This window comes from Leuconostoc holzapfelii (assembly GCF_012396485.1).
Lineage (GTDB): Bacteria > Bacillota > Bacilli > Lactobacillales > Lactobacillaceae > Leuconostoc > Leuconostoc holzapfelii.
This window is the reverse complement of the sequence record NZ_JAAXPO010000005.1, coordinates 1-115,343: the sequence shown is the minus strand read 5'-3', so window position 1 is coordinate 115,343 and position 115,343 is coordinate 1. Positions and strand designations below refer to the sequence as shown.

Below are 115,343 nucleotides of genomic sequence, written 5' to 3'. Positions count from 1 at the left end.
GTCAAATAGCCAATTGCGCCAGCATACACGCCACGCTTAACCGGCTCCATTTCATAGATGCGCTGCATGGCTCTGACTTTAGGTGCACCACTCACCGTGCCAGCGGGAAGTGTTGCCTTGAGCGCGGCAATTGCTGGCGTATCGGGCAACATTGTGCCAACCACTTCTGACACGAGGTGCATGACATGTTGATATTTTTGCAGCGCCATCAATTTTGTGACGTGAACCGAGCCATAAGTCGCCACTTTGCCTAAATCATTGCGACCTAAATCCACTAACATCTCGTGCTCAGCACGTTCCTTTTCATCTTGTAGTAGCGCTTTGGCAGCCGCTTCATCTGACGTCTGATCCTGTCCGCGATGTCGTGTCCCGGCGATTGGATTTGTCACCACCTGGCGCCCTTGCACTTTAACCAATCGTTCAGGGGAAGCCCCAACAATTTGTACGTTGCCAAAATCTAAATAAGACAGGTAAGCAGTAGTGTTGGTTAATCGCAGTTGTCGATAATAATCAAATGGATCCTGACGTACTGGAAAGCTAAACCGTTGGGAAGGCACCATCTGAAACATATCACCAGCAGTAATGTAATCTTTTGCCTGATTGACCACGCTTTCAAAGGCGGCTTTTGAAAAATTAGATGTCGTTTTAATCTCTGGTATCACCACCAGTTGACTTTCAGCTACGCTGGGCGTAAAAAGTTTTGCTTGAACAGCTAGAACTCTTTGCGTCAATGCCGGATCCCCGACATGAGAATAGGTATCATCGGCCACGATGGTCACTGTGTTGTGCTCTGCGTCAAACATCACAAATGTTTCATAGACAAACATATGAATATCCGGCATGTTTAATGGATCAGGCGGCGTGTCACCGAGTGATTCATAGGCAGCAATCGTATCAAAACCTACATAACCAATCGCCCCACCCGTCATTGGTAGTTTTGCTTCGGCCGGTGACCCCGTCACGACAAGATCGCTCAGTGCTTGTAATGGATCTGGATGCGAGCAGCTTTTTCCATCAATAGTAACTGTCTGACCCAGCGCTTGAAATTCATGGACGGGTTGTAAGGCAATCATGACCACCTGGTGTTTCTCATCAGGAAACGGTATATTTTCCAACAACATCGTCTGGTCGCCGCGTAGCCGTAAATAAGCCGTCACAATATCAAGTTCAGGCAATGTGATTGTTTTTGTCTGGTATGTCATAGTCTCCACCTCTAACCTGCCCATCATCGGCCAGGTTTTACTTTCACGTCATTGAAATTAAGCGTTATTTGACGTGTTTTGCCAGGCGGCTTTCATGTCTTGGACAAATGTTTTGATTGCTCCCGTGGCCCCGTTGGGATCAGCTGCAATTAAATCAACGATAGCTGAACCAGCAATCACGGCATCAGCGTAGGCAAATTGCGGCACCTGATCGGGCCGACTAATGCCAAAACCAATCGCTGTTGGCACATCGGTGTATTCACGTACAGCTGCAACTAATTCACGCGATGCCGTGGTTAACTCAGCTCGCGTCCCAGTCGTGCCTAAGGAACTGACAATATAAACAAAACCGCGCGCTTGCGCCACAATATCTGGAATGCGTGCTTTAGATTGCAAGGTCACTAATTGAATCAGCGAGCGATCGTACTGATTCGCTAATTCTAAAAATGAGGCTTGCTCTTCAAGTGGCATATCCGGCAAGATGATGCCTTCGACCGATAAGGCAGCCATCTTCGACAAGAATTTTTCGTAGCCATATTTAAATACGGGGTTGACGTATGTCAAAATCACTAGCGGCACATCTGTCCGTTCACGGACTGCTGCAATTAATGCAAACACCTTTTCTGTTGTTGAACCCGCGGCCGCCGCACGGATATCAGCGGCCATAATGGTTGGCCCATCAGCGGCAGGGTCGGAAAACGCAATCCCAATTTCCACGACATCAGCCCCCGCTTCGGCCATAGCGACAATGTAGTCAGCACTTTGATCAAAATTTGGATCGCCTGCGACTGTAAAGCCAATAAACCCTTGCCCGTTTTTTAAAACATCTGCTATTTTTTTAACTGCCATTTTTTCTCCCCGTTTATTCATGTGCGTGCGCAATCGCTACTAATTGTGACATCAACGCGACGTCCTTGACACCATCCACTTCGGCACCACTGGAAATATCCACCCAATCCGGTTGGACTTGTGCAATCGCGTCTGCCAAATTATCGACGTTTAGCCCCCCCGCCAACATCAATGGCTTTTTGCGTAATGGTTTGGGCGGTACGGCTTGCCAATCAAAGGTTGTGCCTGTGCCAGCGGAGGTGTCAATTTGTACGATGTCAGCTGCAGTATCACGCAAAGCTGCCTCTGGGCGACGCGTTTGTATCACAGGAACGCCCTTGTCTCGTAACAACGTCACAGCATCTTCTGAGACATCATCTTGCAGTTGGGCACCTTGTATTAACCCATTGCCATAAAAGGTTAAAATATCCATCACGTTTTGGTCATCAAAAACACCATAGAGCGGAATTTGGTCGTCTAGTTTGGCACGAATCGCCATTGCAGTCATAATCCCAACGCTTCGTCGATGTCCAGGTGCCAAAATGATGCCGGCCATATCCGGCTGGACTTGATTGAGCAGTTCAGCACTCGCTTCTTGAAAAATACCACAAATCTTAATTTTAGTCATCGTGTTGCGTTATCCTTTTAATGTTTTAATCATGTTGCCCTTATCTGCGGCGCGCATCAGCGTTTCACCAATCAAAATACCATTCACTTGGACATTTTCAAGCGTTTCAACGTCAGCACGCGATTGAATCCCCGACTCAGAAATAAATAATACTGATTCTGGTACCAGATGACGGAGACGTCTGGTATTGTTGAAATCAACTGAAAAATCTTTTAAATTGCGATTATTTACGCCAATGATGCGCGCTTTCGCCTGCAAAGCCCGCTGAATTTCTGTTTCATCATGGGCCTCAACCAGGGCCGATAGGCCTAAAGTATCTGCCAAACGAATATATGCAGCCAGTTGTGCATCGGTTAAAATGGCCACAATCAATAAGATGGCATGCGCACCCGCAATACGAGCTTCATAGATCATTTCAGGCGCAATGATGAAATCTTTTCGGAGAAGCGGCACATCAACCGTTTCGTTGACTGTCGCAAGGATTGCTAAGCTGCCTTTAAAATATGTTTCTTCTGTCAGCACACTAATCATGTCCACGCCTGCATTAGCATAATCTTGTGCAATCTGACGATAATCAAAGGCTTCGGGCGCGATAATTTGCCCTTTTGATGGCGAAGCTTGTTTGATTTCTGCAATCATTGTCATCTCTGGTTGTCGCAAGGCTGCTTCAAACGGAAAACCGACAATTGGTGGCATTTCAGCCACAGCGAGTTTTAATTGTGTGCGACTTTGATGTTGCAACCGACGCTGTAAATTGGTGCGCGTGGCACTTACCAGATCATCTAAAATCATGCGCTCACCCCCTGAGTCGCCTGTTGTAGGCCAATGAGCTGCTGATAAGCAGCCCCACTCGCCAGTGTCTGGCGTGCTAATTGAATACTGTCTTGAATGTTGTCACAACGGCGGGCAGCATATAAGGCCAAAGCAGCATTTAAAATCACCGTATCTGATTTTTCATCTTTTAATTCGCCTGTCAAAATGGCAGTTGTAATCTGCGCGTTTTCAGCCGGTGAACCACCTTGTAATTGTGCTGTGGTAGCGTAGTCAAAGCCATAGGCTTGTGGATCAAATTCAGTGCTTGAAATTTGACCATCACGCAAGGTGACAATGTCAGTTTTTGTAGTCAAAGTCACCTCGTCTAGGCCGTCTTGGCCATGTACCAACACAGCGTTTTTAACCTGCATCGCTTGTAAGACTTGCGCTAAGGGGCGTAACAAATGTTTGGCATAGACGCCCAGTAAAATAGCTTGTGGGCGGGCGGGGTTCGTCAATGGTCCCAACACATTAAAAACTGTTCTAAAGCCCAGCGCTGAACGTACCGGTCCAACCACACGCATGGCTGGATGAAATGATCGCGCAAACAAGAAGGTTTGGCCAGCTTGATTTAAGACTTGCATGGCTTGATCAGCTGACAATGTAATCCCAACGCCTAACGCTTCTAATACATCAGCCGTCCCTGATTGTGAACTTGCAGCGCGGTTACCATGTTTCACCACGGGTACACCAGCTGCGGCCACGATAAAACTTGCCGTTGTGGAAATGTTGAATGTATTAGCCAAATCACCACCTGTGCCAACGATATCAATCGCATCTGGCACTTGTGGCATGGTCACGGCATGGGCCAACATGGCCCGCGCTGACCCAACAATTTCTGGTACAGATTCATTTTTAACCGCCAGACCCATCAGGTAGGCGGCAATTTCGGTTTCCGAGGCTTGACCGGCCATAATTTCTGCCATCACATCCTGGGCCATTGCTGCGGTTAAGTCTTGTCTTAGTGATAATGTTTTTAATGCTGCTTGGATACTACTCATGAATTGTTACCCCACTATAACGCGCAATTGCTGCGACATCCTTATCTCCCCGGCCACTTAAATTGACCATAATTTGTTGCTCTGGTCGCATTGTTGGCGCCAACTTCATGGCATATGCAACCGCGTGTGAACTTTCGATGGCTGCAATGATTCCTTCGGTTTTTGCAATGAATTCAAAAGCTGCCACCGCTTCATCATCAGTAATGGGCACATACTTGGCACGTTTAATCTCTGACAAATAGGCATGTTCTGGCCCAATGCCTGGATAATCTAGCCCAGCAGAAATGCTGTACACGGGGTCAATCTGGCCATCAGCAGATTGTAAGAACTTAGACTTCATCCCATGGAAAATACCGTCTGAACCATTGGTTAACGTTGCTGCTGTTTGCGTCGTCTGTATGCCTTTTCCAGCTGCCTCCACACCAATCAAGGTGACAGCCTCATCTGCAATAAAATGACTAAAAGCACCGATAGCATTAGAGCCACCACCCACAGCCGCAATCACAACATCAGGCAAACGCTTAGTTTGCTGCAAAAATTGGGCGCGCGCTTCTTCACTAATCACCGATTGAAAATATTTAACCATCTCAGGGAAAGGATGGGGGCCAACCGCCGACCCTAAAACATAAAAAGTGTCATCAATTCGTTTGGTCCAGTCTTGAAAAGTCGCATTGACCGCATCTTTGAGGACTTGGGTCCCAGTCTGAACGGCGTGCACTTTTGCACCAAGTAAAGTCATCCGATAAACATTAAGTGCTTGGCGATCAATATCTTCTTGCCCCATAAAAATTTCTGCTGACATGCCAAACAAGGCCGCTGCAGTGGCGGTGGCGACCCCATGTTGGCCAGCACCTGTTTCCGCAATCAACCGTTGCTTGCCCATCTTCTTGGCCAGCAAGGCTTGCCCGAGCACATTGTTAATCTTATGTGCCCCCGTATGATTCAGGTCTTCTCGCTTGAGATAAATTTGAGCGCCACCAAGTTCAGCCGACATGTTTTTGGCGTGATAGAGTAACGAAGGTCGGTTAGCATAATCAACCAAAAGAGCTTGCAGTTCTGCTTTAAAGTCTGGGTCATCCCGGTAGGTCGCAAAAGCTTCAGCAACCGCATTAACGGCTGGCATCAACAATTCCGGCACGAATTGCCCGCCATATTGGCCATAATAACCTGCTTTTTGTGTGGTCGTAGTTGCCATGATTTTTCTCCTCTTGTAACGCAAAGTGACTTTGAGCAAATAAAAAACCGTCCTGAAAAAATTGCTCATGCAATATTTTCAGGACGGTTGCCCGCGGTGCCACCTGATTTCGACCTTTCAAGCCACATCAAAAAGCTTGATTGATTCGCGCCTCCACAGCCTGCCAACACAGACCTGACAACTGACGTATGCCTCACGTTCAAGCCTACTCGCATCACTGCTTTCAACTGACCCTCGATGGTCCATTTGCCAACCTGCTTTCGACCCAGCTCTCAGTATCCCGGGTTCCCTGTGCGTGCACAATTGGTTTGATCTCCATCTCATCGGTTTAATTTGGACGATTAAATTGTTATTTTTATATTAAAACCAAATGATATTTTTGTCAACACTTATTTCAAAACGATTAGAAGAATTGCAAGCTGTACGTCCCGTTAAACGTGTCGCCAGCCGCCAAAACATTCACCCCAAACTTTTCTTTGAAGTTTCCTGTAGAATCCACCGTGTCAGCAATTCCCCACCATGGTTCCAAAGCGATAAACGGCGCTTCTTTACCGGCTGGAGTCCAGATGCCTATGAACTGCGCATTATCTAAAGTCATCCGTAACCCGTGCTGATTGGCCAAGCGTGCTAACAAAAATGACGTCTTTTGGCGATCGAGTTTCAAGATGATTGCGTCATCGTGGTAATCTTCTTGACGCAAACGCAAAGGAATATTGGCATTAAACGGTGTGGCTGCGTTTGGATTTGAATAAGGGCCAGTTAGACGCACCCGATCATACATTTTTTCTGGTTCAATGGACACGTAATAATCTGAAAACTTACCGCCATCTAATGGCAAATTAAAGGCTGGATGCCCACCGACACTGAAAAAGAGCGACTCCTCTTGATCAGTATTGGTCACAATATAGGCAACTTTCAATTCATTTTCAGGGGTCAAATCATAGCGAATATCGAATTGAAACTTGAAAGGATAGATACGCAACGTCGAATCCGTCTCATGAATACGGAAAATTGCGTGCGTTTCACTTTGCTCAACCACTTCAAAGCTGGTGTTGCGCGCAAAACCATGTTGGTTCATAAAATACGTTTCTCCAGCAATTTTGAATTGATCACCGCGTAAACGCCCAACAATTGGAAAAAGATTAGACGCATGCCGTCCCCAATATTTAGGATCTCCAACCCAAATATATTCCAACTCAGCTTGTTTATGCCAAACGCTTGTCAATTCAGCGCCGTACTCGTTAATTTGAACTTTTAAATCATTGTTTTCTAGTGTAATCATAATATCTATATTCTACCAAATTTTTTCTGAAAATGTTGTTGGCCGCGACGATTCAGGATTTTTTTGCCCGAGGGAAAAAGTCTTGATAATTTTTTTGTAGACTTTCCCGCGTCACGTGCGTATACATTTGGGTTGTCGACAAATTGACATGACCCAATAATTCCTGTACAGTTCGCATGTCAGCGCCATGATTGAGAAGGTGTGTGGCAAAAGTATGACGCAGCATATGCGGGTGAATCTTACCTGTTAGCGTGGAGCGTTTCATCAATTCATTGAGAATATAGGTGATCCCTGCCGCTGTAATGGGTTCCCCACGATGATTGACAAAAACGCGCTCATGCGGCACTTGTTTGGCCATCAGTTTTGGCCGTAAATCATGTAAATACTGCGTCATTGCTTGCGCAGCAAAATGGCCAAATGGCACATAACGATCCTTGTTCCCTTTACCATGAATCAGGACTAATCGTTGCGAAAAATCCAACTGTCCGAGCGTCAAATTAGCAATTTCTGCCACCCGAGCCCCAGTAGCATACAAAAACTCAAGCAAAGCGGCGTTACGTTGCCAAAGTGGATCATCTTCGTGATACGCCACCTCGAACAAGGTGGTTAATTCTGATTCGTAGAAAAATTCCGGTAAATGGTTTTGGTGCTTACGCAATGCGACATTTTCAAATGGATTCTCTGCGACAAATTTATTAGCCACCATAAATTGAAAAAACATGCGCAAACTACTGATTTTCCGCGCAATTGTGGTTCGGGCAAGTTGTCGTTCGTACAAGTCATTGAGATAAACGCGTACATCAAGTGTTTGAACCGCACGGTAGCTGGTAAACCCACCATTTTCCGCCAAAAAAGTTGTAAATGCGGCAATGTCTTTATCATAAGCTTGCACGGTTAAATCAGAATATTGTCGTTCTGCTTGTAAATAATCATGATACAGTTGTTGTGCTTTGGTTATCATAGGTCTATTATACCCGAAAAGATTAAGAAGCTTTAAATTTGGTTACAATCAGTCAAAAATTACCCTGAGTGGCTTTGAGTTCGCTATGATATAAGTAGCTTAACTTTACGTTAAAAATGAGAAAAGACATTAAGGAGCAGCTGATGAAAATTCCTATTCAAACGCCATTTGAACAGTTACGTAATACGGTCATTACCCGCCAGCAGCGTGTTCACGAAAGTATTGTCGCGTTTCGGGCTAATATTCTCTCAAACCGCGATGCAAAACATCAGCAGCGTCCTTCACGGCAAGAAACCATAGCACGTGAAGTCTCCATCGTGCCTTATGAAGCCACACCAAAAGCGGTTGACGCCGATAGTTTTGCCTATGCGCTGACAGCAGAAATGACTGAAATTCAGGCCGAAACGCAACACACAACGCGCCGACCATTATTACAAGCCTTGATTCAACACCCCATTCGCCTTTTGGTCAGCCTGGTGATTGTGATTCTATTAGTTTATATCACCATTATGTTTTTCCAAGCCAACAGTCAACAAGGTGCGGCAGCCATCACGCAACCAACTCAAATCCACTAAAAAAAGCGCTCAAGGCGCTTTTTTTAGTTTTTAAATGAGTGAATTGGCGCTGGAATATGGCCACCACGATTAATAAAATCAGCACTCGACTTGGGTACAACCGGCATCACCGGCGCTGTCCCCAGCAAGCCACCATAATCAACCATGTCGCCAACTTTAGTCCCGTTGGTTGGTAAGACACGGACCGCTGTTGTCTTGTTGTTTTGCACCCCAATTGCGGCCTCATCCGCAATCATGGCTGCAATCGTCGTTGCCGACGTATTACCAGGCACAGCAATCATATCCAAACCAACCGAGCAGACAGCTGTCATCGCTTCTAGCTTGGCCAATGACAAAATCCCAGCTTCGACCGCATCAATCATGCCCGCATCTTCAGACACCGGAATAAAGGCCCCTGACAACCCACCGACACGTTGTGACGCCATCACGCCACCTTTTTTCACCGCGTCATTGAGCAGCATCAAAGCAGCTGTTGTCCCGTGTGTCCCAACCATTTCTAAGCCAATCTCTTCCAAGACTTCTGCCACTGAATCGCCACGAGCGGGCGTTGGCGCTAAACTCAAATCCACAATGCCAAATTCTACGCCCAAACGTTCAGCTGCTAGCGCACCAACCATTTGACCGACTCGCGTGATCTTAAAGGCTGTCTTTTTAACCGTTTCCGCAACGATGTGAATCGGCTCACCTTTGACCTTTTCTAAGGCCCGCTTCACCACACCAGGGCCAGACACACCGACGTTAATCACCACATCGGCTTCAGTGACACCATGAAAAGCCCCCGCCATGAATGGATTATCTTCCACCGCATTGGCGAACACCACCAACTTTGCATTGGCCGTGTCTGACTTATCGGTGATGGCTTTAATGGTCTCGCCCATTAATTTCACAGCATCTAGGTTAATCCCGGCCTTGGATGAACCAATATTGACACTTGACATAACCAAATCAGTTTCTGTTAAGGCACGTGGTAATGACTTAATTAAGGCCAAATCGCCATTGGCAAACCCTTTTTGCACTAGCGCAGAATAACCCCCGATGAAGTCAACGCCAACTGTTTTAGCCGCGTCATCCAAAGCGTGGGCGTATAACAACATTTCATCTGGGGTCGCCTTCCCAGCAATCAATGCAATTGGCGTCACACTAATGCGCTTATTAGTAATTGGAATCCCAAATTCACGTTCGATTTGTTGGGCAACTGCCACTAAATCTTTTGCATAAGTCGTAATTTTATCATAAATGTTTTTTGCCGTGGCTGCGGGTGTGCCAGCAACCGTGTCAAGCAGTGAAATCCCCATTGTCACAGTTCGGATATCCAAATGCTCTTCGGCAACCATGTTAATTGTCTCTGTAATTTGCGTGGTTTCCATGACTTCTCCTAGTTTGGCCATTAACCAATGGCACATTAAAATAACACCAAACGGTGTGTTTTAAACGCGACGCATGGCGTCAAAAATTTCCTCACGTTGCGTATGAATTTCAACGTGTAATTGTTGGCCAAGTGCATTCAAGTCATCTTGCAAACCATTGAAGGTTTCATCTAAATTTGCCAAATTAACTAGCATACTCATTGTAAAGATATCTGACATGATTGTTTGAGACACGTCCAAAATGTTCACATCATGTGCTGCTAAGGTTTGGGCAACACTGGCAATAATGCCCGGCTTATCTTTCCCAACGACTGTTACAACTGCTTTTGCCACGATTTTATCCTCTTTAAAAGTTATTTATGTATTATACAATAATACGCGTTCACCTGTCATTAATTTTATAATAGTCTGTTAGCGGTATTGGCGTTCACCATTTTGCCAACCTAAAAACTGGGCTGTTTTCGCATCAGCAACTGCTTGTGTGTGCGCATCCACGTGTGAATCATACAACTGTGACTGAAATATTTTTTCATATTCAGTAACACTGACTAATTGTCGCTTTGCCAATAGGGCATCCGTCATGGTTTTAGGGACGTAATCAGCAAAGTTGTCCTGCAAAGTGACCGAATACAATTCAGCCTCAGCTCCAGAACCATAGCTAAAGACCGCCAAATCCTCTCCGGCTACCAAATCTGTGGCATGACTCAAAAGTGAGAGCAAACTCAAATAAACCGACCCCGTATATAAATTCCCAACTTGGCGACTATAAACTTGACTGGCAGTTAAATTTGTCGCCAAACGTGTTTGTTGTACAGGCGTTGCTTCGGTCATAATTTGATCGAGCGCCTTCTTGCCCATTTTTGTATATGGCAAATGAAAGGCAAAGCCAGCGAAATCATCCAGGACATGCTGTGTCGCTTTTTGATAACGTTGCCAAAGTGTCAAAAACATTTCCTTATAAACGTCGGTTGACAGATGCCCATCTACCAAGGCCTCTTCACGATCGACGGGTCGCCAAAAATCGGCAACATCACGACTCATATAAACTGAATCTGAATTAATCGCTAAAATTTTAGGCGCACTGGCCACAACCATCGCAATGGCCCCGGCCCCTTGCGTCACTTCACCTGGTGTCGCCAAGCCATAGCGCGCAATATCTGAAGCAATGACTAACACCCGTCTTTCTGGATGTAGTGTCACATAATCGCGCGCCTGCATTAAACCAAAAGTCCCGGCATAGCACGCTTGTTTTAACTCAATGGTACGCGAAAACTCAGACAGGTTTAACAACTTTTGAGCGTAGACTGCCGCGGATTTTGAATTATCAATGCCTGACTCCGTGGCAAAAATCACCATATCAATCGCAGCGCGGTCTTCATCAGTTAAAATACTTTGTGCCGCATTGACACCCATTGTGACCACGTCTTCATAGTTGGGCACCACGGCTTGTTGTGATTGGCCGATACCAAGGGTATATTTTTCTGGTTCATCCCCGCGCGCATGTGCCAAGGCTGTTAAATCCAACACATAGTTCGGCGTATAAAAACCAATCTTATCGATCCCTATTTTCATAATTTACTACTTTCCTCTGCTGACGCAAAAAAGCGTCGCAAGACGCCCTTTGTCGCGTGCATGACACGCAGCTTAATAAAGTTCCTTGACCTTTTCTTGGATACTTTCCGTTGAGATAAATTCATCATACGTGGTATCAACTCGATCAACCGCGCCTTTAGCAGAAACCTCAATCACGTGGTTGGCAGTTGTGGCCAAGAACTCGTGATCGTGAGAAGTCATAATAATGCCACCCTTAAAGTTGACTACGGCATCATTGAGTGATTGAATTGATTCCAAATCCAAGTGGTTTGTTGGGTCATCCATGAGCAAGACGTTGGCCTTCAAAAGCATCATCTTTGCTAAAGTAATGCGCACCTTTTCACCACCAGAAAGGACTTTGATTTGCTTCAAAGAATCATCACCACGGAACAACATTTGTCCCAGCATACCACGAAGGCTGGTATTGTCCTTTTGATCTTCTTCGGCAAAATCACGGAGCCAATCTAAGATAGTCGCTTCTTGATTGTCAAAGTTATCGTTCAAATCCTTGGCAATGTATGATTGTGAGGTTGTCACACCCCAAGTCACTGAGCCCGTATCTGGTTCAAGTGTGCCAGCAATAATTTGCATCAACGTTGTCGTCGCCAAATCAGAACGTGACAAGATGGCAATCTTGTCACCAGGACGGCCGATAAATGAAATGTTGTCAAGCACCTTTTCACCATCGATTGTCTTAGACACGTTCTCGACCCGAACCATGTCATTTCCCATTTCACGATTCATTGGGAAGTTGATGAATGGGTATTTACGTGATGATGGCTTGATATCATCAAGCGTAATCTTATCCAATTGCTTTTTACGTGCAGTTGCTTGCTTTGACTTTGAGGCGTTGGCTGAGAAACGCGCCACGAATTCTTGCAATTGCTTGATTTGTTCTTCCTTCTTAGCATTTTGCTGAGAAGCCAAGCGTTGCGCCAATTCAGAAGATTCGCGCCAGAAGTCGTAGTTTCCAACGAATGGCGTGATTTTACCAAAGTCCACATCCAAAATGTTGGTTGACACTGCGTTTAAGAAGTGACGGTCGTGGGAGACCACAATCACCAAGTTCGGGAAATCGGCCAAGAAATCTTCTAACCAGTTAATTGTTTGCACATCCAGACCGTTGGTTGGTTCATCAAGCACCAAAATATCTGGGTTACCAAACAAAGCTTGGGCTAACAGCACCTTCACTTTATCATTTTCAGTCAATTCACCCATCATGGTGTATTGCATGTCGTCTGGGATTCCTAATTTGCTCAACAATTGACCCGCTTCGACTTCGGCGTTCCAACCATCAAGTTCTTCAAATTCGGCACCCAAATCCGCGACACGTACACCATCTTCATCATTAAAATCTGGCTTGGCGTAAATGGCATCCATTTCCGTCTTGACTTCATACAAACGCTTGTGACCTTGAATCACTGTGTCCAACACGGTAAATTCATCAAAAGCAAAGTGGTCTTGCTGCAAAGATGACATCCGTTCACCTTCACCAATCGCAATCACACCTTCAGTTGGTTGCAATTCACCTTGTAATAACTTCAAAAAAGTTGACTTACCGGCACCATTGGCACCGATAATGCCGTAGGTGTTACCAGGGGTCAACTTTAAGTTAACATCTTGATATAATTTAGGGCCAGCAAAGCTGAAGCTCATGTCTGAAACTGTGATCAATTAAATTTCCTCCGTTGTCGCCATACGCGTCTCATTGATACGACACACATGGCACAGTGATGTAAAAATACCTGTTATAACTATAACAGAAAAAGCGCGAAAGGTCGCGCTTTTTCATAACTTTTGTCCATTAAAAACCAAAATGTTTTTATGATTTAAAGCCACCCTCAACTGGCATTTGAAACACTTCTGATTCTTCCGAATCAAGGTCATGAAAACCATTTTCAATTGGAATCAGATTTTCATCGGGATCATCGCGTGTATCACCAAAAAAGGTAAACAAACTTAGAACAAGATACATGATACTGAGATAAAAACCATACAAATCCGAAACAATTCCCAGCCAAAACGTTGACACAAGGGCAAAAACCAACGGCATCAACAGTAAGGTAAATGGAGCGTAGCCACGTTGGCGAACAGCGTAACCCAAATACAACATGTAAACACCATTAATAATCAAGTACAAATAGACAACTTTATGCAGGCTGTCCCACCCAGCAAGGTCGCCCAAAAAAGGTAAGCCCCAACCCAATAACACGGCCGCCAACCATTGATAGCCATAATATTTTTTAAAAGTTTTCTTCATGTGTGACCACCTTCAACAACATTTTTCTACTTTCATTATAATACAATGCGTTGTATTATCCTAGCTAAATAAACTTTTGTGATAAAAGTTTAATGCAATTCTTTTAAAACACTAATTGCCGATAAGGCATAAAGTGGTGCCGTTTCGGCACGCAATATCCGTGGCCCTAAGCCAGCAGGTTCAAATCCGTGGCCTTCAAGTGCCTGCACTTCTGCCTCAGACAAGCCCCCCTCAGGGCCAAACACCATTGCCAGATTAGCGCCAGTTGGCAAAGAGGTTACTGACTGAACAAGTGTCCCAACTTCCCCGTCGCGGGCAGATTCTTCCCAAGCCACAATGCCAGCTTGTTTGGGTAAGTTTAATACCGTCGACCAGGGTAAAAAGTCAATGGCCGGAATCATCAGACGATGGGCTTGTTCGGCAGCCGCTTGGGCGATTTTAGCTAAACGCTTAGCCTTTTTTTCTTGTTGCTTCTGCCAGTCAGCAACCGTTCGGGTCATGGTCGTAAACACAATCCGATGAACCCCCAGTTCGGTAGCTTTTTGGACAAACCAATCTGAACGGTCATTTTTAAGTGGTGAAACAATGAGTGTCACTTGAATGGGTAATTCCACTTCAGCTGCCACCTGTGAAACCACAGCTAAAGTCATCGTTTTTGGCGTCATTGCAATCACTTCGCCGATCATCACCTGTTGGTCTTGGCTGACAAATTCAGCCTGTGTACCCACCCGTGCGCGCATGACTTTTCCAAAATGTTGATAAATATCTTGGTCATCCGTCAAGATAATCTGATCATGAATCGTTTGATTTAGAAAATATCGTTGCATGGTTCTGCTTCCTTTTGCTGGGCGATATAACTATGCCACTCACCCATTTGCGACTTTTGCACAATTCGGTATCCTGCGGCATTTAATTGAGCCTGGATATCAGGTGCAATGGCATCATAAATCCCAGACACCAAGAAATAACCGGTTGGCTTCAAGCGTGATACCGTTTGTGGAATCAATCGGGCAATCACATCAGCCAAAATATTAGCCACAATTAAATCGACGGGTGCCGTTGCGACGTCCGCCAACAAATCACTAGCAATAACAGGAATATCTGCGGCGACTGGATTTAAAGCCAGGTTTTCTTTGGCCACTGCAACCGACATCTCATCAATATCAGTTGCTAGGATGTGTCCGACACCTAGTTGTCTAGCGGCCACCGCTAATACCCCTGATCCGGTGCCAACGTCAATCATAGTTTCACCACCACGCACAACTGTCTCCAAAGCTTCCATCATGAGCTGGGTCGTTTCATGCGTCCCTGTCCCAAAAGCCAACTTAGGGTCCATGATAATTGGTTTTTCCTCAGCTTGCACAGGTGTGAACGTTTCCCATGATGGGACCACGGTTAAATGCCGTGTGATACGTTGGGCATGATAGTATTGTTTCCAATTATTTTCCCAATCCGACTGCGCTATCCCATCAATTGTGATCGTTGCAGGTGATGCATCAATCCCAAAATTTGCCAACGCCGCTAGCCTTGTGCGGATAGTTGTCACAATCGCTGGGAATTGGTCATTTGCTTCAAAATAAGCAATCACTTGCACATCTGATTCATCGTCAATTTGAACACCTTGGGCGCCGACGCTTAAAAAAATTTCTGATACGGCTTCAATCGCCTGGTTCTGCGTGGTGATTTGTACGGCTTGCCAATTCATTCTATATCCTCGTGTCTGATAACAACTTTGCCAACCATGTGGCCCGCTTCGACCATTGCGGTAGCTTGTTGCAAATTTTTAACGGTTAACCCATACAAGGTTTGGGTCAGTGTACTTTTAATCACTTGTCGGTCGATTAATTCTGCAACAAGGTTGAGTGCCTCGCCTTGTGATGCCATATCAACCCCAAAGTTGCCTTTGGCAAACATAAAGACCCAACTAAACTGTGCCCCAATATTTTTAAGTGGCCCCATATCAATTGGCGCAGTCGTTTCAACAATGCTGGCAATCCGACCAAAAGGGCGAATTGCGCTCAAAACCAAAGGCCAATAGGCCGTTGTGTCTTGCAAAATAGCAATAAAATCGACTTGCTCGTGTTGGATTTTGTTTAACTGGTTTTGAATATCTTGATGATAATCAAGAATATAATCTGCCCCCATCTTTTTGACCCAATGCACAGATTCAGGCCGCGATGCTGTCGTAATGACAGTCATGCCCAAATATTTGGCGAGTTGTATGAGCATTGACCCCACACCCCCTGCACCGTTTAAAATTAGAATACTTTTCCCAGCAGCAGCCTGGGCAATCATTCGAAAACCAAACGCATCGCGTAAAATCTCAACGGCAGTAATTGTCGTCAAGGGTAATGCTGCCGTTTGAGCAGCATCGAGTACGCGTGGCGCATGGCCAACCAATTGCGCGTTAACCACCTGATAATCAGCATGTGCGCCTTGTTGCCCCTGTGTGCCGGCATAAAACACTTGATCGCCGACAGCAAAATTTGATACGTCAGCGCCAATTGCAACGACTTCACCCATTGCATCAAACCCAAGCACACGAAATTTTCCCGTAGCTGTGTAGTTTTGACGCATTTTGGAATCGACTGGATTCACGCCACTTGCAGCAACTTTAACCAAAATCTGATCTGCCGCTGGTCGGGGCCGCGCAATTGTCTTGGCCATAAAAACACTTGGATGGTCGATTGCCAAGGCTTGGTCAAAGCCAACTGCACGCATTTTACCTTGGCCAAATGGCCATAATTGTTTAAACGTATCAAATAATGACATCTGCAACTCCTACTCTGCTAGTCCAGTATTTAAAATATGATTGAGCGTGTCTTTAGCCACTTGATATTGCGCCGATTGCCAGCGACTCGCATAAAGTAATTTCATTTTGGCTTGTACGGGTTTAGCTGTTGGTAACTGATTGTTTAAGATATTATCCCAATTATCTGAGACCATTGCATAGGATACGAGCCGCAACTGGGGGGCGGATAACTTTTGGACGTCATCAGCTTTTTTATTCAGTTCGCCCGTGACAAAGTCTTGGATTTTTTTCTGCGCCTCAGGTAAATTAATCGGCACAACGGTGTAAGTCACCGTCGCATTATGATAGCGATCATACATGATCTCATCAATTTGATAATGACGGTTTTGTTGTAACGTGGCCATATAATGTTGTGATAAGGCAGTCATGACCTGTGCTTTTTGATAGTTTTTACCATCAAAAGTGACCTGATCAGCGACCTCATCTCCATGGTTAAGGGCCTGCTGCACGCTGTTGGTAATCTCTTTTTGCCAGGCTGCTTGCGACAAGGTCACCACCTGATTCACCTCAGGGGCAGACGTTTGGCCAGTCAACCCAAATTGCAAGGCAATATTGGCATCCTTTTTGGCCAACTTTTGCCGCGATGCTTGGCTGACACCATCATAATTAAACCCGATGCGCGCCACAGCAAAACCAACCACAGCAACCATCATAACAACTGCTATAGTGACAATAATCCCCCGATAACGCTGCGCAAAGGTTTGTTGTGCGCCACCCCAATATTTTGCAACGCGTGATTTTGTTTTTTCTTTAGTTTCCTCGGGCATACTGGGAATCATCCTCCGTTTTCAACACGGCCATAAAGGCTTCTTGTGGCACATCAACGGTGCCAACGGACTTCATGCGCGCTTTACCACGTTTTTGCTTATCCAATAGTTTTGCACGACGGTCTGGATCACCGGTATGAATCTTTGCCGTCACATCCTTACGATAGGCTTTAATATTGGTCCGTGCCAAAATCTTTGCCCCAATGGCTGCTTGGACTGGAATTTCAAAGTTTTGCCGCGGAATAATTTCTTTCAACTTGGATGTGATGACTCGGCCACGTTCCGCAGCAAAATCGCGGTGGACGATGAAGCTTAAGGCATCCACTTTTTCCGAATTGAGCAAGATATCAATCTTGACCAAATCTGATTGCCGATACCCCGAAATTTCATAATCTAGTGAGGCATAACCACGGGTGTTGGATTTGAGCTTGTCAAAGAAATTGAAAATGATTTCGGAGAGCGGAATTTTATATTTCACGTTGACACGCGTCTCATCCAAATATTCCATTGTTTCAAATTCACCACGCTTGCGCTGGGCCAATTCCATCACGGCGCCGACGTAATCGTTTGGCACCATAATTTGCGCATCAACATAAGGCTCTTCAATCGCCTTGATTTTTGATGCTTCAGGCATTTCAGAAGGGTTTTCAATGGCTAATTCTTCCCCATCATTGGTTAATACACGATAAGTTACCGACGGTGCAGTCGTCACCAAATCTAAATCAAACTCACGTTCTAGCCGTTCTTGAATCACATCCATGTGCAACAGGCCAAGGAAGCCAACACGGTAGCCAAAGCCGAGGGCTTGCGATGTTTCGGGTTCAAAAGTTAATGCAGCATCGTTGAGTTGTAGCTTTTCTAAGGCATCACGTAAATCGGTATATTTGGCATTGTCTGAAGGATACAAACCGGAATAAACCATTGGTGTCATTGGCTTATAACCAGCCAGCGGTTCAGAAGCCGGGTTGGCGACACTGGTAATCGTATCACCGGAATGTGTCGTATGAATGTCTTTGATAGAGGCTGTCAAGTAACCAACATCACCGGCCATTAAATACTCTCGCTTTTGTGCAGTTGGTGACATGACGCCGACTTCATTGACTTCATATTCAGCCCCAGTATTCATCATGCGAATCTTATCGCCAGGCTTCACAATCCCTTCACGCACACGCATGTTAACGACCACGCCACGATACGCATCATAGGCTGAATCAAAAATCAAAGCACGTAATGGCGCTGTCAAATCGCCAGTTGGCGCCGGTAAGTCCGTCACAATCTTTTCCAAAAGTTCTGGAATTCCAATGCCCTTTTTGGCTGAAGCCAACACTGCTTCTGAGGCGTCAATCCCGATCACATCTTCAATTTCTGTCCGGACTTTTTCTGCATCAGCTGCGGGTAGATCAATCTTGTTAATGACGGGTAAAATTTCCAGATCATTATCTAAGGCCAAATAAACATTGGCCAACGTTTGCGCCTCCACACCTTGTGATGCATCGACAACAAGGATTGCGCCTTCAGCGGCAGCCAATGAACGAGAGACTTCATATGAGAAGTCAACGTGTCCTGGTGTGTCAATTAAATGGAAAATATAAGTTTCGCCATCATTGGCATCATAGTGTACTTCAACGGCATTAAGCTTAATCGTAATCCCGCGTTCACGCTCTAGATCCATTGTATCCAACAATTGATTTTGCATATCACGTTCGGCCACAGTATGTGTGTGCTCTAAAATACGATCAGCAATCGTTGATTTCCCGTGATCAATATGTGCCACAATTGAAAAATTACGGATATGTTTTTGTCTGGCTTGCAGTTGTTCTAAATTAATTTCTGTCATGGTTAATTCGCGCCAAGATGCGCTTTCTTTCAATTATTCTGTCTCATCCATTTTATCATGAAAACGACTAAAAAAGCGTGAGCCAACGCGATTTCTCACATCACTCACGCTTGGCATTAAATTGTGCGTCGCATCGCTTGAATAAAGACCGTGCTGACAATCAGCAACGAACCAATCAAATCAGCCACACCGAAGGCAATTTGAAAAATCAAAATACTTAAAACAGTGCCCATCAAAGGCTCTAATGCGCCTAATGTACTGGCAACAGTCGGTTTTATCCATGCAAGGCTTTGGATAAACACCACGTAGGCAAAGGCTGTGCCAATTAAAATTGAGAACGCCAGTAACCCTATCACAGATATTCGCCAGACCGGGGCGTGATGCCAGACGGGCGATACAAAATTAATGCCCAAGCCACTGATCGTCATCGCCCAAGCACTGACTGTCACCGCGCCAAATTTTGCAATGAGTTTCTGCGGTAACAACGTATAAAAGACCGCGCCAACGCCAGCTAATAATCCCCAGACCAGGGCGGGCGTCGTCATCGCGAGGGTGCCAATTTGACCATGAGTCGCAATTAACAGCGTCCCGACCACAGCAAATACGATGGCGACAACATCCTGTCGCGCCGGCAATTGCCAATGTTTAATGGCCAGCACAATGGCAATCATAATCGGATTGGTAAATTGCAATACCGTCGCCGTGGCAGCGTTACCAGCCTGAATGGCCATAATATAAGTATATTGGACAAAAAGCATCCCTAAAAATGAAAACACCACTAAATGACCGGCATCACGCCATTGTTTAAACGGCGCAAAAATTTTTGGCCCTTGTTTTGTATAAGCCCAGATCAATAACACCGCTCCGGCGAGCAACATGCGAAACGTTGCAAACCAGTGGGCGTCCACGCCTTGCGCAAACAGCATATTGACCACCACACTATTGATGCCCCAAAGCAATGGGCCAAGCATTGCAAACATCAAGCCCTTTGTTCTATTTGTCATCATGACTCCATTATCTTTTTCTCGCAGGCCGCGCAGAGACGCATCCCACACAAATGAAAAGAGTTCGGCAAGCTGCCAAACTCCTTTTACTATCAATGATTAAAATTTTACCACACGTGGACTATTTTCTAAATCACCGGCTGATAAAATTTGCATGACAGTTAACATTTGCTCATCGCTCACCAACTTGGGCGCTCCATGTGTCAAGGTATCAAAGATACTGTCATAAATGCGACCATAATCACCGGGTAAACTTGGCAAGTGCTTTTCAATACGATCGCCACTCTGATTCAAGTAGACGAGCTGCCCAAAATTCTGCGGCGCATCCAGACCAAAGCCGGCTGTCCCAGGCATGATACCTGCTTTAAGATCATTTTCTTGCTCATCAACTTGATATTTAATGAACGTGCCTTTGGTGCCGCGTAATTGCCATTTCGGATATTGAACCATTGCCAATTCAGTTGTTTGCAGCGTGGCTTTCACCGCTTGATCATAGAATAAATTCACTTCGATCTGATCATCTACGGTCGCCCCAATTTCGCGTGCCGCACGTAAATCATAAGTAGCCGCGTGCGGCGAACCAAGTAAGCTCACAATTTGATCCACTAAATGCACGCCATGGCCAAACAATGACCCATCAATTTTTGGTCCTGAGGTGACCCCGGCATCCGGCCGGTAATGGTCCATATGCACCTCTAGGTCAATTAATCGACCCAAGTACCCTTGCTGCAAAACATGTTGCACTGTCAAAAAATCACTATCAAATCGACGGGATTGATAAGGCATCAAAAAGAGATGTTGTGCCTTTGCCAACTCAATTAACGTTTGTGCCTCCGCAAGATTGGCGGCCATTGGCTTATCAACTAAGACGTTTTTCCCAGCAGCCAATAATTGTTTGGTCACTGAAAAATGGCTGGCAGAAGGTGTCACCACGACAACAAGGTCAATTTGTTCATCATTGATGATATCTGCGATGTCCGTAGAAAAGATAGTCCCAGTTGCTTCCCAAAAAGCTTGGTCAGCCGGCCGTTTCCCCAAAGTCGGCGTCACAATACGGCCGACTTTAAACTGGTCTAAACGTAATTTCAAATAAGGTAAATGATAACGATTCGTGCTTTTTCCAAAACCGACATAAGCAATGTTTAACATCTCAAATTCCACCTTTTCAATTATTTGGTGCGATTATTTAATCACAATTTTTTCCAAATCTCCCAAGCCAACTAACAAGTGATTAATCATATGCAATTGTGCATAACGATTCGTTTTAACAGCTTCATCTGCTGCATTGACCATTGTTACGTCAAAGTAAGCGGCAATTGGCGCTTGCAAGTTGGCCAATGCTTGATACATCGCCTCACTGCCTGAAAGGACTAACGTGTGCAAATCAAGGGATTGCGTTGCTTCATATAACGCTGTTTCGGCTGCATTTTCAAACAAAGCGGGGTCCACTTTGGCATCCGTGTCAAACTTAACTGCGAGACGAGCGACACGTGTCAAAGCCTCAATCACCTCACGGAAATTGTCGTCCGTTGCGTGTTGGGCTAACGTTTGCACCCGTTGGGCAATATACACCACGTCTAAGTTCACGACATTGACTGTCCCAGCGGCCACAAGATCTTGGCGAACACCCGCATCAAGCGCCAGCTTACGCACACGATCCAAAATAAAGCGACCAATTTCAGCCTGATCAGCTTGGCTCGTCACCGCGCCAGTGTGAGCAATAAAGTCTGCAATGATTGGTGTTAATGCCACGCGCCATTGCTTCTCTTGCAAGGTGCGCACGATACCGGTCGCAGCACGACGCAAGCCATAAGGGTCATTTGAGCCCGATGGCACCAAGTCAGCTGAGAAGAAAGTGACAATGGTATCTAACTTATCAGCAATCGCTAACACTGCTCCGACATCAGATTGCGCAACATCACCCGTTGCTGACGTTGGCATATAGTGTTCCTTGACTGCCGCCGCCACCGCTGCATTTTCACCAAACAACTTGGCATAATGCTCACCCATGACACCTTGTAATTCGTCAAATTCGCCGACCATGCCGGTCATCAAATCAAACTTATAAATTTCGGCCGCACGCGCCAAGTCGGCCTTTTGCGTCGCATTAAACTGGAGTTGGTCAGCCAATACAGCGGCTAACTGCCCAACACGTTGCATGTGTTCATAAACCGAACCAATTTTTTCATGAAATACCAACTTTTCCACTTTGGCCATGCTATCGGCAATCGTTTTTTGTTGATCTTCATGATAAAAGAAGGCAGCATCTTCCAAACGCGCCACTAAGACTTTTTCGTTACCGGCAATCACATTATCTAAATGCGCAGCATCACCGTTACGCACTGATAAGAAATGCGGCAAAAGATGCCCAGCTTCATCAGTGACATAGAAGAAACGTTGGTGTTCGCGCATTGAGGTCATCAAAACTTCATCAGGCACCGCTAAATACTTCTCATCAAAACCACCAGTAAACGCCGTTGGCCACTCAACAATATTGTTGACTTCCTCTAATAAATCTTGTGACTTGTCAGAATCAAGTTGTAATACCCAACCATTGTCTTGCGCAATGGTTGATAATTGTTTACGAATTGTGGCGCGTCGTTCGTCAGCATCTGCTAGGACAAAGGCTGCCTTCAAAGTCTCAGCGTAGGCATTAGCGTTGTCAATCACGACATTTTCGTCTGATAAGAATCGATGACCTCGCGTGACACGGTTGGTTGAGACTTCTAAGATGTTAAAATCAATCACTTCTGCATCTAATAAAGCCACCAACCAACGAATTGGGCGGACATACAAGAAGGCATGGTTTGCCCACTTCATGTATGTCGTGAACTTCATTTGCGCAACAACTTCCTCACCAATATGTGACAATATTTCTGCCGCTGGGACACCTGGGGTCGCTTTTGTTAACCAAACATAGCCATCTCGCGCCACAAAGTCATCTGGTGTGGCGCCTTGTCCGCGGGCAAAGCCTTGTGCAGCCTTGGTCCAGTTTCCTGCTTCATCCTTTGCCCGATCAAGTGACGGCCCACGCTTTTCTTCTGACAGTGCCTCTGATTCTGCAGCCACATCTAAAAGCTGCACAGCCAAACGACGCGGCGTTGAAAATGGCTTAATCTCGCCGACTGTTAATCGATGTTCGGCCAAAAAGGCCTCAGTGCGGGCCACAAGCTGTGCTTCAGAAGGCGTCACCAAGTGCGCAGGCACTTCTTCCAATCCAATTTCTAGTAAAAATGTTGACATTCTGATTTCTCCAATTATTCGTTTACAACTAAGGGCAAAACAGAGGCACGCATGCCTTCTACTTTCATATCATTCATGCCCTCGTTATGGGTTTAGCGTGCGTTTTCTGCATCCTTAACCGCATATTTACCATTGTCACCAAGGTACTTGTCACGTAGTTCGGCGTCCTTTAACAATGGGAAGCCTAGCTTAGCGCGTTCTTCAATAAAGACCTTTGACACTTGGCGCGCCATTGTGCGAATACGGTGCAAATACCCAGCGCGCTCTGTCACTGAGACTGTCCCACGCGCATCAAGTAAGTTAAAGGTATGTGATGACTTTAGAATATAATCATACGCTGGATGTACCAAACCAAGCCCTAATAAGCGCGTGGCTTCCGCTTCGAATTCATCAAAATGACGTAAGAGCATCTCTTGGTCTGATGCTTCAAAAGCGTACGTTGAATGTTCAAATTCAGGTTCCTTGAAAATATCGCCGTAAAGTACCCCATTGCCCCATTCCAAATCATAAACCGTTGGGACATCTTGAATATATGAAGCCAAACGTTCCAAACCATAAGTTACTTCGGCTGTCACAGAATCCACTTCAATCCCACCAACTTGTTGGAAATATGTGAATTGGGTCACTTCCATGCCATCCAACCACACTTCCCAGCCAATACCAGCTGCGCCCATCGAAGGGTTTTCCCAGTTGTCTTCAACAAAGCGAATATCATGTTCTAATGGCTTTATACCCAAAGCTTCCAACGATCCCAAATACAATTCTTGGATATTAACGGGACTTGGCTTCATCACCACTTGGAATTGATGATGTTGGAACAAACGATTGGGGTTGTCGCCATAACGACCGTCGGCGGGACGGCGGGACGGCTGGACGTAAGCAGCGTGCCAAGGTTCTGGCCCATTAGCACGTAAGAACGTGTAAGGTGATTGCGTCCCAGCCCCGACTTCATTGTCATAGGCTTGCATGAGATTAGCCCCTTGCTTAGCCCAGTATTGTTGTAACGTTAAAATAATATCTTGTAATGATAGTTTATCTGTCATTTTTTACTCCTAAATTTTACGCATGTCCGGTCAATTTAAACGCCGGTATTATGCAAATGGCAATACAGATTCTGGCACTTGAAAATCGAAATGCCGTAAATTCTCTAAGATAATCTTACCAATCAACTGCCGTAATTTATCGGCAGGATAATCATATGGCACTTGAATTGAGCCCTTGCCGGTTTGTAGCCCTTCGGCTGCTAAAAATTCTTGGTACGTCGCATTAAATGTTGGCATCGCATAAATGCCCAACCAATTCTTTTGTGCCATAATAAAAAGCAATGTTTCAGTCGCTTTTTTACCCTCTACCGGGTAAAACCCAGGCATTGCGTAAGCAACGCGTTCAGTAATGGCCGGATAGATCTCATGGACATATTGGCGCACAAGTTGCATTTGTGCGAGATGTTGTGCCGGTATCTCATGATCATCAAAATAGGCCTCAAAGTTTCTTGCTGGTGTCATAAATTACTGTCCTTTCTGCATCAAAACAAAAAGCGTCCCGATGCCAAAATCAATTGACATCAGGACGCTGTCGCGCGGTTCCACCTGATTTCCTGCCGAAGCAGACACTCGAAGCGCTGATGCCCTCCACCATCGCCACATGGTTTCATCGTTTACCAACGTTATTATCTCTTATTATGCCTTGCCAATCACAAAACGTCAAGCCCTACACACGATATGATTTGATCGGCCACCAGATGACGTCATGCAATCGTTGCCGTAATCACAAACACGGCACGTAATAGCCAGCTAGCAGCCTGTTTCGTGTGGTGATCAAACACCCTGTAGAAGAACCATACCAACACGTATTAAATCGTTAGCAATTCCTTTTCCTTGTCGGCTGCAATGGCATCAATTGCCTTGATGTTTTCATCCGTCAACTTTTGCACATCATCTTCAGCCTTGCGGGCATCATCTTCAGGCAACTCTTTGTCCTTTTTAACGCTGTCCATCGCATCACGACGCACGTTACGGATTGAAACCTTGGCTTTTTCAGCTTCCGCTTTCACTTGCTTTGCCAATTCTTTACGGCCTTCTTCTGTCATTTGCGGAATGGCCAAGCGCACAATATTGCCATCACTTGCTGGGTTCAAACCCAAATCAGACATGTTGATGGCACGAACAATTTCATCCAAGGCAGACTTATCAAATGGTGTAATCAACAAGATACGTGCTTCAGGCACTGAAATTGAAGCCACTTGGTTCAATGGCGTCATAGCCCCATAATATTCCACTTCAATCCGATCTAAAATCCGTGGATTTGCCCGTCCTGTTCGAATACTACCAAGTTCACGTTGCAAAGCATCTTGTGCCCCTTGCATCCGTGTTTTTGCATCTGTTAAATCAAAAGCCATTATTTATCTCCCGTTACTGTTGTACCAATATTTTCACCCAGGACAACACGCTTCAAATTGCCCGGTGTATTCAAGTTAAAGACAACCAATGGCATGTTATTGTCCATTGATAATGAACTTGCCGTTGAGTCCATGACCTTCAAACCCTTTTGCAAAATGTCCAAATGCGTCAATTCAGTGAACTTAACAGCATCTTCATTCTTATTTGGGTCTGAATCATAAATCCCATCAACACCATTCTTTCCCATCAAGATCGCATCCGCATTGATTTCGTTAGCACGCAGTGCCGCCGTCGTGTCTGTTGAGAAATAAGGTGAACCTGTACCGGCTGCAAAAATGACAATGCGACCCTTTTCTAAGTGGCGAATCGCACGCCCACGAATATAAGGTTCTGCAATTTGTTGCATCGTAATGGCTGTCTGGACGCGCGTATCAACACCCGCACGTTCAAGGGCATCTTGCAACACTAAGGCATTCATGGTTGTCCCAAGCATCCCTGTGTAATCGGCACGAGAACGTTCCATACCAACCTTTGATGCCGGTTCACCACGCCAAAGGTTACCACCGCCGACAACAATGGCGATTTGTGTGCCAAGATCGTGTACTTCTTTCAAATCTTGCGCGATCTCTGAAACTGTTTCAAGGTCGATGCCTTGCCCCTTTTCACCGGCCAAAGCTTCGCCTGACAGCTTCATCAGAACACGTTTGTATTTAATATCCGTCATGATTTACCTCATTTTCATTATCTAGTTCATTATACCAAAATATTCCGCAAAAAAAGTGCGTCATAATAAGATAACGCACTTTCGTTAAAAATTAACCTAATTGCTTAGCAACTTCTTCGGCCAAATCAGTCACTTTCTTTTCGATACCATCACCAACTTGGTAACGAACAAATGACTTGACTGAACCATTTTGTGAGGCGATAAATTCAGCAACTGTTTGATCGCCATTCTTAACAAAGGCTTGATCCAACAATGAAATTTCAGCCAAGAACTTCTTAATACGACCTTCAACCATCTTTTCCTTGATGTTGTCAGGCTTACCAGCTAAGTCTTCAGAAGCCAATTGTACGGCCTTTTCTTTTTCAACAACTTCTGCAGGCACATCAGCGTCTGATACGTATTGTGGGGCAATCGCAGCAACGTGCATTGCGATATCCTTTGCTGCTTCTTCAGAAGCACCGTCAACAACAACCAATGCTGAAATTGAACCAGCCAAGTGAGAGTATGCACCAAAGTTTTCTGCATCTGACTTTTCAACAACTGTGAAGCGACGCAAAGTAATCTTTTCACCAGTAATTTGTGTTGTACCGATGATCTTGTCGTTCAAAGTTTGACCAGCTTCAACTTCCAAAGCCAACGCTGCTTCAACGTCTGCTGGTGAGAATTCAACGATGGCGTTAGCAACAGCCTTCAACAAATCGTTGAATTCTGCGTTACCAGCAACGAAGTCAGTTTCTGAGTTCAATTCGATGATGGCAGCCTTGTTGCCCTTAACAGCAACGTAAGTCATCCCTTCAGCAGCAATACGGTCACCCTTCTTTGCAGCCTTTGCCATACCCTTTTCACGGAGCAAGTCGATGGCCTTGTCAAGGTCACCGTCAGCTTCAACCAAAGCCTTCTTTGCATCCATCATACCAACAGATGTCTTGTCGCGTAGTTCTTTTACTTGTGCAGCAGTAATTGCCATTATAGTGCTCCTCTAAAAATGTTTATATTTTTATTATATCATGATTTGTTCTGGTTTCGAACAAATAAAAATGCCGTTTCCGCGTCCCAAACAGGTCCGCAGGAACGGCAAATGTCATTAAAGTCTTAGTTATTGCCTTCTTCAACGATGTTAGCAATTTCTTCGATTGATTCTGTGTTTTCATCACCAGCAACGAAGGCATCTTCAGGTGCTGAATCTTGACCTTGACGGCCTTCGATAACAGCATCAGCCATCTTAGCAGTGATCAAACGAACGGCACGAATTGCGTCATCGTTTGCAGGAATCTTAACGTCAACCACTTCAGGGTTAGCATTTGTGTCGATCATTGCCACAACAGGGATGTTCAACATGTTAGCTTCCTTAACGGCGATTTCTTCCTTCTTAGGATCCACAACGACCAACACGTCAGGCAAACCAGGCATATCCTTGATACCACCCAAGAACTTGCTCAACTTTTCGCGTTGCTTGTTCAACAACACAACTTCCTTCTTAGGCAATTGTTCGAATGTACCGTCTTCGGCCATTGCTTCCAAGTCCTTCAAACGTTGGATACGTGTCTTGATTGTGTTCCAGTTTGTCAAAGTACCACCCAACCAACGGTGGTTGATGTAGTATTGACCAGCGCGTGCAGCTTCTTCAGCGATTGCGTCTGAAGCTTGCTTCTTAGTCCCAACGAACAAGAAGTTTGCACCGTCAGTTGATGCGTTGCGCATGAAGTTATAAGCTTCATCAACCAACTTAACTGTCTTTTGCAAATCGATGATGTGAATACCATTACGTTCTGTAAAGATATATTCATCCATCTTTGGGTCCCAACGACGTGTTTGGTGACCGAAATGTACTCCTGCTTCGAGGAGTTCTTTCATTGAAATAACTGCCATGATCTGGCCTCCTAGGTTTTTTCCGCCGACAAATTCGACGTTCACACTGACATTTCTGCACCTATGTGAACTCGTTTGCCGTGTGTATTTGTTGCTTTTGACAACAGTTAATATTATACAGGGTTTATGGTATAAATCAAGTTATTTCTGCCAAATTGTTGCTGAGACACCGTTTTCAGCTAAAAATACTTCTTTTTTGGCCCGTGTTAATCGTTTAAAAATAGCTTCCGCATGTAAGGCTTCACTTTTAGAATCAAACGCTTGTGAAAAAACCAATTGTAACGGATGACGTGACTTAACGCGTGTAAACTTCGCCCCTTGTCGTTTAACATGGGTGGCAAATCGGCGCGCCACATCATCAGTAAACCCACCATAGAAATACCCATCTGCCGTATAAAGGACGTAAAAAAAATATTGTTTCATTTTGACCACGCTTGACCATAGAGAATCGTTTTCACTTGTGGGGTGTAATCATTGGTGTCGGTGTAAGCGACAATAGGTGGCATAATACGCACACCGCCAGGCTTGCCTGATTTTATAGCTTCGACAAGTACCATATTGGCTTCACGATCAGCTTTGCCGTAGACGAATTGCACACGTTTAATCACCAACTTGCGTTGAGCAAAAGCAGCGAAAATATCAGCCAGGCGATCCGGACGATGGACCATGTAAAACTTACCATTATTTTTTAACAATTTATTGGCCACTTGGGCCAAACCTGGCAAATCAATTGTGAGCTCATGACGCGCCATTTCATAATGCGGGTCGTTATTGGTTTTCGTTGTATCATTTAATGGAAAGTATGGTGGATTGGACAAGACCGTTTCAGCCGAACCAGGTTGAATGACATCAAAGATGGCTTTCATATCCGATTGAATCACTTGCACCCGATCAGCCAATTGATTTAGGCTCACGCTCCGTTGGGCCATCTCAGCTAATTCTGGTTGAATTTCAACCAACTTAATTTGTCCTGTGACGCGAGGGGCATAAAATAAACCCACAGCACCTGTTCCAGCCCCTAAATCAACCGTGAGACCGCTGCCCTTGCCTTTGACACTGGCAAAATGTGCCAATAAAATCGCATCCAGCGAATAAGAGAACATATCGGGATTTTGAATAATGCGAATGTTTTGGGCTGGTAAACCATCAATACGTTCACCTTCTTTAAGAATTGGTTCAATCATTGTTTTTTTCTCGCAATTTCGTGTAGAATAGTTAGGACAGTTTATGAGGTGAATCAGAATGAAATTTTATGATGTACTCCGCGGCGTGGCCGTTGGCATTATTTGGACGATCACGGGCCGTATTAAGTATATGAACCGCGACCGTTTGCCCGACAATGATAATTACATCCTTGTCGGCCCCCACCGTACATGGTGGGATCCCGTTTGGTATGCCGTGGCAGCCTACCCCAAGCATTTCATTTTTATGGCAAAAATTGAATTGTTTAAATTCCCACCATTAGCTTGGCTCATCCGCGCCGCTGGTGCCTTCCCTGTGGACCGTGAAAATGTTGGGCCGAGCGTCATTAAGGTCCCAGTGCGCGAATTGAAATCAGGCTCACGGTCACTCATTATGTTCCCATCTGGTTCACGCCACAGTGATAAACTAAAATCTGGCACGATTTTAATTGCTAAAATGTCAGGTAAAGTGATTGTGCCAGCTGTTTATCAAGGCCCAGTTAAGTTTAGTCAACTTTTCAAACGTCGCAATACAACGATTAATTTTGGCGAACCGATTGTAGTGGATCGCAAAGATAAGTTGGACAAAGAAAACATTACCAAATATACGCAAATGATTCAAGCTGCATTTGACCGTCTGGATCATGAGGTTGACCCTGATTGGGTATATGTTGATCCCAAACACGAAAAAAAATAAGCCGAATGGCTTATTTTTTTTGTGATCGTTCACTTTGTTGCTTCATTTGAGCCATCATTTGCGTTAACTTCTTTTGTGATGGCTTTTGGCCCATTGACATCATCATTGACTTCATCATGTCTTCTGAAATTGGTGGGTTCTTTGCCAAGTAACTCTTCATCGAGTTACGCGCTAAGAAGAATCCGGCGACCAATCCGATAACAACGCCTAAAACAAAAATCAAGATTACAAGTCCTGTATTCATGGTTAAATAACCCCTTAATAAAATTGTCTAAAGTAAATTATACCATAAAAAACCACATGAAAGTTGGTCATCTCCGCTTTGGCGCGTGAGGTATAATTTAAAAAAAATCAAGGTTTTTCCACATCAAAACACGCGAATTTGCTTTGTTTTTAAATATTTATTTAAGAAACGGCGTACATTTGTTATCACTTTTTAAAAACAACGAACAAATGTTTGATTATTGTTCCCACTTTCGCTATAATGAAATTATATTAATCGCTTATTATTAAGGAATATACCCATCATGGCAATGCAAATTCAAGAAAGTAAACAACTCCAAGTGTTGCGTTTCATTCATGAAGCCCAACTCAATAATGGTTTCCCACCAACGGTTCGAGAAGTTGGTGAAGCAGTCGGCCTCTCGTCTTCTTCAACAATTCACGGACATATTGAACGCCTAGTTAAAAAAGGCTTTCTTCTAAAGGATGCTTCCAAGCCGCGGGCTCGCGCCATTGAAGTGACCGATTCAGGATTAGAAGCACTTGGGGTCTCCACCACACCGGGCCGAATCCCAGTGCTTGGACAAGTGACTGCCGGCACGCCAATCTTAGCAGTCGAAGAGGAAGCCACTGAATTCTTCCCAATCCCCGATAACTTGATGCAGTTTGACGGCGACATGTTTATGTTACATGTGCGTGGCAACTCCATGATGAATATTGGCATCCTTGATGGCGACAAAGTGATTGTGCGCCGACAAGATAATGCTGATAACGGTGACGTTGTCGTCGCGATGAATGATGACGATGAAGCCACGGTCAAGCGCTTCTTCCGTGATGCCGATCATTTCCGGTTACAGCCAGAAAACGATGCCATGGCACCAATTATTTTAGAACACGTGACAATTCTTGGTAAGGTGATTGGCCTTTACCGCGATGCAATTTATTAAACAAAAAAGCAGTCCGACTTTCGTCGGACTGCTTTTTTGTGTTTACACTTGCCATTCGGCAGGAGATTTTTGCCAATCTTTTAATGTGGCAAGTTGTGAGGTATTCAAATCGCCTCGCGCAATCGCCGCATCAATGAGTTGTGAATAGGTCGTCAATGATTGGAATGTCAAACCGGCTTGTTCAAAATTCACCACGCCATCCGGCAATTCATATGAGAATATTGAGACAACCCCCAACACTTCAGCACCAGCTTGACGAACCGCTTCAACGGCGCCTAAGACTGACCCACCAGTTGAGATCAAATCATCAATGAGCACCACTTTTTTCCCAGCAACTTCGGCCCCTTCCGTTTGTCGACCGGCCCCATGATCTTTTGGCTTAGAACGCACATAAATCATCGGCTTATTCAATGTTTCAGCGACCCAAGCCGCATGGGGAATGCCTGCTGTCGCCACCCCACCGATGATATCAACATCACCGTAATTGGTGGTAATCAGCTCAGCCAAGCCTTTGAAAATGTTTTGACGGACTTCAGGAAAGCCAATCGTCATGCGGTTATCGGTATAAATTGGGCTTTTAATCCCTGATGCCCAGGTAAAAGGTGCTTCCGGTGAGAACTTCACGGCACCAATCGTTAATAAGTCACTTGCGACTTGTGTTGCATATCCTGTCATATTTTATCTCCCCATTCTGCCATCACGCGTTGATAGGCGGCAACTGGCGCTTGTGCTTTAGTAATTGAACGACCGACGACCAGACCCGTGGCACCCGACTCACGGGCAACGGCTGGTGTCGTAATGCGTGCTTGGTCATCAGCGGCATCACCGGCTAAGCGAATCCCCGGTGTGATCCGTAAGAAATCATCTGCCGTCACGTCACGAATAAGGGCAGCTTCACCCGGTGCACTAATCGTGCCGTCGACACCCGCGGCATACGCCATTTTTGCCAAATGTTGGACACTTTCAGCCATTGACAAGGTGGTTTGTTGCGTGGCTTGCATGTCTGCTTCTGAAAATGATGTGAGTTGTGTCACAGCCAAAATTTTCATGTCAGTACCTTTGTTGGCCACGGCTTGCTGCAACATCTTCGTGCCACCAGCCGCATGTACTGTCAAATATTGCACATCAAGTTGGGCCAGACTGGCGACCGCGTGACCAACCGTGTTAGGAATATCATATAACTTTAAATCTAAAAAGACGGCAAAGCCTTGCGCGCGTAGCTCACGCACAAATGCTGGCCCCGCGGCATAAAATAATTCCATGCCAACTTTGACGGCTGGTTGTGCAGGCAAGTCGTGAAATTGTGCCAAAAACGCTTGCGCACTGGCAGCATCGGGAAAATCTAAGGCAATAAATACAGGTGCAGTCATCAGCATTCCTTTCAACTTCTGTTTCCTGAGTTTTTAAACGTGTTTGTCACGGCTTGTACGTCATCAAAACCATATTGATCTAATGCGTCCGGTAGCGCCGCAATGATGTCGACCATGGCTGTTGGGTTTTCAGCTAATGTGAAACCGACTTGAACAGCGCTAGCACCAGCCATCAGCATTTCTAAGGCATCGTCTACTGTGCGAATACCACCCACACCAATGACTGGAATCGTGACCGTTTGGGCGACTTCGTAGACAAAACGCACTGCAATCGGATGAATTGCTGCCCCAGACATTCCACCGGTGCCACGCGCTAGCTGTGGGGCCCGCGTGTTCAAGTCAAAACGCATCCCCACCACCGTATTAATGAGCACAATGCCATCGGCACCAGCAGCTTCAACAGCTTTGGCAATCGGCTTAATGTCTGTGACATTGGGTGACAATTTGGCATAAACCGGTAAGTCTGTGACCGCCTTGATGGCCGCAATGACTTCACCAGCTGATTGTGCATCTACCCCAAAGGCCATGCCGCCACGGTCCACATTGGGGCATGATAAGTTCACTTCAATCGCCATAATGTGGCCTGTTGCAGACAGTAATCGTGCCAATTCACGATATTCCTGCACAGATTCACCGGCAATTGACGCCATCACTGGCAAGTCATTTGCATATTTTTCAGTGATTTTTGGCAAGAAATCAGCCATGACATTTTCGACCCCTGGATTCGCCAAGCCAACCGAGTTCATGACACCGCTTGGAATATTGATGACCCAGGGTTGTGGATTTCCCGCGCGTTGTGCCATGGTGATTGTCTTTGTGACCAAGGCACCTGATTTTTCAATCCCATACTTATCTTCCAAACCAAAATAAACGGCGCCTGACGAATTCATAATTGGATTTTTCAGATTTAATCCTGGTAGTTGTACTGCTAAACGTTGTTGCGTCATATTTTTCTCCTAATTTGTCTCACGGGACAATTTTATTAGTGGTGTGTAGCGTTGGTTATTTCATTTCGTTGACAGTGAAGCTACGGCTTTCAAGGACATCCAAGAAAGCGTTCACTGTGTCTAATGCCGTAAAGAGTGGCACGGCATTTTCAATGGCTGCATTACGAATTAAACGGCCATCAGATTCAGCGCGGTCATCGGCTTGGGTCGTGTTAATCACTACTTGAAGCTTTTGAGCACGTAAGGCTTCTACTGAGTTATTATTTGATTCAGCAATCTTATCGAGCGTTTCAACTGGTAAGTCTTGCGATGCGAGGTAGGCACCAGTGCCAGCTGTAGCAAACAAGGCAAAGCCAAGGTCATTGAAACGACGCGCTAATGACAAAGCTTCTTCTTTGTCATCATCAGCGACAGTGAAAAGCACATTACCATATTGTGGTACTTTAATGTTTGAAGCCACAAAGGCCTTATACAAAGCCTTTGGTAATGTTGTGTCAGAACCCATGACTTCACCTGTTGACTTCATTTCTGGACCAAGTAATGAATCAACATCTGGCAACTTGGTGAATGAGAAGATTGGTGCCTTCACATGCACCATGTCGTCCGCTGGCACGAGCCCTGTTTCAAAGCCCATATCCGCCAACTTTTCACCCAACATCACCCGCGTTGCGAGTTGAGCCAATGGTAAGTGGGTCACCTTGGAAATGAATGGCACAGTACGTGAAGCACGTGGGTTCACTTCAATCACGTAAGCCGTGTCTTCATGGATGACAAACTGCACGTTCATCAAGCCAATCGTCCCCATCGCCTTGGCCAAGTTAATGGCTGCTTGGGTCATTTCATCTTGCACTTTTTGTGACAAATACTGTGGTGGGTAAACAGACATCGAGTCGCCTGAATGGACCCCTGCCCGTTCAATATGTTCCATGATACCTGGAATAACGGCAGTTTCGCCATCTGACAAGACATCAACTTCCGCTTCTTGTCCCACCAAGTATGAATCAATCAATACCGGATGATCATTTGACACCTTAACGGCACGTTGCATATAATCTTGCAACTCATCATCGGATGACACAATTTCCATCGCCCGACCACCAAGGACATATGATGGGCGAATCAAGACTGGGTAGCCAATTTCTTGGGCAGCTGCCAAAGCACCGGCAACGGTTGTCGCTGTTTGACCAATGGGTTGTGGCAATTGGAGTTGCTTGATGACCTGATCAAAGGCTTCACGATCTTCGGCACGATTCAAATCTTCAACGGTTGTACCAAGAATTTGAACGCCGTTTTCAGATAGTGGTTGCGCCAAATTGATGGCTGTTTGCCCACCAAATTGCACAACAACACCTAAGGGTTGTTCGAGGTCAATCACATTTAAGACATCTTCAAGTGTCAACGGTTCAAAGTACAACTTATCTGAGATTGAGAAATCCGTTGAAACGGTTTCGGGGTTAGAATTCATAATGATGGCTTCATAACCTGCGCGTTGGATGGCCTTCACGGCATGCACCGTGGCGTAGTCAAACTCCACCCCTTGCCCGATGCGAATTGGGCCAGAACCCAAAACAATCACCGATGGCTTATCCGACTTCACGGATTCGTTTTCCCGTTCGTAAGTGGCATAGAAATAAGGCGTTTGTGACTCAAATTCCGCCGCAACGGTATCCACCATCTTATAAACTGGCGTGATGCCAGCTTCTTGACGTAATTGGCGAATTTCCGCTGTTGTTTTCTGCCAAAGTCCGGCAATTGTTTCATCGGCAAAGCCGTTTTTCTTGGCATAGTGCAAGAAGTCTAAATCGCCGATATGTGCGGCCACATCACGTTCGATTTCAACCACGTGAGACACTTTATCCAAGAAGAATTCATCAATTTGTGTTTTGTCATGAATTATTTCAATCGTCACACCACGACGCAACAAATCAGCAATCATGAATAACCGATCATCACGGGCAGGCATCAAAGCTTCAAGCAACGCTTCATCTGTCATATCATCATATGTGATGTCATTTAAGCCGGTTGCCCCAATTTCAAGAGAGCGCACTGCTTTTAACATGGCTTCTTCCATGTTACGGCCAATCGCCATGACTTCGCCGGTAGCCTTCATTTGCGTACCAAGACGACGATCAGCCGTTGCGAACTTGTCAAATGGCCAGCGTGGAATCTTGAAGACCACATAGTCCAAGGCAGGTTCAAATTCGGCCTTGGTTGTCCCTGTGACTGGGTTGATGATTTCATCTAATGTCAAGCCGACCGCAATTTTGGCTGCCATTTTGGCAATGGGATACCCAGTAGCTTTTGAGGCCAACGCTGATGAGCGTGACACACGGGGGTTCACTTCGATAATGTAATACTTGTATGACTTTGGATCCAAAGCCATTTGAATGTTGACGCCACCTTCAATCTTCAAAGCGCGGATGATTTTCAAAGCTGAATCACGCATCATTTGAACTTCGCGATCGGATAACGTTTGCACTGGTGCCGTGACAATTGAGTCACCAGTATGCACACCAACGGGATCAAAGTTTTCCATTGAAGCGACGACCAAGGCGTTGTCGTGCGCATCGCGCATGACTTCAAATTCAATTTCTTTGTAACCAGCAATTGAGCGTTCAATCAAGACTTGTGTAACAGGTGACAATTCCAAGCCATTCGCTGCAATTTCAACCAATTCTTCATGCGTTGCTGCAATCCCGCCTCCAGTGCCGCCCAAAGTATAAGCTGGGCGAACAATCACTGGATAGCCATGCGTGTCGGCAAAGGCAAGGGCTTGTTCCAAAGTCGTGGCAATGGTTGATTCGGGGATGGGTTCATTCAAGCGTTCCATCAAATCCTTGAAGGCTTCACGGTCTTCGGCTTCTTCAATGGCTGTCAACTTGGTCCCAAGCAATTCGATATGCAACTCATCTAAGATCCCGGCTTCAGACAAATCCTTTGCCATATTCAAACCTGTTTGTCCCCCAAGGGTTGGTAGAATGGCATCTGGACGCTCTTTACGCAAAATACGTTCGATAAAATCAATTGAAATTGGCTCCACATAAACCTTATCAGCGATTTCCGCATCCGTCATAATTGTGGCAGGGTTTGAGTTCACCAAAATGACATGGTAGCCTTCTTCTTTCAAGCTCAAAGCAGCTTGTGTGCCCGAATAGTCGAACTCAGCGGCTTGTCCGATCACAATTGGACCAGAGCCAATCACCAATACTTTGTTAATGTCTGTACGCTTAGGCATGTTGTGTTGTCTCCTTTTGTGATTCAGCAATCATGTTCAAAAAGTCATCGAATAAGTATTCCGCATCATGTGGCCCTGGGGCAGCATCTGGATGGAATTGGACTGAGAAAGCGTGGTGGTTCTTTAAACGTAAGCCTTCAACCGTTAAGTCGTTAATTTCTTCATGGGTGACTTCTAAGTTCGTTGTGGCCAAACTGTCACGATCTACCGCATAACCGTGGTTTTGTGACGTGAAGTCCAAACGATCGTGGGCAAGATGACGGACCGCATGGTTGAAACCACGATGACCAAACTTAAGCTTATACGTTTGTGCACCGTTTGATAGGGCAAACAATTGGTGGCCCAAGCAAATCCCCATCAAAGGCAAAACTTCTTGCAAGGCCTGGATTGTTGGAATGGCATAAGCGGCATCTTCAGGGTTTCCTGGGCCATTTGAGAGCAAAATACCATCAGGATTGGCTGCCAATACAGTTTCAGCTGATACATCGGCTGGGAAAACCATCACGTTAACGCCGCGTTTGGCCAACGAGCGCAAAATCGAATTCTTCAAGCCAAAATCAATCAAGGCAATTGAGACCCCATCTGTTGGGTTTTGATATTGTGTCTTCGTCGTTGCTTCAGCAACCAAATCTGTTGGTGTCTCAAAGTCATGTAGTTTGGCATAAACATCGTCAGTGATTTCATCAACCAAGGCCGCTTTCATCGCCCCTTGGTCACGTAATTCACGGGTCAATGCACGAGTATCGACGCCTGTAATCCCTGGCATGCCAGTCCGTTCAGCCCATTCAGCGAGGCTCATCATTTTACGCCAGTTACTTGGCCGGCGGGCAATTTCATGCACCACAATGGCCGATGCTGCTGGTCGTAAACTTTCAAAATCGTCACGGTTCACACCATAATTACCGATTAATGGATAAGTGAAAACAATCATTTCACCACGATATGATAAATCGGTGATTGATTCTTGGTAGCCTGACATGCCTGTGTTAAAAACAAGTTCAGCCATCACATCTGTTTCTGCGCCAAAGGCTTCGCCTTCATAGACTGATCCGTTTTCAAGTACTAAGTATCGCTTTTTCATTTGTCTCTTATCCTTATTATAGTTTGCGTTTTGCGCTTTAGGGTTGATAAACAATGTCGCCGTCTACCCAAGTGGCTACGGTGCGACCGTAGACTGACCAGCCGACAAACGGTGTGTTTTTACCAAGGGACTTAAAGTCCGCTTCAGCAATCGTATCGCGTGCCGCCAAGTCAAACAAGACTAAATCTGCGGTTTGACCGGCAGCAATTTGCGTTGGTGCCTGTAAGCCAAAGGCAGCAACTGGCGCATCCAACATGCGTTGAATTAATGTTTCTAATGTCATGACACCTGATTTAACGAGGTGGGTATAAAGCAATTGGAAGCTGGTTTCAATTCCCGTAATGCCAAATGGTGCGGACATAAAGGATTGGGCTTTTTCAGCTGTGCCATGTGGCGCATGGTCGGTTGCCACCATATCAATGGTGCCATCCAATAACCCAGCTAACACAGCTTGACGATCTTCTTCTGAACGCAATGGCGGGTTCATTTTGAACAAGGCATTGTCGCCTGTGATATCAGTATCAGCTAGTAAGAGGTGGTGTGGTGACACTTCAGCTGTTACCCGCACACCTTGCGACTTGGCAATACGTACCAAATCAACAGCAGTCTTTGTTGAGATGTGTGCCACATGATAATGCACACCTGTCGCTTGGGCAATCACTAAGTCACGGGCAAGTTGCGCACTTTCAGCCAGTCCGGTAATCCCTGGCAAACCAAGCGATTGGGCGGTATCGCCCGCATTCATCACGCCACCATGTAGCAAAGAATCATCTTCCAAGTGTGCCACTAACGGCTTATTGACACGTGCCGCCGCCTGCATGGCTTGTAGCATCGTATCAGCTGTTTGCACACCTTTACCATCGTTACTAAAAGCCACCGCGCCAGCTGCTGACATCCCGGCAATATCTGAAATCGTTTGATCCGTTAAACCAGCAGAAATGGCTCCGTATTGCGCCACATGAACCACACCATTAGCTTCGTTTAACGCCACTTGGCTGGCAACACGCGCTGCATTATCAGGCACAGGATTGAGGTTTGGCATAGCCACGACCGTTGTGAAACCACCCCGTGCCGCGGCTCCAGAACCAGTCGCAATCGTTTCTTTATATTCAAATCCTGGTTCACGGAAGTGCACATGTACATCGACAAGACCATTGGTCAGAAAGGCGCCATTTGCTTCGAATACTTCAGCCTCGGCTGATGTGATGTTTTCAGCAACTTGGGCAATTTTCTGGCCTGCAATCAGAACATCGCGTTGAACAAGTTTGCCTGCAATGAGTACTTTGGCATTTTTAATCAGCTGCATTTTCATTCTCCATTGTGTATTCTAGGATCGCCATTCTGGCATATACCCCATTGGTCATTTGTTCAAAAATACGTGATTTTGGCGCTTCAACAAATTCATCAGCAATCTCTACGTCACGATTGACTGGCGCGGGGTGCATGATGATGGCGGTCTGTTTTAATTGTGCGTAACGCGTCTGATTAAGGCCAAATTGTTCATGATACTGTTTGGTTGAAAAACTCAGATTTTCCGTCTGCGTGATGCGTTCGTGTTGTACCCGTAAGAACATGACAACATCTTGATTAGCCCAGTCATTATCAATTGCGACAAATGCACCAAATTGTTGGAAATCAGCTGGTAACCAACTTTCAGGTCCTGAGAAAGTGACGTTGGCACCCAGCTGGTGTAAAATTTCAGCATTGGAACGGGCAACACGCGAATGCAACAAGTCCCCGACAATCCGGATATTTAACCCATCAAACCGGCCAAATTCTTCATAGATTGTGACCAAATCAAGCAAACTTTGTGATGGATGCTGGCCGCTGCCATCACCGGCGTTCACAAGGTGTGGCATGGCATGCCCTGTTGCTTGCAAGACTGGCACATACCAATCCGTCACAGCATGGCGAATAACTGCCACATCCACCCCAATCGCTTTAAGCGTTTTCAACGTATCGGCCAAACTTTCACCTTTTGACATCGAACTCGTTTGCGGATCCAGGATGATTTGATGATACCCAAGCTTGTTTTCAGCCATTTGAAAACTCGAGTGTGTTCGGGTTGAATTTTCAAAGAAAAGGTTCGCCACGGTTAAATTGGTCGGTGAAGCTGATTTGCCAGCCTTAAACGCCAACGCGCTTTGCACCAACTTTAACACGTCAGTCCGGTCAATTGCATTGATATTCAGAAAATGTCGCATAATACCCCTCTTTATCCAAAAAAACCGCGCAAGTCTCTGGACTTACGCGGTTCTAGAAAATTACGGTCCTAGCCTAGACTATGACCCCGAGTATCTAAAAGCCTTGCAAGTCTCTCTGGACTTAATTAAAGGTTTTATCGTTTCTCATATATTATCATTTTTTCAGCGTTGATGCAATGTTATTTCGCAAAGAAGTGTTTACTTTGCTGGTTCACATGCGCTTTTGCCGTGTCATTTGAATTCCAAAATGGCACAATCACTTTACCTTCGATGTGCTTTGCGTCAACAAAACCAAAGTAACGACTATCATTTGAAACCGAGCGGTGGTCTCCCATGACAAAATATTCACCAGCTGGGACTTTGGTATGGTTTCGATCTTTTTTCTGCCACAAGTCACCCGAAGACAAGCTTGTCAAAGACCAATTGTTACCAAAAGCCATTTCAGTGCCTTCAGTGCGTTCATTGATCCCAATAAAGTCCTGATTAACAACTTTGCCGTTGACGTATAGATTTGAGTTTTTATATGAAACCGTGTCGCCAGGCATCCCAATAATGCGCTTCACATAATCTTTCTCGCCGGCGCGAATCCGCGGATCTTCTTGACGTGCATCAAACACCACGACATCCCCACGTTTGTACTTCGCAATCTTGTTCAACACGACTAATTCATTGTTTTGTAAATTTGGCGTCATTGACGGCCCACTCACATGAACAAATGTGAAAAGAAAGGCACGAATCAGGGCCACAATAATGAGTGCCACACCAATTGGTAGAAGCCATTCTTTGAAGAACTCAAAAAATTTCTTTGACATCTTAATCCTCTTTCATTTTTAACAAAATGGGCCAAAACTGGCCCACTTGTTGTTCATTACTGACGAAGCGCTGCATACGCGTCTGCGACTGGCTTAGTCACAATATCATTAAGTTCTGTCAACAATGTGTTCAATGCTTGTTCTGCCGTTAACAATGCGGTGATTGTCTCATTTTCTTGAACCTTGGCCGCCACATCATTCCAAGTTTTTTCTTGTTCTGCGTCAGGTTGTTGTTGCGTTTGCATCATCTGTTGCACAGCCATTTGAATGGCTTGGAATTGATCAAATAAGGCCTTTGCTTCGGCATCGGCTTGGATAGCATCAAATGCTGTTTGCCAAGCTGTGTATTGTGTCGTTGATTTCAAAACCTGTGCCATTTCGTTGGCGTTATCATAAATATTAACTGTCATTTTATTATCCTTTTATTTTTCCTAATCTGTCTTGTGTTATTGTCCACTAAAGAGGCCCTGAATCGTTTGCCAAGCCTTGCCAGCACCGTCAACCGCCTTGTTGACACCATTGTTGAAATCCTGTTGTAAGCTATGCCAGTCAAAGCCTTGATTCGTCTGACTATTATTATCGGTCGGCGTATTGGGGTTGGTGACTGAGAAGTCCGTACCTGGTGTATTTGGCAAGATTTGTTGCAATGAGTATTTGACTAAAGGTCCCATTGTTGCGGTCAAGCCCAGAGGCAGACTATTGTCTTTATTTTGGGTATCAAGCCCCATCCAGCTCGCTTCGACGACATCTTTTGTATAGGCCAACGCCCAAGAATCTTTCGACGATTGGGCATTTTGGGTGTCGTTTGAGTTTTCAGTCGTTCCCGTCTTTCCGGCAATTGTGAAACCACGTGGCGCCGCACCAAGTCCGGTCCCGTTCGTGTAGGTTCCTAGCATCATACGTGTCATGTTATCGGCCACTTGAGAACTAATCACCCGCGTTTGTTGCGCTTTTGGTTGTGAAACGATGACCTTACCCGTAGCATCAACAATCTTCGTGATAAAATGCGCATCACTCATCACCCCATCATTCGCAAAAGCCGTATAGGCCTGGGCCATTTGAATTGGCGATACACCATTGGTTAAGCCACCCAAAGCCAAGGACAAATTTTTATCCTTATCAGTCAATGGCAAACCAAACTTTTGCGCACTCGCATAGCCCGCGTTTATTCCGATTTTATTTAACAAATAGACAGCTGGCACATTATAAGAATGTTCCAGTGCTGAATACATCGGTACATCCGCCGTTTGCACATTTAAGGCATTATGCACCGTGTAATTGTTCGTGCCAAATGTGCGATTGGTATTTGGTAACATCGTATCAATACTATAACCACGTTCCAAGGCCGGTGCATAGACCGCGATTGGCTTAATGGCTGACCCTGGAGACAATTTTGATTGGGTTGCATAGTTAAAGCCTCGGAAAGTATGGGTCGTTTCGCGGGCGCCAGCAACTGCACGTACCCCGCCAGTTTTAGCATTGAGGACGACACTGGCAGCCTGTGCATCCGTAATGTTATTAAACATCGCCGGATTATTAAAATCATCTTGTAGGTTTGTCTGATCTTTTTGATTCAACGTGGTATAAATCTTATACCCACGATTCATGACATCTGACTCCGTCAGGCCATATTTCTGAATAGCTTCATTGATCACTGAATCAAAGAACCAAGGATACTGATAATTGTTTTGACTGTTATAAGTATCATGCAAAGACATCGGTGCCGCTTTGGCCAGTTTATAGTCCGAATTTGAGAGTTTCTTATTGGCAACCATCGTGCCTAAGACCACATTACGGCGATCCAAGGCAGCTTGCGGATGGTCAATTGGATTATACAATGCTGGACTCGGCAGCATGGCCGTCAACGTGGCGGCTTGTGAGGTAGTGAGTTGGCTGGCATGCACGCCAAAATACTTTTGTGCCGCGTCTTCCACGCCCCAGACGCCATGGCCAAACCACGCGTTATTGAGGTACATCGTTAAAATTTGATTTTTGGAGTAATCTTGTTCAACTTGCATCGACAAGAAAATTTCCTTCGCCTTACGCGTCATCGTTTGTTCTTGCGTCAAATAGGCATTTTTAACCAGTTGCTGAGTTAAGGTTGAGCCACCCCCAGCAATCGCCGAGGAACCCATAATTTTATTTTTAATGTTTAACAAGGCGGCACGCAAAATACCTTTGATGGAAAAACCATGTTCGTGATAAAAATTGCGATCTTCACTGGAAATCACGGCATCACGCATATTCTGCGAAATCTTGTCGTAACTGACATAAGTCCCTTTTTGCGAATACAATTCGCCAGCCTTATCGCCGGCATCATCATAAACTGTTGTTGTCTGCGCCAGGGTTGCTTGCAAATTTTTAACATGCGCCGTTTTTGCCAACACCACTAAATAGACACTCATACACAAGAAACCGGTTAAAAAGAGCACGATGAGAAGCCGACCCAGTTGCCAACGTTTGGCCACCGGCCGGATCTTCTCACGAATTTTATGCATTACTTGCTTCAAACCATTCATGCCTTAACCTACCAATGCTGACCAGCGCGTCGTCAAGGCTTCGGCGCTTGCCTCATCGGGACTCGTCACATAGATGGTATCAAACCCTGCTAAGGTTGCCACAACTTCAGGTAAATGCGCATCATCAATGATACTGCCCACTGCATTACCACTTGAGTCTGTTGTCTTAATAATGGTCATGAACTGAACCCGTGTGACAAAAATTGCATACTCCGCAATAGCTGCATCCACATTATTAGCTGTGACGGCAACATTGTCTTGCTCACCTTCTGATGTCAATTGCTGGTATCGTAATTGACCATCAATGTCTTTAATCCGGACAATCCCTAATGCCCGGATATCACGTGAAATCGTTGTTTGCGTGGTTTCAACTTGATTTTTTAACAGTTCACTCAATAAGTCTTCTTGACTTGTGATGACCTGATTTTGAATGATATCAAGAATTAAGGATTGACGCTGTTGTTTTGAAATCATACCGTTCTCCTATGATGCAGATAACTCACCCTGACATCTTCACAAAGATATCAAGTACGCATCATTACATTTCTTCAGGGGCTTTGACACCAAGTAAACGCAAGCTTTCTGTCAACACAATCGTCACGGCGTCAACCAAGGCCAAACGCGCTTGCAATTGCTCATCTGCTGTTAGAATCTTTGAGTTGGCATAATACTTATTGAAGGCACGTGAAAGTGTCAGCGCATACTTGGCAATGATGCTGGCTTCGCGCTGTTGCCAAGCCCGTTGAACTGTCGCTGGGAAGCTATTTAACGTTGTGATAATGTCCCATGTCATTGGATCATCCAGCGTTACCGCATCCAAACTGACTGAAGCCGATGCCTTACGCAAGATTGACTTGGCACGGGCATTGGTATATTGCACGTATGGCCCCGTGTCGCCTTCAAAACGCACAACTTCTTCCAAATTAAAGTCAAAGTTGTTGGTGCGGTCATTCATCAAGTCGTGGAAGACCACGGCGCCAGCGCCCACTTGTTCGGCAACTTCGGCTTTGTTTTCAAGCGTTGGGTTCTTTTCTTGAATCTGTTGCAAGGCCAAATCATGCGCATCGTTCAACACATCCTTCAACAAGACCACATCACCCTTACGGGTTGACATCTTCTTACCATTGAATGTAATCAACCCAAAGGAAATGTGTTCCACATCATCGGCCCATGCAAAGCCCATCAATGACAACACGGCTTTCATTTGCACAAAATGTTCACGTTGTTCACCACCCACCACATACAGTGACTTGGCAAAATCATACGTTTCCTTACGATAAACCGCTGCCGCCAAATCACGCGTCATGTACAAGGTAGCGCCGTCGGTACGCTTAATCATCGCAGGCGTCAAGTTGGGGTTAATCTCTGACAAATCAACAATTTGGGCACCTTGGGATGTGACCAACAAGTCTTTTTCAGTCAACAGGTCCACAACTTTGTCCATCTTGTCGTTGTAGAACGCTTCGCCGTTAAATGAATCAAAGCTAATATCTAAGCGATCATAGATTTCCGTAAATTCTTTGAGGGATTCTTCACGGAACCACGCCCACAGTGCCAAAGCTTCTTCGTCACCGTCTTCTAACTTTTTAAACCAAGCGCGACCTTCATCGTTCAAACTATCATCGGCCTTGGCCTTTTCATGGAATTCCACGTAATAACGTAGCAACGTTGCAATCGGATCGGCTTTCACTTCATCTTCTGATCCCCATGTCTTGTAGGCGTAAATCAACTTACCAAATTGTGTTCCCCAATCGCCCAAATGGTTAATTTTGATGGGTTGGTAACCATTTTTAGCCGTGATATTGGCCAACGCGTTGCCAATCACTGTTGAACGCAAGTGGCCCATTGACATCGGCTTGGCGATGTTAGGAGACGACATATCAATTGTCACATTGGCGCCTTGACCATCGGTATTGTTCCCATAATCCGCCTGTAAAGTCAAAATTGTTTGCAACGTCTCACGTGATGTCGCCACTTTATCCAAGAAGAAATTCACGTAAGGCCCGGTTGCGACAACCTTTTCAAAACCAGTTTGGTCAATTTCTGCGACAATCTTGGCCGCAATTTGTTGTGGCGCTTGCCGCAAAACTTTCGCCAACGTAAACGTTGGGAAGGCAACATCCCCTAATTCTGATGATTTTGGTGCTTCTAACTTTTCAGCAATTTCTGATGCTGTTAAATCTGTCAACACTGCTGCTAGTGCTGTGACAACCTGTGTGTTATCTGCCATGTGTAAGTATCCTTTATTATATTAGTTTTTATTATACCGTATTTTTTGCCTGCAAAATAAAAACTCGTCTCTTGATGTCACACAAGAGACGAGTTTTCACCCGCGGTACCACTCTAATAGCTTTCGCCGCTCAATATCTGATTGTTTGACTCCAAATACGCGCCGTTTCATTCATTATCTGACTCACACCCACTCAGACTCGCTGGTAATGAATTATCGAAACATCTTTATTCTTCAATGTCTGCCTCAGGTGTTTTTGGGACTGGGGCGTGCTTAATCACTTCAATTTCATCCATTCGGACCACTGCACGATGATTCATTTCATTAACAGTGGGTTGGTCAGCTGGATCGTTTTCCGTGATCTCAACTAACAATGAATTTTCATAAACTTTTTCAACTTGTCCAGTGAATGGCTTTTCCAAGTTACCATACGCTGGTGCGAGCAAAATGTCGCCAATATGATACTTAGAGGCCTTGTTTTCTTCTTCGTCTGCCATGTTTGTCAGCATGTGACGTCTGGATGTGGCTCATAACGAGACCAACATCACAATTGTCGGGACGTGCTTTGTGGCAACATCCCAGTCACATTTTCCTCCTGTAATCGATGTGTAACACCATATTCTAACACAAAAACGCCATTACTTCAATGTGCTAATCCGTTGCATAATCTCGCGAGCCAAAGTTAATTTATCTGCTTGCGGCAAAGTTTCAGCTGGCTGGTCTGACGTTAAGATGGTAATCACATTATCATCGGAGGAAAACCCAATACTTGGCGAGCTGACATCATTGGCAATCAACATATCTGCTTGTTTCTTCTTTAACTTATCTTGCCCATAGGCAATGACTTCTTTTGTTTCAGCGGCAAAACCAACGACCAGCTGATGCGGGGCTTTTTGATGGCCAACGGTCTTTAAAATATCGGGATTTTGGACTAAATGCAACGTCACGCCACCATCCCCCTGCTTTTTAATTTTATCCTGGGCCAACATGGCAGGTTTAAAATCTGACACGGCGGCGGCACCAATAAATATATCAGCTGTTGGAAATGCAGCCATGACAGCATCATACATGTCCTGTGTTGACGCCACGAATATTTTCGTCACCCCATAATCAGTCGGGCGGTCAGTTGTCGTAATTAACGTGACTTCGGCCCCATTTTCGGCGGCGGCTTGCGCTAATGCATAGCCCATCTTACCACTCGACCTATTCGTCAAATAACGCACTGGATCCAGCGCTTCACGCGTCCCACCAGCTGTAATCACCACTTTTTTGCCATGTAACTGACCCGTTTTAGCGCGTAGGCGTATGGCTGCTTCTGATAAAATTGCCTCTGGCTCTGGTAGACGTCCCTTTGCAGCATACCCCTCAGCCAAAAAACCCTCGGCCGGCGCTATCACCAGCCAACCATCTGACGTCAGCGTTGCCAGATTTCGCGTGACTGCTGGATTGGCTAACATGACATCATTCATTGCTGGCGCGATAATTTTTTGGGCTGCTGAAGCCATTATGGTGGCTGTTGGCGCATCATCTGCGATACCATTGGCCAATTTACCAATCATATTGGCAGTTGCTGGCACGACGAAGATAAACGCCGCCCATTTAGCCCAATCAATGTGAACTACTTCGGTCGTATGCCCCGCAAAAAGGTCAGTCAAAACATCATGCCCTGATAATATCGCCAAGGTCTTACTGGTAATAAATTCTTGCGCGGATTGCGTCATCGCCACCCGGACGTTAGCGCCGTCTTTAACTAACAAGCGCACAAAACTGGCCGCCTTATAGGCTGCCACGCTCCCAGTCACGACAACCAGCACATTTTTTTCATTAAACATTTTTTCTTACCAAACACAACGAAGCGTGTGCATGCTTTCAATTCTTATGAAACTGTACCGCACGAGGTCAGCTATTCACTGAAAAAATTGTAACATATTCTGTCAACCGCTGCTGGTCTCACACAAAAAGCGCCGCAGCGCAGCGCTTATTTTAGTCCTTTATCCAACAGTTTCCCAACAACTGGTAGTTGCCCCAGTGCGGTCATCTCTTTGCTATCCACCACAACCAAATTCGTTGCCGAATTGGCCAATGTAGAAAAGGCATTGATGGATTGGTTCTGGAAGTATTTGTCATCTGCTCCCGACAGGCCAGCTTGGACAGTATCGATGCGATACCGTTCGGCGTCGGCACGTGTTTTGGTGGCGTCGGCCTCTGCTTTTGCCGTGGCCATTAACGCATCGTTTTTGGCTTTGGTTGTCAACTCAATCGAACGCGCTTCCCCTTCTGCTTTAGCAATGGTGGCCACTCGCTCACGATCCGCAGTTAATTGTTTATCCATGGCTTCTTGAATCGAAACAGATGGGCGGAGTTCATCAATATTAATCCGATCAACATTGATGCCATAAGTATTAGTTAAGTCACCGATTGCTGAGGCAAGTTGGACGTTAATTTTGGTCGTGGACCCCAGTGCCTCGTTCAATTCCATACGCCCAATAATATCTCGCAAGTGACCACGCACGAGTTGCGCCATGGATTCGACCGAATCCGTGTTTTCGTACATATATTTGACCGCATCTGTGACATGATAGTTGAGTGTCACACTGGCTTTGATATCTGCATTATCGGCCGTAATGACAGAATAATCCGGTAAGCGCAATGGCCGCATGGCAAGGCTAACTTTTCTAATTTTCTGGAAAAAAGGCACATAAAAATGGAGGCCCGCTTCTTTCCGGTTGCGGTACTTGCCCAATGTTTCAACCAATCCCGCGTTGTTCTGTGGCACAATCTTAAAAAATAACATGCTTTCTCCCCTTTTTTGCACTATGACGTCGGTTGCAACTCACGAAGTGTGAGAATATTCCCATTTGCCGCTAAAATAACATACTGTCGGTCCGTTCGCGCTGTTGGTGCATTTTCAATCAGATAACGATAATAAATGCCAGAGACGTCTACCAGACGATTGACCAAATCAAAATCTTCACCAGCGATGCGCTGGCCGACAAATTGACGCTCTTCAAAAGTAACTGGTGCAATCCCAGATTCTAATAACTGCGTCAAATAATTATTTAACGATCGACCCGCCTGTTTTGCCTGTTCTGCGAGCTTATCATGCAATTCAGGCGAAATACGGAGTGGAATATGTCCTGATTTATGAGTTTTTTCTTCATCATTCTTCTTCATATACTAATGATATCACTTTTACCGAAAAAAACCTATTTTTAGCGCCAATATGGCAAAAAAGCACCCTTTCACGGGTGCTTTAACGATTATTTTTCTTGGAAACATTTTGGACAACGGCATAATCACCTACATAAGGTTCATCAACGCCATTAATCTTCTGATACGGATCTTCCCCTTTACCGGCAACAATCACAATATCGTGCGGTTTGGCTAGGGCAATCGCTTGCTGGATTGCTTGAATACGATCCATTTCAAATTTGACAGTCACTTGTGGGTTCGTAATGTGTGCCGCAATTTCTTTTGCAATGGCTAACGGTGACTCATATTGCGGGTCATCGGCGGTGAGAAACACCGTATCGGCAAATTCGGAAATCACACGACCGAAGTCAGCCCGGCGGGACACCCCTTTGTTCCCTGGTGAGCCAACAACCACGATGACTTGACCATCAGGATATTGACGCTGTGCAAACTGCAACAGCGCTCGCATCGAGGCATAATTATGTGCATAATCCACAAACGCGACCCCATGTCCTGGAATCGGCAGGCTCAACATCCGACCTGGGATAAACACTGTATCTAGGCCGGCGACCATATCAGCGTGCTTTGCGCCAGCTAAGGCAGTCATCACCAAAGCAGCCAACGCGTTTGATTCATTAAAATCACCGGGTAAATTCAGGCGATACGTGCCGGCAATTTCTGGCAAGTCACAGGGCGCGACAGTCAATCGGCTTTCATGGATGGCACTTTCTAGTGAATCGTAGGTATACTCCCCACCTTGCCCTGTTTTGCTATAGGTATAGACTTTTTGATGTCCTTGTTGGGCATGTGCTATGACTTCGGGAAGATGTGCGGATTCAGCATTGACAATGACTTGTTCAGCATGGTCAAACAACATCATTTTATGCGCCAAATAATCCTCAAACGTCGGGTGTTCGTTGGGACCGATATGGTCGGGAGAAATATTTAAAAAACCACCGACTTGAAAATTCAGACCATAAACCCGTTGCTTCAAATAAGCCTGCGAACTCACTTCCATGACCAAATGTGTCATGCCATTGTCCACAGCTTGCCGCATGTCTTTGAAGAGTTCATACGATTCTGGTGTTGTTAAATCAGACTTTTTCTTATCTGTTGGCTTTGATCCAGTAATGCGATCAACGGTTGAAAACAGTGCCGTATGCTGTTTGGTCATATGTTGCAAAATTTCAAAAGCCATATAGGCGGCCGTTGTCTTGCCCTTGGTGCCGGTGAATGCACCAATCCAGAGGTCATTTTGCGGGTAATCGAAAAATGCCATGGATAACACTGACAAGGCTTTTTGCACGTCAGTCACTTGCCATTGTGGGAGATCAACCGGGAGTTTTTCAGCGGTGATTAGCCCCGTCACCCCAGTCACTTTGTCCAAATAGGCCACACGGAACGCCCCTTTGACGACAAAAAGCGTATTTTCTTTAACTTGTCGGGTATCATAATGTAAAAAATCAAATGTTTGGTCGCCTGTCGGTTGCGCAACTAACAAATGATGTGCTGTGAGTAATTGTTCGATTGTTTTACTTGTGAGTTTCATATTTTTATTATACAAAAAAAGTTGCCCCCTTAACAGGAACAACCGCTTTTTAACTATTTTACAAGGACTTTTCTCAAAGCAATCGGTGCAAAAATTGTGGATGCCAGAATAATGATGGCTAAATCAGAATAAATTCCCCGATTAATTACATGCGCTTCTAAACCAATATTGGCCACGATCAACGCCATTTCACCACGAGAAACCATTCCTAAGCCAATCACATTGGCCGCTGAATTGTTCAAACCTGCGAGCTTAGCGCCTAGACCTGACCCCACCCACTTGGTCATAATGGCGGCTAGAGTCATGACAAGCAAAAAGCCCCATTTATCTGCCAAACCGGCAAAAGAAATTTTTAAACCAATGCTTGCAAAAAAAATGGGAATAAAAATGCCATAACCAATCGCGACAGTTTCAGATCGCATTTTGTGCGCTTGAGGCAAACTTGCGATAGCCACCCCGACAAAAAATGACCCCACAACCGCTGAAATACCAGCAAATTCTGCGGCTGTCCCAGCACCAAGTGCCAGCAACATACCCACCAAACCCGGCATTGCGGGTAAAGGCATCGCCGTAGCTACCCGGACAAATGTTGGTAAAATAAAACGACTGACCAAATACAGCCCAATAAAGAAACCAATCGCAAGGACACCTTGCAACCACAATGGTTGTTGGTGACCAGACACCTCGCCAAATACAGCAATAAATCCGGTTAAACTGACGACCGCCAAGATATCGTCTGCCACAGCCGCGCCCAATATCGTTGCCCCAGCAGTCGTTTTTAATTGGTGATATTCATTGAGGACTTCTGCCGTAATTGATACCGATGTGGCCGCAAAGACGACGCCCCAAAATAAGGCCTGTTCTGGACTAAAATGGTAGGCCTGGGCGAGAAAATAAAACCCGACCATCGGACAAACGGCCCCTAGAAAGGCCACCACAAGCGACGGCTTGATGTTAGCTTTGAGTTGATTAATATCGGTTTCCAACCCCACGATAAACATCAAAATCATGACCCCAATTTCTGCCATGAGATCAATACTATGAGAAATCTGGACAATATTTAACAAGCTCGGCCCCAGCAGCACGCCTGCCAGTAATTGCCCGACAACCACGGGCAACCCAATGCGCTGCGCCCCGAGCCCCAACCCAATTGTTGCGATTAAAATTAAAAATAAATCTAAATAAATTACCATATTAGTGATGTTGTATTGTGATGACAATACATCCTTTCTCAGCTATTTTAGCTGTTTTTAGCGACAAAAAAAGAGCACACATCAAAGTTTAACGCTGCTCCCCCACAAACGTTCGCCTTGAGTATGTCCTCAACCAATTCACTATTCTCTTTTTACTTCGCCGCTTCACGCGCTATTTTAGCGGCGTTGGCAGCGGCCATTTCCGCACTTGCGGCAGCATTATCACGATAAATATGTTGATCCGCGGCAACAGCCGCATAAACACGTGCTAGTTCACGATCCAAGATTTCGCGTACTTCTTGGGTAGCGTGGGTTGCCATCAGCATTTGGCGCAAGTCAGAGGCATGCGCAAAGCCACGCAAATAAATTTTAAAGTAACGCTTTAACGCTTCAAAATGCTTTGGTGTCACTGTTGCATTCACTTCATCAAACAAATCCAACTGTAATTTCAACAAGGCGATAGATTCTTCCAAAGTATGTTGACGCGGGCTTGTTTCAAAAGCATAGGGATTTTCAAAAATACCACGCCCAATCATAATCCCGTCAACCCCTGGATGTGCTTTGGCTAATGCTTCACCCTCGGCGCGAGATTTGATATCGCCATTGATTTGTAACAATGTGTTTGGCGCGATAGCGTCCCGCATGGCCACAATGTCGTCGATTAACTCAAAATGCGCTGGGGCCTTTGACATTTCTTTGCGTGAGCGCAAATGAATCGTCAACACCGCCACATCTTGGCGCAAAATAATTGGCAACCACTCACGGAATTCCAACGGATCATAGAAACCCAATCGCGTCTTCACGGAGACGGGCAAGCCAGATTCTTTAGCTGCAGCCACCAGTTGTTGCGCTAATTCTTGGTGACGTATCAAATCAGATCCCGCACCATTTTTAATCACCGTCGGGTCCGGGCACCCCATGTTTAAATCGACGGCCCGATAGCCCATTGCTGGCAAAAGTTTTGCCGCACCGGCAATATCTTCAGGGCGTGAACCCCAAATTTGAGCTACCGGTTGGGTTTCATGTTCGGCAACAGCCAAACGGCCCTGCACGGAGAACTTTGCCTTGGGATGCACCATCGAACTGGCGTTAGTAAATTCGGTAAAATAAACATCAGGGGCGCCAGCTTGTTCAACCACCCGACGGAAAATTGTATCCGTTACAGCTTCCATTGGTGCTAAACTGAAAAACGGTTGCTTTTCGGTTGTGTCATGGCCTTTTTGTGCGTTAGCCACGACGTCATCCCAGAAAAGATTTTGAGGAGACGCTTGCGTCATGAATCTTTCTCCTTATTTAATGTAAGTCAACGTATCATATCATACCATATTTGAACCATAATCTCAAAAACGTGACATTTTACACTAAATCCGGTCATCTTTTTGCAAGGCGCCTAACGTATAAAAAGAGCCGGTGACAACAATGAGTGCCTGTGAAGATTCTCGGACACGCATTGCCAGTGAAATTGCAGCAGAGGCATCGCTGGCAATTTCGACTTCAACCTTAGGATAAGAGGTAATAATCGTGGCAGCTAACGCTTCAGCTGATAACGCTCGGGACTTATTCTTCGGCGTGACAGTAATGACACGTTGGACCACCGGAATAATTAAATCCAACATTTCATGATAATCTTTATCTTTTAACACACCTAAAATCAAGGTTGGCTTGATTTTCAAATGCCAGGCATTTAACGCTGCGACCAAGCCTGTCATCCCATCCACATTGTGGGCCGCATCAAATAAAATATTTTTTTCCGGATGGTAGTTCATACGGCCTATCAAGCTAACATTGGCTAGACCAGTCCGCGTTTGTTCAGTGGTAAACGTGTATCCCATCGCCTTTAAAGCGGCTTTAATTTGTAAGACAATCCCAAAATTATGCACTTGAAATGCCCCTGGCATACTCAAAAAATAACCTGACGTGCCATTAATCATGAGATCCATTCCGGCAGGCGTCGTGTTGGCAATGATGATCTGGTCTTGCTCATGCACAAACCACTTGGCGCCGACTGCTTCGGCCTTCGCCTTTAAAATTCGATGAACCGTCATATCTTGTCCTGCATAATCAATGACCAAAGTCCCTGGTTTGATAATGGCGGCTTCATTTTCTGCAATATCTTTTAGATTGCGTCCGATTGAAAGTTGATGATCGACACTAATTTTGGTAAACACTGTCAACAATGGTGGATTAATTGCGTTGGTCGCATCACGCAAGCCACCCAAACCAGCTTCAAAAATAACAAAATCAACTGCATTTTCCGCAAAATGCATGAGTGATATCACCGTGAAATACTCAAAGTAGGTCAAATGATTGGCATCTACCCCATGACGTTTAAAACAGGCCACCAACGTTTGATAGTGGCGTAAAAAATCACTTTTGGAAATCATGTCATCATTGACGGTAATCTGTTCACGGTCAGAGAGGATGTATGGACTCGAAAAATGGCCGAAAGAATAACCATTGGCTAGTAAAATTGCTCCCAACATGGCCCCAGTAGAACTTTTACCATTCGTCCCAGCAATGTGAATGATTTTAAGTTTTTGGTCCGGATGGCCAAGCCAAGCCAGTACTTCCTTGACCACCGACACGCGGGAATCATCCAGCGCATGCCACTGGTTATCCATGCGCTTAATGACCCGCTTATAATTTGCTGCAACCCTTGCGGCACGCCGCTCTACCAATTTTGCCACATTAAGCCTCCGACAATTAATCTGCCCTCTATTTTATCACATGTCAGCTAAAAAAATATCGACGGCAGCATTATTTCCAAACAAAAAAGACGACTCACATCGTCTTTGGAAAATCAGTAAAGATTGCATTCACACCCCAATCAGCCAAGCGGTGTGCGGCCACGGCATTATTAACTGTCCACACATTGACTTGCAACTGATTGGCTGCCAACAGTTGTACGTCAGCTGATGTCAGGTAATTGACGTCGGGATGCACATATTTGGCGCCAACTGAGCGTGCCAACTCGACAATGTTTTCCGGGATTGTTTCTGCAATTAAGAGACCAATCGCAATTTTGGGCATCAGCTCATGGAATTTTTTCAGCAATTTTACATCAAAACTCGACACGATAATTTGATTGTCACGGTGAATACGGTGAATGGCTTGATGAAGGCGCATCAAATAGAAATTTTGCTGCTCACCGCGGACATTTGTCTTCAGTTCAAAGTTCACATTGATTTGGTGTTCATTGATAAAATCAACCAGCCAATCCAACGTCACGATGCGTTCACCGGTAAATGCCGCATCAAACCATTGCCCAAAATCGAGCTTCTGTAAACCTAGTAACGAATTATGATTCACAGTCCCATTCCCATTTGAGGTCCGGTTCACTTTACTATCATGAATCAACACGAGGCGACCATCGGCAGTCATATCAATATCAGTCTCTAACCAATTGACGCCAAGCGGTAACATCATTTCAAATGCGGCCCGGGTATTTTCTGGTGCTTGGGCGGAGATGCCGCGATGCGCAATTTTTATCATGCGTCTTCCTCACTTCTTTAGATGATTGGCAGCATTATAAGCTGCCAGGGCTTGATTGGTCGTATCTTGTGCGACTTTCAGACTCTGATCAATCGGCGCCCCATTGGCGATGGCTTGCATCACCGTTTCCATATTTGTCCGAGCAATTGGCATAATCGGCACCAATGGCCCAGCCGTCACAGGATTTTTTTGACTCGTGGCCAACTGTTGCGTCGCAACACCTAAATTCGGATCTTTGGCAACCGCTGACGTAATTTGTGGCAAGTTCTTGGCGTTCTTATTCACGGCCAAATACCCTGTCGCTAAACGCCATTGCGCTTGTGACTCAGCTGATGCCATGAATTTCAAGAAATCGGCCACGCCTTGTTTGACGTTTGCGGGTTGGTGCTTATTCGCCCAAAGCGCAGCCCCACCTAAGGCTAAGCCATTGCGCGGGATGCCATCTGCATGCGGCAGATACGTGACGCCGAGTTTAAACTTGGCGTTGGCTTGTAAATCACCAGTTGAAGCTGACGATTGCATGAATAGCCCCAACTTCCCCGCCAAAAACGCCGTTTGTTGGTTCGCCTCGGCAATATCACCAGACCCGTAGTTCACAAAGGATTTATCCTGAATGGCTTGCGTCATCAATTGCATTAAACGCTTGGCCGCCGGCGTATCAATATTGATTTTAGTCGCGTACTCACCAGGCGCACGCCCATTATCATGATTGGCCAACAATTGGTTTTGGTTGGCGGTTAATTCTTCAAATAACCACCCATAAGCTTCAATGGTCATCCCTTTTGTCTTGCCACCAGTTTTAGCCGTCATGGCCTTGGCGAGCTGCAACACATCCGAATAACTTGGATCTTCTGGTAACGGCGTCAAACCCAACTGTTCGACGAGACCCTTATTATAATACAAAACTGGGGTAGAAGTATTAAAAGGCATGGCTTGCAGCTGCTGATTAACGGTGTAGTAACGGGCAATATTATCCTCGATTTGATCCGTCGTTTGATTGGATAAGAGCTGTGACATTGGGATCGTACTTTGGGTCGACAACATCGTACTTGTCGCAATTTCTTGCGCCTGCACAAGGGCGGGTGCGGCCGAAGAATTCGCCACATTTAAATACTTTGGTAAGGACTCTGTATAAGCCCCTTGATATTCTGGCACCACTGTATATTTGTCTTGCGAAGCGTTGTATTGGGCGACGAGTTGTTTTAACGCCGCAGCCGGTTTGCCGCCCATAGAATGCCAGAAAACGATGGTCGTACGCTGATTGGCGCTGGCTGTTGGGGTTTTCCCGTGCGCAACGCCTAATACAATAGCCACTAGAAAAGTGAGACTAACAATGATAATCGTCGCAATTTTTTTCATCATGACTTCACCGCCCCGTCAATCAAGCCTGATTTAAAGGCTTTTTGTGATAAAAACAAGACCACTAAACTGGGGATCATCATTAAAATGGCACTAGCCATGATTAACCCCCAGGAATTGACCGCTTCGGTGGCTTGTAATTGACGTAATCCAATTTGCACGGTGCGAACATTGTCACTGTAACTGGTAATCAGCGGCCAAAGATACATATTCCAAGTTGTCAAAAACGAATACGCCGCAAGGGTCAAGAGGCTCGTTTTGGCATAAGGCAAAACTGCGCGGTACAAAAATTGTCCATGTCCGATGCCTTCTACCATCGCTGATTCACGAAGGGCCATTGGTACTTGCATAAATGCCTGTCGCAACAAAAAGGTACCAAACGCCGTTGCAAAAAACGGCAGGGCCAATGCAGCATAATGATTCAAGAACCCCAACCAACGTAACGTTTGAAAATTCGGAATGAGTTGCGATTCAAACGGTAACATCATCGTGGCGATAAAGGCATAGAAAATCACGTTTTTACCTTTGAACGGCAGAAAGACAAACGCATACGCGGCTAAGGCTGAAAAAATAACTTGGCCAACCATGACTAGTCCTGCTACGACAAAAGAGTTGAATAAATAGCGCAAAATTGGCGTCTGGGTCAGGGCTTGTGTGTAATTCCCAAGCGTTAACGCGGCAGAAAAATATTGGCCGTTTAAAATGGCCGTATTGGGCAAAAACGAGACCCAAATACCCACCAGCACTGGGGCAAATATAAGCACAGATAAGCCAATCAAAAGTGTATAGCGCCACAGTTTTTCTCGTATTGGTATAATCATTGATACATCACCCGCTTTTCTGTCAGTTTGAATTGCGCAAAAGTAACCAACGCAATCAAAATTGCTAATAGCATGGACTCTGTTGACGCCTTACCAACATTGAGGTTGACAAAAGCATCGCGGTAAATCTGATAAACAATTAAATTGGTATGATTATTTGGACCACCCTTTGTCAACAGATCCACTTGTCCAAATGTTTGAAACGCATTGATCATTGTCACCGTCGCCACAAAAAACAAGGTTGGGCTAATATGCGGTAACGTGATAAAACGAAATTTTAACCATGGCGTCACCCCTTCAATTTCAGCCGTTTCATATAAATGGGTCGGCACGTTTTCTAAAGCACCAGAAATGGCTAAGAAAGCAAAACCTAAATTCATCCAGACCACGGTGAGAATCACCGCCACTAGCGCCCAAACATTCCCCGTTAACCAATGGATGGGTGGCAGATGAAAGAAGTTAAGGATCATGTCGGAAACGCCCGTCGTCGGTTGAAAAAAGAATAACCACAACACAGATGCCACCGATACCGAAACACCCATGGTTGAGGCAAACAAAGTTCTAAAAATGACAGTGCCCCGCAAATGCTTACGCGCAAGGTTGGCCAAATATAAGGCACAAATTGTCGTCAAACTCGTCACGGCTGCCACAAAAATTAACGTGACCCACAAGCTTTTCAAAAACACAGGGTCATGTAACAACGTCGCATAATTGGCTAAACCAATAAATTTAACCGGTTGCCCTAAAGCATTGGTCAAAAAGAAACTATAATAGACGGTTTTAACCAAAGGATAAAACACAAACACTCCGAGAAAAATCAAGGATGGCATGAGAAAACCCAACGCTGTGAGATGGGCGGTTATCACTTGTCGGCCACGCTGGCTGGTTAGCTGGTGCGGTTGGATTGCTGATGTATTTTGGGCCATATTAGACCCCCACTTTGGCTAACATATTGCCATTTAAATCAAAATAATGAAGCGCGTTACGCGGGATGTAAAGCGTGATGAATTGTTCTGCTGGGACATCAAGATGTCCCGAAATTTTAAATTGCAGTGTCTCTTCACGGCCATTAATGGTGCCAAACAACAGCGTTTCTGAACCGATTTGGGTTGCTGTGGCGACCCAAAATTCAATCGCCATATCGTCTGCGTTTTCCGGGTTGAGTCTTGCGGCTTCCGGCCGAATACCAACCATGGCATCAGGGTCAAACGGTGTATCAATGGCAACACCTTGATTTTTCCAATCCGTGACTGCAGTGAGCACGTTCATTTGCGGTGTGCCAAAGAATTTGGCGACAAATGTATTGGCTGGCAGTTCATAAAGTTGCATTGGCGTGCCAATTTGCTGCACGACCCCATCATTTAGAATCATCACGCGATCACCCATGGTCATCGCCTCCGTTTGATCATGCGTCACATAGACCACGGTAATCCCCAATTTACGCTGTAACGCTTTAATTTCATAACGCACACTTTCTCGTAACTGCGCATCTAAATTGGATAACGGTTCATCCATTAAAATAATCTCTGCCCCTGACACAATACTGCGTGCCAATGCTACGCGCTGGCGTTGGCCACCTGATAATTCGCGTGGATATCGGTAGGCATAATCGGTCAAACCGACCAACGCTAATGCATCTGACAGCCGTTGGAGCTGGGTTGCACTGGCAACCTTACGAGCTTTCAGACCAAACGTAATGTTTTCAGAAACCGTCATGTTTGGGTATAAGGCGTAATTTTGAAAAACCATGGATAAATGCCGTGCCTTCGGTGGCAAATCATTCATCCGCTCACCGGCAATGATTAAATCCCCACCAGTAATCGGTTCCAGACCAGCGATCATTCTGAGAATTGTTGATTTTCCAGATCCGGATGGGCCGACCATCACAAAAAACTCACCCGGTAAAATATTAACTGTCACCTCTTTAATCACGGCATCTTGCTGCTGATCATACACTTTTTGAAGCTGTTTCAACTCAATCATGCGCATCCCTACCTTTCTTGATAATTCAATCCTAGCAAGGTCATGTCAATACCGCGTGCGCCAAATGATGTAAACGTGTAAATAATTGTAAAGAAATGTCATCAAAAAAGCCAAGCAGTCACCCGCTTGGCCGCTATCAACAACATTAATAGCCTTTATCTAAATCCACAACATTATGTGTTAATTGGCCATCAGCAACAAATCCTGGGACATTTTTTTCAAACAAACGAAAGAGCCCCCCTGTACGACCAAAATTCGCGTGCTCTCCCCAACTTGTATGTTGTGTCAATAAAATTTGTGGCCGTTCAAATAATGGATGCTGTAGTGGTAAGGGTTCTGGCGTCGTCACATCAAGGGCAGCAAAGCGCACCCGCGTGTCGTCAATCGCTGCCAATAAGGCTTGTTGATCTAATGTTGTGCCCCGCCCAATATTAACAAATAAAAATAATTCATTCACTTGTTCAAAAAAATATTCATCAAAGAAATTAGCGGTATCACTGGTGCCAGGTAGACCATCGACCACCACACGAGCTTTGGCCAGGCCTTCTTGATAATTCCCGATTGGATAAACCGCATCAAAGCCCGACACCTCACGTCCGGTAGTATTGACACCATAAACCGTGCCACCAAACCCTTTGATTTGCGCTGCAATTTGTTGACCAATTCGACCAGTGCCAAACACCAACACTGGTAACTCACTAATCATATATTGATCTGTAAAGGGCTCCCAATGTTGTCGCGTGGCATAGACATTCAAACCACGAGCAAAGTAGAGAATATAACTCAAAACCGTTTGCGCAATTGGCTCAGCTTTGAGGCCACTCGCATTGGTGACGTTGATACCCCGCGCCTTTAATGTGGCTAATGGTAAATAATCGACGCCAGCTGACTGCGCTTGAATCCATTTTAATTTGGCATGTGGCTGCGCCAATATCTTTTCCCCAATACGATTATCCCAACCATAGCTTATGGCGATTTCTGGAATTTGCTCCGCAGTCACGGTATCAGGTGTCACAACATCAATCTCATGCGCTGCCAAAAAGGCACGATTGGCTTCACTAATAGCTTTCACTGCAAGAAGTAACATATTGAACCCTCCGATTTATTTCCTAAGGCTATCATAACGCATAGTATCTAACAAATAAAATGAATTTGATGAGTTTTAAATTAAAATGTTGACATTTAATAAACTTCATGCCATAATTTAAAACATCAAATCAAAGGAAACAAAAACATGACTTTATCAGCAACTGACAACTTCACAAACGTCATTACGATCAACGTCGTCATTATTATGTGACTTCTCGCTGGTCTATTTTTGCTACCAGTCGAGAAGGTTGCTCGACTGGCGCAAGAATGTTGCAGATAACAACATTTTTAAGAGGCGCTAGTGCAAAACTAGTACCTCTTTTCTTTTTGATTTTAAACACACACGCCTGTTGTCTGAGCAGAACGCATCGCAACAGGATACCACGGAGGAAAATGATATGGATCTCACTGCAAACGCTGCCCCAACACTAGCTGAAAGCGATATGACGCTTCGCGATAAAAAAGTCAAACCCAAGACACTGCGAGATGTTGTCTTCGATGTCTCAACTGGAATTTCAAATGCCATCCTAGCGGTTCTTGGCATGGGGCTATTAATGTCGTCATTGGGTAATTTGTTCCACTATACCCCACTCATTCAAGCCGGACTCATGGGTCAAAAAATGCTTGCCCCAGCCTTAGGTGTTGGTATCGCCATCATGATGCGTGCTAACATTTTGACTACTGGTGCGGCATTAATTTCTGCCACAGTCGGTTCTAACGCCGTTTACTTCACTTCTGCGGTGGTACCAGCCACCCACACAGCTACAGGTTGGTTGGCTAACCAACCAGCAGGTTCGCTAGTCATGACATCTGGTCAACCTATCTCTGCGGTGCTAGCTGCAATTTGTGCGGTTTTGGTCGGTAACTGGTTGACTGGAAAAACACCGCTGGACATGATGCTTGTGCCATTTGCGGCCACCCTTGCTGGGACATTTTTTGGACTAGGTACGGCATCAGTCACCACCCCATTCTTGAACTGGGTCTCAGAAACACTCGCCTCAACCATGAAAGTCAACCCATTCCTTGGTGCCTTTGTTGTGTCAGTGGTCTGGTTCCTATTCTTGATGACCCCAGCCTCTTCAGCAGCTTTGGCCATCGCTGTCATGTTAGATCCTTTGTCGGGTGGTGCCGCTTTGATTGGTACAACGGCTGGTTTTGTTGTCTACACTGCCATGGGTTGGACGCAAAATGACCTTGGTGCCAACTTCGCACAAACGATTGTGACACCAAAAGTCCAATTCCCTAACCTATTGAAAAGCCCCTTATTGATGTTTGGCCCTGCTGTTGTGGCCGGCTTATCAGCAATGGTGGCCGTTGGCGTCTTCCACTTAAAGGTGCCATTTGCCATTGCCGGCCTTGGCCTCAATGGCTTTATCGCCCCACTTGCACTGGCATCAACTAACCCAATGGGACTGTTGCTAGTGGCAGTATTTGGTATCGTCGTGCCAGTTGTCGCCTGCATGGCCATGTACTATACGCTAAAGAAGATGGGTAAGACCCATGAAAATGATTTACATTTAGATGTTGTTTAATTTTTAATGAAGCGTTATAGTAGAATTATTATAATTTTATCAGAAAGAAGAATAGATTATGTCACAAAAGAAAGCACAACCCGCTGATTTCAATTGGTCTGAACTTGGTTTTGAGTATCATGACTTGCCATATCGCTTCCGCGCTTACTACAAGGACGGCAAATGGAGTGAAGGTGGTCTTGAAACAGATTCAACTTTGCCAGTCAATGAAGCTGCCACAGGCCTGCATTATGGTCAAAATATTTTTGAAGGCCTCAAGGTTTATCGGCGCAAAGATGGTGGTGCCAATCTATTCCGCCCTGATCGTAACGCGAAGCGTTTGCAAAACTCAGCTGCACGCTTGATGATGGCGCCAGTGCCAGAAGAACTCTTCCTCCGTGGTTTACGTGAAGTCACCAAAGCAAACCAAGATTTTATTCCACCATATGGCACAGGGGCAACCCTTTACCTTCGTCCCTTTGAATTCGGTGGTGGCCCAGTTGTGGGTGTGCATCCCGCTGATAATTACGTCTTTGAAGTTTATGCCACACCGGTTGGTGCTTACTATAAAGGTGGCTTAACACCAACAGCCTACGTCACTAATCATTATGATCGTGCCGCTCATGGTGGCACGGGTGCTGCCAAGGCTGGTGGTAACTATGGCGCTTCAATGCTGGCCGGTGATGAAGCCCATGCCGCTGGTTACTCAGATGTGGTCTATCTTGATCCACGTCTGCATGAAAACATTGAAGAATTAGGGTCAGCCAACTTCTTTGGTATCACCAAAGATGGCCGTTTCTTGACACCTAAATCCCCTTCAATCTTGCCATCTGTCACCAAGTATTCACTCTTGGCCGTTGCCGAAGAACTTGGGCTTAAAGCAGAAGAAACAACGATTTCTATCAATGACTTGGATCAATTCGCAGAAGCCGGTGCCATGGGGACAGCGGCAGTCATTTCACCAGTTGGCTCAATTACCCATAATGGCAACAAGCATGTTTTCTACTCCGAGACTGAAGTTGGGCCATGGACCCAAAAATTGTATGATCGCTTGACAGCGATTCAATACGGTGATGAAAAAGGCCCTGAGGGTTGGGCCGTTGACGTCCCACTTAACTAAAAAATTAGCCTAGATTAAAGTCTAGGCTTTTTTTGTTGACATCTCAATTAAGGCTTGCTATACTAGTATAGTTGTTTGATACATATCAGACATCACTGACCATGGCTCGTTGGTCAAGTGGCTAAGACGCTGCCCTTTCACGGCGGAATCGAGAGTTCGATTCTCTCACGAGCTATATCAAGTCGCAACTTCGGTTGCGGCTTTTTATATGTTTTCAATCAAAAAAATAACAGCCATTGGCTGTTATTTTTGTTTAATAACGAAAGCCCGTTTGCCAGGCTTCTTATGATTGGATTTCGCTGTCTTATGCGCGACTTGCGTCTTATTCACTGGTTTGTCTTTGTCACTTTGTGGCCGTCGACGATTGTTTTTCCGCGAACGGTTATTGTTCTTTTGACGTGTCTCGGGTTCCAATGGCCGCGGATTGACATTTTCAAGAACAAAATATGGGGCACCAAAATTCACATATTCATACAAGTAATCTTGTAACGCCTCAATTTTATCCTGATTCGCCACGGTTTTATCATTACGATAAAACCCTTTTAATCGCAGTTGTTCGGCTGAAATATCACCGACAATGTAATCATATTGTGCCAAAAGCGGCGTATATCGCACAGCGAGTTTATCTAAATCAAAGGCCGCTTTAAAATCCTCTACTAATTCTAAAGTTAAGCGATCAATTTCAATCTCATCCCCCGTTCGGGTAATTTGATACGCTTTTTTGCGTTCTTCTTGTTGTAATAAGGTACGTTCTTTTAACGTATCGCGATCCATCGATTCAACCGCCTTTCATGTGTTTAAACTTTTTGATATTTTGTTCGATAATATTGCGCCATCAACTCACGCAACAAAAGACTTTGCGCAATATCAACTGGCGCTTGTTGAATCACTGGGAAAAATGGCAGCCATTTATAGTGATCCAAGGTGGCAATTTGATACGTTTGGTCTAGCACGAGTTTTTCACCGGCAAGCCAAATTTGGCCTTTGGCATCATGGTCTAAGCCATTAAATCTTAAATAACCAAATGCTTTCCCACGAAAGCCACTGCCTTTAATAGCCAACGTTGCTAAGCGCGCCTGTTGGTCCGTGATTTCTGAGAGCATTTGCACAATGTCGGCGCCCGTCAAGGTCATGAGCATCGGATTAATGGCGTGTGGCATACTTTCAAGTAACTCATAATCACTTAAAACACCCGCTGGTAAATCGTCTACGAACATTCCGGTCGATACCATGGCAATTGACACGCCAAAATAGGCTTTCAAAGCACGTAAGGCATCATAACTTTGTTCATCTGCTGAAATGTCGCGTGGTATTTGGGTTATTACCTGTTTTTTTAACAGGGTTTTCCCAGTTTGCAGCCAACCATGTATCATTTGAAAATCATCATCCGCTTCAGCCATTTCATAAGTCGGCGTCACCCGCGCAGTTTGCGCGGTCACCTGATGATTTTCCAGTGTTAAGATAATCTCGCCAACATGATTTCCATAGCGTCCAGCCGCGGCAAGTAACGTGCCATTCACCATTTTACCATGTTCAAGTAAATGATGCGTGTGTGCGCCAATGATCACATCAATCGGATATTTTTCTGCAAGCTCTTCGTCAGTTGGCAACCCCAAATGTGACAATAAAATCACCACATCAGCTTGCGCTTGTAAGACCGGTAACAGTCGGTCAATGGTTGCATCGACTGGCTCAGGTTGCCAACCTAAAGCCGGATACGTCAGCGTGTAAGGTGCTGTCAAGCCCAGCACGCCAATTCGGGTACCCTGTGTGGTGGTCAGGATTTTATATGGCTTGGCCCACGCCGGCTGTGTCAAATCTGGCAACGTCTTTAAATTACTCACAACCACGTCAAAATTTGCCTGCTCATACAAGGTCGCCATGGCTTCATGAGGTAAGACAAGTCCCTCATTATTGCCAATCGTGACGGCATCATAATGCACCGCATTCATCAATGCCACATTGCCTTTGCCCATCGTCGCATCGGTTAACGGATGTAAACGATCAATTGCATCCCCAATATCAAACGTCAAACACTGCACATCTTGCGCCTGTTGGTCTAATAAAAAACGTTGTATGCGCGGCCAATTTTCAAGATGTGAGTGGACATCATTTGTGTGCAATAAATGAATGGTTTCGCTTGCCATGAGGCTCCTTTCGCCGATTTTATACGTTTTATTGCCGTTGCTGGTAATCGCGGCGTTTCCCGACAATCATGTCAATCACTTCCGCTTCACTGAGTGGTGCACCAAATGGCACACGTCCGGTGGACAAATAGTCCCGATCTGACGAATCAATGGCCACATTGAGATTCTCTTGATGATGGACACTGGCATGATGGATATGCCCATGGAGGTTAATTTTATTTTTCGTGATGCCAAATAACATCGGGTAATGCGTTAAAAAGACCTCGTAATGGGCAAATTTCAACCGAGTACCCACGTCATGCGTTAAAAATTTGGGCCGGCCAGATGCCAGCATTTGATTATTTGCTCGTAAAAACTTTAACAAGGCAGCCGAATCATGATTCCCTTTAATGATCACAATTTGACCGTTGAGTTGGTTCAACAAATCTAACGTCTGGGCCATCGCCTGCTTGGCTGGCTTATCAAAAGCCAGCGCAATATCCCCCAATAGATAGACTGTATCTGTTGGCTTAACTCGGGCGTTCCAGTTCGCCACAATTGTATCGTTCATCATCTCGACTGTTAAGAACTGATCACGAGGTGAAAAATAACCGCCCAGAATTAAGTCGCGATGATAAAAATGGGTATCTGACGTAAAAAAATTCATGGGCCCTCCTAAACATCACAATGGATAAAAAGGCGTTGCCCAAGCAACGCCTTATTGACCTAATTGATACAAGTAAGTTGAGAAATCTTGCAAATTCGCAGGAAATGCATTGAGTCCCCAGATGAAACGTTCTTTTTCACCAGGTGCTTTAAACCGCACCCCCCACTCATCATTTAAACTCGGATCTGGATAGGATGGGCCGGGATAAGCCGCCATCCAAGTCTCCAAATAATCCCAAGCTTGCTGGGCAAAATCATCCCATTGTGCCGTCATATCGTGCCATGATTCACGATAACGCCAATTAAAGGATTCGCCTGCGGCGTTATAATGTGGGTTGTAAAAATCAAATTCCAATGCCGTAATATTCTTGACCGGTTGGGTTTTATCAGCAAATTGTAAAAAGGCATGGCCTTCATGGCGCTTAAGATAAACGTAGTCAAACCCTGTTGCCAGATTACCACGGTAAAACACCAAAAAATCTAATCGCCGACTTGACATGTTAGGCCTCGATCACTAGCAATTCTTTAGTCAAACTGGCTGTCAAATTTTCATAACCAGTCGGCGTAACAATCACGTCATCTTCAATGCGCACGCCACCTTTGCCTGCCAAATAAATTCCCGGTTCGATTGTGAGCAAGTGGCCAGCTTGCATTTCGTCACTTGAACGTGCGCTCAACGCAGGCCCTTCGTGGATATCTAACCCGACGCCATGACCAGTTGAATGATTATAAGCTTCGCCATAACCATGTGCGGTAATATACTCACGGGCGACACGATCAATTTCACTACCAGAAATACCAGGTTTCACCACATCAATCGCGTTTTCATTGGCTTGCTTGACAATGTGATAAATCTTTTGCAATTCTTCGTCCACTTCGCCAATGGCAATTGTACGGGTAATATCTGACGTATAATCATCAACATAGTAACCAAAGTCAATCGTCACTAATTCTCCAGCTGCAATGACTTTATCAGTAGCTTCACCGTGTGGCAAAGCAGCACGATAGCCGGAAGCGACGATGGTATCAAAGGACGCCTTTTCTGCCCCATAAACTTTTTGTAAACGATCCAACTCATTGGCAACTTGACGTTCCGTCATCCCTGGCTTAATGAGGGGTAACAATGCATTAAAGGCTTTCATTGAAGCATCAGCTGCACGACGCAAGGCCGCCAACTCCGCTTCATCCTTCACTTCACGAAGCGCCTCAATAGCATTTGGTACCGCATCAAAGCTAATGTCTGCTGGTAATAGCTCATCCATCAAGTCATAGACTCCATAGGGTAAGCTCGCTTCAAACGCTAAACGCTTGATGTTAAACTCTGTTGCCGTCGCCACTGCCGTCTCATAGTAAGCTCGCGTCACCGTGAAATCAACGCCTTCAGGTAACCGGTTTTTGTAATCTTCTTCATAACGTGCATCAGTAATCAAGCATGCCCGGTCTGGACCAACCACGACCACACCATCGCCAGTGCCACCATCAAACCCTGTCAAATACTTTGTATTGGCACCTTGATAGACAACCATGCCATCCAAGTCAAGCTGCTTTAGGAGCTTTTGTAGTTTAGCAATGCGTGATTCAAAATAGCTTGTCATATTGCGACACATCCTTTTTATTTAATCGTTATATCTATTGTAACACAAGCTCTTAATTATTAGTTTAAGCTCATAAAAAAGACACAACCTTACTTGGTTGTGTCTTTTAATTACATTACTTAGCGGCTGCCAAGATTTCGTTGTATTGTTCACGTGTGTAAACAGATACTTGGCGCTTTTCACGACCCTTGCGTTCGAACTTAACAACACCGTCTGTCAAAGCAAACAATGTGTCATCGCCACCCTTTTTAACGTTCACACCTGGATAGATGTGTGTCCCACGTTGGCGATAAATGATTGAGCCAGCTGTCAAAGCTTGGCCGTCAGCAACTTTCGTGCCTAGACGACGACCAGCTGAGTCACGACCGTTGGCTGAAGATCCGCCACCCTTGTGGTGCGCGAACATTTGCAAGTTTTCTTGATTCATCAACATAAGTCTATTTCTCCTTTACAAGTAATGATTACGCGATTGAATCAATCTTCACGCGTGTATATGGTTGGCGGTGGCCTTGCTTAGTATGCATGTTCTTCTTGGCCTTGTACTTGAACGTCACGACCTTCTTTTGCTTACCTTGCTTTTCAACAGTACCAGAAACCTTTGCACCATCAACGAAAGGTGTTCCAACCTTGCCATCAACCAAAACAACTTGGTCAAAAGTTACCTTTTCACCTTCAGCTGCATCCAACTTTTCGACGAAGATTGTGTCGCCTTCAGCGACCTTGTATTGCTTGCCGCCTGTAACAATAACTGCATATGCCATTATTGAATTCTCCTTTTACTTAGACTCACCATCCCAGGCGGGCCGGCTCTAGTCCGACACGTACTTCAACCTGTTCCGAGTGGTTGTAGCTTTGCTAACAACTTTTCAATTATAGCAAATCTTAACATTTTCGTCAAGATATCCCGATAAATTCTCAGCTATTAACCTCAAAATCGAATAAATTTAGCCCCGTCTGGGTGGCCGCGGTGGTATTCACCCGTAAAATATCTGAAAACTCTTGAAGTAAGGCGGTTTGATCCAGATCCATATTCTCCAACAGCCACTTAGAAATCAATGCCCAAAACGCGCCAATCACAGCTTCCCACTGGTAAACCATTTTACGATGACGGGCTTCATCCTCTATACTGGTGAGTTGTGTTAACATTTGTGTGCGCATCCGTGACATCAACGTGGCAAAATAAATGCCATCGCTGTGTAGATTTAACACCGCATTGTAAAAAGCTGCGCGCGCACTAATGGCCTGAACCATCTTAGCCACACGGAAATGCCCCTGAATATGTTGGGTAAATTCCAGTAATAGGCTGTTGTTCACCTCAGAGATTAAATGTTCCTTATTTTGATAATACTTGTAAAAAGTGCCACGGGTCACTTGTGCACGGTTTAAAAGCGTGGTAATTGAAAAGTCTGGTTGCGCAGTGAGTAAACTGATCGTCGCCTCTTCAATCGCTTTTTTTGTTCGCAACACACGGGCATCTTCTTTTTTAATCATCTTACTTCTCCAACCACGATTAATCGTGACTATTCGTCGTTCTTTGCACCGATTTGATAGATTGCTGATTCGATATTAAGATCTACTTTCATCTGCGTGACGATATCTGCACGCTGCGCCGAACTCTTATTCAAGGCATTGACAGACATCGTAATGATGGTATTAAATTTATCATGGAAACGTGAGGCCACACTTCCATCAATATTGTAGTGGCCTTTCTTGGCCGCGTGAACAATGGTAATAATGCCTTGGTCACCATAAAAAGCATCGCGCAAAGCTTGCGCATCGCTACTACTCAAATTCTTACTGTTATCCTTGATAATCACATTACCGGCATTTTCAACAGCCGTCATTGTCTTTGGTTTGTCATATTTAAAGTTATCCAAGGTTTGCACAAAATCTTTGATTTCACGTTGTGAGCGTTGCAGCTGCTGATAATCCGATTTTGGCATCGATACGCCCGCATATTTTGGCTGTTGGTTCACAGTAATTAATGCCGTCAACAAGACAACCATAATGACGCCTAGGGCAATAAATGCTTTTCTCATGAGTTACTTCTCCATGTCTTCATTATATACAGTATACTATGAATTTCTAATGAACAAAATAGGCGCTTTCATTCTTTATCAATCGCGCCATATATGCTATGATATAGATTGTATTGCGTTGGTAGCTCAGCTGGATAGAGCAGCCGGTTTCTACCCGGCAGGTCGAGGGTTCGACTCCCCCTCAACGCATTTTCGCCGTTTTACCACGATTGTTGGTAGGACGGTTTTTTGTTGGTTAAACCCTTGGTAAGCGTGGGTTTTTAGTGTTCAAGAGAGTATAATTAAATTCGTTAAAATTCACTATTTTGATAATGTAGTGCTACAATAGTGCTACAAATTTAGGCAACAAAAAAAGACCCAACCAGAAATTATCCAGTTGGGTGTTTTAGTCAACTTAAAAACGAAAACACAATTTTACAACTTCCCAAAAAACATCAATTTGTACTTTTTATATCATAATAAATGAAAAGACCTCAACATAAACGTTGGGGTCTTTACTCCTTTTATATAAAATAAAAAGGAAACTTTTAATTTTTGGTCAACAAGCATCATTTGAAAAATTATCCAAAATCGCCGAACAGTCGTTCCGTTCTTTCCTTAAAGATTATTATCCATCACATATTTATTTCTGTCAAGTAATTTTTTTATAGAATCCAAGTACATGCTAATTGGGTTTTCTTTGGATAGATAAGATAGGTCCTTTTTACACTTATTGTAGAACTCATCTATAGTTTTATACCTATGTAGTTTACTACCTTTTCCTTGTATTAAAATGTCGTAAGCATAGAATAAACAAATTATATCATTGAATTTTAAATATTTTCTAATACTTCTCTTGATTTGACTTTTATCTGCAAATCTACTTACCACATTTGGTTGATATGCCAGTTCTGACTCGAGTAATTCAAACAATATCGGGCTACTATGTGCACACGTATTTCTTATATTTTTTGTGGATATTAGTACTGTTCCCAGTTCATTTTTTGATAAACCGAGCCATTTGCTCTTTTTATAATAGAAAAGGAATAACTCAATAACTTGAGAAAACGACATAAATTCAATAAGTACCCATATAGGCATCATATCTTTGTTATTATTTTTGCTATAAAGGTTGTGTTGATAATTTTCATTCTTTTTAGCTATAGAAATTATTTTATCTATGTCTGTTTCCACCCCCCTATCAGTCATCGACTGTATAAATTCGTGTACAATTGTATACCCATCTTCGTTACTATCTTCAGATATTCTACTCATTAACTGAGTTTTTAATGCATGTTCAATATCTAAACACATTTGTAGTAAAAGGTATCTTAGTTGCATATCTTTACTTGCTATTTTAGATAGATAGGAAAAATCTAGATTTTCGTATTTACTATCTTCTCCAATTTTTTCTTTCTTAAAATTGCGCCTAAATAATGTTATTTTATGATAGTAATTAATATTGCTTAATATTATCTTTGCATCTTCTTCAGAAATCAAGTGAAACGTAATTCCTTTGTCCTTTAAAGCTTTTACTTGATCTTCTATATTTAATTTTTTATGGTTTTTTTTGAATTCTTCTACTTCTGCGATATGTGTATCTGAATTTAAACGAGCTACATCGAAAGCTTCTTTCATACTTCCCATAATTTATCTCCGGGCTACTAAATTAAAAACAATCATAATTATACTACAAATAAATGTATTTCATGTTTTATATTTACTATCTAATTAGTAGAGAAGCTACTATTTTTATAAACAAAAAAACCCAACCAGAAATCAATCTGATTGGGTCTTTTAATGTATTCAGTTTTGTAAGGCGTTGACCCTAGCTTGTGCATCAGCTAGTGCTTGTTGTGCTTTGGCTAATTCACTAGCTTGTTGTGCCGCTGCCTCTTGCGCTTTTTCTTGTTCAGCCGTCATCTGTGGGTATGCCTGATTCAACTCATTAATCAATAGAGCATATTCTTTCTCGACTGCATTCTTGATTAATGTTTCATCTGCATCAGAAAATCCTAAAGCAGTTAGTGCTTGATTAACAATTTTAACCGCGCCAGACTTCTTAGCTTCACCTTCCAAAAACTCCGTGGCACCTAATTTCTGCATAGCCACTACGGCATCTTTTGCTAATGGAGATAACACTTGAATCAGGTTAACAGCCTCTTTGTTTCCTAAAATAACCTTGCTGACGTATGCACCAATAATAGGAATAGCTGCAATAGCGATTGTTGTAATTAATTTAGTGATTGTATTTGTGTCCATGTGATCTCCTTATTTGATTGTTGCGAACGACTTCATCATCCAAACTGGTTCGCCGTTAATTTGCACTTCAACTGCTGTGGCTGTTTGACTTAGCACCTTGTACTTACCGTCAAGCGTGAAGTATTCCATACGTCCGTTATTTCCTTGGATTGTTTGGTTGCGTAACTTGTTACCGTACTTATCAGTCAACGTCAACGAACCGACCGGCATGTAGTTGTTGTAGTCGATCACAGGAATGCCCATGTCTTTGTTGACACCATAATACTTACCTTGCCACTTTTTCCAAACGTCCGCTACATACACGCTGCTAAATGTTGCGTATTGCGTTTTATCGGCGGTTGCGACTGGTTGTTCGTCTGTTGGTCGGTTAGTTGGCTTAGCTACGTCTTCGGCTGGCGTATCGTTATCCAATGAGCCAACAACCATAACGTTACCATCAACGCCGAAATGGTTGTCTGCATACTGCCAAATCTTAACATTGCTCATGTTTGGGAAGTATTGCATTGGTGGGACAATCTGGTTAGCGGTTGTCAAGTACCAAGCTACCCATAACGCATTGGGATAGCGTGCATTAATACGTGACAAGTCAATGTTCTTGTTCATGTAGTAGTAACCAGAGTACAACATTGGCTTATAACCGGCTGCATAAATCGCGTCCATATAAGTCAAAATCGCGGTTGTGTTATTCGCTACGTTGACGCCCGCACCAGCTTCATAGTCCAATGCAATGTAGCTACCCTTGGCTAATCCGGCATTCTGTGCGTCCTGAACCGATAGTTGTGTGTGGTAGCTTGCCTCTGCGACCGAATCGCCAAACTCGCCCCAGAAATAGCCCGCTGTTTGCATACCTGCACGTGCTGCGTTCTGGATTTGGTTGTAGGCTTTTGGGTTCACATAATGTGAACCCTCGCCACCGCCTCGGCCGCCCAACTTAACAATCGTGAACTGGTCGCCCACTTGTTTGAATGAACTAAAATATTGTGTCGTGTCGCCTTGATAGCTCGCGACGTCGATACCGTTCGTGTTGGCTGATACGCTACCAGCGCCCACAATAAAAGCGACCGCCACACCAGTAGCAATCGCCATTTTACGTAGCTTATTAAATTTTTTCACTATTTTTCTCCTCTCTCGTGGTCGTGTTCAATAACTTCGATACGAATATCATGGCCATTAACACGGCTTTCCAATGTCTCTAACTTATTTTTATGCTCTTTGAGTAGGTTAGTTTGAAGCCCAACATTAAAGGTGAGTCCGTCAATTGACTTAGACAGCGGCTCGATCATTTGTTTGAACGTGCTTTTAAATAAGTAGAAAAATGCCCCAAAAACTACTGCTCCCGCACCACCAATCTCCCCGATTAAAATTGCAATTCGTTCCATTGATCACCTCCTATATTGGGTACGATAGCATACCGTGTACGTTAGTTCTGTGGTTGTCTGAATAGTTAATCCAAAGAACCGCGCCCTCGTTGATAACAGCAGTTACTGCTTGGTTACCTGAGCTATCAATATTGGTACCAGCTGCGGTAATGTCCACATCAGGCCTAATTGAGGCCGGCACATAACCTACTTGGTTCCCATTCACTGAGTTGGTCACATCGACACCGCGCCACCGCAAGAACACAACGTTATCGCGTACTCGATACTGAGCATATGATGGGTTGCCCCAAAGGCGTGCACCGGTGCGGGCCGTGTCCATGTTTAGCCAACCTGAGTCATTAAGCATGGGGTTATTTTGGTTAACTGTCGCTGTCGTTGCGGTAGTGGTAAATGTGGCAATTGGTAATTGATAAATGTAGCCCCCGTTGTTGATGTCTTCCTGTACTAGGTCTCCTGTGATACCTGCTAAATACACCTGATTGACCTTAACTTGATAATTGGCTTGTCCTGCTTGGCCCATCACAGTGTTGGCCTTTGATAGGTCGATACCAATGACAACGTTACCGGTTGCTGATGCGGGTAAAGTAAAGGCAACGGGTTCGGTTACCTCAATCAGGCGCCCTAGCACGATGGCTTGGCCTGTATCAACTGTTACTTGTAAACCTGATACGGTGATATTTAGATGGTTACCTCGTCTTAGGACACCGGACGTGTCACCCCCTAGTGCTGAATATAGTGACGCGTCATTTGCTGGGGTAACAAATTGTCGGTCGGATTGGTACATTGTAATTGACATTGTGATTGTATCCTTTCGTTAATTGTTGGTGTCGCTGATGAGGTCATTTTTACCAAATCTAAGGTTTCCAAAGGTGAGCCTTACCTGTGCGCTGTCGCTGGATATTTCGTAACTGGTAAGAACGCTCTTATATTGGCGCCCTTGGTAAAATATGGTGCTTTGTAGACCTAATTTAATCTGGTCTAAGCTGATAAAGTTATTTTCTAAATTGACACTAAATTGGATGCTGTGGTTATATGAGTTACCACCCAAATTAGCCCGCCCAATGCTGTCATTGTCGGGGTTGTCTGTGGCTGTTTTGTCATATAAATAAATTGATACTTGTGTCGGCTGGTACACATTGCTATTTAATTGGTTCACCACAACACCGTCATTTTGTAACCAATATTTGGCCATGACTGTTGGATTTTCCATGTCTACGGTGTCCTTATCAATCAACCACAACTCATTGGCATAGCCTCTGAGTAACCTAGAATCTGTAACCGTCCAATTATTAAAGGTCAAATTGTCACTATTAAAGTTCATAGTGTCGGTTACTTGTTTGATACTAATTTTGGGCCAAAAAAAGGGCTTGTCGTTTAGCTGCCCTTGACCAATGCCATCCACGGATAGCACTGTGTTATGCAATTTAAAGCCCCGTATCAGATAATCAATAAAGTTGGTCGCTTGTGCCCCATTAGAACTCGTAACCTGATACGGTGTGTTACTTGATACGGTGATGTCCCTTAATACGGAACTTGTAGCAGTGCTGTATTGGTTAATTAAGGCGTTAATGTGTGCCTCGTAACTCTCACCAGAGCGGTTAGTAACCAATATTTGGCTATTTAGTACATTCCAGATGTAGTTAATTGATAGTGTCATCAGCCCGCTTGTTGTGTCGGTATCTATGGTGATAATCTGGCCATAATATAGCACATTGGCCTCGTTATTGGCCTTTAGGGCGATGTAATCACCTTCATGGATGCCTGATACTTGGCCTATAACCACGGTACTTGTTGCGTTACTGATTGCGTCAAAGAAAAGGTCATAAGTTAGGGCTGGATAGGTTCCTGCCATTGTTAAATCTTGACCAAAAACAGTGGCCAAAAGACTATGGCTCATACTAGTAGCCTCTCTTCCTTAAAGGTGACATTTAGCTGCCCCTCTTTATCTAAAATGGCTAGGAACGTACTCAATCCGGCCGGTATTCTGACAAAGTTTGCTTGGGTAAAGTCCCCATACTGGCTAACGTCACTATAAGTGCCGTCTGGGCTGTACACTCTGGCGTACATATCCTCTGGATAGCTAGATACAACGAGCCTTTGGTTGTCAACCAATGTGATATAGAACTTAGCGCTGGCTACTATGGCTCCATTTTGCACTATCTTCCACTCGGGATTAACTGTGGTGGGGCCTTTTACTTCAACAATTGACGGTGAACCTACTTGCGTGCCCCAATATTCTGAATTATTTTGTAGAGTGATAGCCCTTTCGTGGCCTACGTCACTACTTTCGATATAAACATAGCCGCTACTCATGGCCTACCCCCTTAATTTGCTGCTGGTGTTGCTTCGGCTTCAATCATTTTGGTAATCTTGGCCTGTGCTGCCGCCTTAACTTCATCTGGTGTTGAGGCAAGTGATACACCGTCATCGGGTGTTACTTGCAATGTTCCGGCCATGTGGTTTGGAAAGTCACCGGCATCAAAAGATACTGTGTAGTATTGTAAGGTAAGTACCTCGTTTACAAAGTTTCCTTGTTGGCTTACTACTGTCATATTCATAAATTATTCCTACTTTCTAAGTTAAGGGACTAAATAGCCCTGTGCGTCTGATACGATGTTGGCGTGGCCGCTGTCTGGTAGAGTCATAAATGTTTGGTACGTTGTAGACCCTAACATACGCGTTTGGTGGTCGATATTTGGGGCTGTTTTTTGGACTGTGCCATCTGGGAAAATGCTGATAGTAACCAACATCGGGTTATTACCTGACGTATTGGCATTTAGCATTAACTCCACACGGCTCTGTGGACGCCACCCTACTGCCAATTTGGCACCGCTCATGGCCGCTTGGTCGGATGATGGTGTTGCGCCGTAGGTAACAAAGTTGACTGATGCCGTTACCACATGCCCTTGACGGGTAAATTGTATTGGCATGTTCATATTAGTATCTGAAAATGTTTGTGTGTAAGTACGCCATGTTGAGGCTGTTACCCCATTAACATCAACATTAGTGACATTTCCATCAACGCTTTGTAATTTAGTCCCTGCCTCCGTTATGGTGGTCTTGGTGATGCCGCTACCTGTCCCAACTATTACCCCAAGTTCGTTAACCGTTGCATTGCGGACAATGTTACCTGACGAGTCTAACCATTTGAAACCCAAGCCGGTATCTGGGTTAATCGTTACATTTTCGGTGTAAACCTTGGCACCACCCACCATAATATCGGCGTTCATGGTCACGCCATCACTGTCAATAAATGTGTTACCAACAATAACTGCGTTTGAGTTACCGGTCTTGGCGATATTAACGGGGTTTGTGATAGAACCTGATGTAACATCACCCAACTTGGCTGATACGGCTGATAATTCTGCTACATCAATCTGATTAGCACTTAATTTACCCGTTATTTGTGTCTGCGGGCTATCAATAATTACCTTTGGACTAACAAGAGCCATTGCACTGGGGTCGCCAGATATCCCACTAGCAAGAGCACCCGTGTTGTCTCTGATTCCAAGTGACCAGTTGTCTTTAAACAAAGCTAATTGGTCAGTAATATCATTGTTTACTGCGTATTGTTGTAACTTTTCAGTAGCTGTTACCATTGGTTGGGTAAATACGGCGGTTTGACCTGCTCCGGCATCGTTAACAATTAAAGAAACTTGGACATAAGCTGCATTTGTAGGTGCTGTTATTCCCTCAGCGTATAACTTAACCCACCAAGGGCTACTTACTTGTCCTGTAGTGTTATCTCGGTTACCCCCGTCTCCAGCGCTAATCCGGTTCCCGTCTTTATCGACAAACCAAATGTCAAGTCCTGCCCATCCGTTTGATAGGCCACCATTAGTGTAGTGTACCAACACCGACATACTATACTTTTGGCCACCATATACGGGGATATTTCTGGCCCAATACCCTTGATAGCTATTGCTAGTAGATATAACTTGTACGGTACCGTTATACCTTCCGTCTACGTTATCCTTACGGTCTAGGCTTAATGAGGTATTACCATCTTTTTGTCTATACCCGTAATCCTTTTCAAATTCTGAGTTCGGGAACAAATTGGTGCTACCTAAGTTAGCCAAAATAGCATTGCTAGTTTGAAGAAATTGACTCTGTATTCCAGAATCATAACTATTAATGCTGTTTGTAGTAAAATCCTTACCCTGTTGCAAGGTATTACTATCACCAGTCTGGCGGTCGCTAATCTCAGTTGTGAGACCATTGGCGGTCTGTGTTTGCTTACTTTGTAAGTCACTAACGTTACTTTGGACGGTACTAATGTTGCCTTCGGCCGTCTGTACCCTTGTTGATAGCCCAGTTGTGGGGTCTGATACGCTGCTAGTGATGCTGTCAACTTTTTGAGACACGGTACTAATCTTGTTGTCTGTGTCTTCTGGGGCAGGGGTCCACGCAGTTGGTAGGTTACCAGTTTCAAGCTTAGGTAGCTTGATGTACACGTCTACCGGCCCAAGGTTAGTATCAAAGTACATGATAGGTGTCTTACGGGTACCACTATCAATACGTCCTGTTTGACTAATACGGGACCAATCACTACCTACAGTGCCCACTACGGGGTTGTGACTCCCTGCTTCAATGCCAAAGTTGGAGGAGGTACCTGTGCCTTTCACATCTGCACTGTAGGCCCAATCTGAGTTATCAGGTATTTTTCCTGCGGCATAGTCCCATAGGTAGACACCTGCCAAACCTTGTCCCTGAGGGGATACAACGTGCCACATGTTAGTAGTACTATCAAAAGGCTCTACTGTTATAGTTCCTGCTCCACCATAACTGTCTGCCAATACCTTAGAGTTTAGGTAGAGGTTACGACCACCCACACTTAAACCATTTACCTGTGTCTGAACTTTAGAAACTGACTGGTTAATCTCACCAGCCGTTTGTCTAACACTACTAATTTCACCAGACAGCTCACCCGTTTTCTGGTCATAATCAGTTTGACTAACCTTTGTAGTGATGTCGTGTGCGTTTTGGTCTGTCTTGCTTTCAGCAGCACTAACACGTCCGTCGTTCGCTTGTTTATAGTCGCCAATCGTTGTGACTGCTCTATCTGCCGTCTGCTGTGCTGCCGATACTTTTAAACTTAAATCGCCAGTTTTCTCATCATAATCAGACTGACTGACTTTTTGGCTGATTTCTTGTTGAAGCGTTGTTTCGGCATTATTGAGTGCTGTTTGTGCGTCTTGGGCTGTCTTTTGCGCCGTAGCTTGTGTGTCGGCCTTAGCATCAGCAAGTGCCTGATTAGCGTAACCTTGTGCTTTTGTGTCTAACTCAGCTTGTTCTGTTTCTAACTGTGCTTGTTTATCCTTAACATCGTCTAATACGGCTTTTACATCGGAGGCGTTTTTGTCTACCAAACTTTTGGCATCCGTATTGGCCTGTGTTAGTACGTCTGTTAATCGTGCCTTAAGGTTAGGGTCAATCTGCTTTACCCAAGTAACCCCTACATACTCATAAATGGTAAAATCGTCACCATCTTTGACAAAGACGTAGTCACCGGCTATTGGTGTGGGTGGGAAAGAATCTCCTGCGTTGATATAAATAGGCGTGTGGATGGGTTCGGTGTTCTGTTGCGCCCCACCCGTGCCATACGTGATGCGCTCAAGTACGTTACTTACCCCATCTTCAATGTTATTTAATTTGTCACTGGTGATGAGGTCGTGGGGTTCCCAAGTATTTTTGTTATAGGTCATTCTATCCCTCTCTTTTAAAGGTGTGTTACATCAGTCTGAGCTTCATCCGCGTATGGGTCGTTAGGCTGGTCTGGTTCTTGGTGGTCACCCCAATATCCGTACATGTAATCTCTGTAGGCCACGCTAGTGTTATCTTCTGGTGCTGGTGCCCAACCGGTATCAACTGACCCATCTTGTAACATCAGGTGCCTAATCTGTAACTCTTGGCCCTTAGTGAAGCCACTGTCTGTATCTCCGGTACTATTAACTGCGTTAATCCGGATATAGAACTTACCCACGTTTGTGGTACTATCAACCATCGTAAAGGTGTAGCTTACATGCGTCCAAGTTGTGTTGTTAATAGCCTTAGCATCGTATTTCACATCTGATACACGTAGTAACACGCTTGGAACTGTCCCCATCACATCAAAACTGAGTGTATATGGTGTGTTAAATTTCAATTGCGTGGCCATGATGTCGATATAGGCCTCTGATATGGCATAGTACCACTCACTGTTGCCGTCACCTGTGTAGGTCAACTTAATGCCTGCTGGTGTGACCATGCTTGTGGCTGCGGCTGCTGTGTTATATATGCTACCGAAGATTGATGGGAACACGTTACCGTCTGTTTGGCCCCCTGATGTGTGCCTAACGTAGTTATATTGGTCGTTCATCAGGTCATTAAAAAAGCCTTTACCAAATGTGGCAAGGCCCGTATCTAACGTATAGCTCCGGTAGGTTCCGGTCTTGTTGTTGTACCAAGGATTTACGAAGTCTAGCGTGAACGATTCGTTTAAAATGTTAATATCTTGATTGTTACCGCCTATCTCACTCTTATTGACAGCGGCAACACGAGCGTCACGATACCAAGTTTCTGCCCCAGTCGTATAAACCATCGTTAGCGGCTGATAAGATAAGAATGTCGCAAAGTTTGAAAAAGTGTTGTATGTATTGCTTTCAACATCTCCAAACCAAATATTAGCTTGAAACTGACCTTGATTAACGTTTACTTTCGATGTGCTAAAGTAACTATCGTATCGGTTATATGAATTTGTAAAAGAAATCCCCAATCCTGTCGGAGAACTCGCAAAAATAGAATCACTTCTCAAATTTACATGCTCGCCTCTGGCGTTAATCAACTCAAACATGCTTTTATTTCCTTTCAAACCCGCCCCGAAGTATTGTGTATTTACATGGCGAGTTTTTTTATTAGTTAGCGCTTCGTACCGCGCGGTTAATAACTGAACGAGACAGGCTATTCATGCTAATGGCATCTAACGGTTTGTTTGATTCCTGCGTTTCTCCAAGGATTGCGAAAACGGCACTAGCAATCTGCGACACTATATCGTTTGTCTTATTCAAAATTTTAGACAATTCGCTAATGTCTGAATTTTTAGCATCTCCGCCTGGCATTACTTCTGTATTCTGTGCAAAGTGCGTTACTGTTTCACCAAGTAACTCCATGGCGCGCGACTTCTTAGATAAGTCCCAGGGGATTATCGCTTCCGTCATTCCTCCCTCGGCAATGTTAGCTAAATGCGGGTGGTTTGTGATGACACCATTCGCATAACCATGGCCATTTCCCAAGAAGCTCAAATCTGATCCATAGCGGTTTTTAGCATAGTTCAAACCAGCCAACATGTTATCGTAGCCGTTCATAATATTATTATGGCCAGGTAACGCATAAGCGCGGAATGTTCCAGGTTTAACCTGCATCAAACCGGTAGCATTACCGTCATCTAGACCGTCATTTCCGCCAATAGCGCTTGGGTTACCACTGGACTCGGTTTGAATTTGACGTAGAACCTTTTGAATCATGTCGCTACTCGTACTTAATCCGAGTTTTGACAAAGCCTTTTTAACATCATTTGACCATGACTGAACACTTCCCCCGACACCGGTTGATGTATCATTAATTGGCCCGATAAACTTTTGAATCCAATCGAACATACCGCCTGTTTGGCTCTTAATTAATTTTTGCAGTGGGCTGCTTGCTTGGACACCATTTTCATCCCCGCCAGACTTTCCAAAGTCCAAGAATGTTGTAACACCAGATTTGCTACGTCCTGAATAAGTATGGTACTTACCATCGCCACCCCAGTTATACTCTTCTCCTGAGAATGTACTTCCTTTAACGCCACGTACCATCGCAACGTGATTTCCGAACTCTGAGCCTGGTCCATACACGGCAACCATACCAGGTTTCGGAGTGTTTGTGTGTCGCACTGGTGCATTTACCCAATCAGAACCATTTCCTAGACCGGTAAACAAACTTGATGAAACGCCCATATTTTTCAATGAATTCGCAACATAAGAAACACATTCACGGAAGAAATAACCCCAAGGATCAACACCAGAATCTTTTCCAACGCCGCGCCATGGGTAATTGTCTCCTTGACCGCCGGTGTCACCAGTTTCAGCTGCACCCTTCGCCATTCCCCATAACTCAGACCACCACTCTTTTGCCTGCTTTTTAGTTTGATCATAAAAAACATTATCACCAATGTTATTCATCACACTACCTAAATCAGATTTTCGAGTTGGGTTGAACTTCTTTTCCAATGATTCAATAGGATGCATAGCACTATCGGTAATATAACCGAACATTTTCATGAACTTATCAGCACCGTTCTTCATGCCATCCCATATATTTCCAATAGCATTCCCTACCCAACTACCAGCACTTTGAACTCCTCCGAACAATTTGCTTAAGAATCCAGTTCCTTCTGCAAATCTAGGCATGTTTCCGCTTAACAGCATAGCGGTTTCTCTTGCATTGAGGACTTCTGTACCAGGCAATAGCGGTCTGATTACATTAGTTCCTTGAACTACTTCTGACTTGCCGTTAGGGTGAATCAACATCTCACGATTCCCTGTTTCTGGGCTATCGTGTCCGTCGTTTAACATTGCTAAAGTAGGTTCAGTTATAGGTCGTCGTACAGAACTGAAATAACCAGTACCTGTAGCGAATTTAACTGCTAGTGGCTCGATTGTCTTTTTAGATCCACCGAACGCGCTAATAAGTCCGTTAATTGCACCAATTCCTATATTAATTGGTGTAAATAGTCCGTTAATACCCCACTCCGCTCCGGTCTTTAACCATTGCCACATGGTTCCGAACGCATCAGAAACACCGTCTCTTTGGTCTTTTGCGCTTTTGGTAGTATTGTTTTTCTGCTTATCTGCCCAATCAGATATAGTGTTGCTTTGTTCGCGTCCAAGGCGTGTAGTTGTATCTTTTTGGTCTTGTAGATGACCGACAACACCATCTTTTTGCAGCTTCGACTTATGAGTGACGTTATATCGCTGTTTTTCAGTCCTGTCTAAGATTTCTCCATATTGATCATTTGCTGATTTGGTTGTCTGCTTGCGTTGCGTTTCCGCGGCATCAATCGTATCATCACGTTGTTTGCGTGCGTTTTTGACGACCTCATCGTATTGCTTCTTACTAATCGTTTTGTTTTGGTAATACTCTTTGTCGGCCGCAGAAACACTATCTTTGTATTTTTTGTTAGCGGTATTGACAACGTCGTCACGTGTCTTTGTTGCCCAGTTTACAATAGTATCGTGATTTTTCTTAGCCTCTTTTTCGTCTTCAACGATTTGTTTCAAGCCGATTGTTTTTTTTGTGTTTCTTAAACTTTCAAGTATATCTTCCTGCTTCGTAGCTGCAACTTGAGTGGCTTTTGAAACACTCGTGTTAAGTTTATTCTCAATACCGACCATGTCTTTTGAATATTTGTTTTGTAATGATTCAAGTTCCTTAGTTTGCTCGGTCTTGTATTTTTTAGAGTTAGAACCATACTTCTTTTCGATTTCTTCTAGTTTCTTAGTTCCGCCAGACTGAATTTTTGCGACGTCGGCGTAGTAATTTTCAGATGTCTTTTTTAGCTGATCAGCTAAATCTTGCTTGGATTTCTTAGCTTTCTCATCGTTAGCTTGGGACTTTTTAAGCAAGTCATCTTCTTGCTTCTGCGTAATTATCCCGTTCTTGACCAAAATATCGAGATTTTTCTTTGAATCTTGTTCTTGATGTTTATAAAAGTCATCAATCGTTTTTTGCAAGCTCGCATAGATTGTTTCGACTTTTTTCTTGTTTTGAGACGCACCTTTATCATCGACGTCAATCTTTAATTTGACGGTGTTATTTAATTCATCAATTTGCGCTTTATATGAAGATGAAAAACGCTTCATTGTTTCTGATGAGGATTCTTTATACGCAGCGTCCCAATCGTCACCAAGCCATGCGCTTATACTCTTAGGATGCGACTCTTTGAATCCTTCTTGATATGCCCTTCCAAACTTTTTTCCGACATCGGTTCCAATCGTACCACCTAGAGCTGCACCTAATGCCGTCCCAATGCCGGGGGCAATCAAAGATCCAATACCAGCACCGATGACTGTGCCAGACAAGCCGCCGATACCCCCACCTTGATCTGTCCGTTTCGTCAAATCATTTGTTGCCTTTGTAGCATTATAGGCACTATATCCAGCTTGTCCAAGACCAGTTAGTACACCAACGTAAGGCAAGAAACGTGACAATAGCGGCACCAATGATGAAGAGGCCGATCCGATTTCCATCGCCGATGTGCCGCCTGTTTTCAATAGACCACTCGCGGCACTAGTTCCTGCACTCGCTATATTACCTTTACCAGAAAAAATACCAACCGAATTAAGCGCATTGGTTGTTTTCAGTACTTCGTTTAGCTCACGGTATGTCCCGATGGCAGTGCGTACCCAGCTTACGGCATCCGTTATTTTCTTAAATGCCCAAATGCCAGCTAGGGTTTCACCAATAATTACTAACTCAGAACGATGTTTCCAAACAAACTCAATTGTGCTAACGATTGATCGGCCAACGTCACCAGCTACTTTGGCGAGTTGTTTGAGCTGCTCCTGACCTTTTTCAGAATTTAAAGCGTTCGCTAGTTTAACCGCAAATTCAGATACAGACGGCAATAATGACGCCCCGATAGAATTTACGATCAAGTCCGCAGATGACTTCAATTGAGCTAACTTAGCTTTAGTTGTGTCCATGTTCTTTTGTGCAAGATTATGGACATAACCTTCGCCGTCAGCTGCGTTACGAACTTTCTTATTCAATTCATCAAGTTCGGCATTGTTTTGTGCAAGTATAATTCCTGCTTGCATACCGGTAGTTCCAAATAAAGCATGAAACACATTGTTTCGTGTATCATCGTCCTTAATTCCCTTAGTATGGTCATTAATAACTTTCATGATTTCGGACATGCTTTTAAGTTGTCCGTTTGAATTAATTAATTGGTCACGACTAATTCCAAGCTTTGATAGCATATCGTTAGCTTGGATACCCTGAGCTTTACCGTCGAGCTTGTCTAAAGCGGCCTGTTGTTTTTCAAGCGCCTTTGCGGCTGCCTCAGTCGCCTTTGTTGCATTTTTCTTATTACCTGTATTGCTTTTTTCAGCTTCACTGGCCTTATTTAACTTATCTTGTGCTTCTTGTACTTTTTTTGTTTGTTCGCCGATTTTTTCGTTGAGCTTATCTGCTGATTCTGCATTTCCAGCCATCGCCTCCTGTTGATCAGCCATAGCACCTGTCAAAGAGTTAATGACTTTACGCAGCCCAGTACCCGCCTTGTCAGCCTCAAGACCGTGGTTTGACAAGATTCCGACTGCTGAAGAAGTTGTCGATAATTCGATACCGGCCGAATGCGCCGTATCAGCAACATACTCCATTGACTTTCCCATAGATTGGAAGTCGGTTGCTGTCATATCAGCAGCATATGCGAGTTGGTTCGTCACGTCTTTGGTATTTTTAACCATTTTAGCAGCATCATCAACACGCAGTCCGTAAGCATCAACAACCTGAGATGTAACCGATAATACGTTGTTAAAATCGTCTCCAGATGCTACTGATGCCTCGAGTTCAGAACGCATTGAGCCAAGAGCTGACGTTGTTGAATATCCGCGCTTTATTAACTCTTGGTAACCCTCTGCAATATCAAATTGTGATTTACCATACTGGACGGATAGTTTAGCACCATCTTTCTGCATTTGATTCACATTACGTTGTGCTTCTGCAGCCTTTTCACCACCGGTTACTGCCAAGTTAAGCGTCTTAATATACGAATTTTCAAGATCGGACGCCGCTTGAATACCTTTGGTCGCGACAACGCCTAAACCAATAGCCACTAGGCTGCCGGCGGCTGCAAATTCTTTCGCTTTTTGTGTCGCATAATGTAAACCGTCACCCATTTTAGATACGGCACGATATGCGCCGTTAGCGCCGCTTGAGAGCGTACCAAATCCGTAAGGGTTTGCTGCGTTAACTTCTCGTTGCGCTGCCTTGAACTCATCTTTCATCTTACTGATGTTGGTCGCGGTCTCGTTGATGCGAATATTTTGCTTGCGATAAGCATCACTCATGGTTCCGGATTCTAACTCAATCCGTTTAAGTTCTTCAGATTGTTTCACATATTGCTGTGACAAGTTAGAAAGTGACGCTTTCAAGGTATTCGCTTGAACAATATTAGCTTGACGTTCTTTATTCTCGGCTTTTAAACGCGCAACATAAGAATCAGATACAGCGTTAGTTTGTTTATACTCGTTTTGTAGTTGTGCAAGGCCACTTTTTTGATACTCGAGTGATGACTTTGCACGTTCCTGTTGTGCCTCTAGGCTTGCAAGCTGCCTTGTGGCCTGCTGGATATTTTTTTCATACTTTAAAAAAGACTCAGCGCCATCCCTAGTGGAGACATCCAAGCCTTGCTGACGTTGTTTTAATTCGTCAATTTTGTTCTTTTGGGCGTCCATCTGACTTCCCAAACCTTTATACCGTTCTTCCGCAGCCCTTAAATAATCACCAGATGATTTTGCAGCCGCCTCTTGTGCTTGCCAAGCGTTTTTAACTGAGTTAACAGCGTCTCCCAGCCCCTTTAGGCTACTTGTCGCCTTAATCACATCTAGTGCGATAGCCGTAGACATTTCTGCCTGAATTCTATCCATATTTAAGCTCCTTCCGTAGGTATTTAAAGCCCCATTTGTCGTGCAACATCCATTGGATCTGCCGCACGCTTCTCAGGCTCTTTCGCATTAATCATCTCCATGAATGAAAAATAACTTTGTTCGTTCAAGTTATCTGGTAATATCCCGTATTCCTTAAATAACTGTTTTTTTAGATAAATGAAGTCATCAAGCTGGTTTTTTCTATCAAATATCAGTCGGCTGATTCGACTGAGTCTGCTTTTGGGTCTTCGTTTTCCTCCGCTAGACGCCGCTTTTCTTTTTCAACAGCAAGATTATATTCAGCATCGGTTAGACCGCGCATGCGCGATGTCACATAATCAAAGGCTTCGTTAAATTGTGCGGGATTAACGCTATCAAAAATCGTTGCCATTTCATCGTCAGTCAAAGAGAAAGCGTCTTGAATAAACGAGCACATCGCCTGTTTGTTTTCTTTTTCTGACAAAATGCCATCTAACGGTGTCATTTCATCCGCATGTTGGAGGTAATATTGTTCCTGTTCCAATAATTTGATGCTCAGTTCTTCCATACGATCATATTGACCCATGGTCATACGAACACCAACAACCTTTTTCAAACCAAACTTATTCAACTTAATTTTTTCTGTTTTAACTGCCATTTTTTCGGCTCCTTTTCTTGTTATGTACGGGCAAAAATACCCTGTTCTTACTTCTTAAAAATAACCGCCCATTGCTGTACTGTTTTTTTCTTTGGCGATTAATTTAATTTAGGCACCAGCTATGGCTGTGTATCCTGGAAACACTTCCGCCATCATAGCCTTTTCATCAAAACCAGTGTCAGCTGATGAATATACCTTAAATGACTTTCCATTAAACATACTGTCCTTAATCGGACTCTTTGAATTGAATGTTAATTCATCATTGGCATCAACTTCGTTTTGGTTATTTGTACCCCAAGTTTTATTACCCGTAGTTACATGGGCATTTGTCAAGGCGTAATAAATGTTGAATGATTTATCCAATGATTGTGACTTAAACAAAGCGTATACAGGTTGCGTTGTGTTGCCTTCTGTATAACCACCCTTGCCGTCTGATACCATGCCCAAAAGCTTTTGTTGAGCACTGAATTCTAAGTCCAAGAATGTTACTTGCGCCGTTGGGTAAGCCGTACCCTTTGAAGCGCGCTTTTGCTTGTTGTTCGCATAACCCGGTGTCACGGTGCCGCTCAAATTTGCGAATTGAACCTGTGTCAGGCCTTCAGCGGTAGCATTTGTATGTCCATCTGCGAAATAAACTCCCGTAGTATCTAATCCAGCGGTGTCTTTGAGAACATTTCCAGTTAATGGGTCAGCAAGTGCGAACCATGCCCCTACAATACCTTGTGTTGCCATAATATTAATCCTCCAATAGATAATTTTTTGTAAAATAAAAGACCTTTGTCACCTGCTTGGTTTTCGGGTCGTTAATGTGTGATTTTGATTGTGTTGTGTGCCAGCTATTTTGTTCAAGCAATCTTGCCAATTTAATCTCGACATCTAAAATAGATTGATTGAAGCCGCTTCCATAAAAAATTTGTACTTCAACACCGTAAGCTAGATTTCTAAAACGATTGTTGGCTCGCCTGTCCAAATCATTAATCGTTTCGGTTATCAACACTACCGTAGCTTGCGTATTTTTCAAATATTCTTCATCAATATTTGACGTGAAGACAACGTCAGCAAACTTCATTGATTCGATCAAGTCGCTAACCTCAAAAATAGGTAATATCATAATTCACCACCTTTCAAAAGACGCTGATATTCAACATATTGTGCTTCTAATACAAGACGATGCGCTGACCGCCTCGTGTCATCTACGAAGTGATCGCCCTTAATATACTTTGTACCATCATTCAATAATCGAGCAATTCTGGCGTGGTTGATACCCTTAGCCGTGAATCCGACCAATGTCGTACCATCACGAATGTAGTCAATGTTTGTGCCTGATAGTTCAATGGAATCCGCAAGGTGTTCAATTTTGCTTGTATCGCGATTTTCTTGATAGTGTTTTGCGCGCGTAGCTTTTTCTAGTTCTGATTTATAAACCTCGCCCCCGGCACGCGTAATTTTCTCACGATTTTTAACGTCTGGTACGAGTTTATTGACTTCGCGAAGCCAAACATCAAGCGCTTCATCCAGTTCCATCCATCACCCCCACCGGTTCTTTTGTGATTGTGATGTAATCGAATGTAATTGGCGTATTGCTTTCATCGTCAGAGATAAATTTAATGTCATGTACCTTGCCTGTTTTTACAAAGCGAACTTTGAGGTCATCCGTGACGTCCATAACGTGCCTTACAGCGATAATTCGCGTTTCTTGTAAATCAGTACCATAAATACTATCAGACTGCGTTACAGAGCGACTGCGCGGCGCATATCGTATTTGACCAGATGTCGGCACAAACATTGGAACTTTTTGACCAGAATTTCGGTTAGTTGTCGATTTCACGGTTCCAAACTCAAGCTTGTTGACAAAATTACTTGGCTTTAATTTTCCACTAACCATTTAATTTACCAACCTTCCATCTAATTTTGTTCAGCATGTACTGATAAGACTTTGGGTAGGCAATTTGTTGACCTGACAGTGCTCCGCGATTGTAGTAGTTAAAGTCAACTAATGTCCTGACAGCCTGATTAAAAATTGTTAGCTGACGATAGATTGAAATATCAATCGAACTATCAATCGAACTGCGCGCGTCTTCTTCGGCGTAATCAATCAAATTTTGTAATACAACGTCATCACCATCGATTGCAAGGTACTCCTGCATATCGGAAACCGTCACTGGCGCACGTGGATCATTTTCTGCCATCACTCACTCCTTACTCTGTCTTTTCTGCTTATTCAGGATCACCTGACATTTGTTCAACTGATGCATCGGATGTCTCTGCCAGTTTTTCGATATATCCATCTCCTAACTTGCTGTTAATTTCAGCAGCGCGAACTTCTGAAAATTCAATTTCATCCCCTACTTCAAAGATACGATTTTCGGCATACCCTTCAAAACGTTTTAGAATTTTGTACATCATTAGGCTCCCACAGTATTAGTAACGAAGTAGCCCGCCTTGTCATCAGCTTGCTTAACGTCAAAGCGGAAAGCAGCACCTAAATAACGGCCATAAATCTTGCTGTATTCCCAAGCCAAAGTTACTTCTTGACGATCTGTGAACAACACACCGCGCTTTGTATCACCAACAAAGGCCTTTTGGTCACCGGCTAATCCAAGTAAATCATCACCGACAACATAGACCGGAACACCTAGCAATGTCTTGCCTGAAGCGTTAGCTACTGAAGCGGTTGACTCTTGTAACAAATAGCGGCCGTTATTATCTTTCAACGTGTCCAGAGAATTATAAAATGATTGACTCGCGATAATTACACGTGAATACGCAGGGTCTAAATCAACATTCAGAATGTGTTTAAGCGAATCTACCAGCGTTGCAGTTGTTGTCGCTTTGGCTGTGAACGATTGCAAAATCGGTGCGATCAACGCATTGTAAGTGTTAACCTTCTTTTCACCGATTGACTGACCTACCAAAGCGGTCAAATCGACTTGCGCATCAGCAATTGATTCTTCAGAAAGCGGAATTGCACCACGATATGTTTCAACTTCCCACGAGACTTGCTTGAAAGCCGGCTCAGCAAGCGATGGGTTTTCAGCCAATTCAGCAACAGAATTAAATCGATCTGTGGCACGTTGCAAGATTGGATACTTACCACTAGCGGTTGTAACAGGTGTCTTCGTTACCAAAGTTGACAAATCAACAACTGAGTTCACTTCGGCAGCTGGGTTGTAGATGATTTCTTGCGGAATCAATACACCGACTTCGGTTGACGTGACTTGCTGTGAAACGGCATCTGAAATCTTTGCACCGCGGCTATGAATATAATCATTGATGCCTTGCTTTTGTTCGTTCAACTTTTGCGCATCACGCGTCAAAATGTTGGTTGTTGGTGCTGGATTCACTGGATCACCTGCTTCCTTTTCCAAATCTTTAATTTGTGTGTTGAGTGCATCGCGACGGGCCTTAACTGCTTTCAGTTCATCCTGAGTTGTTTGAATATCTTCTGGCTTGACGTTGTCATCCAAAAGCATCGTATTTAATTTAGCGTTCAAATCAGACGCCTTCGTGCTTGCGTCGCGAAATGCTGCTTGTAATTCGGTTGGTTTCATCAAATTTTTCCTCCATGTAAAATAGCCAACTTAGTTTGCACGAGCTTGTCGTGTTCGCTAGACTTACTATTAGTAACGTTGTTCTTTAATTCTTGGTTTTCTGAAATCAGGATTTTAACGCGATTGAGCACCTTTTGCGGTAAGACGTTACCTACCGCGTTGGTAACTGGTTCTTTATCAAACGTCATGATTTCGTCAACAAGTCCTAGTTCTAACGCATCATCGGCGTTAATCCACGTTTCCTTATCCATCAAGGCAAGGAATTCGTCGACCGGTCGGCCCGTTTTGACTGCGTAGGCTTTAGCAATAGCTTTATCAGTTGACTTTAAAGCATTTGAAGTCTTATCCAGGTCATTATGATTACCGCCGGCTACCGTTGATGAATTATGGATCATCAATTGTGCGACTGGTGAAATTTGAACCGTGTCACCAGCCATCGCGATAATCGATGCCGCACTATACGCTGAACTTTCAATTTGCGTCGTCACTTTACCTGGGTAATTACGTAACGCGGTGTAAATCTCATTGGCTGCATCGACTTCACCACCACCAGAATTGATGGTAATTTCAAGATCAGACCCATCTTTTGGTAGGTTATCTAGAATATCTACCGGCGAGGTCGCTGTCATACCCATCCAATCGCGATAAATTTCGACATCGTCATCGTTGGTGATCAACCCTTTAACGTTTAGTTTAGTCAAGTTTGTCCTCCTTTCTGCGGCGCTGGGGCAACAGGCGGTTCATACGCTGGAATATCAAGCGGTAAAACACCATATTTTTTCAGCATGAATTCGGCCTGAGCCTGACCTAGTGTACCGACATTCACCATCGTGTTAATTTGATTAACTCTGGTGGTGTCATCAACGTACTGAAGATCTAAAGTCAGGTCGGCTGCGTTCATTTTCAACGCAATTTCATCAATTGTTGGTGCAACATAGCTAATTAGATTTTCGTAATACAAATTTTTAATTTGCTGACTGTTGCTATGTTGACTTTCTGTTCTATTACCACCCCCTAACATGTCAACCGGTACACCAAATGCTTTGCTAATCTGGCTAGCCGAATACTCTGCGTTTGTGTTCAACGCCTTGAAGACGTCTGTCTTCATTTCAAATTGATTAAACGTTGAATTGGCATCCAGAACCATCAAGCGCCCGCTATTATTACCGTTATTAGCCTTTTCAAACGCATCACGGGCCGCATCTGCATCACCTTGTTCCAACAACGCATTACTAATCTGTAAAACAGACGTTGGGTTGATACGATTACGAATCAAATTCAAACTCTGGTCCGTACTTGCGGTAGCGATCGTTAACTCTTTCGACAAACTCTCCAAAGGCGACATTCCTACTAAATACTGATATGTCGCGTCTGGCATCAATCTAAAGTGCAGAATTTCGTCCTGTGTCAACTGACGTTGGGGCTGATTATTGTATTCAGCCAGTTCATATATCGCGCCCTGATTTGATGTGTCGATGTCAATACTAATCACACGAGACGGCGGAACCTGCTCCAAATAGTCCAAATCAAGCGGAACATAGGCGTTACCACTAAGCAATAGTTGAATGATCACTCCTTGCCAAAATGAAAAGCGACCAATCAACCGCGATGGCTGATTAAGTCGCTCACTAACAAAGGTGTTTTCAGTTTTAAATTGTGCGCTTGCAATATCACTGGCAATACGATTGATTACACTGAAAATATCGCTATTTTTTAAGGCGCTTTCCCCGCTAATATACCCAACAGGTAGTCCTGATATTTGAGAAATAATCGGGTCATAACCGTGTGTACTTGGATAAGTGTTGTCACTAATCTTATGTCGATTTCTCGAAGTCATTAAACCCATTCATCTATTCCCTCCTTTCTTGATCAAGGATCACCGCCATGACTATCAACAAGACGCCAGTCACGATAAATCCAGCAATAGAATTAATATGAAATGCACCGACATCAATCAGTACAATTCCAGAAATGAATAACATGACGCCCAACATATTTTGCCAAATACTTGATAATAATTTTGAAAAGTTTTTAATCATCCAAACATCCTCTTAAAGTAGTCTTTTTTTTGTTCTCGCGATAGGTCGTTAAACGGGTTATAGTCCGCATCTTTAAAATCTTCAAAGTAAAACTGTGCCCCTGTATGTGCATTAATCAACGCGTCCGATGTATCAATGTGATCACTCGTCCGATTCATGCGGTCAATTTTAACCGCGCCCCCGCGATCCTCAATCAAAACAGCATTTGTAAATCCGTCAATTATTAGTGGGTCGTCCAAAATTTTAGCATGCCCATTGATAAATTGACTTTGCAAGTCCTTCGTCGGGTTCGATAATACCTGCGAAACTGGCCGAACTGTCGAAACCGGCCATTCATCGTGGTAGTTTTCGATTCGCTTTAGTAACCAACTAGATAAGTTCGGGTCCAGCGCAATCATCTTAACCTTGAGATCGTTTTCCGCAATATAATTTTCCAACCAGTGATAAACTTGATTTTTATCTATTGTTCCCTCGAGGCTTCGTGTAATCTCACAAAATCCCAATTTTGATAATGCACGATAATTCAGGCCATCCTGTTTTTCTTTAGCATCAATCGTTTTGGCTTGTGCGAACGGAATAAAGCTGTGTTGTTTGAAGAAATATTTGTTTTGATTACCTTCTCGATAAGGAAAAGCGAATCCAAAAGACGTATTATCGTTACTTTGGCTACCATCAAACCCGATATAGACATCTCGTCCATACACATCAAATGATTCGATAATGTTTTTTTGAATGTTTTCAAGCGATAGATAACTATTTTGAAACTTTCGGCTCCAAATATTCAGTGACTTATTGACAAATGTGGCAAGTTCACCACTTCTATCAGCATCATCGCGATCCTTAATCAAACTGTTTAGTTCCGACCGATACTTTTCGTCACTCATTTCATTGAGGTTAGGATTAGACTTACCCCAAATAGATTCTTCAAATACCTCATTCTCACTGTCCTGCGCATAAATTATTTGAAATGTATTATCCGCCTCCCGTAGGTCATCTTGTTCAATGATTTTACGCATCAAATCTTGGTCTTTTTTGAATTTAACCTTACCATTCGGATAAGCGGTTGATATTTTGACGAACATTCTGTTCTTAATACCGTTTTGTCCAGACGTAATCTGTCGCAGCGTCTCATTTTTGTCTGGCCGCAGGTTGCCGATTTCATCATAAATGGCGATCACGTTGTGAAAAGAATCAAATCCACCGCCCTCTGATGTTCCTTTACGAATCGTATTCTTGCTCACACGACCAATAACTTGTTGCGTTTGTGCATCAACATCGTTTTCCTTGGCCCATTCTTTAAAAGCTGGCATTTTAATCAACTTTTTTGCTTGGATAGATACATCGTTAAACAGTTTTGTCGCGTGCTCACTGTCATAACTTGCAACAAGAAAATCTTGAGATGTTGCTTCTGCCGCTACGATAAAGTAGTAAAAGTTCATCAACATTGAGGCAATGAACGTCTTCCCTTGTCGACGAGAAACGCTTATATTTGCTGTTGTATATCGAGTCCCGTTTTCTTCGGTGCGCCACCCCAATAAACTGTCTAAAATAAAAGATTGCCAGTTATATGGCTCAAGCGTGACCCTGAAATTATCAGGATTAGGCAATATTCGAGTAAAGTTTTCAATCATTGTCACGTAATCCGTGTCGTAATGATACGGAAAGTCTTTATCGCGCTGACGACCAAGATCTTGTAAGTGCCTAAAGCAAGCTAGCTGTGCATCCCTGCCGGTAATATATTTATCCGTGAAAAGCACATCAAACGCATATTGTGTCGCAGGATCTTGGTATTTATCCAAATATCTTTTGTATCTTCGGCGTTCTGACTTAACAACCTCTTTGATATCGGTTTCACCAACTAAATTAAATGTCTGCACCGAAATTCACCAACCTTAATGTATCCTCTTTGTGTGATTCTGCCGTCACAACTTCGCTTGGTACAAGTTGACCAGCACGTGAATCAAACGACAAACCTAAATCAACGGCAAGAGATTTTAATGTTTTGATACTATCATTCATAATCGCATACGCCGGATTTTTCTTTGACCGATCATACTTGGTCTCCTTGCCGACGATATGCTCTTCACCCGTTTCTTCGTCAACCTCAAACTTATCTACTTCGAAACTCACAAAAATACCGTTTTTTTGAACATCTGTCTCGGCCATTCGGTATGTTGAATACAGCGAGCAAAACGCTTCCAGATTAACGGTATCAATTTGTTTGATTGTTCCTAACTTTTTGAGTTCAGGTACAAGTTTGCGCCACAACGTCACGCCGTAACCATCTAAATGATAAGGCGGCGTGTCTTGTAATTCGATTAGCGCGTTTTGTTTCTCTTTGAACTCAATATTTCGTTCACGTTGATCCGATCGAACGGTTTCGTCAGTCGCAGTTGTTCTTTTACGACCAGCGTTGCGTTTATTTACCAAACAAACACCCCCTTTCTTAAATAGTTTGTGGTATACTGTGTACAGATAAACACCTCGTTAAACGTTGATATAACAACGTTTTTAGGCTTTAAATTAGCAGCCTAAAAAGTTTTAATTTCTGCATTCGCTGTTAAAGCGGACGCCACCTTGTGACGCTCCCCTCCAACAACCCCACCCCGGGGTATTTTTTATATATACACGAACGATAAACACAAATGTGATTAATTTTTAGTATTAATATCGTACGTTTTTTATTTTGGATAATTTTCAAAGGTTAGCCGACCGCTTTGAATCACTTTTAAAGCTTGACACAACTTTTCTGGCTTTAACTCAGTAGATGCCATTTCACTTATTCTTATGTGTTTAAAACGGAAACCATCAATTTTATTTCTGATTGTCATGAAATAAATATGAACAATTACAAAATTGTAATCAATAATCAATTTATTTCCTTTTCGTTTGTTCGGAATGTTTGACATATTTAATAAACTAATTTGTTTATCTATTTCATTATTTATATTTCTATTGTCAAAACAAATAACGACATCTTCAATATATTCTTTCGTCAATCTTCTTCCGATCGCTCATCACGTTTCTTTATGGCATTCAATATCCATTGACGAACATCATCACGTTGCCATGACTTGCTCACGTCTACGTTCTCTATTGATAGCCCATCAGTATAAACGTCATCTTCTAACAAGCCCTTGTACCAGTGACACCTTTTGCATATAACCCATAAATTACCCTTATCCAGCTGCTTACGCTTATCTATCTTTCTGGGGATGATATGATCTACAACTAAGTAACCTTTGGTTGTGCTTGTTCGCCCACAACACTCGCACGTGAACATAGCCTGTTGTTTAAGTCCTGCTGATAGATGCTTCCATGTCTTGTTGTGATAGAACTCATTAGCTTCCTTGTCGCGCTTGTTAGCATTGTACTCACGTTGCTGTCGCTTGCGTTCATACGTTGACTTTGCTTGGAACTCCGGCTTTGGTCGATACATCGACTTGTGTGTGTCACAATATGGGTTTTCCTGTGCGTACGGTATTGATACATGACAATTCGTCTTACGGCACATCTTTACTCTAGCCATGTCATCTTGGCACCTCCTTTCAACGAGTATTAAAAGCGCTTATTATAAGTCTTTCCCTGTGATATTCCTTTCCGAGATATCTATCAACTTCATCGCCAACTTGACGCTATTATCGGCTTCTTTAGCAATCCTATTTGCTGCGTACAAAGTTGCTAACGCGATAATACTGATTGCGATACCAAGTATAGCTACAGCCGCTGCTCCGTAAATCATATCTTTCTCCTTAAATAAAATGTTCAACCTTTAATCTATCGTCACTATAAACTAACGCATGCAACAGTTTACTTGACCCAACAAACGCGTTCTTCTTTTCCCAGCCGTCTGTCGGTTTAGGCGTTGAGAACTGTCGGATAATCACACCGTTTTCATCAACTGTCTTGTCAAAGTGTAGATGACCAGTATGGATTTCAACAGTGCTTGCCACACCCCACATGTGTTTATGTTCGGTTGCTAATATCTGTCCCGGAATGCGCTTGTTAACGTCGCCGTGTTGGATTGAGACAAGCACGTGGTCTAGTAAGTAAGCCGTCCGATAATTATTGTTCACATCTACCTTGGCTTGCTTAAAGTGTTCCTTAACCCAAAGCATGAACATGTACGACATATCAAAATCGTGATTACCGCCAACTGATTTAATATAGACCGAATTGGCGTGCTTCAAAGCTGCGGTCACAATCGTTTCCATAAACATCATGGCTTCATCAATCGCATTCGGCATATTGACGTCTTCTAAAATCGTGCCTGATACTGTTTCTGTGCTGTTGATTTTGTCACTGTGCAACGTGTCGCCGATCACTTCAATAACAATCGTCTTATAACCTAAGCTGATAATCTCTAGCAATTCGGCAATCTTGTCTTGAATATGATCTAGCTTTAAAATACCGAAGTGTAAATCAGCCAGTGGAATAACGAGATTATTTTGTCGGCTAGGGTCGATATGGCTTTCAACGTGTAACGGTTTAACTTCGTGAGTTAATCGCTCAACCAAATCTTCAATCGCATTTTCAACTCTCGGTTTAACGTTGACCTTTAATTGGAAGTTCCACTTCGGACCGTCTGCCGTTGGTGTCGTCCACTGATTAGGAATTGCTGATACAACACGCCACTCTTTAGCATCTAAATTAAGATACTCAAGGATATCTTCTGGCGTCTTTTGCGTCTGCTCATTAAGCATTAGGTACTTGGCTGTGATTTTAATATCATCAACCTTGCCGTCTTCGCCATAGTGATAAATGGGCTCGATATTAAAACCAGAATCACTTCGTACAGTCGCAGTCGGTTTTTCGTGGTTCATATACTGGCGCACTGTCCGTCTTGGGTAGTAAACGCCATAGGAATCATATAAACGTTCAACAATTTCGCGACTGTTTAGGCCTTGTTCGCCTAATTGCCTAACCTCGTTTTTAAGTTCTTCAGTCCATTTAAAACGTCCCATGCCTCACCACCTAATGTGTTTACGATAATCAATACTTCTGTTATCGTAAAACTCTGCCTTTTTCTGCAACTCTGCGCGCTTATGTCGTTCAACACTCGTACGCTTGTAGTCTTCTGCGTGTTGCTTATTAACTTTTGTCGCGTCTCTAATATGAATGAGGCGCTTTTTGGTTTTCTCGTCCATAGTTTTACTCCAATAAAAAAACACCCATTAAGGTGTTGTGTATGTCACATATGTAAAACAGGTCGATTTCGACCTGTTTAGATGTTTCTATTTCATCAAAATAGCCTTTTTGTCAAAATAGGAAGTTAATTTAATCTCTGTATTTTAACATTTGCAACTATTTCCAAAATGGAAACTGTCACTATGTACTGTATCCCCAAGGCGATAACAGGATACCATGCTCGTCAGCAAGTTTTACTGCCCACGTTAAGCAGCTTAAGCGTCTGTCTATGTACCTCGCAGGCGTTATCTTCCTTTGAGCTTGTAACCTGACCGCCTTGCAGTTACCGTGAACAGTATTTCGTAATTTAATCGAAATCGAACACGCTTTTTGTATACACGGAATTATATGTACGAGCAGCAGGCAAGCCGCTCATTAAGTTGTGTTTGCGTTTCCGCAATGTGAATGCTTAGAAAGATTAAATCCACTAACAAGTTAACGGATTGTAGAAAAGAAACATTCGATCTTTTTTCAATGGTCAACGCGATGACCAATACGGATAGCGGGAGTCGAACCCACAACTCACACAATCTAATGCGCGCGCTTTACCTATTTCAAGCTATATCCGCCCAAAGAAATTACCTAACTAGTATAAAGCGACGCGATACAGTCTTTTTCCATGAGTTACCATGATTGAAAGATACAGTTTATCGCTATGGTAATAACTTAATTAACAGGGCAAGGATTTGCACCTTGCATGTATTCGGTATCTTCGCAAGGCTAACGTCCACCCGCATTAACTAAATACCATATAGCGTCTACCTATTCCGCCACCTGCCACGTTTGCTTTTAGGGATGAGCAATAACCCGCTTTGTTTAATCTTTCGATAATACTAATTTACACCCGTTTTTATGTGTAAAACGCCATAAAAACGTTTGTATATGCAGCCTGTCACAATACTGCTCCAAGTATGTGCTTAACCTCAACGCGATATGCTCTTGCTGTGCTCTCGCCAATGTGAAACTGCTGCGCTACCTTAGTCCAAGTAATTGCCTTGCTTGCATAATAATACGCAACTACTTTCTGCTTGTCAGGCTCAAATGTCGCTATCCAGCGTTCGACGTCTTCCTTTTGCTTAACCAACGTCTGTAGTGTCTTATCGCTTTCCAAGCGTATCATCATGTCGTCTAGCGGCCTTGCGTGCTTATTGAGCGCCTTACCACCTCCGATGTTCTCATCAACCGGCCCGCGATCATTTCGCAACTCGTACTCGCGTTGTCTAATTTTTAAATCGAGACGACCAGAGAAGTAGTCTCTCAAAATACTATCTATCCTGTCCGCCATGTCTCGCCTTTCTTACATTGCATTCTAACCCGCCTAATTTGTCGTATAGCGCGTTTTAATTACACAGGTGTGTAAATGTGTCACTTGTGCTTAAAGTAGTCTAAAGCTAATTTATATACCGATACAAATGCACCTATTGTAATTGCTAAATGCAAAACGTCTCTTAGATTATTTCCGATTTCAATCATAATTTACACCTCGTCTTCTAGTAAAACCGGCAGCAAACCGATAGCTCGCCCACCGTAGCGTTTAGCTGTATCAAAAACATATTCCTTTGAAAACCAAAAGGCCTCTCTTACTTGTAACGTAATTTTGTACTTTGATGCAGATAAAATTGACGCGTTAGGATCTTTGGCTAGATAGCCGTTACCGACTTTTACAACATATGCAACATATTCTTTCATTTCGTCTCCTTGATAAACGCACAACTCCACAAAAATTCCAGATTTTGTTATAATCAGGGCAACAAAATATTATTTAGAGGAACTCATGTCGAATAGCTTATTTATGGTTTATACTTTTTTATTTCTTAGCGTCATCTTATTGACACTCTGTTTAGTATTTGGTGTTTTAACTAAAAGTCGAGGGACCATTGTGATATCTTCAGTAGGTATCGGCTTACAATCACTGGTCATTTTAATGTTCAGATTTGTATTATTTTCGGGAATGCAAATCGGTAATTTGTATATTGGATGATATAATACTTACTTTCCATAGTCGCCAATCACAATCGCTTTCTTATCTGGTGCCGTCAGCGATAAGGTGCCGTTCAACTTTTCTGCTTGCGCCTGTGCGGCTTCAAACGTCTTAAACGTGTCGATTGTATTGCCATCAATCCTCACGTCATATCTCATGTGTTGCCTCCATTTCATAAATTTCAAGTCGCGGATTCGCCTTATCAAGATAAAAATCATGATCAAACCCGCCGATGTTTTTAACGTTGTCGTTTTCCAAAAATGATTTGCCGTGCAACTTAGCCGTCAACATGCCGTCAAAGATGAACTTTTGTGTAAACGTCCAGTTGTCTGGATCAATTCTGCGGTCTGGCAAGTACCAGTCGAATTTCAATTTAGCCGGCCATGTGAACATCACACCGTCAACCATAGATTGTAGGAACACGCTGCGTGTATACGCCGTACCGACACGCTTTAACTTAGCGCCTAGATACCTATTCTTACGTTCTGCTTCAATGTACTTGTTCAGCGTCAGTGGCCGTAAATGTTTTAAATCTAGTGTGATTTTGTTCATTCTATCTTCCTGCCAGCAAATCCGTAGTTTGAAAGTTCAACGCTGCTATATCTTCCAGCCTTGTGCGTTAGCATCATAGATTGGCGCCTGATGTTCAGTTCAGCGGAAGAAATCTGTGCTAGTTTGTTCCGGCCGTTTTGTCGTTCCCGATAAAAATAACCAACGATTTCACGATTTCCATATGTGTATTCATCTTGGTAGCCGTTTAGATAACTGGCTGTTTCTTTTGGTGTGTAACCCCTAGCGCGCATGTCTTCAATAATTTCGATAATCTCATCGCGATACTTATTCATTCTCTGATTAGCGCGATCATCTGGTAACACACCGTTTTCATCAATGCGTTCAAGTTCGCGCTTTACCAAAAGTTCGCGAAAGCACTTAATCGCTTTGTCGCTCATATAGCCATACTTTGCTTCAAAGTATTCCAGTCCTCCAGACTTGTAAGATATTAAATCCATAGTTACTCTCCCTTTCCACCAAAGCGCCTGCCTCGGCTTTCTAATTCCTTGATAATTTCTGCCGTCACTCGTACGCCATTGATGTGATACTTTGCTTTAAATGCGTTTAATCCAATCTTGTGTAGTTCCATGTGGTGCGCGTGACTTAGGCTAAATACCGTGTTGCCGATGTTGCTGATTTTGTCGCGATCACGTCCCATACCGACTGCGTGTTCGCCGTGGGCCAACTCAACCGGTCGTGAGCCGTCTAGTACGTCAAAGCCCTCGATTAGCGCCCGATACTCCCAATGCGCGATATCTTCAGGCTCTAATGCGTCCAGCGGTTTAAAACTCAAAGGCACGTTGTGGTCGGCTACGAAGTCCAACATGAATGTGATGAGCCCAGCCGCTACCGACTTCTCAACATCTCGCAGTGAAATCGTGTCAAGCTCTTGCCAATACTCATAAGCTAACTTGAACCATTGCTTGATGTATTCTGGTGCGTCACCTGACCATTTAGCTATGTCATTGAACATGGCGTATATGAACCGCCGTTGCTTTGCGCTAATCTCACGGTCGTCTCTCACTTGAATTTCAACCAAAGTTTGATTAAACAACACGTAGGTATTTTTAAATTCTTCGGCCTCATCTTTACTGCTAAATCTAAATGTCACTTCATCTCCAGCTATACTCACTGGGTAGCCTTGAAATTCTTTCATAATTTCTCCAACTGGGTTTCTCACCCCGTTCAAGTAGTTACGCTACTGTCGTCATTGCGTTGTTAGAAAGGCAAATCATCATCTGAGATATCAACTGGCGCACCAGTAGCGAACGGATCAGTTTGTGGTGCATGGTTGAATGGATCATTTGATTTCTTCGCTGAACCGTCATTAGGGCGCTTTTTTCCGTCAGGCTTGCTGCCGTCAGTGTCTAATTTGTCGTAAGTCTTAACTGACAAATTCCACTTGCCGTTATAGTCCGATTGCACCCATTCTGTTTTGATGTTAAGTTGCTTATTGATAATGCCGCGTAGAACATCTTGAATGCTGTTGATAGGCGTTCCGTCTGGTACGTTTGCAGCGACTAGCAATGTGTTGAATCGCTTTTCTGATTGATCTAGATTATCTGGATTCCATACGAAGTTGTCGTACAACACGCGACCGCCAGCATAGTCACCATCTAATACTTCATAATTAAGCACCAACATCTCGTTACCTGTTGACTTTGCCGTCTTGAGCTCTGAACTATCAAGCACCTTAACGTTATAGCGCCCAGATTCTTGTACGCTCTTACCAAATGTGTTGTTGCTGTCTACTGTGAATAAAGCCATGTTATTTCTCCTCTGCGATTAATTCGCTTGCTTTGATTGTTTTCCGATTATCAATTCTGTTCTTGGCGTGGTTGCCGTTCTCTGGATCTAAATCAATCCACCGCTCATCTTTTTCTTTGTAGATACGCCCGACAATATCGAACGGTGCCGTGAATGCGTTAAACGTTTTCTCGTTCATATCAGCTTGATAACGTCCGCTACCAGTCAACCCGTTAGATCCGTTGTCAACTTGGTGAGCCGTTGCTAGAACCGTCTTATCCGTCTTTCGCAACCACATACCAAGGTTTCTAAACCATACTTGTAGTTTTTGGTAATTTTGTCGGCCGTCTTTTGAAGCACCATCAATATTTTCAAGCGCCCAGTTTTGTAAGGCGGTCACATTGTCTAGCACAATGACATCATGTGTCGCGACTTGCTTTTCTAACATCGAGATGACGAGCTGCTGCATATTCGGTGCATCTTCATCATCAAACGCAATGACGTCAATGTCGTTCGTCCCGACAAGCGCGTTTGTTGATCCGTCAAAAATCAGCAATAGCTTTTTCCCTGTAATTTGTTTAATAAGCGAAGTTTTACCAGTCCCGCCGTCACCATAAACAAAATACATATTGCCTACTTTTTCTATTTCACCAGCCTTATAAGCTTTCATGATTTAACCTCCTGTCATTCATACTTGACTCGTTTCTGCGTGTCATAAATGACAACTTTTTCCAAGTCTTCCTTGATAGCTTCGCCGTACTGCTTTTCTAGTTGCGTTGGCGTTTTAACTTGCACAGCGCCCCAACCATATTTTTTGACAAAAGCCATTTTCAGCTTTTCGTCATCGGCGGCTAGTGATTTCCGTGTGGCTTCCGTGTAACTGATGTCTTTAATCTCCACGCCGTCATCTAGCTTTGCTTTCACAGCGTCTTCAACATTTTTCATCGGTGTTTTCAACGACTTAATCGCATAAGCCAGATCATGCAGCGCTTCGGTAGACATCTTTTCGACCGTCTTTTTGTCGCGCAACATATCTAGCGTGTAGGCTTCGCCCCACTCGTTAATTACCGTGACTTCATTAGCCATTTGCTATTTTCCTCATTTCTTTGTATTATTGAGGTGTTATCTTGTCCGAGATATACACCATTTCGCCTAACTTCCTACCGTTAGGCGTTTTTTCTTTGAACAAATTCCACTCGTTCGTTGTGGTCATCAACCTTTGACCAGATAATATCAAGCACCTCTCTGTTGCTAAGGTCTTGGTTATTTAAATACTTTTCGATGAGATCCAACGTGTAGATCGCGTCTTCTGCTTCAAAATCCATATCCACCTCCTAATAAATCCACTCGCTCATCAGGTTGTGCCGCTTATCAAATGCGAGTTTGATCGTGCCGCGTTTTCCGTTGCGGTTTTTTGCTACGATGAACTCAACTTGTGAGATGTCGTCATCGTTCTGGTCTTCCGGCGCATTGTAGTAGTCGTCTCGATATAAGAACATCACATTGTCTGCGTCCTGTTCGATTGATCCACTATCTCGCAAATCTGAAAGCATTGGACGCTTGTCTGTTCGCTGCTCAACACCTCGATTGAGTTGTGCTAAGGCAACAATCGGCGCATCGATTTCCTTGCTTAAAACTTTCAAACCGCGACTAATTTTTGAGACTTCATTCACGCGGTTGCTATTGCGTTCATTTCCGGTTTCAATCAGCCCAAGGTAGTCAATCAATACAAGCCCTATTTTGCCCCTCTGACGCTTTAATTTAAGCGCCCTTGCTCTTATATCAGAAAAGCTTTGAATAGGCGTGTCATCGAACCACAGGGGCATTTTAGCGAGCTTGTCGGCTGCACTGTTCAGAACATTTAAATCTTCCGGACTTAATGAACCGTCTCGTAACTTTCCGGCATCGATCATGCTTGTTTTAGCGAACATGCGTTTGACCAACATTTCATTGTTCATTTCCAGTGAAATGACTAGAACTGGTAGCCCTGTTTTTGCTGCTGCACCCTCTGCCATGTTCAACGCAAATGCCGTCTTCCCCATTGCTGGTCTGGCACCAATAATTGTCAACGAACCTTTTAAAAGTCCGCCCAATGCTCGGTCAATACTTTTAAATCCTGTTGACGTGCCGATGATGCCGCCACTGTCACGTGTCGTGAGAATACTTTCGATTGTTGGCACTACCAGTTCACTAATCTGCTTGGTTGAATCCTTAGTGAATTCGGTTTCGCTGTTGATGTATTCGCTCAACTTCGTTTTAACGCTCGCCGTATCTTCGCCATTTACTAGTTGTTGCATCACGCTTTGCGCTGCGTTGTATAGGTTGCGCTTTGATGCTAATGAGTGAATAAGCTTCGCTTCACTGATTGCTTGGTTGCTAGAAATACCCAACGATGACACTTCGGCAATGAAATTGATGTCTGCCCCGCCTTGCACTAAGGTGGCTGGGTTAACTTGCTTGTTACTCTCGACTAATTTCTTAATGATGCTAAACGTCTTCTTCGCATCATCGCCGCCAATGTCTTCCGGTTTCATAACCGATTCGATGTCGGCTAAAGTTAGCGCTGCATCTCTAGAAACCATGACGTTTCCAATGAACGACTTTTCAAGATTTTCATCATACATTTCGCTCTACCACCTCTTTCAATTTATTTAGCAGTTCATCATCACCAGCCATCAACAATTCCCAAGCGTGGGTATTATCTGGTGCTGGCATCATTGTTGGTAGCGGCATGTCGCCATAACCAAACTTTTTGATGTACTGATCTTTCACTGTGTCGTACCGGTTGTTGAATTGAACAGGGTCGCTAGTGCTCTTTGTTACCCTAACCGGTTTTCCTGTTTCATATTCGTCTTCCCAACCAGCTTGATTAAACCAAGTTGATCCGTTTTTGATATACTGCCTATCAGTTTTCTTAAACGCTATCTGTTGGTTATATTCACCGATCTTCTGTTTAATCAATTCGACACTAACGCCTGATTTAACCGCTTTATCAAATGCTTTTTTTGCATTAGATTTACCAGCCTTTTTGGGGTATAATTCCCAAACGCTTTCAAAGCGTGATGTATTATTATTTGTAGTATTAATACTTGTATTATTCTCTCGGACATTTTTGTCACTAGGGGTACTGACATTTTTGTCACTAGGGTACGACGTTTTTGTCGTTAGGGTAGTGACGTTTTTGTCGCACAACTTGATGTATCTGTTTTTAATTTGTTTCCCTTCACGTTCGACAATTCGTTTGATATATCCGTTGTCTTCTAGTGACGATAACCAACGTTGTATGCTGCGTTTATCAACACCGTATAGTTCAGCAAAATAACTATCACTAGCCCAGCAAAATCCTTTCTTGTTGGATAATGCCGTTATCTCTCCGTATAAGAGTGTTGACCCCTTTAGTAGATTTTTGTCGTATCTAACACTGGCTGGAATAATTGCGTAGTAGTTTGGCTCTTCCACTTATTCGACTTCCTCCTTATCAAAGCGTTCTGGATCGTAGCCCCATTCGCGGATTTCTGATTCGGTTAGATGCTCATCTTGAGTAACCATATCCGACCGATTAGCTGGAAAAGATCTAACGGCTTGACCTGCATCTTTGAACAAGCGAACAGGCTTACCGTGCACATTATTTTTCTTAGAATACCAAACATAACGTTTCTCTTTCTCAACGTACTGCTCGCGCGCCCGTTCGCGTGTTAGTGAGTTAGCAAGAGCCAAAGCCGCTTCATAATTAGACGAATTTAATGAATTAACGTAATCTATAACAAATTTAGTAGCTTTGTCATACGTTAAAGATGTGTTCCATGAGTCAATGATTTTTTCGTACTGTTCTTCTGTAAACTTCATGCTCTAATCTCCTCTTTCAAGTTCTTCACACGTTGCTTTAACGCGTTCCTATAGCTTTCCATGCCTCGTAGTGTCTCTTTTCTAACCTTGCCAGACATCGACATGCTCGTGTTCGTTCTGAACTGTCGCAGCTCATCTTCTGCCTGTTCTAAGTCATGTTCGGCATGGCGCAGCATGATGTCATAATTAACGTTCATCTTCAATGTGTCCTATCGCAATATCTATTTTTGCTATCGCATCTCGAACTTAGGCCCCTGTTAGCTTGCTTTGATAAGCTGCATCATCGCTCACTCGCTCAAGACAGATTCGTAGTGCAAATAGCTCTTGTTTAAGTTCTTGTTTATTCATCGCCAAACTCCATTTGATTTATCTCATCGTCAAGCTCGTGAATGTAATCATTCACTTGGTCAATCTCATCAAGTGCCTTAGCGCGCTCACTTCGTAGCCAATCTAGGCGACTTTCACGCGGTTCTGCAATCTCGCCAACGTGGATTAAGTCTGAACGGCTCATTCCATTAGGTAAGTTATTGCTTAACATAATTAACCTCGAATCCTTTATATTTTCCGTTCCTTTTTAGGGCCCACACTACTCCGGATTGAGTACCGCCTATTTCATTCGCAAATTTCGTGATGCTTTCAAAAGTATTTGAAAAGTTATCCTTTTTTACAAAAATCGGTTTAGCTGTTTTTTTATGAGCTCTGCTAGTAGCAGTCCCCCAATTCGCATTTTCTGTCCTAGTCGCCCACTCTAAATTTTCAACAGAATTATTAGACTTGACCTCATCGAGGTGATTTACCTCAGGTTTGTTACATGGGTTCGGAATGAACGCTTCTGCAACCAATCTATGAATTCTTTTTATTTTAGTGACGCCATTATTTCTCAGTCCGACAACCAAATAGTTAGCATAGTTCTTTATGGGTTTCATCATCCTATCTCGGACATTGTTTTTAACTCTGCCGAAATTAGAAACCGAATACGTTTCATAACCTTTTATAGGTTTCCAAATTTCTATCATCTGGTATCTATCCATGCTGTTCCTCATCTTTCCGAACTTGGTAGCCAAGGCTAAAGCTAAGATATGCTACTGCTCCAATGACGAATAGTAATCCAAGTACTTGTGTTGCCCAAAGTGCCATGTGTTACCTCCCTGTTTTCTTATCAATGAAATATTGAAGCGCTGTGCCGTCCCACTTTTTACGATTACCGCTTACGAAGAACGGCTTTGGGAAATTCTTTTCGCGCTTGATATATTTGTGGAACGTCATCAAGTGCATGTCGAGATGATCCTTATCAATGATTTCTTTTTGCAGGTAGCTCCTGCTTTCAAACATTGGCATAAGCGCCTCCTTTTCTAATGTGATTAAATTGTTTAAATGCTATCCTTAAATTACTGGCTCATTTGCCTAGTAAAACGAAAGGAGACTCACTCTATGTTTTCTTTAAAGCAAATTCAAATTATGCAAATAAGTATTGAACAACTTTCTGACATTGCTGACGGTTATGGCTATTCATTCAAACACAAGGGCTCTAACGTTGTTGTGTCATATAACGAAAAGTTATTAACCTCAGAATGGATTAGCGAAACAAAATTATCTGATCCCGAAATCATTATTCCACTGAGAAAAAAGCACTTTTCAAATTTTTCTCAGTCAGATATGGGCGATGTAATTAACCTTGAACCACTTTTAAATGACTCGGAAAAGTTGATAAACAAATTATTTGAAATAGCTAATGATTCTGATGATATCGATCTAAATGAAACCGTCGTCACACGTGTAAATTATTTAGAATCGGACATTGTTTTATCAAATCATTACTTTGATCCGTCATCATCAGAATTTAAGTTCGTATCCTTGACTGATTGAATTTCAATTGATGGCTCAAATAGTTGAATGTCATAAAAAATATTTTCCAGCTCTTTCATTAATGATTGAGCTTTTTTTATTTTAAGTAGAAGTTCTCCGTCATTTTTTAAAACGGCGTTCATTATTAATTCTCTTGACATTTTAGTTTTCTCCTATGCTGTTTCTCGAACATCTAGCGAAGTCTGTTCAATAATCGTCTTAGTTGCTGATGACGGCTCCCAGTTATCAACAAATTGGATAACCATGTCGTAGTCCTTTGACTTAACACGTGAGCGATTACCAACTCCGGCAACTTGCTTGATTTGGTTTCCTAAATCTTTAAACAACGGGCCAACTTGCGACTTCGGAATGTGGTGGATTGATGCGTAGGCATAAACACGATGATTAACTAAGCGATTTAGTGAACCGTAATCCGTAGCATTTAATGGCTGATTGTCGATTAAATCATTTAATTTGTCATCGACCTTTTCAATTCGTTCGCTTAATTGAGTAGTTCCTTTTGCAATGAGCGCGATCTGTTCAAGTTCGCTCATAGGCTTTGCTGTGTAACTACCAGTCTTGCGAATAGCTGGCAAGACTTCCGACGTGACCCAATCTTGAAACTTTTCAGCTTGAGCGCTCTCCGCCTTAATCGCTAACTTGTATAGCTGTTGTTCGGTAATGAAATCACCTTTCTCCACTTGTGGAGAATTTAGATATTTGCGAACGCGTTCCCAACGAACGTATTCGACGCCTTTTTTGTTTAGCGAGATGCCGATTTTAATCGCTGCTGTTTCTGCATCGAACAAGATTTGTCCGTTTTCTTCCTTGACCTTTAGGTTGTCAAATACCTTTACTTCGTTCATGTTAATATTCCCTTCTGTGTTATAATTGAGTTGCTAATATTCCTTAAGTCTGGCTACTTGCAATAGCCGGGCTTTTTCTATGCGGTTTGTTTCGGTTTTTCCGAAACGGTAGACAAAAAAATTTCATCCACTGATACACCAAGTGCGTTTGCGACTTTCTCAACATTTTTGTATCGTGCATTGCGTAGATTATCAATATCCGATTCGTAAGTGTTGATTGTTCGTTCAGACAATCCGGATGCAAGCGCTAAATCCTTTTGGGTTAAACGCTTTTGAATCCGAATGTCGAAAAGTGCCTGTTTATTTGCTAACATCGAATCACCTCCTTTCGATAATCTCATTATACAATTCGGTTTTTCCGAAGTCAACAACAAATTTCAGTTTTTCCGAAATTATCTTCAAGAAATGTGTTTCATTTTTTCCGAAACGTTGTATAATAATAGGTATAGAAAAACGGAGACAAAATTATGTTTGCAAATAACCTACGATACCTACGCGAGAAAAACGGAATGGATCAAATCGACTTGGCTATCAAGCTAGGACGCAAGAGTTCATCATCTGTTAGCGAATGGGAAAAAGGAAAATATACACCAAAGATCGGCGTGCTTAACGATATTGCTGAAATATTCGGTGTTTCAATAACAGACTTGATGAATAAGGATTTAAGTTCTGACGACGGTATTCGTGACAAGGTTATCAGTATGTACGATTCACTAGATGCCAACCGTCAACAAGCTGTTTACAATTTTACAAAGCAACAATACAATGAACAAAATAACGTCATCGAGTTCCCTGCACCAACGCGTACACAAGTTAGTGTATACGGTGCTGTATCTGCTGGAACTGGTGAATATCTACTTGATGGCACACCTGAATTAGTTGACTATGACGGCGCTGTTCCTGAACACGACTTCGCTGTTGTTGTTAACGGTGACTCAATGGAGCCGACGTTTGAAGATAAGCAAATTATCTTCGTCAAGAAGACAAATGAGGCTCGTAACGGTCAATTCGTTATTGCTGATTATGATCATCAGGCATTCGTTAAGAAGTTCATGCGAGATGAACACGGCGCACGACTCGTATCATTAAACAAAAAGTACCCAGACATGCTAATCGATGAAGATCACGAACTGTCAATCTTCGGCGTTGTCGTATTCTAAACCACTAATGCGGTGTACACATATGTGCTGGACATTCACACTAAAAGGTTTGAGGAGAGATTGGAGATTTTAAATGGTATCACTATTCGTGCTGGTATTTTTAGTGACGTTGATCTGGTTCTTCATTGCAAGAAGAAAAGACAAAAAGGCAAGTGGCAAGACAACGAAACAAACATGGTATTTGCTATTTGTCAGTATTACATCTTTCCTGATCGTTGGTGCGTTGTCACCTAAACCAAATAAAGTTAATTCCGACAACTTAAAAGTACAAGGTTCATCTTCTATCAATAAAGAAAAAGATTCAAGTTCGTCATCAAAAAGTTCAAAATCGATAAGTTCATCTAATTCATCTAGTTCATCTAGTTCGGCTTCGTCATCGAGTTCAAAAATGAATGATTTTAATTTTTCTAAAGTTGAATCCGGCATGAACATGGATCAGGTCATTTCTGCAATTGGAAAACAGCCGACAGATAGAGATGAAGTTACTTTATATTATGGAAAAGAAGATATCGACTTTTCTAACGGCGTTCTTATCGGTTCTAGTATCAAATCAATACAAGATAAAGTTGATAAAAAATTTAAGCAAGACGCTTCACAATCCAGTAACAAGAAAAAAGAATCCGATAATTTGAAATCTTACGCTCAATACTTCGGTAATCTACCAGTAGAAAATATACAAAGTAAACCATACGCGTACAAATCATCAAAAGTAGATAACGGAATGCGTTATCTTTACATGGTGAAAAACAATAGTTTTCTAGTGCGTATCGATACAGATGACGGTTATACAAATGTATATTCGTATGACGGCAACCAAGATGGTGCGCTAGGTAGTAACCTGTTCACCGGTAGAACAATATTCAATAATCCGGAAAAGAAAAATTACTACTATCTAGGTGGAAAATGATTCATGCCCTTTCGGGCGTACATATATGTGCTAAGCAACCACATTAAAAAGCTAAGGAGAGATTTATGAGTGGACTATTAACTTCGCTTTGGATTATTACGTCCATTGCGTTTTGGGTTTTACTGATAATTTTTATTGTCAATAAGGTAAGAAAACGTCCAGGTCGCGTTGATAAGCGAGCAGTGTTAATTACCTTTTTTGTAGGTTTACTGTTACTAATTGGTGCTATCGCTTCAAACATAGGCAAGAGTTCAGATGATAGTTCTACGTCAAGTCAGTCTAAAAGTTCATCATCGGAAGAGGACAGTGATTCTTCTTCAAGTTCTGAGGATGACTCAAATTCAGAAGACTCTTCTAGCTCTGAAACGTCTTCAAGTTCATCCTCATCAGATGCTAGTTCAGATGATCCGAACACATACAAAACCGGCATTACCTATGATCAAGTAGCGCGAACACCTAATGATTTTAAAGGTAAAAAAATACAATTTACAGGCAAAGTGCTGCAGGTTATGGAAGACGGTGATTCTGTACAACTTCGCCTTGCTGTTGACGGAAATTACGACGATGTAATTTTGGTAAATATTGATAATGATCTTTTGCATGGATCACGAATTTTAGAGGATGACCTCGTGACTGCTTCGGGAGAAAGCATCGGCACGGTTTCGTATGATTCCATTATGAGTGGAAAGATTACCATACCAGCGATGGATGCAAAAATTATCAACGACCAAGGTAAGGCCAGCGACGACTACGGTAATTAATTAATGCCCTTTCGGGCGTACATAATAGACAATGAAGTCTCTAAAATAAGACAAATAAAAAAGCACACCCTCTCGACTAAAAGTTGGGTGTGCTAACAGTCTATAAACGCACGGGGCGTTCTATTAAATTATAACAGATATAAGCCCCCTTTTTAAAGGAGGTTTTTATTATGGCATCAATATATAAACGTGGTAAAACTTGGACGGCGAATGTTTTTGTTATTCAGGACGGAGCCAGAAAAAGAAAAACAAAGTCCGGATTCGGTACAAAACGCGAAGCACAGGCGTGGTCAGTTGACGCTGAAATGAAAAAGAAAAATAACGAGTTCAGTGTCGATAACGTCGTGTTCACTGAGGCCTTTGAAGAATGGTATCACATTTTTAAAGAACCGCAATTAGAAACAGCGACTAAACAATGGTACCGTACTACCCTGTCTGTTTTAAAATCGAACTGGGAAAATAAAAAGTTATCAGAAGTAACATCAAAAGACTTTCAGATTCTCATTAATGAATATGGCAGCAACCATGTTAAATCATCTGTATCACACATAAAAAATATTACTAGCGCTTTTGTTCGCTATGCAGTAGATGAAAACATGATTTTAAAAGATTTCACACGAAATGTTAAAACATATTCAGTAGTCAAAAGCAAAGACAAAGAGCTAAAATTTTTAGAAACAGATGAAATGGAGAAATTAATTGAACGTGTGAAAAATAATAATGCCGTGACCAGTAGAATGATTCTGACTGCAATTTATTCTGGATTAAGATTTTCAGAAGTCGCTGGACTTACCAAAGGTGACTTTGATTTTAAAAATAGCACTATCTCGGTTAACAAATCATGGCAAATCCACGATCAGGCTTTCAAGCAAACAAAAACAAAAACGTCAAACAGAATTGTATCAATGCCTAATTCGTTCGTTGAAATAGCTAAAAAATGGACGTTCGGAGACACATTTGCTTTCGAGGGTGATAATGGTACGCCACCTTCTGATAATGCCGCCAATAAGCAATTAAGGCGTCTTCTAGAGCAAGACAATAGCAAAATAATTACTTTCCACGGTTTACGTCATACCCATGCCAGTTATCTACTAGCTAAAGATGTGTCTATTCAGTACGTTAGTGAACGTTTAGGTCATGCCGATGTTAACATTACTTTATCAACCTATGCTCATTTGTTAGACAAAAAACGTTCTGAGGAAACAGATAAGGCGCTTTCACTATTAGACGAATTATAAAATAGTGCTACAAAAGTGCTACAAGTAACGTCTAAACGCTTATATACCAATGGATAATACTCCCCCTCAACGCATTTTGACCGTTTTACCACGATTGTTGGTAGGACGGTTTTTTGTTGGTTAAACGTTGATGCGTGTGGGGTTGTGGTCGTTTAGAGTTATTAGTAGTTTTCGCGTTAGTTATCATTATTTCAGCTCAGATTGGCTACAAATTTGCTACACTAGCTACACAAAAAACCAACCGGAAATTAATCCAATTCGGGCTTTTCGTTTAATCAATTTTGTAATGCTAGACCTTATCACCTGGAGCGACTCAACCAATTCATCAACTTTAACAGCTTTTACTTGATCGGTTCCCAATCATTCTGATTGTGCATAATTTCACTATTCCGACCAATTGTAGTATACTAGCTATTAAAATGATAAATTCTAGCAGCGAATGTGTACAGAGCATTTGCATGAGATAAAAATCAGATTCTTCCGTAAAAAGAATGCTACAGGTTCAACTGCAAATACAAAAGTCTCAAATGATTACTCCATTGCAGAAAGGTGGTCACCGTGGTCAATAAAAATAGACACAACGCGTTGTTTCAGTACAGAGCATTATTAGTTGGAATTGCGATTGTTTTAGCAATTGTAAGTATTATTTATCCAGAAAATCACTCGATAAATACTTTTGCGCGTGCTTTTTTATCATTACTGGTTTCGGTAGTGCTTGGTTCTTATGCCGTTGAACGCTTTCATAATAAAAAGTGGCTACCTTTCTCGGCCTACCTACTTGTTAGCGTGCTAAATCTCTTGATATTCATATCTACTGTTTTTCCAAATATTCATTTTTAAATCATAATCACTTGATAGTTACCCTAAGACATATTGGTCAATTTATGAATTCAAACAATTATTAACCCATAGGGTTCTGATTACTACTGGCTTTTTACTTCTTTTACTATTCAATTCGGTAGCGCCAAAAACTCACCCTATCGCGCGCTTACCCGAGTGCATTTTCATATCATTACTTACAGTGCCAATAATAAAGCCCGATCGGGCATACATCCTAAACAATAAAGTTTTAAAAATGCAAATTAAAAAGCACACCGGCTAAGCTTCAGGTGTGCTTTTTAATTTATTTGAGATAACCAAAAAGACCACATCATTGCATTATCTTGCAAAAAATTTGGCTTTTCAAGTTGGGTAAAAAACTTAACACCTGGTGCTGAAAGCTTTTGATTGAGCGCCAATGATCTAAAGGCAACTCTCAAATCCCTGACTACCTTGTCCTCAGCTTCATTTTTCACCTTTAACCGAAAAATAGCTTGATCAACAAGAACGCGCTCATCTGCATTCAATGGCAACTTTTCTAGTAGGCTCAATAAATTGTTTTCATCTCTTTTCATACTCACGCTCCTTTAATTTTTATCATACAATACAAATCAACTATCAACAATCTTTTTGATCATTAGATTTTCATAGCATGAGACGCATGCTTGTACTTTTGTTCAAGTGTTTGTTGACGTACCAGCCAGCGTTGTTGTCTCAAATATTCCTTTCGTAACCCCTTGCGTAATGAAAGCGTGTGATATAAAGAGACAACGAACATGACAAGGGTTAAAAAATAGACGCTGGTCACCAACAAATTAGCGTCTAAAGGCCCGGCTTGTTGCGGCTGAAACAATAACACGGTTTCCAACGTGACGAGTTAGCTCGATACAATTAAGACAATCAGCCAAATGATTCGCTTCATACTTATCCTCTTCTACCCTCTCGCCAACTGTCAATTCACAACGTGAGTCGTTAAAAATCAACCACTTCCGGGCTTGACTGAAATGATTCAATCAGTGCTGATTGTACGGTCAATTTGATAATCACATTTTTTGTGAAATTATCTGATAGCGACTTGATTTCTGGGTGGCTTGCAAGTTCTGAATTGACAGCTTCTGTGCTAATCACAGTGGCTGAAACCGCGTTTGAACTCACCCGCGTGCCGGTCTTTGCATCGTACCACGTTGTGAATGACGCACGGTGGCTTTCAATGATGTTCTTTACGCGCGTCGTGTCCTTGCCAGTCACGACATAGAAAACATTTTCATCTGTGTGTGATTGTTTGAAAGTAATCACACTTGAGCTCACCACATTGTCTGAGGAAACCGTCGACAGGACAAAAATATTCTCCAAATGTTGCAATGCGCTACCTAATGCATGGTCGTGTTGTCCAGACGTTGCCGTGCTAAATTTCTTTCGCTGTTTGATAAGGGTTAAAACTGTTAAAGGTATGACAAGTACAATGTACCCGATAACTGATAGAAGCAGTGATTGGGCGAAATATCCCTGAATATTGAAGTAACTGACAAAAAGCATCGCTATGAAAATTGTGGCGAAAAAAATGACAAAAAGTTGTATAAAACGTTTGGCGTACATTGTAACCTAGTTCCTTTTATAAAAATTTTGCGTCGTAATATTAATCAATTCACCCTCTTATTATACAATTTTTCGCACCACTTGCCAGATTGGCACTAAGTAATTGCTGCATTTTCCAAGACATATTTAGCGAAATGCCTGACCCGATCGAATCGTGAGGCAGCCATGGTGGTTGAGACAATTGGTCTATGATGCGACTTGATTTTTTTGGCATTTTAAATCATGTTGTATTATTTCATCACCAAAAAGCGACCCCGTAAGGGGTCGCTTTTTGTCTTAATACACTGTCGTTTCCGTTTCTGGATCAAAGAAATGACCTTTGTTGATGTCCATGCCTACTGTCACAACCTCACCTGGTGCAATATGATCGCGTGAGTTGACTTTCGCAATGAATTCTTCTGCGCCAATCTTACAATAGAGCTGTGACTCAGCGCCCAGTAACTCTGAAACATTAATCGTCGTTTTCATTGTTGCTTGTGGGAAAACTTTTAAGAAAGCATTATCGCGATGAATATCTTCTGGTCGAATCCCAAAAATTAATTTTTTACCTGAATACCCTTTTGCTTTAAGAACTTTCAAACATCCATCAGGCACTTCAAGAGAAAAATGGCCATTTTGTTCGTTAATGTGGTTATCAACTAATTGAACCGTGAAAAAATGGCAGATTGCAAGAATCATCCGAACACCGCATGTTTCTGAAAGACTTTTCGTGGTGATTGCCAGTTGAGCGTTTTCATTGGCCTGGCATTAATCCAATGATTAATTTGATCTAATTCTTTCTGAC

Annotated in this window: 125 protein-coding genes, 2 tRNA genes, 1 pseudogene and 1 other annotated feature (1 of these 129 running past the window's edge); of the genes and pseudogenes, 13 read left to right on the top strand and 115 right to left on the bottom strand. The window is 43.5% G+C overall.

The genetic code is table 11. The features are described from left to right. From trpE to xerC, 8 genes are all read right to left on the bottom strand, one after another. Window positions 1-1,202 carry the 5' portion of an anthranilate synthase component I gene (gene trpE / locus HF966_RS05675; protein ID WP_168677004.1) on the bottom strand. Its footprint begins 172 nt before the window's first position, so the window shows 1,202 of its 1,374 coding nt (coding positions 1-1,202); the start codon lies at window positions 1,200-1,202; the stop codon falls past the left edge of the window. Between the two features lie 57 nt (window positions 1,203-1,259). Continuing rightward, window positions 1,260-2,051: a tryptophan synthase subunit alpha gene (gene trpA / locus HF966_RS05670; RefSeq protein ID WP_168677003.1), complete on the bottom strand. Its 792-nt coding sequence runs from the start codon at window positions 2,049-2,051 to the stop codon at window positions 1,260-1,262. A 13-nt stretch (window positions 2,052-2,064) separates the two neighbouring features. Then, on the bottom strand, window positions 2,065-2,658 hold the full coding sequence (locus HF966_RS05665) for a phosphoribosylanthranilate isomerase (protein ID WP_168677002.1): 594 nt from the start codon (window positions 2,656-2,658) through the stop codon (window positions 2,065-2,067). Window positions 2,659-2,667: 9 nt separating this feature from the next. After that, the gene (gene trpC / locus HF966_RS05660) at window positions 2,668-3,450 is read right to left on the bottom strand and encodes an indole-3-glycerol phosphate synthase TrpC (RefSeq protein WP_168677000.1); all 783 of its coding nucleotides are present in this window, start codon (window positions 3,448-3,450) and stop codon (window positions 2,668-2,670) included. Next, window positions 3,447-4,472, bottom strand: coding sequence for an anthranilate phosphoribosyltransferase (trpD, locus tag HF966_RS05655; protein ID WP_168676998.1), 1,026 nt, complete (start codon window positions 4,470-4,472; stop codon window positions 3,447-3,449). Before trpD ends, trpC begins: the two co-directional genes overlap by 4 nt. Next, window positions 4,465-5,667, bottom strand: a complete 1,203-nt coding sequence (gene trpB, locus HF966_RS05650) for a tryptophan synthase subunit beta (protein ID WP_168676996.1) — start codon at window positions 5,665-5,667, stop codon at window positions 4,465-4,467. The genes trpD and trpB overlap by 8 nt, the downstream gene beginning before the upstream one ends. Window positions 5,668-6,070: 403 nt before the next feature. Continuing rightward, window positions 6,071-6,949 (bottom strand): aldose 1-epimerase family protein, encoded by an 879-nt coding sequence (locus HF966_RS05645; RefSeq protein ID WP_168676995.1) that lies wholly within the window; start codon window positions 6,947-6,949, stop codon window positions 6,071-6,073. 52 nt (window positions 6,950-7,001) lie between these two features. Next, entirely contained in the window at window positions 7,002-7,910 is a 909-nt protein-coding gene (gene xerC / locus HF966_RS05640) for a tyrosine recombinase XerC (RefSeq protein WP_168676994.1), read from the bottom strand. 143 nt (window positions 7,911-8,053) lie between these two features. Here xerC and HF966_RS05635 point away from each other — a divergent pair, with 143 nt between their 5' ends. Next, window positions 8,054-8,485, top strand: a complete 432-nt coding sequence (locus tag HF966_RS05635) for a hypothetical protein (RefSeq protein WP_168676992.1) — start codon at window positions 8,054-8,056, stop codon at window positions 8,483-8,485. A gap of 23 nt (window positions 8,486-8,508) precedes the next feature. Here the strand turns inward: HF966_RS05635 and HF966_RS05630 are convergent, their stop codons facing one another. The 21 genes from HF966_RS05630 to HF966_RS05530 form a co-directional block, all read right to left on the bottom strand. Beyond that, window positions 8,509-9,852 carry a PFL family protein gene (locus tag HF966_RS05630; RefSeq protein WP_168676991.1) on the bottom strand — a complete coding sequence of 448 codons (1,344 nt, stop codon included), beginning with the start codon at window positions 9,850-9,852 and terminating at the stop codon, window positions 8,509-8,511. A gap of 60 nt (window positions 9,853-9,912) precedes the next feature. Then, window positions 9,913-10,185 carry an ACT domain-containing protein gene (locus HF966_RS05625; RefSeq protein WP_168676990.1) on the bottom strand — a complete coding sequence of 91 codons (273 nt, stop codon included), beginning with the start codon at window positions 10,183-10,185 and terminating at the stop codon, window positions 9,913-9,915. A gap of 78 nt (window positions 10,186-10,263) precedes the next feature. Continuing rightward, the gene (locus HF966_RS05620; RefSeq protein WP_168676988.1) at window positions 10,264-11,424 is read right to left on the bottom strand and encodes a hydroxymethylglutaryl-CoA synthase; all 1,161 of its coding nucleotides are present in this window, start codon (window positions 11,422-11,424) and stop codon (window positions 10,264-10,266) included. A 72-nt stretch (window positions 11,425-11,496) separates the two neighbouring features. Beyond that, window positions 11,497-13,119 carry an ABC-F family ATP-binding cassette domain-containing protein gene (locus HF966_RS05615; protein ID WP_168676986.1) on the bottom strand — a complete coding sequence of 541 codons (1,623 nt, stop codon included), beginning with the start codon at window positions 13,117-13,119 and terminating at the stop codon, window positions 11,497-11,499. Window positions 13,120-13,267: 148 nt separating this feature from the next. Further along, window positions 13,268-13,705, bottom strand: coding sequence for a hypothetical protein (locus HF966_RS05610; protein ID WP_168676983.1), 438 nt, complete (start codon window positions 13,703-13,705; stop codon window positions 13,268-13,270). Between the two features lie 89 nt (window positions 13,706-13,794). Beyond that, entirely contained in the window at window positions 13,795-14,532 is a 738-nt protein-coding gene (locus HF966_RS05605) for an RsmE family RNA methyltransferase (protein ID WP_168676981.1), read from the bottom strand. Continuing rightward, window positions 14,514-15,410, bottom strand: coding sequence for a 50S ribosomal protein L11 methyltransferase (gene prmA / locus HF966_RS05600; protein ID WP_168676979.1), 897 nt, complete (start codon window positions 15,408-15,410; stop codon window positions 14,514-14,516). Before prmA ends, HF966_RS05605 begins: the two co-directional genes overlap by 19 nt. Next, window positions 15,407-16,477, bottom strand: a complete 1,071-nt coding sequence (locus tag HF966_RS05595; RefSeq protein WP_168676977.1) for a zinc-binding alcohol dehydrogenase family protein — start codon at window positions 16,475-16,477, stop codon at window positions 15,407-15,409. Before HF966_RS05595 ends, prmA begins: the two co-directional genes overlap by 4 nt. A 9-nt stretch (window positions 16,478-16,486) precedes the next feature. Then, window positions 16,487-17,284, bottom strand: coding sequence for a GTP-binding protein (locus tag HF966_RS05590; protein WP_168676975.1), 798 nt, complete (start codon window positions 17,282-17,284; stop codon window positions 16,487-16,489). Further along, window positions 17,268-19,121: a translation elongation factor 4 gene (gene lepA / locus HF966_RS05585; protein WP_168676973.1), complete on the bottom strand. Its 1,854-nt coding sequence runs from the start codon at window positions 19,119-19,121 to the stop codon at window positions 17,268-17,270. Before lepA ends, HF966_RS05590 begins: the two co-directional genes overlap by 17 nt. A gap of 116 nt (window positions 19,122-19,237) precedes the next feature. After that, on the bottom strand, window positions 19,238-20,125 hold the full coding sequence (locus tag HF966_RS05580; RefSeq protein WP_168676971.1) for a DMT family transporter: 888 nt from the start codon (window positions 20,123-20,125) through the stop codon (window positions 19,238-19,240). Window positions 20,126-20,224: 99 nt separating this feature from the next. Then, window positions 20,225-21,274 (bottom strand): Gfo/Idh/MocA family oxidoreductase, encoded by a 1,050-nt coding sequence (locus tag HF966_RS05575; protein ID WP_168676969.1) that lies wholly within the window; start codon window positions 21,272-21,274, stop codon window positions 20,225-20,227. Between the two features lie 33 nt (window positions 21,275-21,307). Beyond that, on the bottom strand, window positions 21,308-23,368 hold the full coding sequence (gene glyS, locus HF966_RS05570; protein ID WP_168676967.1) for a glycine--tRNA ligase subunit beta: 2,061 nt from the start codon (window positions 23,366-23,368) through the stop codon (window positions 21,308-21,310). Between the two features lie 92 nt (window positions 23,369-23,460). After that, window positions 23,461-24,411 (bottom strand): glycine--tRNA ligase subunit alpha, encoded by a 951-nt coding sequence (gene glyQ, locus HF966_RS05565; protein WP_168676965.1) that lies wholly within the window; start codon window positions 24,409-24,411, stop codon window positions 23,461-23,463. Window positions 24,412-24,459: 48 nt separating this feature from the next. Beyond that, window positions 24,460-24,873 (bottom strand): iron chaperone, encoded by a 414-nt coding sequence (locus HF966_RS05560; protein WP_168676963.1) that lies wholly within the window; start codon window positions 24,871-24,873, stop codon window positions 24,460-24,462. A 347-nt stretch (window positions 24,874-25,220) separates the two neighbouring features. Further along, window positions 25,221-25,766: a ribosome recycling factor gene (gene frr / locus HF966_RS05555; RefSeq protein WP_168676962.1), complete on the bottom strand. Its 546-nt coding sequence runs from the start codon at window positions 25,764-25,766 to the stop codon at window positions 25,221-25,223. Then, window positions 25,766-26,491, bottom strand: a complete 726-nt coding sequence (pyrH, locus tag HF966_RS05550) for a UMP kinase (protein ID WP_168676960.1) — start codon at window positions 26,489-26,491, stop codon at window positions 25,766-25,768. The genes frr and pyrH overlap by 1 nt, the downstream gene beginning before the upstream one ends. Before the next feature lie 91 nt (window positions 26,492-26,582). Beyond that, window positions 26,583-27,458, bottom strand: coding sequence for a translation elongation factor Ts (gene tsf, locus HF966_RS05545; protein WP_168676958.1), 876 nt, complete (start codon window positions 27,456-27,458; stop codon window positions 26,583-26,585). Window positions 27,459-27,583: 125 nt separating this feature from the next. Then, entirely contained in the window at window positions 27,584-28,360 is a 777-nt protein-coding gene (gene rpsB / locus HF966_RS05540) for a 30S ribosomal protein S2 (RefSeq protein ID WP_168676956.1), read from the bottom strand. Between the two features lie 141 nt (window positions 28,361-28,501). Next, complete coding sequence (locus HF966_RS05535; RefSeq protein ID WP_168676954.1) at window positions 28,502-28,783, bottom strand: GIY-YIG nuclease family protein; 282 nt, start codon at window positions 28,781-28,783, stop codon at window positions 28,502-28,504. Continuing rightward, window positions 28,780-29,544, bottom strand: a complete 765-nt coding sequence (locus tag HF966_RS05530) for a tRNA1(Val) (adenine(37)-N6)-methyltransferase (protein WP_168676952.1) — start codon at window positions 29,542-29,544, stop codon at window positions 28,780-28,782. The genes HF966_RS05535 and HF966_RS05530 overlap by 4 nt, the downstream gene beginning before the upstream one ends. Window positions 29,545-29,602: 58 nt before the next feature. On the opposite strand from HF966_RS05530, the gene HF966_RS05525 reads away from it, so the two are divergent. After that, window positions 29,603-30,238, top strand: coding sequence for a lysophospholipid acyltransferase family protein (locus tag HF966_RS05525; RefSeq protein WP_168676950.1), 636 nt, complete (start codon window positions 29,603-29,605; stop codon window positions 30,236-30,238). A 10-nt stretch (window positions 30,239-30,248) separates the two neighbouring features. On the opposite strand, the gene HF966_RS05520 is transcribed toward HF966_RS05525, so the two are convergent. Continuing rightward, on the bottom strand, window positions 30,249-30,482 hold the full coding sequence (locus HF966_RS05520; protein ID WP_168676948.1) for a YneF family protein: 234 nt from the start codon (window positions 30,480-30,482) through the stop codon (window positions 30,249-30,251). Window positions 30,483-30,765: 283 nt separating this feature from the next. Between HF966_RS05520 and lexA the strand changes: the two genes are divergently transcribed. After that, a complete protein-coding gene (gene lexA, locus HF966_RS05515) occupies window positions 30,766-31,407 on the top strand; it encodes a transcriptional repressor LexA (protein WP_168676945.1) in 642 nt (213 codons plus the stop codon). 42 nt (window positions 31,408-31,449) lie between these two features. On the opposite strand, the gene pyrE is transcribed toward lexA, so the two are convergent. The 26 genes from pyrE to HF966_RS05385 form a co-directional block, all read right to left on the bottom strand. Further along, window positions 31,450-32,082, bottom strand: a complete 633-nt coding sequence (pyrE, locus tag HF966_RS05510; RefSeq protein ID WP_168676943.1) for an orotate phosphoribosyltransferase — start codon at window positions 32,080-32,082, stop codon at window positions 31,450-31,452. Continuing rightward, window positions 32,079-32,777, bottom strand: coding sequence for an orotidine-5'-phosphate decarboxylase (pyrF, locus tag HF966_RS05505; RefSeq protein WP_168676941.1), 699 nt, complete (start codon window positions 32,775-32,777; stop codon window positions 32,079-32,081). Before pyrF ends, pyrE begins: the two co-directional genes overlap by 4 nt. 11 nt (window positions 32,778-32,788) lie before the next feature. After that, entirely contained in the window at window positions 32,789-33,724 is a 936-nt protein-coding gene (locus HF966_RS05500; protein ID WP_168676939.1) for a dihydroorotate dehydrogenase, read from the bottom strand. A 55-nt stretch (window positions 33,725-33,779) separates the two neighbouring features. Next, window positions 33,780-36,959 carry a carbamoyl-phosphate synthase large subunit gene (carB, locus tag HF966_RS05495; protein WP_168676937.1) on the bottom strand — a complete coding sequence of 1,060 codons (3,180 nt, stop codon included), beginning with the start codon at window positions 36,957-36,959 and terminating at the stop codon, window positions 33,780-33,782. Next, window positions 36,952-38,040: a carbamoyl phosphate synthase small subunit gene (locus HF966_RS05490; protein ID WP_168676935.1), complete on the bottom strand. Its 1,089-nt coding sequence runs from the start codon at window positions 38,038-38,040 to the stop codon at window positions 36,952-36,954. Before HF966_RS05490 ends, carB begins: the two co-directional genes overlap by 8 nt. 37 nt (window positions 38,041-38,077) lie before the next feature. After that, the gene (locus HF966_RS05485) at window positions 38,078-39,346 is read right to left on the bottom strand and encodes a dihydroorotase (RefSeq protein WP_168676933.1); all 1,269 of its coding nucleotides are present in this window, start codon (window positions 39,344-39,346) and stop codon (window positions 38,078-38,080) included. After that, window positions 39,333-40,244, bottom strand: coding sequence for an aspartate carbamoyltransferase catalytic subunit (locus HF966_RS05480; RefSeq protein ID WP_168676931.1), 912 nt, complete (start codon window positions 40,242-40,244; stop codon window positions 39,333-39,335). The genes HF966_RS05485 and HF966_RS05480 overlap by 14 nt, the downstream gene beginning before the upstream one ends. 179 nt (window positions 40,245-40,423) lie before the next feature. Continuing rightward, window positions 40,424-41,056 (bottom strand): signal peptidase I, encoded by a 633-nt coding sequence (gene lepB, locus HF966_RS05475; RefSeq protein WP_168676929.1) that lies wholly within the window; start codon window positions 41,054-41,056, stop codon window positions 40,424-40,426. 56 nt (window positions 41,057-41,112) lie between these two features. Beyond that, a complete protein-coding gene (locus tag HF966_RS05470) occupies window positions 41,113-41,466 on the bottom strand; it encodes a YlbF family regulator (RefSeq protein ID WP_168676927.1) in 354 nt (117 codons plus the stop codon). 36 nt (window positions 41,467-41,502) lie between these two features. Then, entirely contained in the window at window positions 41,503-43,575 is a 2,073-nt protein-coding gene (locus HF966_RS05465; RefSeq protein ID WP_168676925.1) for a PBP1A family penicillin-binding protein, read from the bottom strand. A 3-nt stretch (window positions 43,576-43,578) separates the two neighbouring features. Further along, complete coding sequence (locus tag HF966_RS05460; RefSeq protein WP_168676923.1) at window positions 43,579-44,049, bottom strand: arginine repressor; 471 nt, start codon at window positions 44,047-44,049, stop codon at window positions 43,579-43,581. A 64-nt stretch (window positions 44,050-44,113) separates the two neighbouring features. Next, window positions 44,114-45,805, bottom strand: a complete 1,692-nt coding sequence (gene argS / locus HF966_RS05455; protein ID WP_168676922.1) for an arginine--tRNA ligase — start codon at window positions 45,803-45,805, stop codon at window positions 44,114-44,116. Between the two features lie 227 nt (window positions 45,806-46,032). Then, complete coding sequence (locus tag HF966_RS05450; protein WP_168676921.1) at window positions 46,033-46,302, bottom strand: hypothetical protein; 270 nt, start codon at window positions 46,300-46,302, stop codon at window positions 46,033-46,035. 141 nt (window positions 46,303-46,443) lie between these two features. After that, window positions 46,444-47,637 (bottom strand): bifunctional phosphopantothenoylcysteine decarboxylase/phosphopantothenate--cysteine ligase CoaBC, encoded by a 1,194-nt coding sequence (gene coaBC / locus HF966_RS05445; RefSeq protein ID WP_168676920.1) that lies wholly within the window; start codon window positions 47,635-47,637, stop codon window positions 46,444-46,446. A gap of 146 nt (window positions 47,638-47,783) precedes the next feature. Next, the gene (locus HF966_RS05440) at window positions 47,784-48,599 is read right to left on the bottom strand and encodes an SPFH domain-containing protein (protein WP_168676918.1); all 816 of its coding nucleotides are present in this window, start codon (window positions 48,597-48,599) and stop codon (window positions 47,784-47,786) included. A 20-nt stretch (window positions 48,600-48,619) separates the two neighbouring features. Continuing rightward, window positions 48,620-48,979: a toxin-antitoxin system HicB family antitoxin gene (locus HF966_RS05435; RefSeq protein WP_168676917.1), complete on the bottom strand. Its 360-nt coding sequence runs from the start codon at window positions 48,977-48,979 to the stop codon at window positions 48,620-48,622. A 79-nt stretch (window positions 48,980-49,058) separates the two neighbouring features. After that, on the bottom strand, window positions 49,059-50,546 hold the full coding sequence (gene murE, locus HF966_RS05430) for a UDP-N-acetylmuramyl-tripeptide synthetase (RefSeq protein ID WP_168676916.1): 1,488 nt from the start codon (window positions 50,544-50,546) through the stop codon (window positions 49,059-49,061). A 53-nt stretch (window positions 50,547-50,599) separates the two neighbouring features. Further along, window positions 50,600-51,739 carry a cation:proton antiporter gene (locus HF966_RS05425; RefSeq protein ID WP_168676914.1) on the bottom strand — a complete coding sequence of 380 codons (1,140 nt, stop codon included), beginning with the start codon at window positions 51,737-51,739 and terminating at the stop codon, window positions 50,600-50,602. A gap of 152 nt (window positions 51,740-51,891) precedes the next feature. Continuing rightward, window positions 51,892-53,016 carry a tRNA dihydrouridine synthase gene (locus HF966_RS05420; protein WP_168676913.1) on the bottom strand — a complete coding sequence of 375 codons (1,125 nt, stop codon included), beginning with the start codon at window positions 53,014-53,016 and terminating at the stop codon, window positions 51,892-51,894. An 84-nt stretch (window positions 53,017-53,100) separates the two neighbouring features. Beyond that, window positions 53,101-54,360: a bifunctional folylpolyglutamate synthase/dihydrofolate synthase gene (locus HF966_RS05415; RefSeq protein WP_373306379.1), complete on the bottom strand. Its 1,260-nt coding sequence runs from the start codon at window positions 54,358-54,360 to the stop codon at window positions 53,101-53,103. A 160-nt stretch (window positions 54,361-54,520) separates the two neighbouring features. Next, window positions 54,521-55,231 carry a glycerophosphodiester phosphodiesterase family protein gene (locus tag HF966_RS05410; protein ID WP_168676910.1) on the bottom strand — a complete coding sequence of 237 codons (711 nt, stop codon included), beginning with the start codon at window positions 55,229-55,231 and terminating at the stop codon, window positions 54,521-54,523. Between the two features lie 9 nt (window positions 55,232-55,240). Then, complete coding sequence (locus HF966_RS05405; RefSeq protein ID WP_246586689.1) at window positions 55,241-56,593, bottom strand: ABC transporter substrate-binding protein; 1,353 nt, start codon at window positions 56,591-56,593, stop codon at window positions 55,241-55,243. Next, window positions 56,590-57,411 (bottom strand): carbohydrate ABC transporter permease, encoded by an 822-nt coding sequence (locus tag HF966_RS05400; protein WP_168676908.1) that lies wholly within the window; start codon window positions 57,409-57,411, stop codon window positions 56,590-56,592. Before HF966_RS05400 ends, HF966_RS05405 begins: the two co-directional genes overlap by 4 nt. Further along, complete coding sequence (locus HF966_RS05395) at window positions 57,408-58,337, bottom strand: carbohydrate ABC transporter permease (protein ID WP_168676907.1); 930 nt, start codon at window positions 58,335-58,337, stop codon at window positions 57,408-57,410. Before HF966_RS05395 ends, HF966_RS05400 begins: the two co-directional genes overlap by 4 nt. 1 nt (window position 58,338) lies before the next feature. Continuing rightward, complete coding sequence (locus HF966_RS05390) at window positions 58,339-59,394, bottom strand: ABC transporter ATP-binding protein (RefSeq protein WP_168676906.1); 1,056 nt, start codon at window positions 59,392-59,394, stop codon at window positions 58,339-58,341. A gap of 145 nt (window positions 59,395-59,539) precedes the next feature. Then, complete coding sequence (locus HF966_RS05385) at window positions 59,540-60,481, bottom strand: NAD(P)-dependent oxidoreductase (RefSeq protein WP_168676904.1); 942 nt, start codon at window positions 60,479-60,481, stop codon at window positions 59,540-59,542. Window positions 60,482-60,926: 445 nt separating this feature from the next. On the opposite strand from HF966_RS05385, the gene HF966_RS05380 reads away from it, so the two are divergent. The 3 genes from HF966_RS05380 (at window position 60,927) to HF966_RS05370 (ending at window position 63,289) form a co-directional block, all read left to right on the top strand. Continuing rightward, window positions 60,927-62,015 (top strand): PTS sugar transporter subunit IIC, encoded by a 1,089-nt coding sequence (locus tag HF966_RS05380; RefSeq protein WP_373306378.1) that lies wholly within the window; start codon window positions 60,927-60,929, stop codon window positions 62,013-62,015. Between the two features lie 58 nt (window positions 62,016-62,073). Beyond that, window positions 62,074-63,114 (top strand): branched-chain amino acid aminotransferase, encoded by a 1,041-nt coding sequence (locus tag HF966_RS05375; RefSeq protein WP_168676902.1) that lies wholly within the window; start codon window positions 62,074-62,076, stop codon window positions 63,112-63,114. A 103-nt stretch (window positions 63,115-63,217) separates the two neighbouring features. Continuing rightward, window positions 63,218-63,289: transfer RNA gene (locus HF966_RS05370), tRNA-Glu, on the top strand. 68 nt (window positions 63,290-63,357) lie between these two features. On the opposite strand, the gene HF966_RS05365 is transcribed toward HF966_RS05370, so the two are convergent. The 9 genes from HF966_RS05365 to HF966_RS05325 form a co-directional block, all read right to left on the bottom strand. Beyond that, window positions 63,358-63,888 carry a YutD family protein gene (locus HF966_RS05365; protein ID WP_168676900.1) on the bottom strand — a complete coding sequence of 177 codons (531 nt, stop codon included), beginning with the start codon at window positions 63,886-63,888 and terminating at the stop codon, window positions 63,358-63,360. A 23-nt stretch (window positions 63,889-63,911) separates the two neighbouring features. Further along, window positions 63,912-65,261, bottom strand: coding sequence for a bifunctional metallophosphatase/5'-nucleotidase (locus HF966_RS05360; protein WP_168676899.1), 1,350 nt, complete (start codon window positions 65,259-65,261; stop codon window positions 63,912-63,914). Window positions 65,262-65,289: 28 nt separating this feature from the next. Continuing rightward, entirely contained in the window at window positions 65,290-65,907 is a 618-nt protein-coding gene (locus HF966_RS05355) for a metallophosphoesterase family protein (RefSeq protein WP_168676898.1), read from the bottom strand. 51 nt (window positions 65,908-65,958) lie between these two features. Next, window positions 65,959-66,405 (bottom strand): hypothetical protein, encoded by a 447-nt coding sequence (locus tag HF966_RS05350; protein ID WP_168676897.1) that lies wholly within the window; start codon window positions 66,403-66,405, stop codon window positions 65,959-65,961. Between the two features lies 1 nt (window position 66,406). After that, window positions 66,407-67,501 carry a M24 family metallopeptidase gene (locus HF966_RS05345; protein ID WP_168676895.1) on the bottom strand — a complete coding sequence of 365 codons (1,095 nt, stop codon included), beginning with the start codon at window positions 67,499-67,501 and terminating at the stop codon, window positions 66,407-66,409. A gap of 115 nt (window positions 67,502-67,616) precedes the next feature. Continuing rightward, on the bottom strand, window positions 67,617-67,934 hold the full coding sequence (rpmA, locus tag HF966_RS05340; protein ID WP_168676894.1) for a 50S ribosomal protein L27: 318 nt from the start codon (window positions 67,932-67,934) through the stop codon (window positions 67,617-67,619). Window positions 67,935-67,962: 28 nt separating this feature from the next. After that, complete coding sequence (gene rplU / locus HF966_RS05335; RefSeq protein WP_168676893.1) at window positions 67,963-68,262, bottom strand: 50S ribosomal protein L21; 300 nt, start codon at window positions 68,260-68,262, stop codon at window positions 67,963-67,965. An 11-nt stretch (window positions 68,263-68,273) separates the two neighbouring features. Further along, window positions 68,274-68,357: a sequence feature (ribosomal protein L21 leader region), on the bottom strand. 59 nt (window positions 68,358-68,416) lie between these two features. Then, on the bottom strand, window positions 68,417-68,992 hold the full coding sequence (locus HF966_RS05330; protein ID WP_168676892.1) for a TetR/AcrR family transcriptional regulator: 576 nt from the start codon (window positions 68,990-68,992) through the stop codon (window positions 68,417-68,419). A gap of 29 nt (window positions 68,993-69,021) precedes the next feature. Then, window positions 69,022-69,540: a molecular chaperone gene (locus tag HF966_RS05325; RefSeq protein WP_168676890.1), complete on the bottom strand. Its 519-nt coding sequence runs from the start codon at window positions 69,538-69,540 to the stop codon at window positions 69,022-69,024. Between the two features lie 115 nt (window positions 69,541-69,655). Here HF966_RS05325 and HF966_RS05320 point away from each other — a divergent pair. Next, window positions 69,656-69,729 (top strand) — tRNA-Arg (locus HF966_RS05320). Between the two features lie 408 nt (window positions 69,730-70,137). Here HF966_RS05320 and HF966_RS05315 read toward each other — a convergent pair. The 44 genes from HF966_RS05315 to HF966_RS05100 form a co-directional block, all read right to left on the bottom strand. Then, on the bottom strand, window positions 70,138-71,166 hold the full coding sequence (locus tag HF966_RS05315) for an Abi family protein (RefSeq protein WP_168676888.1): 1,029 nt from the start codon (window positions 71,164-71,166) through the stop codon (window positions 70,138-70,140). 159 nt (window positions 71,167-71,325) lie between these two features. Next, window positions 71,326-71,781 (bottom strand): holin, encoded by a 456-nt coding sequence (locus tag HF966_RS05310; RefSeq protein ID WP_168676886.1) that lies wholly within the window; start codon window positions 71,779-71,781, stop codon window positions 71,326-71,328. Between the two features lie 9 nt (window positions 71,782-71,790). After that, a complete protein-coding gene (locus tag HF966_RS05305; protein ID WP_168677098.1) occupies window positions 71,791-72,867 on the bottom strand; it encodes a GH25 family lysozyme in 1,077 nt (358 codons plus the stop codon). Window positions 72,868-72,893: 26 nt separating this feature from the next. Further along, on the bottom strand, window positions 72,894-73,160 hold the full coding sequence (locus HF966_RS05300; protein WP_168676884.1) for a hypothetical protein: 267 nt from the start codon (window positions 73,158-73,160) through the stop codon (window positions 72,894-72,896). Window positions 73,161-73,170: 10 nt separating this feature from the next. Further along, complete coding sequence (locus tag HF966_RS05295) at window positions 73,171-73,956, bottom strand: hypothetical protein (RefSeq protein WP_168676882.1); 786 nt, start codon at window positions 73,954-73,956, stop codon at window positions 73,171-73,173. Between the two features lie 18 nt (window positions 73,957-73,974). Beyond that, window positions 73,975-75,057 (bottom strand): hypothetical protein, encoded by a 1,083-nt coding sequence (locus HF966_RS05290; protein WP_168676880.1) that lies wholly within the window; start codon window positions 75,055-75,057, stop codon window positions 73,975-73,977. Then, window positions 75,054-75,473 (bottom strand): hypothetical protein, encoded by a 420-nt coding sequence (locus tag HF966_RS05285; protein WP_168676878.1) that lies wholly within the window; start codon window positions 75,471-75,473, stop codon window positions 75,054-75,056. Before HF966_RS05285 ends, HF966_RS05290 begins: the two co-directional genes overlap by 4 nt. A gap of 11 nt (window positions 75,474-75,484) precedes the next feature. After that, a complete protein-coding gene (locus HF966_RS05280) occupies window positions 75,485-75,712 on the bottom strand; it encodes a hypothetical protein (RefSeq protein ID WP_246586687.1) in 228 nt (75 codons plus the stop codon). A gap of 27 nt (window positions 75,713-75,739) precedes the next feature. Beyond that, window positions 75,740-78,865, bottom strand: a complete 3,126-nt coding sequence (locus HF966_RS05275) for a coiled-coil domain-containing protein (RefSeq protein ID WP_168676874.1) — start codon at window positions 78,863-78,865, stop codon at window positions 75,740-75,742. Window positions 78,866-78,879: 14 nt separating this feature from the next. Then, on the bottom strand, window positions 78,880-79,992 hold the full coding sequence (locus HF966_RS05270) for a phage distal tail protein domain-containing protein (RefSeq protein ID WP_168676872.1): 1,113 nt from the start codon (window positions 79,990-79,992) through the stop codon (window positions 78,880-78,882). A gap of 61 nt (window positions 79,993-80,053) precedes the next feature. Continuing rightward, window positions 80,054-85,828 carry a phage tail tape measure protein gene (locus HF966_RS05265; protein WP_168676870.1) on the bottom strand — a complete coding sequence of 1,925 codons (5,775 nt, stop codon included), beginning with the start codon at window positions 85,826-85,828 and terminating at the stop codon, window positions 80,054-80,056. Window positions 85,829-86,039: 211 nt separating this feature from the next. Then, window positions 86,040-86,465, bottom strand: a complete 426-nt coding sequence (locus HF966_RS05260; RefSeq protein ID WP_168676868.1) for a phage tail tube assembly chaperone — start codon at window positions 86,463-86,465, stop codon at window positions 86,040-86,042. Between the two features lie 108 nt (window positions 86,466-86,573). Continuing rightward, entirely contained in the window at window positions 86,574-87,197 is a 624-nt protein-coding gene (locus HF966_RS05255; RefSeq protein ID WP_168676866.1) for a phage tail protein, read from the bottom strand. 4 nt (window positions 87,198-87,201) lie between these two features. Next, a complete protein-coding gene (locus HF966_RS05250) occupies window positions 87,202-87,576 on the bottom strand; it encodes a DUF806 family protein (protein ID WP_168676865.1) in 375 nt (124 codons plus the stop codon). Next, window positions 87,573-87,989, bottom strand: a complete 417-nt coding sequence (locus tag HF966_RS05245) for an HK97 gp10 family phage protein (protein ID WP_168676863.1) — start codon at window positions 87,987-87,989, stop codon at window positions 87,573-87,575. Before HF966_RS05245 ends, HF966_RS05250 begins: the two co-directional genes overlap by 4 nt. Beyond that, complete coding sequence (locus HF966_RS05240; RefSeq protein WP_168676861.1) at window positions 87,976-88,350, bottom strand: phage head closure protein; 375 nt, start codon at window positions 88,348-88,350, stop codon at window positions 87,976-87,978. The genes HF966_RS05245 and HF966_RS05240 overlap by 14 nt, the downstream gene beginning before the upstream one ends. Continuing rightward, on the bottom strand, window positions 88,343-88,654 hold the full coding sequence (locus HF966_RS05235) for a head-tail connector protein (protein ID WP_168676860.1): 312 nt from the start codon (window positions 88,652-88,654) through the stop codon (window positions 88,343-88,345). The genes HF966_RS05240 and HF966_RS05235 overlap by 8 nt, the downstream gene beginning before the upstream one ends. A gap of 28 nt (window positions 88,655-88,682) precedes the next feature. Continuing rightward, the gene (locus tag HF966_RS05230) at window positions 88,683-88,868 is read right to left on the bottom strand and encodes a hypothetical protein (protein ID WP_168676858.1); all 186 of its coding nucleotides are present in this window, start codon (window positions 88,866-88,868) and stop codon (window positions 88,683-88,685) included. Window positions 88,869-88,870: 2 nt separating this feature from the next. After that, complete coding sequence (locus HF966_RS05225; RefSeq protein ID WP_168676856.1) at window positions 88,871-90,016, bottom strand: phage major capsid protein; 1,146 nt, start codon at window positions 90,014-90,016, stop codon at window positions 88,871-88,873. Next, complete coding sequence (locus tag HF966_RS05220) at window positions 90,016-90,717, bottom strand: head maturation protease, ClpP-related (protein WP_246586685.1); 702 nt, start codon at window positions 90,715-90,717, stop codon at window positions 90,016-90,018. The genes HF966_RS05225 and HF966_RS05220 overlap by 1 nt, the downstream gene beginning before the upstream one ends. Next, window positions 90,714-91,862, bottom strand: a complete 1,149-nt coding sequence (locus tag HF966_RS05215; protein WP_168676855.1) for a phage portal protein — start codon at window positions 91,860-91,862, stop codon at window positions 90,714-90,716. Before HF966_RS05215 ends, HF966_RS05220 begins: the two co-directional genes overlap by 4 nt. Window positions 91,863-91,866: 4 nt before the next feature. Further along, entirely contained in the window at window positions 91,867-92,055 is a 189-nt protein-coding gene (locus tag HF966_RS05210; RefSeq protein ID WP_168676854.1) for a DUF1056 family protein, read from the bottom strand. Further along, the gene (locus HF966_RS05205; protein WP_168676853.1) at window positions 92,052-93,932 is read right to left on the bottom strand and encodes a terminase large subunit; all 1,881 of its coding nucleotides are present in this window, start codon (window positions 93,930-93,932) and stop codon (window positions 92,052-92,054) included. The genes HF966_RS05210 and HF966_RS05205 overlap by 4 nt, the downstream gene beginning before the upstream one ends. After that, window positions 93,919-94,485 carry a phage terminase small subunit P27 family gene (locus HF966_RS05200; protein ID WP_168676851.1) on the bottom strand — a complete coding sequence of 189 codons (567 nt, stop codon included), beginning with the start codon at window positions 94,483-94,485 and terminating at the stop codon, window positions 93,919-93,921. Before HF966_RS05200 ends, HF966_RS05205 begins: the two co-directional genes overlap by 14 nt. A gap of 251 nt (window positions 94,486-94,736) precedes the next feature. Continuing rightward, complete coding sequence (locus HF966_RS05195; RefSeq protein ID WP_168676850.1) at window positions 94,737-95,054, bottom strand: hypothetical protein; 318 nt, start codon at window positions 95,052-95,054, stop codon at window positions 94,737-94,739. Then, the gene (locus tag HF966_RS05190) at window positions 95,051-95,584 is read right to left on the bottom strand and encodes an HNH endonuclease (protein WP_168676849.1); all 534 of its coding nucleotides are present in this window, start codon (window positions 95,582-95,584) and stop codon (window positions 95,051-95,053) included. The genes HF966_RS05195 and HF966_RS05190 overlap by 4 nt, the downstream gene beginning before the upstream one ends. Window positions 95,585-95,626: 42 nt before the next feature. Beyond that, window positions 95,627-95,797, bottom strand: coding sequence for a hypothetical protein (locus tag HF966_RS05185; protein WP_168676847.1), 171 nt, complete (start codon window positions 95,795-95,797; stop codon window positions 95,627-95,629). Window positions 95,798-95,807: 10 nt separating this feature from the next. After that, window positions 95,808-97,019, bottom strand: coding sequence for a helix-turn-helix domain-containing protein (locus tag HF966_RS05180; RefSeq protein WP_168676846.1), 1,212 nt, complete (start codon window positions 97,017-97,019; stop codon window positions 95,808-95,810). Window positions 97,020-98,134: 1,115 nt separating this feature from the next. Continuing rightward, complete coding sequence (locus tag HF966_RS05175; protein ID WP_168676844.1) at window positions 98,135-98,527, bottom strand: DUF722 domain-containing protein; 393 nt, start codon at window positions 98,525-98,527, stop codon at window positions 98,135-98,137. A 191-nt stretch (window positions 98,528-98,718) separates the two neighbouring features. Next, window positions 98,719-98,931 carry a hypothetical protein gene (locus HF966_RS05170; protein ID WP_168676843.1) on the bottom strand — a complete coding sequence of 71 codons (213 nt, stop codon included), beginning with the start codon at window positions 98,929-98,931 and terminating at the stop codon, window positions 98,719-98,721. A 300-nt stretch (window positions 98,932-99,231) separates the two neighbouring features. Next, on the bottom strand, window positions 99,232-99,381 hold the full coding sequence (locus tag HF966_RS05165) for a hypothetical protein (protein WP_168676841.1): 150 nt from the start codon (window positions 99,379-99,381) through the stop codon (window positions 99,232-99,234). Next, window positions 99,371-99,775 carry a dTDP-glucose pyrophosphorylase gene (locus HF966_RS05160; protein ID WP_168676840.1) on the bottom strand — a complete coding sequence of 135 codons (405 nt, stop codon included), beginning with the start codon at window positions 99,773-99,775 and terminating at the stop codon, window positions 99,371-99,373. The genes HF966_RS05165 and HF966_RS05160 overlap by 11 nt, the downstream gene beginning before the upstream one ends. Further along, complete coding sequence (locus HF966_RS05155) at window positions 99,772-100,233, bottom strand: hypothetical protein (RefSeq protein WP_168676839.1); 462 nt, start codon at window positions 100,231-100,233, stop codon at window positions 99,772-99,774. The genes HF966_RS05160 and HF966_RS05155 overlap by 4 nt, the downstream gene beginning before the upstream one ends. A 2-nt stretch (window positions 100,234-100,235) precedes the next feature. After that, window positions 100,236-100,931, bottom strand: coding sequence for a putative HNHc nuclease (locus HF966_RS05150; RefSeq protein WP_168676838.1), 696 nt, complete (start codon window positions 100,929-100,931; stop codon window positions 100,236-100,238). A gap of 62 nt (window positions 100,932-100,993) precedes the next feature. Further along, window positions 100,994-101,542, bottom strand: coding sequence for a DUF669 domain-containing protein (locus tag HF966_RS05145; protein ID WP_168676836.1), 549 nt, complete (start codon window positions 101,540-101,542; stop codon window positions 100,994-100,996). Window position 101,543: 1 nt separating this feature from the next. Continuing rightward, entirely contained in the window at window positions 101,544-102,191 is a 648-nt protein-coding gene (locus tag HF966_RS05140; RefSeq protein ID WP_168676835.1) for an AAA family ATPase, read from the bottom strand. 14 nt (window positions 102,192-102,205) lie between these two features. Next, window positions 102,206-102,607, bottom strand: coding sequence for a hypothetical protein (locus tag HF966_RS05135; RefSeq protein WP_168676833.1), 402 nt, complete (start codon window positions 102,605-102,607; stop codon window positions 102,206-102,208). A gap of 80 nt (window positions 102,608-102,687) precedes the next feature. Further along, on the bottom strand, window positions 102,688-102,846 hold the full coding sequence (locus tag HF966_RS05130; protein ID WP_168676832.1) for a hypothetical protein: 159 nt from the start codon (window positions 102,844-102,846) through the stop codon (window positions 102,688-102,690). Window positions 102,847-102,855: 9 nt separating this feature from the next. Further along, a complete protein-coding gene (locus HF966_RS05125; protein ID WP_168676830.1) occupies window positions 102,856-104,145 on the bottom strand; it encodes a replicative DNA helicase in 1,290 nt (429 codons plus the stop codon). Continuing rightward, the gene (locus HF966_RS05120) at window positions 104,138-104,980 is read right to left on the bottom strand and encodes a helix-turn-helix domain-containing protein (protein ID WP_168676828.1); all 843 of its coding nucleotides are present in this window, start codon (window positions 104,978-104,980) and stop codon (window positions 104,138-104,140) included. The genes HF966_RS05125 and HF966_RS05120 overlap by 8 nt, the downstream gene beginning before the upstream one ends. Beyond that, window positions 104,981-105,367, bottom strand: a complete 387-nt coding sequence (locus tag HF966_RS05115; protein ID WP_168676827.1) for a hypothetical protein — start codon at window positions 105,365-105,367, stop codon at window positions 104,981-104,983. 340 nt (window positions 105,368-105,707) lie between these two features. After that, window positions 105,708-105,905, bottom strand: coding sequence for a hypothetical protein (locus HF966_RS05110; RefSeq protein ID WP_168676825.1), 198 nt, complete (start codon window positions 105,903-105,905; stop codon window positions 105,708-105,710). Further along, a complete protein-coding gene (locus tag HF966_RS05105) occupies window positions 105,892-106,383 on the bottom strand; it encodes an NUMOD4 domain-containing protein (RefSeq protein WP_168676823.1) in 492 nt (163 codons plus the stop codon). Before HF966_RS05105 ends, HF966_RS05110 begins: the two co-directional genes overlap by 14 nt. Window positions 106,384-106,507: 124 nt before the next feature. Beyond that, window positions 106,508-106,705, bottom strand: coding sequence for a hypothetical protein (locus HF966_RS05100; RefSeq protein WP_168676821.1), 198 nt, complete (start codon window positions 106,703-106,705; stop codon window positions 106,508-106,510). 93 nt (window positions 106,706-106,798) lie between these two features. Between HF966_RS05100 and HF966_RS05095 the strand changes: the two genes are divergently transcribed. Further along, a complete protein-coding gene (locus HF966_RS05095; RefSeq protein ID WP_168676819.1) occupies window positions 106,799-107,233 on the top strand; it encodes a hypothetical protein in 435 nt (144 codons plus the stop codon). A gap of 152 nt (window positions 107,234-107,385) precedes the next feature. On the opposite strand, the gene HF966_RS05090 is transcribed toward HF966_RS05095, so the two are convergent. Both HF966_RS05090 and HF966_RS05085 read right to left on the bottom strand, forming a co-directional pair. Next, complete coding sequence (locus HF966_RS05090) at window positions 107,386-108,078, bottom strand: BRO family protein (RefSeq protein ID WP_168676817.1); 693 nt, start codon at window positions 108,076-108,078, stop codon at window positions 107,386-107,388. A gap of 77 nt (window positions 108,079-108,155) precedes the next feature. Then, entirely contained in the window at window positions 108,156-108,392 is a 237-nt protein-coding gene (locus HF966_RS05085; RefSeq protein ID WP_147001945.1) for a helix-turn-helix transcriptional regulator, read from the bottom strand. A 195-nt stretch (window positions 108,393-108,587) separates the two neighbouring features. On the opposite strand from HF966_RS05085, the gene HF966_RS05080 reads away from it, so the two are divergent. The 5 genes from HF966_RS05080 (at window position 108,588) to HF966_RS05060 (ending at window position 112,984) form a co-directional block, all read left to right on the top strand. Continuing rightward, window positions 108,588-109,238 carry a S24 family peptidase gene (locus tag HF966_RS05080; protein WP_246586684.1) on the top strand — a complete coding sequence of 217 codons (651 nt, stop codon included), beginning with the start codon at window positions 108,588-108,590 and terminating at the stop codon, window positions 109,236-109,238. Window positions 109,239-109,311: 73 nt separating this feature from the next. Next, window positions 109,312-110,145 carry a hypothetical protein gene (locus tag HF966_RS05075; RefSeq protein ID WP_168676802.1) on the top strand — a complete coding sequence of 278 codons (834 nt, stop codon included), beginning with the start codon at window positions 109,312-109,314 and terminating at the stop codon, window positions 110,143-110,145. Window positions 110,146-110,210: 65 nt separating this feature from the next. After that, window positions 110,211-110,906, top strand: a complete 696-nt coding sequence (locus HF966_RS05070) for a hypothetical protein (protein WP_168676813.1) — start codon at window positions 110,211-110,213, stop codon at window positions 110,904-110,906. 170 nt (window positions 110,907-111,076) lie between these two features. Then, window positions 111,077-112,144, top strand: coding sequence for a site-specific integrase (locus HF966_RS05065; RefSeq protein ID WP_168676811.1), 1,068 nt, complete (start codon window positions 111,077-111,079; stop codon window positions 112,142-112,144). A 558-nt stretch (window positions 112,145-112,702) separates the two neighbouring features. Further along, window positions 112,703-112,984, top strand: a complete 282-nt coding sequence (locus HF966_RS05060) for a hypothetical protein (RefSeq protein WP_210729359.1) — start codon at window positions 112,703-112,705, stop codon at window positions 112,982-112,984. Between the two features lie 278 nt (window positions 112,985-113,262). Here the strand turns inward: HF966_RS05060 and HF966_RS05055 are convergent, their stop codons facing one another. The 4 genes and pseudogenes from HF966_RS05055 to HF966_RS05040 all read right to left on the bottom strand — a co-directional run. Beyond that, a complete protein-coding gene (locus HF966_RS05055; protein WP_168676807.1) occupies window positions 113,263-113,538 on the bottom strand; it encodes a hypothetical protein in 276 nt (91 codons plus the stop codon). A gap of 397 nt (window positions 113,539-113,935) precedes the next feature. Beyond that, window positions 113,936-114,259, bottom strand: coding sequence for a hypothetical protein (locus HF966_RS09040; protein ID WP_246586683.1), 324 nt, complete (start codon window positions 114,257-114,259; stop codon window positions 113,936-113,938). Between the two features lie 576 nt (window positions 114,260-114,835). After that, window positions 114,836-115,237: a TOBE domain-containing protein gene (locus tag HF966_RS05045; RefSeq protein WP_168676804.1), complete on the bottom strand. Its 402-nt coding sequence runs from the start codon at window positions 115,235-115,237 to the stop codon at window positions 114,836-114,838. Further along, a pseudogene (locus tag HF966_RS05040) lies at window positions 115,234-115,343 on the bottom strand (IS30 family transposase); the annotation flags it as partial. The gene HF966_RS05045 and the pseudogene HF966_RS05040, both read right to left, overlap by 4 nt.

Bases quoted from the DNA above. Each gene is read 5' to 3' on its own strand.
- HF966_RS05095 (WP_168676819.1), top strand. From the start codon at position 106,799: ATGTTTTCTTTAAAGCAAATTCAAATTATGCAAATAAGTATTGAACAA.
- HF966_RS05415 (WP_373306379.1), bottom strand. From the start codon at position 54,360: ATGGATAACCAGTGGCATGCGCTGGATGATTCCCGCGTGTCGGTGGTC.
- HF966_RS05290 (WP_168676880.1), bottom strand. From the start codon at position 75,057: ATGAGCCATAGTCTTTTGGCCACTGTTTTTGGTCAAGATTTAACAATG.
- HF966_RS05580 (WP_168676971.1), bottom strand. From the start codon at position 20,125: ATGACAAATAGAACAAAGGGCTTGATGTTTGCAATGCTTGGCCCATTG.
- HF966_RS05560 (WP_168676963.1), bottom strand. From the start codon at position 24,873: ATGACACCAGCAAGAAACTTTGAGGCCTATTTTGATGATCATGAGATA.
- trpA (WP_168677003.1), bottom strand. From the start codon at position 2,051: ATGGCAGTTAAAAAAATAGCAGATGTTTTAAAAAACGGGCAAGGGTTT.
- HF966_RS05395 (WP_168676907.1), bottom strand. From the start codon at position 58,337: ATGGCCCAAAATACATCAGCAATCCAACCGCACCAGCTAACCAGCCAG.
- HF966_RS05375 (WP_168676902.1), top strand. From the start codon at position 62,074: ATGTCACAAAAGAAAGCACAACCCGCTGATTTCAATTGGTCTGAACTT.
- HF966_RS05605 (WP_168676981.1), bottom strand. From the start codon at position 14,532: ATGCAACGATATTTTCTAAATCAAACGATTCATGATCAGATTATCTTG.
- HF966_RS05665 (WP_168677002.1), bottom strand. From the start codon at position 2,658: ATGACTAAAATTAAGATTTGTGGTATTTTTCAAGAAGCGAGTGCTGAA.
- HF966_RS05620 (WP_168676988.1), bottom strand. From the start codon at position 11,424: ATGAAAATAGGGATCGATAAGATTGGTTTTTATACGCCGAACTATGTG.
- HF966_RS05225 (WP_168676856.1), bottom strand. From the start codon at position 90,016: ATGAAACCAACCGAATTACAAGCAGCATTTCGCGACGCAAGCACGAAG.
- HF966_RS05310 (WP_168676886.1), bottom strand. From the start codon at position 71,781: ATGGACACAAATACAATCACTAAATTAATTACAACAATCGCTATTGCA.
- HF966_RS05575 (WP_168676969.1), bottom strand. From the start codon at position 21,274: ATGTTAAACATTGCTTATGTCGGTTTTGGAAAAAGCACGAATCGTTAT.
- HF966_RS05610 (WP_168676983.1), bottom strand. From the start codon at position 13,705: ATGAAGAAAACTTTTAAAAAATATTATGGCTATCAATGGTTGGCGGCC.
- HF966_RS05400 (WP_168676908.1), bottom strand. From the start codon at position 57,411: ATGATTATACCAATACGAGAAAAACTGTGGCGCTATACACTTTTGATT.
- HF966_RS05485 (WP_168676933.1), bottom strand. From the start codon at position 39,346: ATGCAGCTGATTAAAAATGCCAAAGTACTCATTGCAGGCAAACTTGTT.
- HF966_RS05365 (WP_168676900.1), bottom strand. From the start codon at position 63,888: ATGGATCGCGATACGTTAAAAGAACGTACCTTATTACAACAAGAAGAA.
- HF966_RS05170 (WP_168676843.1), bottom strand. From the start codon at position 98,931: ATGAAAGAATATGTTGCATATGTTGTAAAAGTCGGTAACGGCTATCTA.
- HF966_RS05350 (WP_168676897.1), bottom strand. From the start codon at position 66,405: ATGTCAAGTCGGCGATTAGATTTTTTGGTGTTTTACCGTGGTAATCTG.
- HF966_RS05285 (WP_168676878.1), bottom strand. From the start codon at position 75,473: ATGAGTAGCGGCTATGTTTATATCGAAAGTAGTGACGTAGGCCACGAA.
- HF966_RS05525 (WP_168676950.1), top strand. From the start codon at position 29,603: ATGAAATTTTATGATGTACTCCGCGGCGTGGCCGTTGGCATTATTTGG.
- xerC (WP_168676994.1), bottom strand. From the start codon at position 7,910: ATGATAACCAAAGCACAACAACTGTATCATGATTATTTACAAGCAGAA.
- HF966_RS05085 (WP_147001945.1), bottom strand. From the start codon at position 108,392: ATGTTAGCAAATAAACAGGCACTTTTCGACATTCGGATTCAAAAGCGT.
- HF966_RS05355 (WP_168676898.1), bottom strand. From the start codon at position 65,907: ATGAATTTTTTTACGTCAGATACCCATTTTTATCATCGCGACTTAATT.
- HF966_RS05145 (WP_168676836.1), bottom strand. From the start codon at position 101,542: ATGGCTTTATTCACAGTAGACAGCAACAACACATTTGGTAAGAGCGTA.
- HF966_RS05115 (WP_168676827.1), bottom strand. From the start codon at position 105,367: ATGAAGTTTACAGAAGAACAGTACGAAAAAATCATTGACTCATGGAAC.
- HF966_RS05490 (WP_168676935.1), bottom strand. From the start codon at position 38,040: ATGAAAAAGCGATACTTAGTACTTGAAAACGGATCAGTCTATGAAGGC.
- HF966_RS05185 (WP_168676847.1), bottom strand. From the start codon at position 95,797: ATGATTTACGGAGCAGCGGCTGTAGCTATACTTGGTATCGCAATCAGT.
- trpD (WP_168676998.1), bottom strand. From the start codon at position 4,472: ATGAGTAGTATCCAAGCAGCATTAAAAACATTATCACTAAGACAAGAC.
- HF966_RS05360 (WP_168676899.1), bottom strand. From the start codon at position 65,261: ATGGCAAGCGAAACCATTCATTTATTGCACACAAATGATGTCCACTCA.
- HF966_RS05470 (WP_168676927.1), bottom strand. From the start codon at position 41,466: ATGACAGTTAATATTTATGATAACGCCAACGAAATGGCACAGGTTTTG.
- HF966_RS05265 (WP_168676870.1), bottom strand. From the start codon at position 85,828: ATGGATAGAATTCAGGCAGAAATGTCTACGGCTATCGCACTAGATGTG.
- HF966_RS05345 (WP_168676895.1), bottom strand. From the start codon at position 67,501: ATGACAAGCTATTTTGAATCACGCATTGCTAAACTACAAAAGCTCCTA.
- HF966_RS05175 (WP_168676844.1), bottom strand. From the start codon at position 98,527: ATGGCGGACAGGATAGATAGTATTTTGAGAGACTACTTCTCTGGTCGT.
- lepA (WP_168676973.1), bottom strand. From the start codon at position 19,121: ATGACAGAAATTAATTTAGAACAACTGCAAGCCAGACAAAAACATATC.
- HF966_RS05380 (WP_373306378.1), top strand. From the start codon at position 60,927: ATGACGCTTCGCGATAAAAAAGTCAAACCCAAGACACTGCGAGATGTT.
- murE (WP_168676916.1), bottom strand. From the start codon at position 50,546: ATGAAACTCACAAGTAAAACAATCGAACAATTACTCACAGCACATCAT.
- coaBC (WP_168676920.1), bottom strand. From the start codon at position 47,637: ATGTTTAATGAAAAAAATGTGCTGGTTGTCGTGACTGGGAGCGTGGCA.
- HF966_RS05590 (WP_168676975.1), bottom strand. From the start codon at position 17,284: ATGCCCGAGGAAACTAAAGAAAAAACAAAATCACGCGTTGCAAAATAT.
- rpmA (WP_168676894.1), bottom strand. From the start codon at position 67,934: ATGTTGATGAATCAAGAAAACTTGCAAATGTTCGCGCACCACAAGGGT.
- HF966_RS05110 (WP_168676825.1), bottom strand. From the start codon at position 105,905: ATGTTAAGCAATAACTTACCTAATGGAATGAGCCGTTCAGACTTAATC.
- HF966_RS05275 (WP_168676874.1), bottom strand. From the start codon at position 78,865: ATGACCTATAACAAAAATACTTGGGAACCCCACGACCTCATCACCAGT.
- rpsB (WP_168676956.1), bottom strand. From the start codon at position 28,360: ATGGCAGTTATTTCAATGAAAGAACTCCTCGAAGCAGGAGTACATTTC.
- HF966_RS05425 (WP_168676914.1), bottom strand. From the start codon at position 51,739: ATGGTAATTTATTTAGATTTATTTTTAATTTTAATCGCAACAATTGGG.
- rplU (WP_168676893.1), bottom strand. From the start codon at position 68,262: ATGGCATATGCAGTTATTGTTACAGGCGGCAAGCAATACAAGGTCGCT.
- trpB (WP_168676996.1), bottom strand. From the start codon at position 5,667: ATGGCAACTACGACCACACAAAAAGCAGGTTATTATGGCCAATATGGC.
- HF966_RS05070 (WP_168676813.1), top strand. From the start codon at position 110,211: ATGAGTGGACTATTAACTTCGCTTTGGATTATTACGTCCATTGCGTTT.
- HF966_RS05240 (WP_168676861.1), bottom strand. From the start codon at position 88,350: ATGGTTAGTGGAAAATTAAAGCCAAGTAATTTTGTCAACAAGCTTGAG.
- frr (WP_168676962.1), bottom strand. From the start codon at position 25,766: ATGGCTTTTGATTTAACAGATGCAAAAACACGGATGCAAGGGGCACAA.
- HF966_RS05100 (WP_168676821.1), bottom strand. From the start codon at position 106,705: ATGCCAATGTTTGAAAGCAGGAGCTACCTGCAAAAAGAAATCATTGAT.
- HF966_RS05065 (WP_168676811.1), top strand. From the start codon at position 111,077: ATGGCATCAATATATAAACGTGGTAAAACTTGGACGGCGAATGTTTTT.
- glyQ (WP_168676965.1), bottom strand. From the start codon at position 24,411: ATGACAGATAAACTATCATTACAAGATATTATTTTAACGTTACAACAA.
- HF966_RS05140 (WP_168676835.1), bottom strand. From the start codon at position 102,191: ATGAAAGCTTATAAGGCTGGTGAAATAGAAAAAGTAGGCAATATGTAT.
- HF966_RS05410 (WP_168676910.1), bottom strand. From the start codon at position 55,231: ATGATAAAAATTGCGCATCGCGGCATCTCCGCCCAAGCACCAGAAAAT.
- HF966_RS05450 (WP_168676921.1), bottom strand. From the start codon at position 46,302: ATGGCAGACGAAGAAGAAAACAAGGCCTCTAAGTATCATATTGGCGAC.
- HF966_RS05155 (WP_168676839.1), bottom strand. From the start codon at position 100,233: ATGGATTTAATATCTTACAAGTCTGGAGGACTGGAATACTTTGAAGCA.
- HF966_RS05105 (WP_168676823.1), bottom strand. From the start codon at position 106,383: ATGATAGAAATTTGGAAACCTATAAAAGGTTATGAAACGTATTCGGTT.
- HF966_RS05630 (WP_168676991.1), bottom strand. From the start codon at position 9,852: ATGGAAACCACGCAAATTACAGAGACAATTAACATGGTTGCCGAAGAG.
- HF966_RS05435 (WP_168676917.1), bottom strand. From the start codon at position 48,979: ATGAAGAAGAATGATGAAGAAAAAACTCATAAATCAGGACATATTCCA.
- HF966_RS05635 (WP_168676992.1), top strand. From the start codon at position 8,054: ATGAAAATTCCTATTCAAACGCCATTTGAACAGTTACGTAATACGGTC.
- lepB (WP_168676929.1), bottom strand. From the start codon at position 41,056: ATGTCAAAGAAATTTTTTGAGTTCTTCAAAGAATGGCTTCTACCAATT.
- HF966_RS05235 (WP_168676860.1), bottom strand. From the start codon at position 88,654: ATGGCAGAAAATGATCCACGTGCGCCAGTGACGGTTTCCGATATGCAG.
- HF966_RS05090 (WP_168676817.1), bottom strand. From the start codon at position 108,078: ATGAACGAAGTAAAGGTATTTGACAACCTAAAGGTCAAGGAAGAAAAC.
- HF966_RS05390 (WP_168676906.1), bottom strand. From the start codon at position 59,394: ATGATTGAGTTGAAACAGCTTCAAAAAGTGTATGATCAGCAGCAAGAT.
- HF966_RS05295 (WP_168676882.1), bottom strand. From the start codon at position 73,956: ATGTCAATTACAATGTACCAATCCGACCGACAATTTGTTACCCCAGCA.
- tsf (WP_168676958.1), bottom strand. From the start codon at position 27,458: ATGGCAATTACTGCTGCACAAGTAAAAGAACTACGCGACAAGACATCT.
- HF966_RS05315 (WP_168676888.1), bottom strand. From the start codon at position 71,166: ATGGGAAGTATGAAAGAAGCTTTCGATGTAGCTCGTTTAAATTCAGAT.
- HF966_RS05420 (WP_168676913.1), bottom strand. From the start codon at position 53,016: ATGACGCAAGCGTCTCCTCAAAATCTTTTCTGGGATGACGTCGTGGCT.
- HF966_RS05250 (WP_168676865.1), bottom strand. From the start codon at position 87,576: ATGATATTACCTATTTTTGAGGTTAGCGACTTGATCGAATCAATGAAG.
- HF966_RS05325 (WP_168676890.1), bottom strand. From the start codon at position 69,540: ATGAGAAAAGCATTTATTGCCCTAGGCGTCATTATGGTTGTCTTGTTG.
- HF966_RS05045 (WP_168676804.1), bottom strand. From the start codon at position 115,237: ATGATTCTTGCAATCTGCCATTTTTTCACGGTTCAATTAGTTGATAAC.
- HF966_RS05520 (WP_168676948.1), bottom strand. From the start codon at position 30,482: ATGAATACAGGACTTGTAATCTTGATTTTTGTTTTAGGCGTTGTTATC.
- HF966_RS05480 (WP_168676931.1), bottom strand. From the start codon at position 40,244: ATGCGACATTTTCTGAATATCAATGCAATTGACCGGACTGACGTGTTA.
- HF966_RS05075 (WP_168676802.1), top strand. From the start codon at position 109,312: ATGGTATCACTATTCGTGCTGGTATTTTTAGTGACGTTGATCTGGTTC.
- pyrH (WP_168676960.1), bottom strand. From the start codon at position 26,491: ATGACGGATATTAAATACAAACGTGTTCTGATGAAGCTGTCAGGCGAA.
- carB (WP_168676937.1), bottom strand. From the start codon at position 36,959: ATGCCTAAGCGTACAGACATTAACAAAGTATTGGTGATTGGCTCTGGT.
- HF966_RS05305 (WP_168677098.1), bottom strand. From the start codon at position 72,867: ATGGCGATTGCTACTGGTGTGGCGGTCGCTTTTATTGTGGGCGCTGGT.
- glyS (WP_168676967.1), bottom strand. From the start codon at position 23,368: ATGTCAACATTTTTACTAGAAATTGGATTGGAAGAAGTGCCTGCGCAC.
- HF966_RS05150 (WP_168676838.1), bottom strand. From the start codon at position 100,931: ATGAAAGAATTTCAAGGCTACCCAGTGAGTATAGCTGGAGATGAAGTG.
- lexA (WP_168676945.1), top strand. From the start codon at position 30,766: ATGGCAATGCAAATTCAAGAAAGTAAACAACTCCAAGTGTTGCGTTTC.
- HF966_RS05130 (WP_168676832.1), bottom strand. From the start codon at position 102,846: ATGGATTTTGAAGCAGAAGACGCGATCTACACGTTGGATCTCATCGAA.
- HF966_RS05190 (WP_168676849.1), bottom strand. From the start codon at position 95,584: ATGGCTAGAGTAAAGATGTGCCGTAAGACGAATTGTCATGTATCAATA.
- pyrE (WP_168676943.1), bottom strand. From the start codon at position 32,082: ATGACAGGATATGCAACACAAGTCGCAAGTGACTTATTAACGATTGGT.
- argS (WP_168676922.1), bottom strand. From the start codon at position 45,805: ATGGCAGATAACACACAGGTTGTCACAGCACTAGCAGCAGTGTTGACA.
- prmA (WP_168676979.1), bottom strand. From the start codon at position 15,410: ATGAATTGGCAAGCCGTACAAATCACCACGCAGAACCAGGCGATTGAA.
- HF966_RS05180 (WP_168676846.1), bottom strand. From the start codon at position 97,019: ATGGGACGTTTTAAATGGACTGAAGAACTTAAAAACGAGGTTAGGCAA.
- HF966_RS05300 (WP_168676884.1), bottom strand. From the start codon at position 73,160: ATGGAACGAATTGCAATTTTAATCGGGGAGATTGGTGGTGCGGGAGCA.
- HF966_RS05165 (WP_168676841.1), bottom strand. From the start codon at position 99,381: ATGAGATATGACGTGAGGATTGATGGCAATACAATCGACACGTTTAAG.
- HF966_RS05385 (WP_168676904.1), bottom strand. From the start codon at position 60,481: ATGTTACTTCTTGCAGTGAAAGCTATTAGTGAAGCCAATCGTGCCTTT.
- HF966_RS05405 (WP_246586689.1), bottom strand. From the start codon at position 56,593: ATGATGAAAAAAATTGCGACGATTATCATTGTTAGTCTCACTTTTCTA.
- HF966_RS05465 (WP_168676925.1), bottom strand. From the start codon at position 43,575: ATGAATGGTTTGAAGCAAGTAATGCATAAAATTCGTGAGAAGATCCGG.
- HF966_RS05440 (WP_168676918.1), bottom strand. From the start codon at position 48,599: ATGTTATTTTTTAAGATTGTGCCACAGAACAACGCGGGATTGGTTGAA.
- HF966_RS05160 (WP_168676840.1), bottom strand. From the start codon at position 99,775: ATGAACAAAATCACACTAGATTTAAAACATTTACGGCCACTGACGCTG.
- HF966_RS05230 (WP_168676858.1), bottom strand. From the start codon at position 88,868: ATGTACAAAATTCTAAAACGTTTTGAAGGGTATGCCGAAAATCGTATC.
- HF966_RS05135 (WP_168676833.1), bottom strand. From the start codon at position 102,607: ATGGCTAATGAAGTCACGGTAATTAACGAGTGGGGCGAAGCCTACACG.
- HF966_RS05125 (WP_168676830.1), bottom strand. From the start codon at position 104,145: ATGTATGATGAAAATCTTGAAAAGTCGTTCATTGGAAACGTCATGGTT.
- HF966_RS05255 (WP_168676866.1), bottom strand. From the start codon at position 87,197: ATGGCAACACAAGGTATTGTAGGGGCATGGTTCGCACTTGCTGACCCA.
- HF966_RS05055 (WP_168676807.1), bottom strand. From the start codon at position 113,538: ATGAAAAGAGATGAAAACAATTTATTGAGCCTACTAGAAAAGTTGCCA.
- HF966_RS05260 (WP_168676868.1), bottom strand. From the start codon at position 86,465: ATGGCAGTTAAAACAGAAAAAATTAAGTTGAATAAGTTTGGTTTGAAA.
- HF966_RS05280 (WP_246586687.1), bottom strand. From the start codon at position 75,712: ATGACAGTAGTAAGCCAACAAGGAAACTTTGTAAACGAGGTACTTACC.
- HF966_RS05535 (WP_168676954.1), bottom strand. From the start codon at position 28,783: ATGAAACAATATTTTTTTTACGTCCTTTATACGGCAGATGGGTATTTC.
- HF966_RS05530 (WP_168676952.1), bottom strand. From the start codon at position 29,544: ATGATTGAACCAATTCTTAAAGAAGGTGAACGTATTGATGGTTTACCA.
- pyrF (WP_168676941.1), bottom strand. From the start codon at position 32,777: ATGACTGCACCTGTATTTATTGCCTTAGATTTTCCCGATGCTGCCAGT.
- HF966_RS05595 (WP_168676977.1), bottom strand. From the start codon at position 16,477: ATGTCATTATTTGATACGTTTAAACAATTATGGCCATTTGGCCAAGGT.
- HF966_RS05460 (WP_168676923.1), bottom strand. From the start codon at position 44,049: ATGATTTCAAAACAACAGCGTCAATCCTTAATTCTTGATATCATTCAA.
- HF966_RS05210 (WP_168676854.1), bottom strand. From the start codon at position 92,055: ATGATTAAAAACTTTTCAAAATTATTATCAAGTATTTGGCAAAATATG.
- HF966_RS05245 (WP_168676863.1), bottom strand. From the start codon at position 87,989: ATGGAACTGGATGAAGCGCTTGATGTTTGGCTTCGCGAAGTCAATAAA.
- HF966_RS05645 (WP_168676995.1), bottom strand. From the start codon at position 6,949: ATGATTACACTAGAAAACAATGATTTAAAAGTTCAAATTAACGAGTAC.
- HF966_RS05500 (WP_168676939.1), bottom strand. From the start codon at position 33,724: ATGACGCAACAACGTTTAGCAGTACAACTACCAGGATTAAATCTGAAA.
- HF966_RS05270 (WP_168676872.1), bottom strand. From the start codon at position 79,992: ATGTTTGAGTTGATTAACGCCAGAGGCGAGCATGTAAATTTGAGAAGT.
- HF966_RS05080 (WP_246586684.1), top strand. From the start codon at position 108,588: ATGGATCAAATCGACTTGGCTATCAAGCTAGGACGCAAGAGTTCATCA.
- HF966_RS05215 (WP_168676855.1), bottom strand. From the start codon at position 91,862: ATGGGTTTAATGACTTCGAGAAATCGACATAAGATTAGTGACAACACT.
- trpC (WP_168677000.1), bottom strand. From the start codon at position 3,450: ATGATTTTAGATGATCTGGTAAGTGCCACGCGCACCAATTTACAGCGT.
- HF966_RS05330 (WP_168676892.1), bottom strand. From the start codon at position 68,992: ATGATTAAAAAAGAAGATGCCCGTGTGTTGCGAACAAAAAAAGCGATT.